Origin of the sequence: Sandaracinobacteroides hominis (assembly GCF_016464365.1) — a bacterium.
GTDB lineage: Bacteria > Pseudomonadota > Alphaproteobacteria > Sphingomonadales > Sphingomonadaceae > Sandaracinobacteroides > Sandaracinobacteroides hominis.
Genome location: NZ_JADCUC010000001.1, coordinates 109,740 through 221,902 on the forward strand (window position 1 = coordinate 109,740; position 112,163 = coordinate 221,902).

The following is a 112,163-nucleotide window of genomic DNA, read 5'->3' on the forward strand; positions in this document are numbered from 1 at the left end:
AGGGATTCGAACTTGGCCACTACACCGCCTGCAACCCCCAATGATCCCCGCGACGATGCCTTCCTCCGCGAGGTGGACGAAGCCTATCGCGAAGACGTGTTCCGCAATTTCTTTGCCAAGTGGGGCCGCTGGATCCTGCTGGCGATCGGTATCGGCCTCGCGGCGCTGGGCGGCTGGTTCTGGTGGCAGGCTGAGCAGCTCCGCAAGACGGAGGCGCTTTCGGAGCAGTTCACCGCGGCGCTGAGCAAGGTGGAGAATGGCGCCACCACCGAAGCAATGGCTGAGCTGGGCAAGGTCGCCGAAGCGGGCAACCCCAGCTATCGCTCGCTCGCGGCCTTCACCAAAGCCGGCATCGCGCTCAACGGCGGCGACACCGACAAGGCAATCGCCGAAGTGCAGAGCGTCGCCAAGGACACCGAAACCGCGCAGGCCTTCCGCGACGCCGCCGTGCTGAAGCAGGTGCGGCTGGAATTCGACAAGCTGGCGCCGGCGGAAATCCTGAAGCGCACCAACCCTTATCTCACCGGCGACAACCCCTGGTTTCCGGTGGCCGGCGAAATGGCCGCACTGGCACATCTGAAGGCAGGCGAGCCGGACAAGGCCGGGCCGCTCTTCTATCGCCTGGCCTCCGACAAGCGCACCCCTGATTCGATGCGCGCCCGCGCCGAGCAGATGGCGGCCGCGCTGGGGCAGGACGTCACCAAGATCGCCGAGGAGCGCAAGCAGCAGGAAGAAGCCGCAGCAAAGGCACCGCCCGCAGAAACGGCACCCGTGCCCGCAGAAGAGGCAGCCAAGTGAAGAATTCCCGCGTGAGAAACGGCGCCATCCTTGCGCTTGCCGCGCTGGCGCTTGCCACCACGCCCGGCTGCAAGGTCTTCAAGGGCGGTAACAAGAAACCGGCGACGATGGGCGAGCGCATTTCCGTGCTGGACTATGAATCGCAGGTGGTCGCGGAAGCCGACCTGCAGGGCGTCGACGTGGTATTGCCGCAGCCGTCCGTGAACGCCGCGTGGACGCAGCCCGCCGGCAGCGCCTCGGGCAGCATGGGGCATCTGGCGCTGGCCGACAGCCTCACCCGCGCCTGGACCGTCAGCGTCGGCAAGGGCTCCGACGCGACCCGCAAGCTGAACGCCACCCCGGTGATCGCCGACAACCGGCTGTTCACCATGGATACCGAAGGCCAGGTCTCCGCTTTTGACGCGACATCCGGCGGCGTCCTCTGGCGCAAGACCATCGAGCTCGCAGGCGAGGGCAGCCGCCCGGCCTTCGGCGGCGGTGTCTCGGTGATGGACGGCCGGGTTTTCGCCACCACCGGCTTCGGCCTCGTCGTCGCCTTCGACGCCGGCACCGGCGCCGAACTGTGGCGCACGCGCCTCCCCACGCCGCTGCGCGCAGCACCCAGCGTTGAAGCCGGCCGGGTCTTCGTCACCAGCCAGGACGGTCAGCTCACCGCTCTCAACGCCGAAACCGGCGCCCAGCTTTGGCAGGCGAACGCCACGGTCGAACCGGCCTCGATCCTCGGGCCGGGATCGCCGGCCATCGCGCTCGATACCGTCGTCGCAGGTTTCCCTTCCGGCGAGCTGTTCGCCCTTCGCGTGGAAAACGGCCGCACCGCCTGGCAGGATCAGCTGTCCCGCACGGGCCGCACCACGGCGCTCGGTGCGCTTTCGGGCATCGCCGCTTCGCCGGTCGTCGATCGCGGCCGCGTGTTCGCGATCAGCCACGGCGGCCGCATGGTGGCGCTGGAACTCTCCACAGGCACCCGCGTGTGGGAGCGCGAGTTTGCAGGCGTCAGCTCGCCCTGGCCTGTCGGAGACTGGGTGTTTGCAGTCACCGTAGAGGCAGAGCTGGTGGCGCTGTCGCGTTCCGACGGCAAGATTCGCTGGGTTTCACACCTGGGACGCTGGAAGGACGAAAAGGACAAGAAGGGCGCCATCGAATGGTTCGGCCCGGTGCTTGCCGGCAACCGCCTCATTCTGGTTTCCTCGCGCGGGAAGATGTCGACCGTTTCGCCGACCACCGGCGAGATCATTGCCACCACCAGCATCTCCGGCCCTGCCTATCTTCCGCCAGTCGTCGCCAACGGGATGCTCTATATCCTGGCCGACGACGGGAAGCTCACGGCCTACAGGTAACCCATGGCCGGGGGCACGCCTCGTATCGTCATTCTGGGGCGGCCGAATGTCGGCAAGTCGACGCTGTTCAACCGGCTCGTCGGCAAGAAGCTTGCGCTGGTCGACGATCAGCCGGGCGTGACGCGTGATCGGCGGGAAGGCAAGGGGCAGCTGTTCGACCTCGAGTTCACCGTGATCGATACGGCGGGTCTCGAGGAAGCCGAAGCTGGCAGCCTCTCCGATCGGATGCGCAGCCAGTCGCGCGCGGCGCTCGATGGCGCGACGGCCGCGCTCTACGTGCTGGACGTGCGCGCCGGCCTCACCGAAGCCGACCGCCATTTCGCCCGCTGGCTGCGGCAGGAAGCGCCGGTGCCGATCATCCCCGTCGCCAACAAGTGCGAGGGCAAGGCCGCAGAGGCTGGGCTGATGGAAATGTTCGAGCTGGGTCTGGGCGATCCCGTTCCGCTGTCGGCCGAACATGGCGAGGGCCTCGCTGACCTGTTCGAGGCGCTCGCGCCGCTCATCCCCGAGCCGGGCGACGAACCGGAAGAGGTCGAGGGGGAAGACGAGGAAGGGCCGCTGAAGCTCGCCATCGTCGGCCGCCCCAACGCGGGAAAATCCACCCTCATCAACAAGCTGCTGGGCGAAAACCGGCTGTTGACCGGGCCAGAGGCCGGAATCACCCGAGATTCCATCGCCATCCAGTGGGAATGGCAGGGTCGCCCGGTCGAGCTGATCGATACTGCCGGCATGCGCCGCAAGGCGAAGGTGGTGGACAAGCTCGAGAAGCTGGCGGTGGCAGACGCCCGGCACGCCGTTGATTTTGCCGAAGTCATCGTGCTGCTGCTGGATGCGACGCTCGGCCTGGAGGCGCAGGATCTGCGCATTGCCGACATGGTGCTGCAGGAAGGCCGCGCCCTGATCGTCGCGATCAACAAATGGGATTCCGCCGAAGACCAGAGCCGCCTGTTCAACGGCATCAAGAAGGCGCTGGACGAGGGGCTGGCGCAGGTGAAGGGCGTGCCGCTGCTGACGGTATCCGCGCTAACCGGCAAGGGGCTGGACACGCTGATGCAGGTCGCCTTCGAAACCCGCGAGCGCTGGAGCCGCCGGGTGCCCACCTCGGCGTTGAACCGCTGGTTCGAGCATGCGCTGGATCGCAATCCGCCGCCGGCGCCGGGCGGCCGCCGCATCAAGATGCGCTACATCACCCAGGCGCGGAACCGGCCGCCGACCTTCATCGTCTTCGGCACCCGGCTCGACGAGCTTCCGGAAAGCTACAACCGCTATCTGGTGAACAGCCTGCGCGACGATCTCGACCTGAAGGGTCTTCCCATCCGCATCAACATGCGGTCGCGGAAAAACCCGTTCGATACGTGATGCAGCGGCTGCACGACCTGCTTGAGGCGGGGCCGGCCGATGCCGTTGCACTGGTGGAGCGCGACCGGCGACTGACCTATGGCGAGCTGCGCGCCGAAGTCGCGGCGGTTGCCGCCGGGCTGCAGCAACGGGTGCATCCAGGTGACCGTGTCGCGATATGGCTGCCCAAGAGCCTGGAATGTGTGGTGCTGCTGTTCGCGATTTCCCGCGCGGGGGCGGTGGCGGTGCCGGTAAACCCGGTGCTGCGCGGGCAGCAGTTGCTGCACATCCTCGCGGACTCCCAGGCCGCCCTGCTGGTCACGCACCGGATGCGCGGGGCGACGCTGACGGATGCACCATGCCCGGTGCTGCTGCTGGAGGACGGCTGGCAGGATCTGCGCAGCGTCGCGCCAGGCGAGGCCGTGGCGGGCGGCGAGCTGGCGGCGCTCCTCTACACCTCCGGCTCCACCGGGCGGCCAAAGGGCGTCATGGTCACCCACGCAAATCTGCTGACGGGCGCCCGAAGCGTCGCCGGCTATCTGGGAACAGCGGCTGACGACCGGGTGCTGTCCGTCCTGCCGCTCAGCTTCGATTTCGGCTTCTCGCAGGTGACGACCGCGTTCCTGAAGGGCGCTTCCGTGGTGCTGCTGGACTATCTGACGCCGCGCGACGTGGTGCAGGCCTGCGCCCGCCACGGCATCACCCAGCTTGCCGCCGTGCCGCCGCTCTGGGTGCAGCTGACCGGTCTCGATTGGCCGGCAGAGGCTATTTCCTCGATGCGGACTCTGTCCAACAGCGGCGGCCGCCTGCCGGTGCCGACGGTGAAGGCGCTGCGGGCGCTGTTTCCCAACGCGCGGCTGCACCTGATGTACGGCCTCACCGAGGCCTTTCGTTCCACGACACTTCCGCCGGAACTCGCCGACAGCCATCCCTCCAGCATTGGCCGCGCCATCCCGGACGTGGAGGTGCTGGTGATCCGCCCGGACGGACGCGAGGCGCCTGACGGCGTCGCCGGCGAGCTGGTGCATGCAGGGCCGCTGGTGACGCAGGGCTATTGGCGCGATCCCGAACGCACGGCACAGCGGTTCAGACCGGCGCCGGAAACGTCGCGTTATGGCGGCATCGCCGTCTGGTCGGGCGACAAGGTGGTGCGCGATGCCGACGGGCTTCTCACATTCGTTGGCCGCGAGGACGAGACCATCAAGACCATGGGCACGCGCGTATCGCCGACCGAGATCGAGGAGCTGGCGCACCTGAGCGGCGCGGTCTTGCAGGCGGTGGCGCTTGGCATACCCGACGAAATGGCCGGCCAGCGCATCCGGCTGGTCGCAAGCGCCGCCGAGGGGCTGAGCGAGGCCGAGGCCGAGGTGCGGCTGGTGGCCTGGTTCCGCAAGGAGGCTGCCCCCTATATGCAGCCCGCCGGCATCGTCTGGCTGGACGCGCTGCCGCATTCGGCAAACGGGAAGCTGGATCGGGCGGCGCTCAGGGACAGGTTCGGGCGTTGAGCGAGGCGGCTGCTGGCGGGGAGCGGGTGCCAGCCGGATTCTGTCGGGACGGCGATGGGCGGTTGTTGCTGGCCGGAAGGCCTGCCGCAGAGCTGGTCGCCGCAGCCGGCGATACGCCCCTGTTCGTCTATGTCGCCGGGCTGTTGCAGACCCGCGTTGCGGCGTTCCGGGCGGCCATGCCTGGCGACATACACCTCCACTATGCCGTGAAGGCGAACCCGTTCCCACCGCTGATGGCGCATATGACCGGGTTGGTGGACGGCTTCGACATTGCCTCTGCCGGCGAAATGGCGAAGGCGCTGGAGGCGGGGATGCCGGCCGATCGGATCAGCTTCGCGGGGCCGGGAAAGCGCGACCGCGAGCTGCAGGCCGCGATAGAGGCCGGGGTCACGCTCAACATCGAATCCGAAGGCGAGCTGGGGCGTGCAGGCGCCATCGCAGAAGCGCTTGGCAAGACGGCCCGTGTGGCGCTGCGGGTGAATCCGCCGTTCCAGCTGAAGGGCTCCGGCATGAAGATGGGCGGCAACGCCGCACCTTTCGGTGTCGATGCAGCCATGGCCCCGCCGCTCCTGCGGCGAATGCAGCAGGCGCCCTTCGAGCTGCGGGGGCTGCACGTCTTTGCCGGGTCGCAGGCACTTTCGGCGCCGGCCATCCTCGAAGCACAGGCGGCAACGGTCGTGCTGGCCGACGAACTGTCGCGTGAGGCCGGCGTGGAGCTGCCCTTTGTCAATCTGGGGGGCGGCTTCGGCGTGCCCTATTTCCCCGGCGACCGCGAGCTCGATCTGGCCGAGCTGGGCGATGGGCTGACTGCTATTCTCGCCGGCCGAGCCCCGACACTGCGCAACGCCCGGTTCGCGCTGGAGCTTGGACGCTGGCTCGTCGCGGAGGCGGGAGTCTATCTCTGCCGGATCGTCGACCGGAAACGCTCGGGTGGCGAGACCTTCCTCGTCACCGATGGCGGCCTGCACCACCAGCTGGCGGCAACCGGCAATTTCGGCACGGTGATCCGGCGCAACTATCCGGTGGTGAACGCAAGCAGGGGAGGGCCGGCTGCGGAAACCGCGTCGGTGGTCGGTTGCCTGTGCACGCCGCTCGATCGGCTCGCCGACAAGGTCGAATGGCCGCAATCGGAAATAGGGGATCTTGTCGCGGTTTTCATGGCCGGGGCCTATGGCCGCTCTGCCAGCCCGGAAGCCTTCCTGGGGCATCCACCCGCGCTGGAAATATTGGTCTAGCTCTCAGCCGGGCTTGGCCGGAGCGCCGCGCGTTGCATCTCTCTCTGGCATCAGGAGCATCGCGGTGGCGGCTCCCGCTGCTACGCCCAGAGTAAGCCCGATGATCCACACCAGGATGACATAGCGTATGCCCGATTTCGGCTCTTGAGCCATTTGCTGTTCTGCCCGCTTGAGATGCATTTTGATGTGCGGCCTGCTTTTTGGTGCGACTTGATTAAATGCCTGCAATATTTATGCCAACTTGTTTATTCCTCCATTTCAACGGGATGCTAACGCCTTGTAGCGCCGAATTGTAAACTTAGCCGACAATATCTGGGTAAACAGCTCCAACGAACCATAACCCGTCGGGTGGTGCGTTCAGGGTTAGCGCCGAACGGTCGCAGGCTTCCAGCGCTGTCCTGACGTCGGCAGGGGTGGCGCGGCCTTCTCCCACGGTGACCAGCGCGCCCACCATCGAGCGAACCTGGTGGTGCAGGAAAGAGCGGGCGGCAGCGTGTACCGTCACCAACTCGCCTTCGACGGAAATATCCAGCCTGTCCAATGTCTTGACCGGTGACTGCGCCTGGCAATGGACATGGCGAAAGGTCGTGAAATCGTGCCGGCCGACAAGGTGGTTGGCGGCTTCCTGCATGGCGCCGGTGTCCAGCAGATTGGGCCGCCGCCAGACCAGACCTTGCTCGTGTGTCAGAGGCGCGCGGCGGCAGCGGATGCGGTAGGCATAGGCGCGGCCGATACAGGAAAAGCGGGCGTGGAAATCAGGCGCAGCCTCGCTGGCATCGAGCACCGCGGCCGGCGCGCCGGCGAACTTCAGCCGGGCGTTCAGCGCCTCCATCAGCCGGAACGGCGTCATCTGCCTTTTCAGATCGAGATGCGCCGTCATCGCGCTGGCGTGGACACCGGCGTCGGTGCGGCCGGCTGCCTGCACGGTCGCTTCCTCGCCGCTGATGTCATGTACGGCGGCTTCCAGCGCCTGCTGCACCGAAGGGCCGTGCGCCTGTCGCTGCCAGCCCATGAAGGCACGGCCGTCATACTCGATGGTGAGCCGAAAACGCGTCAAAGCGGCTCGCCGGGCTGCAGGCGGCGGCCGCGTAGCCAATCGGCGGCAGGCATACGCGGCCTGCCTTCGGGCTGCACGGTGACAAGCGACAGGGAGCCGGACCCGGCGGCGACCAGCGCATCGCCCAGATAATGGCCGGGATCGCCGTTCTGCGGGGCGGGCAGGGCGGCGATCAGCTTTACCCGCTGGCCGCCGCTTTCGAACCAGGCGCCGGGGCTGGGCTGCATGGCGCGGACCAGCCGGTCGATCTCTTCGGCGGAGGCGGCCCAGTCGATCCGCGCTTCGGCCTTGTCGATCTTGTGGGCGTAGGTGACGCCCTCCTCCGGTTGCGGCGTGGCGGCTGGCATGCGCTCCAGTGTTTCCAGCAGCAGCTGCGCGCCCAGCTCCGCGAGGTTTTGCGTCAGCTCTCCGGCAGTTTCGCGGCCGATGGAGATCCGCGCTTCGCTCAGCATCGGCCCGGTATCCAGCCCGCGCTCCATCTGCATGATGGTGACGCCGGTTTCCTTGTCTCCGGCCAGGATCGCGCGCTGCACGGGCGCGGCGCCCCGCCAGCGCGGGAGGAGCGAGGCGTGGATATTCAGGCAGCCCAGACGCGGCGCATCGAGGATCGGTTGCGGCAGGATCAGCCCATAGGCGGCGACAACGGCGCAATCGAGGTTGAGCGCTGCGAATTCGGCCTGTTCGGCCTCACCCTTCAGGCGTTCGGGGGTGCGGACCTGCAGTCCCAGCGCCTCCGCCCGCAGCTGGACCGGCGAGGGCGTCAGCCGGCCGCGGTTCGCCGGTCGCGGCGGCTGGGTATAGACGGCGGCGATCTCGTGCCCGACCCGATGCAGGGCATCGAGCGCGGATACCGCAAAATCCGGGGTTCCCATGAAGGCAATTCGCATGGCAGAGCCATTAGGATGGACGATGCGTTGCAGCAACTGACCTCGCTGGTGGCGAGGCTTCCGGGACTGGGGCCGCGATCGGCGCGGCGGGTGGTGCTGCACCTGCTGAAGAACCGGGAGACCGTGCTGGCGCCGCTGGTGGGGGCGCTGGGGCGGGTGGATGCGGCGCTGTCGGAATGCGACATCTGCGGGAATCTCGACATCGCCAATCCCTGCCGCATCTGCACCGATGCAAAGCGCGATCCGGCGTTGCTGTGCGTGGTGGCCGACGTCGCAGACCTGTGGGCACTGGAGCGGGGGCGTTTGTTTGCCGGACGCTATCATGTGCTGGGCGGCACACTGTCGGCGCTGGACGGGGTCGGGCCTGAGGCCTTGAGCATCGGCAAGTTGGTGGAGCGGGTGACGGATGGGGTCAGCGAAGTGGTGCTGGCGATGAACGCGACGCTGGAGGGGCAGACGACGGCGCATTTCGTCGCCGAGCAGCTGGCGGGCACGGGGGTGAAGATCAGCCAGCTGGCGCATGGCGTGCCGGTGGGGGGCGAGCTGGATTATCTGGACGAGGGTACGCTGGCGCAGGCCCTTCGCTTGCGGAGACCTTTGGCATGATGGATTCGATTTTGCTGATCCCCTCGCCCGGCGGGCTGGCGGCCGGACTGGAGCCATTGAAGGCGCGAATGCGTGTGGCCGGATCGGTGGAGGATGCCTTGCCCCACGCCGCCGAGGTGCGGGCGCTGATCGCCTTGCCGCATTCGATGACGCGCGAGCTGGTGCAGGTGATGCCGAAGCTGGAGTGGATCCAGACCTTGAGCGCCGGGGTGGACCCGCTGCTGCCGCTGGGAATTCCGGAACGGGTCAGGATTTCGAATGCGGCGGGATTGCATGCGCCGCAGATGAGCGAGCTGGTGTTCTTCCAGTTGCTGACGATGCTGCGCGATACGCGCGCCATTTTCGCGCGGCAGGCGGCGCATCAGTGGAAGGTGGAGCCGCAGCGGCTGCTGTGGGGGAAGAAGCTGCTGATCACCGGTGTCGGACAGATTGCCGTGGCGCTGGCGAAGCGGGCGCAGGCTTTCGACATGGAAGTTACCGGCGTCAGCGGCGGGCGGACGAAGGCGGAGGGTTTCGACCGCATCCGGCCTACGTCCGAGTTGCATGCAGCGTTGGCCGAGGCGGATTTTGTCGTGGTGCTTACGCCCTATACGCCGGCTACGCACGAGATGTTCGACGAGGCGGCTTTTGCGGCGATGCGGCCGCATGTGCTGTTCATCAATGTCGGCCGCGGCAAGGTGGTGAAGCAGGCGGACTTGCTGGCGGCCCTGGTTGAGGGGCGGATTGCGGGCGCTGCCCTGGATGTGTTCGAGACGGAGCCCTTGCCGGCCGACAGCCCGGTCTGGGATGCGCCGAACATGCTGGTGACGCCGCATATCGGTGGCTTCAGCGACAGTTTTGTGCGGCAGGTGACACCCTTCCTTCTGCAGAACTTTGCCAATTGGGATGCCGGGCGGCCGCTGCTGAACGAAGTTCGCCTTTCCTGACCTGTTGAACAACGTGCGGCTGACTTGACCTCTGCGGGGGGCTTTCCTAGCTAGAAGGCATCATGGCCATCCTGCCCATCCTTGAGGTTCCCGACCCGCGCCTGCGCCGCATTTCCGAGCCCGTGGCCGAAGTGAACGACGAGATTCGGGCGCTGATCGCCGACATGTTCGAGACGATGTACGATGCGCCGGGGATCGGTCTGGCGGCGGCTCAGGTGGATGTGCCGCTCAGGCTGCTGGTGATGGACCTGCAGGACGGGCCGGAGGATGCGGAGGGGAAGGGCACCGCCAATCCGCGTGTGTTCATCAACCCGGAAATCCTTGATCCGTCTGAAGACTATAGCGTTTACAACGAGGGCTGCCTGTCGGTACCCGGGCAATATGCCGATGTGGAGCGGCCGGCGGTGGTGCGGGCGCGCTGGCTGGACGAGCATGGCAACAGCCACGACGAGCAGCTGGACGAGCTGCTGGCGACCTGTTTGCAGCATGAGATGGACCATCTGAACGGGGTGCTGTTCATTGACCATCTGTCGCGGTTGAAGCGGGAAATGGTACTGAAGAAGCTGGAAAAGCAACGGGCGGAAAAGGCCCGGAAGAAGGTCGCAGCCTGAATGAGCCTGATTTCGTGAGTAAGGGCGGGCGGCTCGACAAGGTTGAGCAGCTCCACGCGCCCAAGGATTCGGCCAAGGTCGAGAAAGCGCTGCAGTACCGGCTGTCGCAGATCCTGATTGCCTATCATCGTCAGAAGCGGCGGGCGATCATCCTGCTGGAAGGCTGGGACGCCGCCGGCAAGGGTGGGCTGATCAAGCGGCTGACATCCGAACTGGACCCGAGATTTTTCGAAGTGGTGCCGATTGCTGCGCCGAACGCAGTGGAGCGCGAGCAGCATTACATGGTGCGCTTTGCCCAGAGCCTGCCGGCGCGTGGGAACTGGACGATTTTCGATCGCAGCTGGTATGGCCGGGTGCTGGTGGAGCGGGTGGAGGGTTTTGCCACCCGCGACGAGTGGAAGCGCGCCTATGACGAGATCAACGCCGTCGAGCAGGCGCAGGTGGCCGACGGCACCCGACTGGTGAAGCTGTTCCTGCATACGACGCAGGAAGAGCAGGACGAGCGGCTGATCGACCGGCTGGAGCAGCCTTGGAAGCGCTGGAAGGTGAGCGCCGAGGATTTCCGTAATCGATCGCGGCGGGCGGACTATCTGGAAGCCTATGAGGACATGTTCGAGAAGACGGACACCAAGCATGCGCCCTGGCACCTGATCGGGGCGAACCACAAGAAACATGCCCGGATTGCGGGCTTGCAGATCATCGCCGATGTGCTGGCCGAGGATGTGGAGCTGAAGGATCCGGAGCTGGACTCGGATTTGCGCAAGCTGGCCGAAGAGGAATTGGGGATCAGGCTCGACCCGCAGTGAGATAACCAAATTGGTTGTTCCACGTGGAACAATTCCTACAGATTCACTCCTTTTTCGTTGTTTTTCCTGGTGTTGGGTTTAGCCCCGTTGGATTTGTTCCACGGTTATTTGCATCTTTCGCGTGTGCTTTGGCGGCGCAAATATGGTGTCCTGGGGTTTGTCTAAACTGCCCTAGACTAGCCGGCAGCGTGTGAGCTGGAATGGTCGTGCAAGCTTCGCCTTCTTCAGCGCCTGAACCACCTCATCAGAGAAGAAATGCTGCGAGATCATTTCGCCGGCTGTCCAGATCTTGAGGGCTCCCGCAGCCTCGCGTGAAACAGCCAGGTCGTCTGTCTTCGCACTGTGAGCGGAGTAGGTACGATGCATGCTGTCGTACCGCAGGTTCTGAGACTGCTCCGGCACGATCGCCGTCAACCGAGGCGTGATATGAAACTGGAAGTAGCGCTTTTCCGTCCGGCGCTGACGGTCCGAAAAGAAGACTTCCGTCGGCACTAACCTGGATGGACCGATGTCGATCCCGCTCAGCGCCTCTACAACCGCCGCAGACACCAGTGGCGCAACGGTTCCGGTGATGACATCCCGCTCCTTTGCCAACCGCTTGTCGCTCCAGTCGTCATCAGCCCAAATCATCCTTGGAAACTCGTCCGCAGGCCATGGGTCCCCTCTCCCCGCAATTTGAACAAACTCGCTCCAGCGTTCGAAGCTCTTCTCCCGAATGTCATCTATGAAGCCGACAGTCGTTCGACTATCGCTCGAAAAATCCGCCATCCAGACATGATCGCTGCTCACGTCAAACTCCCTTGTCAGCATGTTTTTGCTGCCATTTTCTGCTGACCCACGCGTATGATGGCCGTGCCGCTTCGGATGTCCAGGAAAACCGGGGCTCCGATCCCCCTGCCTTCGCAGGGGCAGGCAAGTCCGGGGTGACGGGTGGGGATGGTGGCGCTTGGCTTTAGAGGTTGGTGCGGGCGGCGCGGCTCCACCCACCCCCGGCCCCTCCCGGCTAGGGAGGGGAGAAGAGATGGGGCTTAGATTGGGTAGCGGATTTCCAGCACTTCGAGGATGCGCTCGCCTGTGGGAAGGCGGACGGTGCGGGTTTGGCCGGTGATGGCTCCCTTCAGTGCCACTGCCACCGGGCTGTTCCAGGCTATCAGGCCTTCGCTGGCATTGGCTTCGTCGCGCCCTACCAGGGTCAGGGTCTGGCGGCGGTCGTCCCCGTTTTCCAGAATTTCGGCGACTGTTACCGTTGCGCCGAAGAAGACTCTTGTCTTGTCGGGTTGGCGGCTGGGGTCGACCACCTGCAGGTCCGCCATGCGTTTGGCGAGGTGGCTTAGCTCGCGGTCGATTTCGCGCAGGCGTTTGCGGCCATAGAGATAGTCGCCGTTTTCCGAGCGGTCGCCGTTGCCGGCCGCCCAGCTGACGGTTTCGACCATCTGCGGGCGCTCGGTCAGGAACAGATGATCATAGCGCGCCTTCAGCGCGGCCATGCCTGCCGGCGTGATGGGATCGCTCAATTGCCCTTCAGCCATTCCGAAACGCGGGGGCGGGCGCCGAAGCGTTTGGGCTCCAAGAGGCTGTAGACGACGGCGTTTTCGCTCACGCGCTGGACGTAGTTTCTGGTCTCCTGGATGGGGATCATTTCCACCCAGTCGATCATGTCGTTGGTGGTGGCGCCGCGCGGGTCTCCATTGAGGGCGATCCATTTGCGGACGTTGCCGGCGCCGGCGTTGTAGGCGGCGATGGCCATGGCGCCGTTGGAGAAATTATCGCGCCGGAGGCCGATATAATAGCTGCCAAGCGTGAGGTTATAGGCCGGGTCGGTGAAGAGGCGATTCACGTCGTAGGGGAGGCCGAGCTTTGCAGCCACGTCGCTGGCGGTGGCGGGCATCAGCTGCATCAGGCCACGGGCGCCGGCGGATGAGAGGGCGGTGCGATCGAAGCTGCTCTCCTGCCGGGCGATGGCGTGGCTGATGACCCAGTCCTTGGGCGGCAGTGGGCTGTTGGCGGGGAGGCGCGGGTAAGCGAGATCGAAGGTGGAGAGGTCGCCGCCGGGTCGGGCGTCCTTCCAGACCCAGACGCCGAGATCGGGGCGGTTGATGCGCTGGCCGAGTTCGGCGACAGCGCGGGCCTCGGCAGGGGTGGAGGCGCTGTCTGCCAGGGCGCGGACGAAGAGCGAAGCGCGGACCGGCTCGCCCATGTCGTTCAGCATCAGCATGGCGCGGGCGAGCGAGGAGGTTTCCGCCTTGTTGCGGTCTGCCAGGCTGACGTTGATGCGCGGGACCATGGGCAGTTCGGGAGTGCGGCCGAGTTCCTCGGTGGCGAGCTGGCCGTAATAATAGTCGAAGTGCTTCGCGGCGCGTTCGAAGGCGGCGTTGGCGGCGGCGGGGTTGTTGCGGGCCTTTTCGGCGCGGCCCATCCAGTAGTCGCCGCGCGTCTGGCTGATGGGGGTGGTGACGGCGGCGTTGAAGTTGGTGAAGTTGCGCACGGCGTCGGCCGGGCGGTTGAGGCGGCGGAGCGCGATCCAGCCGGCGAGCCATTCGGTGTCGGAGAGATCCACGCGTACGGAGAGCGGCTGCGCGGCGATGTTGGTGCCTTCGGCGTAGGTGCGGTGGTTGGAGAGGAGGCGGTAGGCAGTCTGGTTGTCGCCTCGGCGCATGGCGGCGCGGCCCAGTGCCAGGCGCTTTTCGAGCCAGGTTTCCGGCGCCGTGACCCCCGGGTCGTTGCTGCCAGCTGCAAGGAGCGCCTCCGCTTCGGAGAGACGGCCGGCGCGCTCGAGGAAGATGGCGCGATCGTAGATGAGGCCTGCATTGCGGGAAAGGGCGGCTGGAACCTGCGCTGCGAGCGCCTCGGCGCCGGGGCTGTTGGAGCGGAGCGCGATGCGGGCGTTGGCCAGCTGCTGCTGATCGGCGCCGAGCATGGGGACTATGCGGGCGGCGGCGCTGGTCTGTCCGGCCCAGATAAGCGCGTCGGCGCGGCGGGCGTGATCGGCCGGCGTGAAGCTGGAGCCGAAGCGGGCGTAGAGCGGATCGGCGAGTTCAGGCGGGATGCCGGGGCGGACCCAGGCTTGCTTTGCAAGCTTTTCGGCCTCTGGGCCGGAGGTGATGAGGGCCATGCGCGCCTGTCCGCCGGCGGTTTGCGGGGGGAGCTGCTGGAAGAAGGCGCGTGCTTCGCTGTCAGAGCTTTTCTTTTGATCGGTTGCCTGTTGCTCGGCGCGGCGGCGGATGGCGGTGGTGCCGGGCCAGTCGGGGTGGGCGGTGAGGAATTTCGCCTGCACGGCGAGCGAGGGTTCGGCGCCGACGGCCGGGGTGCGGCGGAGCCAGTCCCAGGTGGCGAGCGAGTCAGCGAGTGGGGAAGGCGCGCCATAGGGCTGGGCGCCGCTGCGGGCATCATAGGCGTTGAACTGCTGGCGGAGCCAGACGGTGCTGGCGGTGTCGCTCTGTGCGGCTAGCGGGGCGGCGAGCGGTGTGGAGGCGAGGGCGAAAGCCAGCAGGGCGGCGCGAAGGGTATGTTGCACGGTCATCCCATAGTCTTTAGGCAGGCCGGGCAGATGCGCCAAGGCCGTGTGACGGGCTTTGCGCCGGCGCCTCTCTATCCTGGGACCAGATGATGACGAAGATTACCGGCTCGATCCCTGCGCTTGTGACCCCGTTTCGCGACGGGAAAGTGGACGAGCGGGCGCTGGCCGAGTTCGTCGACTGGCAGGTGTCTGAGGGGTCGAGCGGGCTGGTGCCATGCGGGACGACGGGCGAATCGGCGACGCTGTCCATCGAAGAGCATGACCATGTGGTGGCGCTGACCGTTAAGGCGGCGAAGGGGCGGGTGCCGGTGATTGCCGGCTGCGGCTCCAACGATACGGCGGTGGCGCTGCAGCATATGGAGAGCGCGGCGAAGGCCGGGGCGGATGTGGCACTGGTGGTTTGCCCCTATTACAATCGGCCGGGGCAGCGCGGGCTGATCGCGCACTTCCTGCATCTGGCGAACAAGGGGCCGCTGCCGATCCTTCTGTATAATGTGCCGGTGCGGAGCGGGATCGACATGACGACCGAGACGATGGCGGAGCTGGCGCTGCATCCGAACATCATCGGCGTAAAGGAATCGACCGGCGATATCGAGCGGGTGAGCCAGATCCGCGAGCAATGCGGCAAGGATTTCCGCATCATCTGCGGCAATGACTATATGACGCTGGGGTCTGTTGCGCATGGGGCGCATGGGGCGATTTCGGTGACCGCGAACGTGGCACCTCGGCTGAATGCGGAGCAGGTGGCGGCTTGCCTGCGCGGCGATTTCGCGACGGCGCTGGCGCTGCAGGATCAGTTGTATCCGCTGCACAGCGCGCTGTTTTCCGACGCTTCGCCCGGGCCGACGAAATTTGCGCTGAGCCTGCTGGGGAAGGTGGGGATGGAGACGCGGCTGCCGGTGGTGGCGCCGGGCGAGGCTTCGCGGGCGAAGGTTGCGGCGGCCATGGCACACGCCGGGATAGCTCCGTGATTTTTCCTTTCTCCTCCCCTTCGCTTCGGGCGCGCAGTCGCGCTTGCGGCGCCTTCGGTGCCGGGTTCCGCTGATGGCGCGGCCGAAACCCGTTGGCACCAAGGTGAAGACCGTCGCCGAGAACCGGCGCGCACGCTATGAATATGCCTTTGAGGATATTCTGAGCGCCGGGATCGTGCTGACCGGCACAGAGGTGAAGAGCCTGCGCTTTGGCGAAGGCTCGATCGCGGAAAGCTATGCCGAGGTAAAGAATGGCGAGGTATGGCTGGTGAATGCCAACATCCCCGAGTTCAGCCATGGCAACCGCTTCAACCACGAGCCGAAGCGACCGCGCAAGCTGCTGCTGCGCGAGCGCGAGATCGAGAAGCTGCACGGGGCGGTGGCGCGGCAGGGCATGACGTTGGTGCCGATTTCCGTCTATTTCAACGAGCGCGGGCGGGCGAAGGTGGAGCTGGCCGTCGCCAAGGGGCGGAAGCTGCACGACAAGCGCGCGCACGAAAAGGAAAAGGACTGGAAGCGGGAGGCGGGGAGGCTGCTGCGCGAGAAGGGCTGAGCCCTGGTTCAGCCGCTGTCCATCGCGTTCCCGTTCCAGTCTGTCGAAAATATGCAATCTGTGGCCGCCGCCGTTGCGTATCGGGCACGGTGGACACATCTTTGCCGTAAATGGCGGGCAGCGGGCGCCGGCATAAAATGGAGCGATGGAAACAGGGGTGAAGCGCTGGCTGCGGATATCGACGAGGGAAGAGCTGCTGGGCAACCGGTGGCTGAAGCCTTTTGCCGAGCATCTTTCAAGCCCGCTGTTGTGGCGCTGGAACCGTAGAGGGGTGGCACGAGGTACTGCGCTGGGCTTGTTTGCCGCCTTTGCGGTGCCCGTGGCGCAGACGCCCTTCGCCGCACTGTTTGCGGTGGGCGCCAGGGCGAATCTGCCGGTGGCGGCCCTGGCGACTTTCGTGACCAATCCGTTGACGGTCCCCTTCATCTATTATCTGGCCTATCTGGTGGGGCGGTTTGCGCTGCGCGTGCAATCGGACACATTTTTTGCGCTGTCGCCCGATGCCGGGGCGATCGAGCGGGCCTTTGACTGGATCGTGACGCTGGCCGGGCCGACCTATGTGGGGCTGCTGCTGTTTGCGGCGGCGTCCGCGGCGATCGGCTATCTCGCGGTACATCTGGGCTGGCGGATGTGGGTGAGGCAGCGCTGGAAGCGGCGAAAGAAGCAGCGTGCGGCGCGGCCGGTTGTGCGCAACGGCGCCAGCCGGATCGAGGTATGAGTTTCAACAGGAAGCTGGCGGAAGCCAAGCAGGCGTGGGCGCGCGCCGGCAGACTGCTGACGGGAAAGATCGACCCCGACCATGAGATGCGGCTGCCGCCGGGGCAGCGGCTGGTGACGAACTGGCCAGTGCTGGACCTGGGGGTGCAGCCACATGTGGAGATTGCGAACTGGCGGCTGGCCGTGGACGGGGCAGTGGAGCATCCGCTGGAGCTGGATTGGGAGGCGTTCCTGGCGCTGCCACAGGCGGAAGATGTTTCCGATATCCACTGTGTCACGCAGTGGAGCCGCTATGACAATCGCTGGCAGGGGGTGAAGACCGGCGTGCTGGCGGGGCTGGTGAAGCCGAAGCCGGAGGCGGCACATGTGATCCTGCACAGCCATGACGGCTATACGACGAACGTGGAACTGGCGCATTTCCTGGAAGAGGACTGCCTGGTGGCGCACAGCCATGACGGGATGCCTTTGACGCGCGAGCATGGCGGGCCGGCACGGCTGGTGATTCCGCGCTGGTATTTCTGGAAAAGCGCGAAGTGGATTAAACGCATCGAGTTTTCCGCCGTGGACAAGCCCGGATTCTGGGAGGTTCGCGGTTATCACAACATCGGTGATCCCTGGCTTGAGGAGCGCTACGGCTGAAGGGCCGGTTGCGCCTGTGCGGACACAGGCGGTGGGGCTGCTGGCGGCCGGGCTGGCGCATGATCTGAACAATATGCTGGGCGGCATCGTGGCGACCGCCGAGCTGCTGCAGCTGCGCGGCGGCATGGGCCGCGAGGACAGCCGCGATCTGGAGGCGATTGCCGAGCAGGCGGTAAAGGCGAGCTCGCTGGTGCGGCAGATCCTGGCCTTTTCCCGGCAGGACATGCTGAACCCGGAGACGGCCGGGCTTGCGGCACTGGTGCAGCGCTTTCGGCCCATGCTGGAGGCGCTGGCGGGGGCTTCGGTGCGGCTCGACCTTGCCGGGGGCGAGGATGTGCGGGTGCGGGTGGATCCGACAGCGCTGGAGCGGGTAGTGGTGAACCTTGTGCTGAACGCCCGCGATGCCGTGCTGGAGACGCGGCGGTCCAGAGGGCTGGTGCGGATCTCGACCGCGCGGCGGGCACCCGGGGAGCGGCCGGAAGCGGGGCGCACGTTCATGCCGGATGCGCCCTATGCAGTGCTGCAGGTAGAGGACAATGGGCCAGGGATCGACCCGGTGCATGCAGCGCGCATCTTCGAGCCCTATTTCACAACGCGCCCCGGCGGACAGGGATTGGGGCTGGCGAGCGCCTTCGGGCTGGTGAAGCAGTCTGGCGGGTTCCTGCTGCAGGATCGCAGCGTGCTGGGGGGCGCGCGCTTTGCGGTCTATCTGCCGGAAGCCGGCGCGGCGATGGCGCGAACACCCTATGCGACGTTGCCGGGCGGGCAGGTGGTGCTGCTGGTGGAGGATGATCTGCTGCTGCGCATGTCGGTGGCGCGCGGGCTCGAGCGGCTGGGATACCGGGTACGGCACGCCGCCGACGGCGAGCAGGCGCTGGCCCGGCTGGCGTCGGAACGGCCGGCGCTGATGGTGAGCGATATCCGCATGCCCGGGCTGGACGGGGTGGAGCTGACGCGGCGGGCGCGGGGGCTGTATCCGGGGCTGCGGGTGCTGCTGGTCTCGGGATTTGCCGACGAGGAAGCGCGGCTGGCGGTGCCGGGGCTGGATGTGGCGTTTTTGCCGAAACCCTTCACGGTGAAGACACTTGGGGAACGTATTCGCGAGCTTGTGTGAAGGGCGGCTCGCAAGGCTTGCAGGGGTGGAACAAAAAGGGTACGAAAAGTTCGGACGGTGGCCTTGCGCCCCGGAGGGGGCACGGCTAGCACGAGCCTCAGGGTCTATATGTGCGGCGGTTCGCCGATTGCGGAATGGGGATTTGATGGACAGGGAAAAGGCTCTCGAAGCGGCGCTGGCGCAGATCGACCGGGCGTTCGGCAAGGGTAGTGCCATGAAGCTGGGCCAGCGCGAGACGCTGGAGATTGAATCGATCCCCACCGGCTCGCTGGGGCTGGATATCGCACTGGGCATCGGCGGCGTTCCCAAGGGGCGCATCGTCGAGATATATGGCCCGGAATCGAGCGGCAAGACGACGCTGGCGCTTCATATCGTGGCGGAAGCGCAGAAGGCTGGCGGCGTGGCGGCCTTTGTGGACGCCGAGCATGCGCTGGACCCGATCTATGCCAAGAAGCTGGGTGTCGACACCGACAATCTGATTGTTTCGCAGCCGGATACCGGCGAGCAGGCGCTGGAAATCACCGACACGCTGGTGCGTTCGAACGCCATCGACGTACTGGTGGTGGATTCCGTGGCGGCGCTGGTGCCGCGGGCGGAAATCGAAGGCGAGATGGGCGACAGCCATGTCGGCCTGCAGGCGCGGTTGATGAGCCAGGCGCTGCGCAAGCTGACGGGTTCGATCGCCCGTTCGAAGTGCGTGGTGATCTTCATCAACCAGGTGCGGATGAAGATCGGCGTCATGTATGGGAACCCGGAGACGACTACGGGTGGCAATGCGCTGAAATTCTATGCCTCGGTGCGTCTGGATATCCGCCGCACGGGGCAGATCAAGGACCGCGACGATATCGTGGGCAACACCACGCGGGTGAAAGTGGTGAAGAACAAGGTGGCGCCCCCGTTCCGGCAGGTCGAGTTCGACATCATGTATGGCGCGGGCATTTCCAAGACCGGGGAAATCCTGGACCTGGGGGTGAAGGCGGGCATTGTGGAGAAATCCGGCGCCTGGTTCTCGCATGATAGCGTTCGCATCGGGCAGGGCCGGGAGAACGCGAAGAAGTTCCTGGTGGAGAATCCGGAAATCTGCGCGAAGATCGAAGCAGCGATCCGGGCCAATTCTGCCGGGGTATCGGATGCGCTTCTTGCCGGGCCTGAGCCGGACGACGATATCTGATGCGTTATTGAGCGGGGCGGCCTGAAAAGGCTGCTTCGTGCAGGAACTTCCCGCATGATTGTTGCGATTTCGGCTGAACCGAGGGCTGGATAGAGCCTTCGGGGTGGAAATCATGTCATATTTCTGATATGTGGTTTCACATCGGAGAAGCTGCAGGTTGGATTCGGGCGAATCGCCCGGGTTTTCCTGTATGTTCGGTTTAGTCCGGGCTGACCCAGCAAGGTTGGCTTTGCATAACGGATGAAGGCCTTTTCTTCGAATGTCGCCAACTGGCGGTGTGTCTTCCGGGTCTCGTCGGGACACTGCCATGAACATGATGATGTCGAGCGAGACCGGATCTGCCGATTTTTGCCCTGCCGGCTGGCATAGTGGATTGCCTGCCTGTTCCGTTCGATCCCTTTCCAAGGATTGGTCAGCGGTGACTTCCGGCAAGGGCTGCGTTACCCGCAACCTGCAAGGCGACGGGGTTGAATGCAAGGCAAGGCCGGGCTCGAACGCCAAGAAAGGACAGACAAGCCAATGGCAGCAAAGGCACTCAGCTTCCAGGTGGGTGACAATGTCGTGTATCCCAAGCACGGCGTTGGTCGCGTGATCGAGATTCTCTCCAGCGAAATCGCTGGCACCAAGCTCGAGCTTTATGTGCTTCGCTTCGACAAGGAGCGGATGACTCTGAAAGTTCCTACCGACAAGGCCGAGGGCGTGGGGATGCGCAAGCTTTCGAGCGAGGCGACCCTGAAGGACGCACTGCTGACGCTGAAGGGCAAGCCGAAGATCAAGCGCATCATGTGGTCGCGTCGCGCCCAGGAATATGAAGCCAAGATCAATTCCGGCGACCTGGTTTCCATCGCCGAAGTGGTGCGCGACCTGCATCGCGCCGAAGACCAGCCCGAACAGAGCTATTCCGAACGGCAGATCTTTGAAGCGGCGATCAGCCGCCTGGCGCGCGAAGTGGCGGCGATGAAGAACATCGACGAGCCGGCCGCGCAGCGCGAGATCGAAAGTGTGCTGAAGGCCGCGTAAGCGGTTTTCGCGAATGGGGAATGCAAGGGGTGTGGGGCCGATGCGCCCCGCACCCTTTTGCTTTTTCGCTTTTGCGGCGCGGCCTTGCGGTCGCCGGGATGCTCGCCTAGAAGCGGTGGCGAGAGAGGGATTGAAAGGGAGAAGATCCTTGCGCACCTCGCTTGCCGGCCTGCTGGCCGTTTCCGTTATCGCCGTTTCCGCCCCGGCCCTTGCCGCCCAGCGCAATTTTCCTGTCGGGAATTTCAGCGAGGTTGTCCTTACCGGCTCAACCGACGTGCATGTGAAGGTGGGCGGCGCCGCGGCCGTTTCGGCGACTGGCGCCGATGCAGACCTTGATCGGATGGATATCCGCGTGGAAGGCAACCGGCTGCTGATCGGCACCAAGAAGGGCAGCTGGAGCTGGACTTCGCGCGATGGCGTAGATGTGTATGTGACGGTGCCGGCGTTGACGGCGGCGATCATCAGCGGTTCGGGCGACATGGATATCGACCGGGTGAGCGGCCCGTTCAGCGGCCGGGTGAGCGGCTCGGGCGACATGGAGGTGGCCAAGGTGAATGCGCCCACGTTGAACCTTGCCATATCCGGTTCGGGCGACATCGGTGTCGCAGCCGGGACCTGCGGCACCGGCACCTATGCGACGACTGGTAGTGGTGACATCGACGCCGGCAACGTGCGCTGCACAACGGTGGCGGCGACGGTGACCGGATCTGGCGACATCGATGGGTTTGCGACCGGCACGGCGACGCTGCGCGTGACCGGATCGGGCGATATCGAAGTGAAGGGCGGGGCGCGCTGCACGACGAGCACGACCGGATCGGGCACCACCCGCTGCAGTTGATGATCGGATGGGGGCGGCCTGCCTGGCGGCCCCTGTTTCCTGATTGGCCAGCCCGGCCCTAGCTGACCAACCCCGACAGGGTAGCGAGGCCGAGGAACAGCAGGAAGCCCATCGAATCGGTGATCATCGTCACGAAAACGGATGAGGCGACGGCCGGGTCCGCCCCGGCGCGTTTGAGGCCGAGCGGCACCAGCACGCCGGCGAAGCCGGCGAGGATGAGGTTGAAGAGGATGGCGGCGGCGATGACGCCGCCCAGCAGCCAGTCGGAGAAGATGAGGCCGACGCCGGTTCCCAGCAGGACCGCGATGGTCGCGCCGTTGAGGAGGGCAATGAGCGCTTCGCGACGGACGGTGCGGCCGGTGTTGGCGACGGTCAGCTGGCCGGTGGCAAGCGCGCGGACGATGACGGCCATGGTCTGGTTGCCGGTATTGCCACCGATCGAGGCGACGATGGGCGACAGCGCGGCAAGGATCACCATATGCTCGATGGTGGCGCCAAAGGCGGCGATGACGCTGGCCGAGACGATGGCCGTGCCGAGATTGGCGACCAGCCAGCGGATGCGGGCGCGGTAGCTGTCGAGCACGGGTTCGAAGATGTCGCCGTCGCCAGCGCCGGAGAGCTTCAGGATGTCCTCGCCGGCTTCCTCGGAAATGATGTGGACGATGTCATCGGCCGTAATGACGCCTGCAAGGCGCCCGTCATCATCGACGACGGCGGCGGAAATGAGGGCGTATTTCTGGAAGCGGAGCGCCACCTCTTCCTGGTCCATGTCGACCGGGATCAGCGTCTGCTGGCGCTGCATGACGTCGGAGACGGGAACCCAGCGCGGGGTAGTGAGAATCCAGGAGAGGCGCATGGTGCCGACGGGGCGGTTGTCTGGCGAGACGACGAATATCTCCCAGAAATCGGTGACGTCGTTGGCTTCGGCGCGGAGGTGATCGATGACCTGCCCGACCGTCCATTCCTCGGGGACGGCGATCAGCTCGCGCTGCATCATCCGGCCGGCTGATTCCTCCGGATAGGAGAGCGCGGTTTCGATTGCCGAGCGGTCGTCGTCGGAGAGTTCGTCGAGAACGGCTTCCTGCTCGGCCGGTTCCAGCTCTTCGATGAGGGCGACGGCATCGTCGGTGTCCATTTCCGCGACCGCTTCGGCGACCTGTGCGGCAGGGAGTTCGCCGACGACTTCGTCGCGGACCCAATCGTTCATTTCCGCCAGCACGTCGGCGTTGAGATCGCTGCCGAGGGCGGAGGCGAGGAGGCTGCGCCTGTCGGCGTCGAGCTGTTCGAAGAGGTCGGCGACGTCGGCCGGATGAAGCGGCTTTACGAGCGCCCGGACTTCGCCTTCGTCTTCGGCCTCCAGCGCTGCTTCCACGGCACGCAGGAAGCCCGGCTGCAGACGATTGTCGGCGACCGCTGCGTTGGTATCCTGGAAGTCCTGCTCGCTCATCGCGAAGTCGCTTGGCCCTGCTGGGCGTGGATTGCAACTACCCTGCGACGGAGGACATGAGTGCAACGACGCCCGGGTGCGGGGCAAGCGTCGACAGGCGTTCGCGGAGCGCCGGGAAGGCGTCGTCCGCGGCGGCGATGACCTGGTCGATATCGGTCTCTGTCATGGCGGCGTTGAGGAACATGTTGTGCCAGGGGTGCAGGTAGATGCCGCGGGCGAGCATTTCCTCGGCAAAGGCGAAGCCGCGGGCGAAATCCGGATCCTCTGCGTGGAGAATCTGCGGCATCTGCACCGGGCCTGTCTGCTTCAGGCTGAAGCCGTGGCGGGCGGCGCTGGTGTCCAGGCCGCGGCGCAGGCGGTTGCCGAGATCGTTCAGACGTTCGAGATAATAGCTGTTCTCGATGCGATCGAGGGTGGCGAGCGCGGCCGCCATCGGCGCAGCGGAGAACCAGAAGCTGCCGGTGGCGTAGATTGCCTCTGCGCCTTTTCGCGCGCTGTCGCTGCCGGCGAGGAAGCTGATCGGATGGCCATTGGCGATGCATTTGCCCCAGCTGGAAAGATCCGGTGCGACTCCGAGCTTTGACCAGCTGCAATCGCGAGCGACGCGGAAGCCGGCGCGGACATCGTCGACGATGAGCAGGGCGCCGGCCCTGTCTGCCAGCGCGCGAACGGCCCTTGCATAGTCTGCCGTCGGTTCCTCCTGATCGAAGAAGGCGTCGTGGCGGAAGGGCGAGGCGACGATAGCGGCGAGATCGGTGCCGGCCTCTGCCACGGCTGCCTCCAGGCTGGCGATATCATTGTAGAGGAAGTGGGGCAGGTGGGCGCGGTCTTCGGGCAGGGTGCCGGCCTTCACCGGCGTGCACCAGGGCGCGGAGCCATGATAGGCACCATAGGCGGTGAGCACCTTGCGGCGGCCGGTGGTGGCGCGGGCGACTTCGAGCGCCATCGTGGTGGCGTCGGTGCCGTTCTTGCAGAAGATCACCCAGTCTGCGTGCCCGATGCGGGCGGTGAGGCGTTCGGCGAGCTCGACCATCAGCGGCGAGGGGCCAGTCATGGTATCGCCAAGGCGGAGCTGGCCGATATAGGCAGCATCGATTTCGGGGTCGGCATAGCCGAAGAGGTTGGGGCCATAGGCGCACATCAGGTCGATGTAGCTGTTGCCGTCTGCATCGCGGATGCGGGCGCCGTGGGCGCTGCTGAAGAACTGCGGGAATCCGGGTGGTAGCAGGTGGGTGGCCTGATGGCCGTACATGCCGTTTGGAATCACCCGTGCGGCACGCTCCCGCAGCGCCGTGTCAGCCCGTAGTTGCATATCGTTCCTCCGCCCTGTCGTGCAATTTGGCACAGGGCGGGCGCGGCGCAAGAGGCTTCGGCAAGGGGCGTGTCAGCTGTGTGGCCGGCGGCGTTGAATCGGGCGGCGCCGTCCTTCGGGCGGCTGGCGAAGGACAACGCCGACGGGAAGCGTCGTCCAGAGCAGGGAGACGTCTGCCGAGTCCGCGAACATATTGTAAGCTTTCCGCAAATGGCGAGGCCGATCACGTCCTAGAGGGCGCGGAAGCGGAAATCCTTGAACTTCGCGGTGCCCTGGCCGGCTGAATAGAGGCCGGGGCGGAGCATCATGAAGCCGCCGCGCACATTGTGGTGATAGCCGGAGACTTCCATGCCGCGGTCGAAGCGCCGCCATGTTTTTCCGCCGTCGCCACTGGTATCATAAACCACGATGTGGCGATCGTTGGTGACCCGCATGCGCATCTTGCGGCCGTGCGGATTGGCGGGGCGGCCGCGCTCTATCCCATATTGATGGGTGACGAAGCGGGCTTCGTCGAAGCCTAGGCCGCAATAGAGCTTGTCGTCGTAGAAGAGGATGAGGCCTGCGGTGCCGCCCTCTGCGATCTCTATGTCGCATTCGAACTGGTAGGCAGCGTCGCCGGCGATCAGCATGAGGGGGGAGCTGTCGGACGGAGCCTTGCCGCGAGCGTCGAGGAGGAGGGTGTTGTCGGCGACGCGGACGCGGCTTCGCTCGTCGGCGGCCGGACGGAAGAAGTTCCAGCGGGAACCGAGCGCCAACGTGGAGAAGTCGTCGGAAAGGGGCTGGCCGTGCATGACCGCGGTGCCGCCCTTGGGCTTGGCGATGGGTTGCGAGAGGTCGCCGCCCTTCATGTGGAACCAGCCGTCGGCCGTCCATTCTATGGGATCGAGCAGGCATTGGCGGCCCAGCGTCCAGAAGCTGTTCTCATATCCGTGGTAGACCGCCCACCAGCTTCCGTCGGGGCCTTCGACCAGCGTTGCGTGGCCGCGTGACCACCAATGCTCGTCGCGGGAGATGGTACGGACAAGCGGGTTGGTGGGGTGGTTTTCCCAGGGGCCATTGATGGATCTGGAGCGGGCAGCGACGACCATGTGGCCGGTGGGCGGGCCTGCAGTGCCGCCTACTGCGGTGATGAGATAGAAATATTCGCCGTGGCGGGTGATCTTTGGCCCTTCCGGAGCGAAGCCTTCGACGATCCAGTCGCTGGGATAGCGCCATGGGTCATAGACATGTTCGGGCTGGCCGACGGTCGATAGTCCGTCGTCTGACAATCGGATTCGGTCGCCGCCTGACAGGAAGAGCCAGCGGCTGCCGTCCTCCCCCACTGCGTGGCCGGGATCGATGTGGGTGGGGAGGTTCAGGTCCTTCGGTTCGCTCCACGGGCCGTCGATATGGTCGGCCCAGATCACCCAGCTGGTCGTTGGGTTCTTGGTGGGAATGTAGAGGTAGTAGCGGCCCTTGTGCTTGGTGAGTTCAGGCGCCCAGACGCTGCCGATATTCCTGGTGAGGGCGGCCTTGCGCGGGGTCCAGTTGATGAGGTCGCGGCTATGCCAGATGATGAGGCCGGGGTAGGATTCGAAGGTGGAGAAGGTCATGTAATAGTCCTTGCCGTCCTTCAGGATCGTTGGATCCGGATGGTCGCCGGCGATCAGCGGGTTAAGGAAGGTATCGTTGCCGAGATCAGCAATGCGCTGATTGTCGTAGCCGCGCTTCCAGCGACTGGTGTCGGGTCCGCCGGAGAGGCGTTTTTGCGCAGAGGCTGGGGCTGCGCTGAGTGCAGCGCCGGATAGCGCGGCTAGCGTCAGGCTGTCGCGACGGGTAAAATCCATAGGTAACTCTCCCTCGTGGCTTTAAGTAACCGGTGTCATTTTCGCGTGGAAGCCGATTCCTGGTTTTGCCGACTAAGGGTAGGCTGGCTTCAGCTGCACGTCTGCCGTTTCTAGGTGCTTCAGCAGGCTGATCCGGTAGCGACTGGGCCACCAGGCGTAGAGCAGCAGGTCGAGCGGATGCCAAAGACCGACCCAGCCGGCGATGACTAGGCTTTCGCGCAGCAAGGTCTGCACGAAGGAGGGGAGGGCGTTGAGGTAATCCACCAGCGCGGCGAGGGTCAGGCAGGCGATGAGGAACAGCCCACCCATCCGGAGCGACTGGCGGGTTTCGCGGCCGAGGAAGTGCAGGCTTTCCTGTTCTTCCGCGATGCGTGTGGCGGCATAGGCGGCAAGTGCGCTGGCGACCTGAGCGCGGGTGTCGGTGGAGATCTGATCGGCCGGAAGCTGGATGCTGAGACGAAGCTGGTGGGACTTGGGCAGACGGGCGCGCTTCAGTCGCTGAAGCACGGCCTCCACGCCGCTTTGCGTGGAAAAGCTGCCGTTCAGCGGATCGAGCTCTGGCTGCCGAAAGAGATGGTCGAGATCGCGGAGGGTAAGATCCATCGACCTGCAATCGGAGGCTGGGGAGAGCTGGACCGGGGGAATCGGCATGGAAGGCTCCGGCAAATCAGGACGTAGCAGGGTTGCCCGCTATAGGACGTGGCTGCCCGAGCACGTCAACAGGGAGCGGCACGCAGGGCCACCCGAGCTAATGCGAAGCGTGCGGGGCGCCCCCAAATCAAACGGCGCGCAAGGCCGACTGGCCGCCTAGCCAATGCAAGGCGTGTGGGCGAAGTCCGCCAAACAATATGGTGCGCTCGAGAGGCTGCTAACCGTTGTCCGAGCCCAGTATCACGGCCGACGGCGTGATTTTGGCATTGGCGGCTACGGAGCTGGAGCGCCTTGAGCCTGTAACGCTCCTAACGCGAGGACAACCACACGGGCTTGTAGTGATCTCGCCCGCTCCAGACATCTCGCCAGCCCAGGTCGACAATGGACGGGCAATCTTTATTGCGAAGCGTTCGCAATTATGTCATGCAATGGCCAACCATAGGAGACTGTCGACGATGTGGCCTTCATATTGCCGATCGAGGACGAGGCTGCCACGGGCGAGACTGGATGTGCCAGGCCCAGGCGATTCCGGAACGCCGTCATGAGGGACGCGCCTTGGGATCGGCTCCCGGCGGCGAATCAGCTTGTCGTGGCCGTTGCCCGCCGCTGGCGCGCGGCACGCAATTCCGGAGAGATCGCCCAGCCGCATATTTCGGCACTTCTGACTGGCGATGATTGCGCCGTGCTCTCGCCGGTTTTCGATAGCCTGTTGACGTTGTTTGAAGCTGCTTTGGGGCGACCAGTCGCCGTGGGCACGGCGATCCCGCTTTCCGATGATGAATCGCTGCTGCTGGGCCTGCTGGACGGATCGAAGCGCCGCCGCGCCTGCATCGAATGCAACGAGGGTGCCGCAAACGCACTGGACTGTGCCCTCTGCTCGACACGCATCATGATGGCGCTGGCAATACCCGCGCGCCACACGGTGCATTGATGGAGACGCGAATCAACAGCGTCGAGGCACTCGAGGCCGTCATTGGCAAAACACCACCCCCCGTCCAGCTGAAGGTGATTGATCATCTCGACGACGGAGCGCTGCGCTGGCTCGCTGTATCTCCCCTGATGTTCGCGGGATTTGGCGAGGGCGCATCGCTGGCCATCACGGTTGGCGGGGGTGCCCGGGGCTTCGCCTGCGGCGACGCCCACAGCCTTCGACTTCCCTTGGCCGCACTCGACAATCCCGTGTTTGCCTGCCCCGGATCAGCGGTTGGTGCACTGTTCCTTGCACCAGGGATCGGCGAGACGCTGCGCATCAACGGCCGGGTGGCGGAGGTGCAAGAGGGCAACGCCATCGTCGCGGTCGACGAATGCTACGTACACTGCGCAAAGGCGCTCATCCGTTCGAGCTTCTGGTCCAGCCAACCTGCCGATGCGCCGACTGACGTCGACGCCTTCGTTGCGGCGAGCAGGTTCATGGCACTGGCAACCGTCGATTCAGAGGGCAGGGCCGATCTCAGCCCAAAGGGAGATCCGGCGGGCAGCATGGCTCGGATCAATGGCGGCAATCTCTGGTTCGCCGAACGCCCCGGCAACCGCCGCGCCGATAGCTTTCGCAATATCATCGCCCAGCCGCGCATTACCGCTGCCCTGCTGATTCCGGGATCGAGTCGCATAGGCATACTTGCGGGCAACGCGCGGCTCACCACCGAAGAGGCCATGCGCAGGACCTTTACGCATCAGGGCAAGACCCCGCTCCTTGCAACCTGTGTCGAGGATCTGACATTGGAGTTCCGCCACAGCCCTGCGCTGGAGCGGGCGGGGTTATGGCCGGTGACGCCGGTGAAAGACATCAACCCTGCGCAGATGTTAGTCGCCCATGTGAAGGCGAACAGAGACAAAGGGGTAGGGGCCAGACTGGCGGGCACAGTGATGTCTATCCCCGGGCTGATGCAGAAGGGACTCGACAAGGACTACCGGGACAATCTCTATTGAAAGCCGTGCCGACTACGGTCGCCTGCTCAATGGCTGGGTGTCGAGAATATGTGGGAAGGGCCCATCTGATGCACAGTGGTGAAGGGAGACGGCCTCCACCGACTGGGCTGACTCGTGAGCCATCAACAGCCATTCCCGGAACTAGCCCTATGTTCATCAACGGCACGGGCTTGGTACTTGAGATCGGACAAGGACGGCTAGTTGATGCGTATAGGACTCGCTTCATCCTCAGGCACCTCAGCCATAATCTTTCCTCGGACCGTCACGGTTATCTCCGCGGGAGACGGCTCTAACGAAAATGGACCTGATCCAAGATCTTCGTTACGACAAGCGAGGAGCGACAGGGTGCGTTAGAATACCACGACATATTGTGTGACCAGATCCGAAAACTGGTTTGGAATAGAAATCGACATTCCTCGGCTGGCTCGAATGGCAAGGTAAGTCTCAAACAGAAAGCCTCTGGAAAACCGGAGCCAATCCTCGCCAGTATGGACAGGACTTTGTAGTCCAGCCACGTAGTTGCAGGCGTTGAACTTCCTCTAAACTGTGGAGAATGCTGTGAAACCTCTTGCTGCTTCGTTCGCGAAAGCCATGTGTGCGGTCGGACTTGGGGCGATCGGCCTCTCGCCTGCCGCCGCTTGCACCCGTGCGGTCTATTTCGGAATCGACGACACCGTGATCACCGGCCGGTCCATGGACTGGGCGGAAGACATGCACACCAACCTCTGGGCCTTTCCGCGGGGGATCAGCCGCACTGGACAGGCCGGTGCGAACACGCCGAAATGGACTTCGAAGTACGGCAGTGTTGTCGCGTCCGGATATGAGCTCGGTTCTGCCGACGGCATGAACGAGAAGGGCCTGGTCGCGAACATGCTTTTCCTCGCGGAGTCGGATTACGGCACCACCGGGGGCAAGCCAGCCTTGTCGATGGCGCTATGGGCGCAATATGTGCTCGACAACTTCGCAACCGTCAGCGAGGCAGTCGCGGTGCTCGAAACGGAGCCGTTCCGCGTTGTCACAGACGTACTTCCCAACGGCAAGACCGCGCAACTCCACCTCGCCATCTCGGACTCCAGCGGGGATTCCGCCATATTCGAGTATATCGGCGGCAAGCTCGTGATCCATCACGGCAAGCAATACCGCGTCCTCACAAATTCGCCGACTTACGATCAGCAACTCGCGCTGAATACATATTGGCAGGAAATCGGCGGGCTTACCTTCCTGCCCGGCACCAATCGAGCGGCAGACCGCTTTGCCCGAGCTTCATTTCTGATCGAGGCAATCCCGACGGGCGTCGCCCCGGGTTATATCAATGCCGTGCCGGGCCACAGCTACCAGAACCAGGCTGCCGCCAGCGTTCTCAGCGTCATCCGCTCCGTTTCGGTGCCGCTGGGCATCACCACGCCAGGTTCCCCGAACATCGCGTCGACGATCTGGCGGACGGTCGCTGACCAGAAGAACAAGGTTTACTTCTTCGACAGCGCCACCAGCCCCAACAGCTTCTGGGTGCCACTTGCCGACCTCGATTTTGCAAAAGGCAGGCCGGTGAAAAAGCTGACCGTCGCCGGGGGGAAAGTATATGTGGGCAATGTCGCGAAGGAATTTGTGCCGGCAGAACCCTTCAAGTTCATGACTGTTGACGTGAAGTAAGCTGCCGCAAGGCGGCCATCGCTACCCGTATCGACCATGCCGGCAAGGCACAGATTGCCCTGCTGGCATGGTCGAAACTGTGTGGTCGACTGACTACCGCCATGCCCCGTCATGGGCTATCGCTGATTTGACCTGTCGACGCCTCGCAAGAAGAACTTGAAGAACGCAGAGCTGCCAGTTCGCGAGCGCAAGAGGGTCGCGCTCGAGACCGCCGACTTTTCCGACATTCATGCTCGGCCTCGGTAGTCCCAATACCCTTCGTCCGTTCAGGGTTATAGGTGTTTCCCCGCCCAATCGGGGAGACAGTTTCCTCAAACTTCGATGGGCTCTGACCGCATCAGCGAATCACCGGCATCGATACCGGGATAGCGAATCAAATTCCCACGCCTGCTACGGCCGAGCAGGATATGCGCTGCCCGCAATATGCACGGCGCCATGTCTCCCGGATTGGCCTCTGCCCTTGATGGCCAGAGCGTCTTGTATCCCAGTATTTCATTGGGTATCTATTGTTGCGAATAAATCGCAATAAATCCCGTTCTTCGATCCGTTGCGGATGCCAGGGCATGGAAGGTTTCCCGCTGCGTTTCGAAAAGTGTCAACGGTGAAGCCCGAGCCTGCCGCGATGCGGTCCTTCATGGCGCATCGGGCGATGCTGACCGATTATGCGGCGAAAGTCGTGGGGGATCGGGTGCAGGCCGAGGATATCGTGCAGGAGGCCTGGCTGTCGTTGACCGCGCGGCCAGCGGGCGCCGATGTGCGCAATCCTCTGGGGTATCTGCACAGGATGGTCCGCAATCTTGCCATCGATGCGTTGCGTCGGAAAGCGCGGGAAAGCCGGTTTAGCGGCGGCGACATGGATGTGGCCGAGCGCATGGTGGCAGATGGGCAGGCATCGCCCGAAGCTGCGCTGTCTGCCCGCCGGGATCTGGCTTGCGTGCTCGATGTTCTGCAGGGCCTGCCCGAGCGGCAGCGGATCGCCATCGAGATGTATCGCTTCGGTGGCCACAAGCTGCGCGAGATCGCCGATCATCTCGGCGTGTCGGTTGCATTGGTCCATCTGCTCGTCTCGGAAGGGCTTGCAATATGCGCCGATCGCTGCGGCCTCAGTAGGCCGAACTCAGGATGAAAATTCATCATCTGAAAAAGCGCCCGGCCCAAACGTCTGACTGGCGTGAGGATTCCACCGCTTTCCTTTCTGCAGAGCCCAAGCGGGCGGCCACGGCTGCGGATCGTCGCGCGGCAGGAGCCGCCCGTGGACGATAAGCTGCGCAACGCCCACCGTCAGGCATCGGACTGGCTGATTCTGCTCCGCGAGGAGCCGGATAATCTGGCGGCGCAGGCGCGTCTGGAAGCCTGGCTGGACTCAGACGCGAACCATGCGCGGGCCTGGGCATCCGTGTTGGACATTTTCGAAGCCATCGGAGAAACGGCGCCGCAACTGGAAAAGCATTGGCTCAACGCCACCACCCAAAAGACCGGCGGAGGCCTAGCCGCGCCCGCCCGGCGGCGGCGCTGGCTGCGCTCGCCCGCTGCAGGCCTGCGCCGCCCGCTCTTCACGGGCGCCATTGCGGCCGCGCTCGTCCTCTGGCTTGCCCCGTCCGCGCTTTTGCGCCTGCAATCCGACCACATCACCGGCACCGGCGAAGTCAGTGCCGTGCAATTGGCGGACGGCAGCGCGGTGCAGCTTGGCCCGGCCAGCGCCATCGCCGTGGAATATGCTGTTGGCGAGCGCACCGTTCGCCTGCTCTCGGGCCAGGCTTGGTTTGATGTGAAGCACAACCCGGCTGCCCCGTTCCGTGTCGTCGCCGGAGACGTGCGCACAACCGTGCTGGGCACAAGCTTCGATGTGCGGCGCATCGCAGGATCGACGGATGTTTCGGTTCGGCACGGGCGAGTACGGGTGATGGATCGTGGCGTCGCGCCTGCAAGCGTGCGGGAACTTGCCGCCGGCCAATGGGTACGGATCAGCCCCGAACATGAGATCGAGGCCGGCGTCGACAACGCAGACCTGCTTGGCGCCTGGCGCGACGGCAGCCTGGTCGTCCGGAATCGCACCATCGCTGACGTGATCGAAGAACTGCGCCCCTGGTATGGTGGCCGGATCATCCTGCTGTCGCGGAGCCTCGGCCGCCAGCGGGTAGACGGGGTCTATGATGCGCATGACCCGGCTGCTGCCCTCAGCACCCTGGTGGGAACCGCCGGCGGTACGGTGCGCCGGATAATGCCGTGGTTAATCGTAATTTATTGATCTTTTTCAATGGCTTCCTTCGGGTCGCAGTGGAAATTCGCCCAGCCGAAAAATTTCTTTGAAAAACGTGATCCGGCGTTCGTCTCACTCAGAGCAGCTATTGAATGCAATCAATTCTCAATAGCGATTAACATGCCTGAAGGAGATCTGATCAATGCGCGGCGGAAACACATACGGGATGAAGGCCGGTATCGTGGGGCGTTCGGCGGCCATCGCAAGCGTGCTGCTGGCGACGTCGGCTCTCGTCATGACCTGTGCAGCAACGCCCGCCCTCGCGCAGTCCGCCGGAACACATGCCTTCGATATTCCGGCGCAGCCGCTTCAGGATGCCATCGTACTGTTCAACAAGCAGTCCGGCATCCAGATCACCGCCGAAGGCGGGCTGATCGCGGGCCGCAGCTCCGCCGCCGTGAAGGGCGACCAGCCGGCCGCGCGCGCTCTCAGCACCTTGCTTGCGGGCAGCGGCCTTACCTATCGCTGGGTCGACAGTCGCAGCGTCGCGCTGGAGCCCGCGCCACAGGCGGCGAACGATGTCGTCCTGCTTGGTTCCCTCCGCGTCGAAGGGGCCGCAGGGGCGAACGGCGGCGGCGCCTTCGCCGGCAATGCCAGCGAGGCGCCCTTCTTCACCCCCGGTGCCACGAACTACATCTCCGGCAAGCAGATCGAGCGTTTCCGGGGCTCCAGCCCGGCCGACATCCTGCGCGGAACGCCGGGGGTAATGTCTGGCGAAGCGCGCAACTCAGGCGCACTGGACGTCAACATCCGCGGCATGCAGGGCATGGGCCGCGTCGCCGTCTCGGTGGACGGGGCGGAAAACGCCATGTCGATCTACCAGGGCTATCAGGGCATGTCGAACCGCACTTTCGTCGACCCGGATCTTATCGCCGGCATCGACATCACCAAGGGTTCCGACATGGCCTCGCGCGGGATCGCCGGAACGGTGAGCATGCGCACGCTGGGCGCAGACGACATCGTCGAGCCCGGCGAGACCTGGGGGCTGCGCGTGAAGGCTGGCTTCGGCACCAACACCTCGAAGCCGGTGGCCGACGCCCGCGGCGGCTATGCCTGGCCAAATTCGCCCTACGCGCCCGGCGTTGCGACGCCCTCGCCTGACGGAATGGATCGGCCGGGGCTGTTCACGCCGACGAGCGGCTCTGGCAGCATCGTCGTGGCTGCCAAGCAGGACGGTTATGACGTCCTCGCCGGCTATGCCTATCGCAAGCAAGGCAATTATCATGCCGGCAACAAGGGCCCGGCTGCCAGCCCCATCAATACCGGGCCGCGCGAAATCTGCTCCACGCCAACTTACTGTCAGACATGGTCCAATTATGTCGAGAACCAAGGTCTCACCAACTATCGCGCCGGCGAAGAGGTTCTGAACACCGAGCTGGAAACGCACTCCTGGCTGCTGAAAACCGTGTTTAGCCTCGGCGAGGGCCACAGCCTGCAATTCGGCTACACCGGCTATCGCGGCAAAGCTGGCGACAGGCTCGCCTCCGGCCTGACGAACGCCCGCGCCCAACCCATCCAGCAGACGCGCCCCGCCGACACCAAGCTGGACACGGGCACCATTCGTTATGCCTGGAACCCGGACGATGACGACCTCGTCGACCTGAAGGCCAATCTGTGGGCGGCCGACCTGCGTCTGCGCAATCTCCCGCGCAACGCCTATGGGGTTAGGCCCGAAAACATCGGCCTGAAAAAGGGTTATCTCACCGGCTCCGACACGGTGATGTGGGGGGTGGATGTCTCCAACACATCAGCGTTTGCGCTGAAAGATGCGGGCGCGCTGAGCGCAAGCTACGGCCTGTCGTGGATGACGGAAGACACCCGCCCCAGCGCTTATACGGATGTGATCGAGGGGTGGCTGAACGTGCGGGATGCCCGGCGCGAGGAGATCGCCGCCTTCGCCAAACTGTCCTATACGCCGCTGGAGTGGCTGGCGGTGAACGGTGGCCTGCGCTATGCCCATTACTGGTCCGAAGACCGGCGTACCGACGCCAATTCCAAGGAGCAGCTCAGCAAAAAGCCATTCCAGAACGAAGGCGGCTTCAGCCCGTCGATCGGTCTCACCATCGATCCGGCCGAAGGCGTCCAGCTCTATGGGAACTACAGCAGCACGCTGCGCTTCCCTGCTCTCGTCGAAACCTCCTCCACCTTCACAATGATACCCAATCCCGACATCAAGCCCGAACGGTCGCGGAACTTGGAAGCCGGCGCCAACCTGCGCAAGTCCGGCCTGTTTGCCGAGGGCGACAGTGCCATGCTGAAGCTGGGTTACTTCAACTGGAACGTGAAGAACTACATCTCGCGGGAGTATCGCGCCTTTGTGGAGAGGCCGGATTTCACATGGACGGGCATGCAGATCTTCAACATCGACCGCGCCCGCTTCACCGGCCTTGAGCTGTCGGGCCGCTATGAAAACAAGGGTTTCACCGCCGAACTGGGCGGCAACTATTATCTCGATATGGAGTTCTGCCGCGAAGCCGGCGTGTGTGCCAGCAAGACCCTCTATTCCGACTACGCCACCAACCATGTGCCGCCGGAATACATGATCGACCTTACGCTCACGCAGAAGCTGCTCGCGGACAAGCTGGATATCGGCGGCCGCATCATCCACAACGGGCCGCGCGCCATCGGCCACGGCCAGGTGACCGCCGAGGGGATGAGCCAGTTCATCTCGCTGGTGAAGTGGAAGCCGTATACGCTGGTGGACGTGTTCGCCGAGTATAAGCTGAACAGCAATCTGACCGCCGCCCTGCGTGCGGAAAACCTGTTCGATCAATATTATGTCGATCCGCTTGGCCTTGTGAACCAGCCCGGCCCCGGCCGCACCATCTACATGAGCCTGACGGGGCAGTTCGGCGGCAAGCCCTCGTCTTCGCAGGCCACGCCGTTGCGCGAAAGCGCATGGCGCGGCGGGGATATGGACTGGACGGGCCTTTACGGCGGCTTCCACGGCGGCCTGTCGTGGGCCAGCATGCGCGGCACCACCACCCTGCTGGACGGCAAGCCAGACCCTGTTGCCGCCAGTGAATCGGCCAACGCGAACCTCGGCCCGGCGCCGTTGTTCGGCGGCCAGCTTGGCTTCAACTACCAGTTCGACAATCGCATCGTCATCGGCGTCGAGGGCGACTACAGCAAGTCGTGGCTGAAGGCGACGCAGGATACGCTGACGCGGGCGGAACTGGTTCAGCCGCAGAACGAAGGCGTAGGGTTTGCACATGCCAGCACCCATTATGAAGTCGATAGCATCTCCACCCTGCGCGGCCGTGTCGGCTACAGTCTCACCAACGGCATGCTTGCCTATGGCAGTGTCGGCGTCGCCTTCCTGAAAGAGCGTCAGGCGCGGGATCAGAGGCGCTACGTCAACGATTATTACGACGGTGAGAGCACCGAGCTGATGTTCGTCGAGAAGGCGACGATGAATCGCACCGGCGTCGCCTTTGCCCTGGGTATGGAGCATGCCATCAACGATCGCTGGTCGGTAAAGACGGAATACAGCTATGGCCGGTTCGGCAAGCGCGACTTCACCTTCGCGGACGCCCGGGCTGGCAGCGGCACCAGCTATACCGTCGTTACCCAGGAAGGCACCCGCATCGATCCGCCCGTCTTCGCACCAGACGATCCAATCTGTGAATTGCCGGGCATGGGTGTGTTCTGCAGCGAACGCGAAGTGCCCAACATGGTCTCTACCAACCACACCGGCAGCTCGGAGATCGTGAACGGTCGCCACGCGCGGAACAGCGCCGACACGCACGGCCTTCGTATCGGTTTCAACTACCGCTTCTGACATGGAATCCGCGATGCACACTGTCGAACGGCCGTCGCCTTCGCCAGTGTGCAGCGCATCGGCGGGGGAGCCTGAACAAATGGCCCTGTACGATCCATCGGGGGTGGAGCTTGCCGATCCGGCGCCTGACACCTGCCCGTCGCCCGTGGCGCCCGCTTTCATGTCGTCGGGCGATGGCCATGTTCGCTATAGCGAACAGCCGCTGGACTGGGGCACCCGGCTGAAAGGGATGGGTGGCACCGGTGTGCTGGTGCTGCTGGTTGTCGGTGCCACGGTCTTCACATGGGGCATGGTCTATCCGGTCGCGGTAACGCCCGCGCCGCTGGTGGTAGAGCTTCTGTCGTTTTCCACGCCAGAGGAGGTGCGCGACGTGCCCGAAGGGCCGCAGCAGGTGGAGCAAAAGGAACAGAAGCCAGAAAAGGAATGGCCCGAGCCTCCACCCCCGATCCAGGCGCCCTCCCCTCTCAGCCAGCCGATGGAGGCACCGGCAGAACAGGTGGTCGAGGCGCCGCCCATCCCCGAGACGACGGCGCCAAAATCGATCCCGGCGCCGCCCGCCACCAAGCCATCGAGCAATGTGGAGGCAAGCTGGGAGGCCCTGCTGCTGGCGCATCTGGAGAAATATCGCCGCTATCCAGCCGCTGCCCGCGCGCGGCGGGAGCAAGGGGTAGCCTATGTGCAATTCCGGATGAACCGGGCGGGCACTATCCTGTCAGCCCGGATACAACGCTCCTCCGGCTCCGCGGTTCTGGATAGCGCGGCGCTGGAAACGCTGCGCCGCGCCCAGCCGCTGCCCCCGATTCCGCAGGAACGGCCCGACGAACTGGAACTGTCAGTGCCGGTCGAGTTCTTCGTCCGGCGCTGAGAGGGCCGCCAAGGGCCAAAAAAAGCACGCCTGCCATGCAGGCGCCCGCGCCGCACCACCGAGCAGTTTGCGTCACCAGTGGAGTATCGCTCAGTACGATCCTAGCCGCTGATTCTTATCCACGACCTTGGCTGCCTTGGGGCACCAACGTTGTCTACGGCGGCAATATGTGGCTCTATCTCAAAGTCCTTCCTTTGACCTGCGAAACGCTGGCGGAGCGCCGAGCAGAATCGCTGGAATTTGGCCACAGCGCGCGTTGGAAGGCGCCGAGGCTGCCGGCAGTTCAATCCCAGCGGCTGTGGGGACAAACGATGGCACGATATTTCCATCACAGGGAAATATCGGGTATATACCAACATGTTGGGATGAATTGTTGGTGCGGTCGAGAGGACTCGAACCTCCACGGCCTTTCGGCCACAGCGACCTCAACGCTGCGCGTCTACCAGTTCCGCCACGACCGCACGCCGATGTCTCAGGAGCGGGGCTCCCGACTGGTGAGCGCGCGCCCTAGCAGCACCTGCGCTGCTGTTCAAGCGGGTATCAGGCAGCTTTCCTGACAAAAACCGTGCCGGCGGAATATCCGGCGCCGAACGAGCAGATGAGGCCGGTGTCGCCTTTGGCCAGATCGTCGGAGTTGAGGTGGAAGGCGATGATCGAGCCCGCCGACGAGGTGTTGGCATAAGTGTCGAGCACGGTCGGGCTTTCGTCGGCGCTTGCTTCGTGGCCCAGCACCTTGCCGGCGATCAGGCGGTTCATGCCGGCATTGGCCTGGTGCAGCCAGAGTCGGCGCAAGCCCGAGGCCTCGAGACCGAGATCCATCATGTGGCCGTTGATCATCTCGGCGACCATCGGCACCACTTCCTTGAAAACCTTGCGCCCTTCCTGCTTGAACAGCTTGTCGGGCTGACCGACGCCTTCGGGGGCGGCCCGGTTCAGGAAGCCGAAGTTGTTGCGGATATTGTTGGAAAATTCGGTCTTCAGGCGGGTACCCAGGATCTCCCAGTGCAGGGCGGGAGCGATGGCCTTGTCTTCTACGAGGATGGCGGTGGCAACGTCGCCGAAGATGAAATGGCTGTCGCGGTCGCGCCAGTTGAGGTGGCCGGAGCAGATTTCCGGGTTCACGACCAGGACGCTGCGGGCGTGGCCAGCGCGGATGAAATCGGCGGCTGTCTGGATGCCGAAGGTGGCGGACGAACAGGCGACGTTCATGTCGAAGGCGAAGCCCTCGATGCCGAGCGCTGCCTGCACTTCGATGGCGATGGCCGGATAGGCGCGCTGCAGGTTGGAGCAGGCACAGAGCACGGCGTCCACATCCCTCGCATCGCGGCCGGCGCGTGTGAGGGCCTCGCGGGCGGCCTTTACGGCGATTTCGGCCAGCACCGAGATTTCCTCGTTCGGACGCTCGGCGAGGCGCGGGGCCATGACTTCGGGATCGAGGATGGGCGCCTTGGAAAGGACGTAGCGGGCCTTGATGCCGCTCGCTTTCTCGATGAACTCGACGGAGGAGGCGGCGAGCGGCTCGGCTTCGCCCGCCTCTATGGCGGCAGCGTTGGCGGCATTTTCCTGCGCGACCCAGGTGTTGAAGCTTTCGACCAACTCGGCGTTGGAAATGCTGTCGGCCGGGGTGAAAAGGCCGGTGGCGGAAATCACGGGCGTTGGATTCTGGACTGTGGGGCTCAATTGGCTCTCCGGTGCTCGTTTAGACCGCGACGGGCGCAGCAATCGCGGGGTGGGGATCATAGCCGGTCAGCGTCACGTCCTCCAGCCGGTAGCTGAAGAGGTCTGGCGCCTTGGCAAGATCGAGTTTGGGGAATGGGCGCGGTTCGCGCGACAGCAGGGTTTCGACCAGGTGGGCGTGATTCAGGTACAGGTGGACGTCTGCGCCCATCCAGATGATTTCGCCGGGCACCATGCCGGTTTGCTGCGCCAGCATGCGCAGCAAAAGTGCGGCTTCGAAGATGTTGAACGGGAAGCCCAGGCCAAGGTCGCAGCTGCGCTGATAGAGGATTCCGGAGAGCTTTGCTGGTCCGTTGCCCCGCGGTTCGACGAAATATTGGTAGGTCATATGGCAGGGCGGGAGCGCCATGCCGCTGAGTTCGGCGACGTTCCAGCCGGTGAAGATGTGGCGGCGGCTGGCGGGGTTTTCGCGCAGCCCCTTCAGAAGTTCGGCGATCTGGTCGTGCTCGCGGCCGTCGGGGCCCAGCCAGCGGCGCCATTGCTTGCCGTAGACGGGGCCGAGTTCGCCCCATTTGGCGGCGAATGTATCGTCGGCGAGGATGCGGGCCTCGAATTCGTCACGGCTGAGCTGTTCGCCGGTCGCCTTTGCATATTTTTCGAGCGGCCAGTCGGTCCAGATATGGACGCCCTGGGCGACGAGGGGGCGAATCGAGGTTTCACCGTTCAGGAACCAGATCAGTTCCTTCACCGCGGATTTCCAGAACACGCGCTTGGTGGTGAGGAGGGGGACGCTTCCGTCGGAGAGATCGAAGCGGAGAGTGGCGCCGAAGAGGGCGCGGGTGCCGACGCCAGTTCGGTCACGGCGTTCGCTGCCGGTTTCCCAGACCCGGCGCATGAGATCGAGGACGGCGGTTTCCGGAAGTGGAGAAGGCATGCGCGACTGCTAGCCAAACGGAGGGGTGCGTCAAGCGGGCGCGGTGCTTTCCAAGCCTTTCATTGGCGTGCTAGGCAATTCGTGGGTCGAGCTATCGTGTTGCGTTTGGAGGCGGATGACTCCTGCCGATCTGGTGCCATTGCTTGCCGTGCTTGCCGTGCTTACCCGCGAACTGCTGTGGGTGAGCGGCATCGGCATCGCCCTTTCCAGCCTGGACGATATTGCCGTCGATACGATCTGGCTGGCGCGGGTGGCTTTCCGCAGGGCGCCGGCGTTGCCGCCGGAGCCGGAGAGGCCGGGGCGGTTTGCAGTCATCATTCCCGCATGGGACGAATCCGCGGTAATCGGGGCGATGGTGCAACGGCTGCTGGCGACCATGCAGCATCCGCATTTCCTGCTGTTCGTGGGCGCATATCCCAATGATCTGGCGACACAGGAAGCCGTGCGTTCGGTGGCGGATGCGCGGGTGCGGCTGGTGGTGACGAGCCGGCCCGGGCCGACCACGAAGGCCGATTGCCTGAACCATCTGTGGAGGGCGGTGCTGGCGGAAGAGGCCGGGGGAGGACGTTTCAAGGCGATCGTGCTGCACGACGCCGAGGATGTTGTGCATCCGCAATCGCTGTCGGTTTACGACCGCCATATGCCGGGGCTGGCGATGGTGCAGCTGCCGGTGGTGCCGTTGATCGACCGCCGCGCGAGATGGGTTTCCGGCCATTATGCCGATGAATTTGCGCAGGCGCACGCAAAGGATATGCTGGTGCGGGCGGTGCTGCGGGCGCCGGTGCCCTCTGCTGGTGTCGGAACGGCGATCGACCGGGAGGTGCTTGCGTGCCTGGCGGGGGCGGACAATGCGCCGTTCGATGCAGGAAGCCTGACCGAGGATTATGAGATCGGCCACAAGATCCACGCCATGGGTCTGACAGGGCGGATGGCGCGTGTGCGCATGGCGGACGGGTTGGTGGCGACGCGGGCCTATTTCCCATCCACGATCGAAGCGGCGGTGCAGCAGAAGTCGCGCTGGCTGACGGGAATTGCGCTTTCCGGATGGGACCGTTTGGGATGGGGCGGCGGGCCTGCCGTGCGCTGGATGTTGCTGCGCGACCGCAAGGGGCTGTTTACCGCAGCGATTGCGGTGATGGGATATGGTGCGGCCTTGCTGCTGGCGGCCCAGCTGATGCTGCGGAGCCAACTGGGCGAGAGACTGGGACATCCGCTGCCGCCTTTGCTGGGGGGCGCCTCGGAGCTGTTGCCCTGGTTCCTGCTGTTCAATGCAGCGCTGCTGGCGTGGCGGCTGATACTGCGCTTCTGGTTCACCTCGCGCCTCTATGGGCCGGTGGAAGGGCTGTTTGCCGTGCCTCGCGCCATTGTTGCCAATGCCATCAACTTCCTGGCGGCCGTGCGAGCGGCCGAGCGTTACCGGGCCATGCTGGGCACCGGCGGAACTGAGTGGGGGAAGACGCAGCATCGCTTTCCGACGGATGGAGAACTTGCGCGTAATGGGTGATGTGGGGGGTGTGCGTTCGGGGCGGGCGCTCAGGGTTTATCAGATATTGCTGGTGCTGGCGGCAGGCTGGGCCGTGGGGCGGCTTCCGGGCTGGATGGCGGAAACCGAGGCGGAGAAGGCTCGGCTGCAATCGGCGATCGGGTTGGAAGGCGTTCCGGAGAGCGGCGCGCGGGCATCTGTGCCGAGCGACGACAATGTGCGGCTGGCGGCGGAAGTGGCGGCGCGGGTGGCGGCGGGGGTCGCGGAAGAGACGGTGGCGCGGTTGATCGCGGCTGGCTGGGGACCGCGTGGCGCGGAGCCGGCGACGATCCGCATCGAGCAGGTGCCGGGGCGGCCGCAGGAGAGCGTGGTGCGGGTGGTGACCGAACAGGCGCCGCCGCCGATGCTGGCGCTGGACTATCGGCTGCCGGCGGGGAGCGGAGCGGAGCAGGTGGTTTCGAAGCCGGCGGCGGATGCAGCGCCCGCAGTTCCGAATGCGGCGCATGCGACCGCAACGGCCGGCTATGCGGCGATCAGGGCTGGAGATCTGCGCGAGGGCGTGCGGTTACTGAAATCGGCGCAGGCGATGGCGCCGGGCGCACCTGAAGCAGCGGCGTGGGAGGCGGATGTGAAGCAGCTGACGCGGCGCTGGTCGCTGGCGGCCTATACGCTTTCGCGGGGTGGAGGGACAGGCGATCCGCTGGCCGCGTCTCCCATCCTGGGCGGCGGGCAGAGCGGGGCGGCGATCGCCTATCTGGTGAACCCGCTGGGGAAGGCGCGGGTATCGGTGGTGGGGCGGGTGACGGCTGCTGCCCGACCGGATGGCGGGATCGACAGTGAGACGACGGAGGCGGCGCTGGGCCTCAGGCTGCAGCCGTTCCGTTCGCTGCCCGTGGCCGTCGATGTGGAGCGGCGCTTTGCGTTGGGGGTCTATTCGCGCAATGCCTGGGCGGCGCGGGTTTCCGGCGGCACACAGGGCAGGGCGAAGGCGTTCGGCGTGCCGCTGAAACTGGAGGGCTATGGCGAGGCGGGCGTGGTGGAGGGCTTTACCAGCCAGCCGGACGTCTATGGCGGAGCGCAGGCGCGGGGGGCGGCGCCGCTGTTCCGCATGGGGAGGGTGGATATCGACGGCGGGGCGGGTGTGTGGGGTGGCGTGCAGCGGAGCTATGGGGTGACGGCTTCGCGGCTGGATCTGGGGCCCTCTGCACGGTTTCAGATCAGCCCCTGGCCGTTTACGGCGCAAGTTGATTACCGTTGGCGCGCCGCCGGGAATGCGCTGCCCGGATCCGGCCCGGTGATTACGGTTGCGGGGGAATTTTAGGCGCCGCCTCTCCGAGCGAGAATTTGCCGAGGTGGCGGCCGCGGGCGTCGGCATAATGGGTGCGGATGACGGCGAGGTCTGCCGCATAGTCGCCGCTGGGCCATATCTCGCCGCTGATGCGGACGGTGCGGGTGCCATAGTCCATCACCGCAAATATGATCGGGACGTTGGCCAGCCGGGCAATGTGGTAAAAGCCGGATTTCCATTCGCCGACAGAACCGCGCGTGCCCTCGGGCGCAATGGCGATGAGCAGCTGTTCGCTGGTTTCGAAGGCCTCCACGGTGGCGCGGACGAGATCCTTGCCGCCGGAGCGGTCGATCGGGATCAGGCCGCCGGCCTTTGCCAGCCAGCCAAGTGGGCCGCGTCCAAGGCTGGCCTTGCCCATCCAGTGCAGGCGGATGCGATAGATGCCGGCAGCGGCGATCATCCAGATGCCATCCCAGTTCGATGTGTGTGGGGCGGCAAGAACCACGGCCTTTGGGTGGGGCGGGAAATCGCCGGCGACTTTCCAGCGGCCCAGGAAGAAGACGAGCCTCGATGCAGAGCGGTAGATTTCGACGCCGAAGCCACGTGGCGGGCCGATGCGCGCGATCGTGAGATCGTAGCGGATGTGGGTGCCGGGGGGCGGGTTCACGCTTGTTGGTCTTGCCCGTTGCTGGCCGCTTCGGAGCGGTTGTCGTTGGCCGTGCGGCGGCGTTCCGAGAGGAGGGCGAGGACTTCGCGGGTGAAAAGCTCGGCCATCAGCTGGTTCAGGAGGCCGATGCCGCGTTCCGCCATGTCGGCCGCCTCCAGCTCTCCCACATGCGGGGCAACGCGGGCGAAGAACTCGCGGACTTCGATTTCGGCGAGGCTGTGCATGATGTCGGCGAGGCGGCCATAGCCTTCGCCGCCATAGCCGCGTTCGCGCGTGAAGCCGATGTGGCCCCCATCGATCAGCAGGCGAAGGATGCGCTGGTCGCGGGGCGAAATGGTGCCGTCTGTGGCAGGGGCGATCAGGCCGGCGGCGATGGTATCCGCGAGGTGATCGGGTTCGCCGCCATTGTCGACGACGAACTGCGCGGCGTCGACGCGCTCGCCCTCTGCATCCAGGCGATCGCGCAGCAGATGATCGATTTCCGGCAGCATCTGCGGTTCGAGCCAGCCGGCCTGCTGACCGCTGAACAGGGCGCGGATGACGGAGAGCGGCAGGAAGCGCTCGTCCTTCAGGCGGCGGATGGTGAGAAGGCGGGCGAGATGTTCTTCGGTGTAGGTGGCGCTGTTGCGGTGGGTGCGCTCCGGCTCGGGGAGGAGGCCTTCGCGGATGTAGAAGCGGATCGTTTCCCGCGAGACACCGGCCGCCTTTTCAAGATCGCGCATTCGCATGGTCTTTGGCCTTACAGCCCGGCGAGCGTCTGGGCGACCGCTTTCTTCCAGTCCTCGCGGCGCTCCATGCGGTCTTCCCCGCTGTTGGCCGGCTCGAAGATGCGGTCTGCATGCACCATTGCTGAGGCGGCGGCGGCAAGGTCGGGGAAGATGCCGGCGCCGACGCCTGCCAGCATGGCGGCGCCCAGGCCGGTGGTTTCAATGCTGCGCGGGCGTTCGACCGGGAGGCCGGTGGCGTCGGCGATATCCTGGCAGAGCCAGTTGTTGGCGACCATGCCGCCGTCGACCTTGAGCGCGGAAGGTTGGACGTCGTCGGCGTGGAAGGCGTCGATCAGGTCTGCCGTCTGTTGCCCCATGGCCTCCAACGTGGCGCGGACGATGTGGGCGCGGGTGGTGCCGCCCGTCAGACCTGTAAGGGTGCCGCGCGCATGCGGCTGCCAGTGGGGGGCGCCGAGCCCGGCGAAGGCGGGGACGAAGCTGACGCCGCCGTTGTCGGGAACGGATGTGGCGAGCGCCTCTGATTCGGCGGCGGTGTCGAGAATGCCAAGGCCGTCGCGCAGCCATTTGACGGCGTTGCCACCAACGAAGATCGAGCCTTCGAGCGCGTAGGACAGCGGCTGCGAGGCAAGGTAGGTGGCGAGCAGCCGGTTGTGGCTGATGGGCGGCGTGCTGCCGGCGTTGGCGAGCATGAAGATGCCGGTGCCATAGGTGCATTTGGCGAGGCCCGGCGACAGGCAGGCCTGGCCGATGGTGGCGGCCTGCTGGTCTCCCGCCATGCCGGAGATGAAGAGCGGCTTGCCGAAGGCGCGGGTTTCGCCGAGCAGGCCTGCCGTGGGCGAGATTGCGGGCAGCGCGGCGGCGGGGACGCCGAACAGGTCGAGAAGCTCTGGCGACCAGCTGGCGGTGGCGAGATCCATCAGCTGGGTGCGCGACGCATTGGTGGCGTCTGTGAGGTGCAGGGCGCCGGCGGTCAGATTGTAGAGCAGCCAGGATTCGACGGTGCCGATGGCGAGATCGCCGCTGTCTGCGGCGGCGCGGACCTCGGGGACGTTGGCGAGTGTCCAGCCGATCTTGCCGGCGGAGAAATAGGGATCGAGAAGCAGGCCGGTTTTCTGCTGCACATGTGCTTCGTGGCCGGCCTCCTTCAGCTGTTCGCAGGTTTCTGCCGTGCGGCGATCCTGCCAGACGATTGCGGGGGCGAGCGGCTGGCCGCTGCGGCGGCTCCAGAAGCAGATGGTTTCGCGCTGGTTGGTGAGGCCGATTGCAGCGACGCGATCGCCCACGCGGGACATGACTTCGTCTGCGGCGCGTTTGGTCAGTTGCCAGATTTCGGCGGCGTCGTGCTGCACCCAGCCCGGCTGCGGGAAGTGCTGGGTGATTTCATGCTGCGCAACATCGACGATCTCGCCCGAAAGCGAGAAGGCGAGCGCGCGGGTGGAGGTGGTGCCGGAATCGATGGCCAGGATAAGGTCGCCCATGCTGACAGTGCTGGCGGGTTGTGCCGGTCTTCGCAAGCGTCGAAATTGGCGGCTGAGAGTGGCAAAAGCCGGATTGGGGAGAGTGGGATGCGCTTTGAGGGACGGGTAGTGCTGGTGACGGGGGCGGCTTCGGGCATCGGCCGGGCGGCAGTGCTGCAGTTCACGCGCGAGGGGGCGACGGTGCTGGCGGCCGACCGATCGGACGCGGTGCAGGCAGTGGTGGAGACGGCCGGCGGCAAGACCGTGGGGCTGGTGGGCGATGCAGCGGACGAGGCGTTTGTCGGCTTGGCCGTGGACCGCGCCGTGCGCGATTTCGGGCGGCTGGATGCGGTGTTTGCCAATGCGGGAGTTTCCGGCGGGATGACCATGCTGGCGGACTTGCAGGTGTCCGAGTGGGAGGCGGTGCTGCGGGTGAACCTGATCGGTGTGTTTCTGGCGATCCGGGAAGCGGCGCGGGTGATGGTGCCCGTGGGGCGGGGCGCGATTGTCTCTACGGCGAGCGTTGCCGGCATCCGTTCGGGGGCTGGCGGGATACCCTATTCGGCTTCGAAGGCCGGCGTGATCAACCTGACGCAGACCGCGGCGAACCAGCTGGGGGGAACCGGGGTGCGGGTTAACTGCATATGCCCGGGTCTGACCGAGACCGGAATGACAGCGCCGATGTTCGAGGGCGCGCGGGCGCGGGGCAAGGAGGACCGGTTGGGGCAGCTGAATGCCCTCAGGCGCTACGCCAGTCCGGAGGAGCAGGCGGCAGTTGCGGTGTTCCTGGCGTCGGACGAGGCGAGCTATGTGAACGGGCAGGCAATTGCCGTGGATGGCGGGCTGTCCTCCAGCCATCCGACGGTGCCGGGAAAATTTGTTTAAGTGTGCAGGCTTGGCCCTTGTTGCGGCCAATGACCTGTGAGAAGTATTAGGGGCTGACGCCCAGATCCGTTGGAGGGAGAGGAGGCGCCGGCACGGGCGCCTCTGGCGTGACAGGTACGCCGGACGCGCCCGCTTTGGGAGGAGCGTTTATGTCTTATCTGAACGAAGATCGGACTTCGCGTCGGTTGCAGGCTGTCGTCGGGGTTGGGGCGCTGCATGCGGCGCTGGGGTCAGCCCTGTTGTTCGGGCTGGCGGTGGCGGTGGGGCCGGAACGGCCGCTGGAGCCGATTGTTGTGACGCTGGACAAGCCGAAGCCGCCTGTCGTGCAGCAGGAAGAGCTGCCGATGAAGATCGACGATATCCCGGTGACGGTGGTCAAGCCGGTCCTCCAGATCGATATTCTGCCCGCGAAATCGGACGAGGTTCTGCAGGCGAAGCCTGCGCCCGAAGACGGGATCGCGGCAGGGATCGGTGAAACGGCGGTGGTGCCGATTGTGCCGCCCGAACCTGTGCGGGTGGCGCCCCGGGCGCTCGGCGGGACGGTCGGGCTGTCGACGGACGATTATCCGGATGCCTCGCGCCGGGCCGGGGAGGAAGGGCAGACCATGCTGTCTTTCACGGTCGGCACGGATGGCCGGGTGAAGGACTGCACGATTGCGCGCACGTCCGGCTTTGAGCGGCTGGATGCGCGGGCCTGCCAGGTGGCGGAGCGGCGGTGGCGCTTTGCGCCGGCGACGGTCGATGGGCGCGCGGTGGAGACCGAGATGAGCCGCAAGGTGACGTGGCAGCTGAAGACGATGAAATAGGGGAGAGGGGCGGCCGCGCCGGTCGCGGCCGCCCCCGCTTCTCAATCCCAGCGGGCTTCCGGCGGCAGGCTCATCAGGATGGCATCAATGTTGCCGGAGGTCTTGAGGCCGAAGGCCGTGCCGCGATCGTAAACCAGATTATATTCGGCATAGAGGCCGCGGTAGCGGAGCAGGGCGAGGCGTTCCTCCTCGTTCCAGGCTTCTGCCATGCGCCGCCGCGCTATGACCGGGAAGGTGGCGAGGAAGGTTTCGCCGACGTCCCTTGTGTAGGCGAAATTCCTCTCGAAATCGTCTTCGCTTTCGACGTTGAGCCAATCGTAGAAAATGCCGCCGACGCCGCGGTTCCGGTTGCGGTGGGGGATGTGGAAATATTCGTCGCACCAGGCGCTGTGCCTGGGCCAGTGGGCCGGATCGTGGCGATTGCCGGCGGCTTCGAACGCGCCCTTGAAAAAGGCAGTATCCTCGTCTCGCGGCAGGGCGGGGTTCAGGTCCGACCCGCCGCCGAACCAGCGCTTTGAGGTGACGAGGAAGCGGGTGTTCATGTGGACGGCGGGCACATGCGGGTTGGCCATATGGGCAACCAGGCTGATGCCCGTGGCGAAAAAGCGGGGGTCTTCGGCAGCACCGGGGATGGATTTGGCGAACTCCGGGTTGAACTGGCCGTGCACCGTCGAGATGTTGACCCCGACCTTTTCGAAGATGCGGCCCTTCATCACGCCCATGGTTCCGCCGCCCCCATGGGCGCCGGTGTGATCCAGCCGATCCCAGGGGGTGTACACAAAGCGGCCCGGTGCCGCCGGCGCGTTGGGGAGGGCGGGGAGGGTTGCGCCTTCATCCTCGATCTTTTCGAACTCGGCGGTGATCCTGTCGCGCAGCGTGCGGAACCAGCTTTCCGCGGCGAGTTGCTGGTGGTCAAAATCGGTCATCCTTGCCTCGTGCCATCTGCAAGGGCGGTGGACAATGATTTGAATCAATATGGCCTTGCAAGTGCCGATAGTTTGCGTGCAGATTGCGGGAAATTCCGGGGAGATGAAAATGGCTGTAGTTCGTACGCCCGATGCGCGATTCGCGGGGCTGCCCGATTGGGATTTCGAGACTGTCTATACCGAGGTCGATGGCGGGGCGCTGGGGGCGATCAGGATCGCCCATGCCGAGGCGGGGCCTGCGAATGGGCCGGTGATGCTGCTGATGCACGGCGAGCCGAGCTGGTCCTATCTGTACCGGAAAATGATTCCGGTGCTGGTGGCGGCCGGCTATCGCTGCCTTGCGCCCGATCTCGTGGGCTTTGGGCGGTCCGACAAGCCGACGGAGCAGAGCGATTACAGCTATGCGGCGCATGTGGACTGGATGCTGCAATGGTTTCGCGCGCAGCATCTGTCCGACGTTACCTTGTTCTGCCAGGATTGGGGCGGGCTGATCGGGCTGCGGCTGGTGACGGCCATGCCGGAGCGGTTTGCAAGGGTTTGTGCAGCGAACACCTTCCTGCCGACCGGGGATGGAAAGGCTTCCCCTGCTTTCGAGGCCTGGCGGAACTTCAGCCAGAGCGTTCCGGATTTCGATTCGGGGTTCATCGTGACCGGCGGCACCGTGCGCGGGCTGAGCGATGCGGCGCGGGCCGCCTATAATGCGCCCTATCCGGATGACAGCTTCAAGGCAGGGGCGCGGCGCTTCCCGATGCTGGTGCCGACGTCGCCGGAGATGGATGGAGCGGCGGAGAATCGCGAGGCTTGGAAGGTGCTGGAGGCATTCGACAAGCCTTTCCTGACCTTGTTTGGCGACAGCGATTTCGTGACGCTGGGCGCGGAAAAGCATCTGCAGGCGCGGATTCCCGGGGCGAAGGGACAGCCGCACCGGATCATCGAAAGGGCGGGGCACTTCCTTCAGGAGGATGCGGGCGAGGAAATTGCCGGATATCTTGTGGATTGGGTGAGCGCGTGAAGCATGTTTCGATGCTGCCGGAACGGCAGACCCGAAAACCCATGCGGAAAAATCAGGAAGTCAGTTGACAGGGTAGGGAGGCGCGCATAAAGCCGCGCCTCCAAAGTGCGCGGGCGTAGCTCAGTTGGTTAGAGTGCCGGCCTGTCACGCCGGAGGTCGCGGGTTCGAGCCCCGTCGCTCGCGCCACTTTGGACTTGGCCTTCAGGCCGAAATCAAGACAGGGGACAGACTATTTCGCGGTTTCGCGGAGCCTGTCCCACTCTTCCAGCTCATGCGCGATGGACGCTTCGACGAGCTGATCCCAAAGCAGTTCAACTATTTTTGCATCGAGGCCCAGCCGGGCTGCTTCGCGCCCGGCGTTGGCGATTACCTGCGCCTTGCGGGTTTCGTCGCGGACATGGCCGCGGGCCGGCTTGATGCGGGCGGCGGCGTCCATGTAGCGGAAGCGTTCGGCGAGGAGGGCGACGAGGTCGCGGTCGACGGAATCGACGCCTTCGCGGACGTCGGCCATAGTTTTGCAGCTTTCGGGGGCGGGCCTCATGCCTTCCACTTTCCGGTTTCGATCCAGATGATGACCGGCTTCAGCGGGACTACCCAGGCGACGCCGAGGATGGCCCAGATCGGCAGCTGGATCAGCGGATGCAATTTAGCCACCGGCTCAAACAGCCAGACCGCAAAGAGGGCATAAGCGAAGATGGCGACGATGAGGCCGAGGATGCCGAACGGCCTTCTGAGGGAACGGGTCATCAGGCGCGTTTAGCGCTGGTGCCTGCCGGGTGGAAGGCGGTTGGTGTCGCAATGGCGTCGAGTGGCTGGTCCCAGCGATCTGCCGGGACTGCGGGGACAATCTGGATGTCGAAGGCGAGGCCGATGGCGAGGACCGGGCCGTGGCTGCGCAGTTCGGCAAGCGTGCGGTCATAATGGCCGGCGCCCTGGCCCAGGCGATTGCCCTGTCGGTCGGCAGCGAGGAGCGGGACGAGCAGGACATCCGGGCGGGCGACGGGGGCGGTGGCGTCGGGCTCCAGGATGTCGCGGAAGCCGGGCTTGAGGCTGGGATAGTCCGATATGTGGAAGCTCAGCGGAGCGGCACCGGTTACACGCGGCCAGGCAAGGCGCCAGCCGAGCGCCATGGCGGCCATTTCCACGCTGGTGGGGTCTATCTCGTCGCCCATGGCGGCGTAGGTGCCGAGGATGGCGGGTGGGCCCAGATGGGGGATGGTGATGTCGGCCAGAGCGCGTTCGAGGCCGACGCGGAGGATAGGGGAGAGGCCGCCCAGGAAGGCGGAACGCGCGGCGCGGGCGGTTCGGCGGGAGAGTTTTTTGTCGGCTCCGGCCTCGCTCAGCATCCGCGGCCTTTCTTATAGGGTGGCGGGTCCGCATCGACCGTTTGCACGAAGATCCGCTGACGCCAAGACGTCAGGTGGGGACCATGTGATCGGGCCCAGGAGCCCGGCAGGGACAGCCCCCTCGGAATGTTAATCGCCTCAGGGATGTTCAATTGCGCGCATCGGGCAGAGCCCGCCGCCCCAATACTTAGGCTGCGTCGGCCGCCTCTTCAAGCTTGCGGGCAAGGGCTTCTGCGCGGATTGCCAGGGCTTCCAGTATTTCCGATCCCGGGCCTGGGGCTGCGCCTGCGGAAATAGGCGTGATGCGGGCTTCGCTCGACTTGCGCTCCAGCAGTTCACCGCTGACCAGCAGCGCGGCCATCAGCAGCAGGCGCGGTTCGGCGACGGCGCCATGTGCCTGCATCAGCGAGGAAACGCGGCTGTCGAGCAGGCCGGCCGCGGCGCGCAGATCCTCTTCCTCGCCGTCGCGGCAAGCAAGCTTGTAGGCGCGGCCGCCGATGGACAGGGAAATTTCAGCCATTGGAGCGCTTCTTTTCGCCTTCGATCAGCTTTTCGAGCCCGGCCAGCGTATCCTGCGCGACGGCACGCAGGCCGCCATGCGTGCGGCTGAGACGTTCGGCAGCGGCTTCGCCACGCTTCAGCGCAGCCTCGATCCGTTGGAGCAAAGCTCCGCCCTCAGGTTCTTTCATCGATATACCCCCTGAGGTCAGGCTTCATGTCTTCGCTCCAAAAGGTCAAGTTGAGCTATTGCCGCACCATGTTCCAATTTCGTCTTGACGGACAGAGATAAGCCCTTGGTTACGTTCACGTCAATGACGGGAGTGTAACGCATTGTTCCAATGTGGCGTTGATTTATGCCGACTGCTTTGCAAGGAGGGCGCCGCGTGCGGCGGCTGCGGGATTCGGCGTGGCCGCGATTCGTTTGCTGTTGTCCTTATTCGGGGCGCGAGCCGGACCTGTGTGGTCCTTGTAAACTAGGAACGGGCTGCTGATGCCATCTGAACGGCTGTTGGGCGACAAGGCTAAGGGGATGGCGAATGCCATCCGGGCGTTGGCGATGGATGCGGTGGAAGCTGCGAACAGCGGCCACCCGGGTATGCCGATGGGGATGGCGGATGCCGCCACCGTGCTGTGGGGCGAGTATCTGAAGTTCGATCCGGCCGATCCGAAATGGGCCGATCGCGACCGCTTCGTGCTCTCGGCCGGGCACGGCTCGATGCTGATCTATGCCCTGCTGAACCTGACCGGTTATGCCCGGCCGACGATGGACGACATCCGCAACTTCCGGCAGCTGGGCAGCCCGTGTGCTGGGCATCCGGAGAATTTCGAGCTGCCGGGCGTGGAATGCACCACCGGCCCGCTGGGGCAGGGCCTGGCGATGGCGGTGGGCATGGCGATGGCCGAGCGTCACCTCAATGCCGGCTTCGGCGATGGTCTTGTCGATCACCGCACCTGGGTAATCGCCGGCGACGGCTGCCTGATGGAAGGTGTGAGCCACGAGGCGATCGGCCTGGCGGGCCATCTGAAGCTGGGCCGGCTGAACGTGCTGTGGGACGACAACGGCATCTCCATCGATGGCAAGATTTCCATGTCTTCCAGCGAAGATGTGCCGGCGCGGTTCCGCTCGGCTGGCTGGCATGTGGTGCGCTGCGACGGGCATGATCCGGCGTCGATTCGGCAGGCACTGGATGCGGCGGTTGCCGACGAGCGGCCGACACTTGTGCAATGCACGACGGTGATCGGATACAGCGCGCCGACCAAGGCCGGCAGTGAGAAGGCACATGGCTCTCCGCTGGGCGCGGCCGAGATTGCCGGCGCGCGCGAAAAACTGGGCTGGAGTTCGCCGCCGTTCGAGATTCCGGCCGACATCGCCGCGAACTGGAAGGCTGTGGGTCAGGTCGGCGCTGCCGCGCGGGCGGCCTGGGAAGCGCGGCTGAATGCCAGCACCGACAAGGCTGAGTTCCAGCGGCGGATGCGGGGCGAGCTGCCTGCAGGCTTCTCGATTGCCGACTTCAAGGCGAAGCTGGTGGCGGATGCAAAGCCGGTTGCCAGCCGCAAGGCCTCTGAAATGACGCTGGATGCCGTGAATGCGGTGGTGCCGGAGACGGTTGGCGGTTCGGCTGACCTGACCGGCTCCAACAACACCAAGTCGGCGGGAATGCAGGCGTTTTCCGCCGCCAACTATGGCGGGCGCTACGTCTATTACGGAATCCGCGAGTTCGGCATGGCCGCGGCCATGAACGGCATGGCCTTGCATGGCGGCGTAATTCCTTATGGCGGCACCTTCCTGGTGTTTGCCGATTATTGCCGGGCTGCGATCCGCCTTTCAGCGCTGCAGCAGGTGGGTGTTGTCTATGTGATGACGCACGACAGCATCGGCCTTGGCGAGGATGGGCCGACGCACCAGCCGATCGAGCATCTGGCGAGCCTGAGGGCGATGCCCAACGTGGCGGTCTATCGCCCGGCCGATGCGGTGGAGACGGCGGAGTGCTGGGAGCTGGCGCTGGCGGATCGGTCGCGGCCTTCGGTGCTGGCGCTGTCGCGGCAGAATTTGCCGCCGCTGCGCTTTGATATCGAGGCCAATCGTTCGGCCGAGGGTGGTTACCGACTGGTGACGGCGACTGCGGCGCGCAAGGTGGTGCTGGTGGCGACGGGCTCCGAAGTGGCGATTGCGGTGGAAACCGCGAAGCTGCTGGAAGCCAGGGGCGTTGGCGCTGATGTGGTCTCGCTGCCTTCGTGGGAGCGGTTGGCGGCGCAGCCGAAATCCGTCCGCGACAATCTGCTCCCGGGCGATGTGCTGAAAGTCTCGATAGAGGCAGGTTCTACATTTGGTTGGGAGCGGATCGTCGGCTCGGACGGGTTGATGATCGGCATCGACGGGTTTGGGGCGTCTGCTCCGGCCAGCGACCTTTACCAACATTTCGGATTGACCCCGGATGCGGTTTCGCAGCGGGTTCTGGAGCGACTGAACAAATAACAGGCTGAAAAAGGAGCGGGATATGAAGGTAGCGATCAACGGCTTTGGACGGATCGGGCGTCTGGTTCTGAGGGCAATCCTGGAACAGGGCCGTTCCGACATTGAAGTGGTCGCGATCAACGATCTCGCCGATACCAAATCCAACGCCATGCTGTTCAAGCGGGACAGCGTGCATGGGCGCTATCCGGGCACCGTCGAGGCGGACGGGCAGGACATGATCGTGGACGGCAAGCGGATCCGCGTGACCGCCGAGCGCGATCCCTCGAAGCTGCCGCACAAGGAACTGGGCGTCGATATCGCACTGGAGTGCACCGGCTTCTTTACCGATGCCGACAAGGCGCGCGCGCATATCGAGGCCGGTGCCAAGCGGGTGCTGATCTCGGCGCCGGGCAAGGGCGTTGACCTGACCGTTGTCTATGGCGTGAACCACGAGAAGCTGACGAAGGATCATATCGTCGTTTCCAACGCCAGCTGCACCACCAACTGCCTGGCGCCGGTCGCCAAGGTGATGAACGAGACCGTTGGCATCCAGCGCGGACTGATGACGACCGTGCACGCCTATACCAATGACCAGAAGATCCTGGACCAGATCCACCCCGACATGCGCCGCGCGCGCGCTGCCGCGATGTCGATCATCCCGACGACGACGGGCGCAGCCCGCGCCGTGGGCGAGGTGCTGCCCGAGCTGAAGGGCAAGCTGGATGGTTCCGCCATCCGCGTGCCGACGCCGAACGTCAGCCTTGTGGACCTTACCTTCGTGCCCGGCCGGGACACGACCAAGGAAGAGATCAATGCGGCGCTGAAGGCGGCCTCGGAAGGGGCGCTGAAGGGCATATTGGACTATTCGGAAGATCCGCTGGTCTCCATCGATCTCAATCATATCCCCTTCTCGTCGACGGTCGACAGCCTTGAGACGGCGGTGCTGGAAGGCAAGCTGGTTCGCGTGGTGAGCTGGTATGACAATGAGTGGGGCTTCTCCAACCGGATGGCCGACACCGCGGTGGCGATGGGCAAGTTCCTCTGATGCCGTTCCGCACGCTGGATGATCTGCCCGCGGACCTGAGCGGCAAGCGCGTTCTGGTTCGGGTCGATCTGAATGTGCCGATGGACGGCGAACATGTGACGGATGGGACGCGGCTGCAGGCAGCCGTTCCCACCATCGCCTTTCTGGCCGACCGCGGCGCGCGCGTGCTGCTGCTGTCGCACTTCGGGCGGCCCAAGGGCATGCATTCGCACGAATTCTCGCTGATCAAGGTGGTGCACCCGCTGCACGAGGTGCTGGGGCGTTGGGTGGGATTTCTTCCGGATTGCATTGGCGACGCGGTGGTTGCGGAATCGCTGGGACTGGAAGACGGCAGCGTTACGGTGCTGGAAAACACCCGCTTTCACCCCGGCGAGGAAAAGAACGATCCGACATTCGTGTCGGAGCTGGCGCGGCTGGGCGACTTCTATGTGAATGATGCCTTTTCCGCGGCGCACCGGGCGCATGCCTCTACCGAAGGCCTAGCGCATGTGCTGCCGGCCTATGCCGGGCGGTCGATGGAGGCCGAGCTGAAGGCGCTGGAAGCGGCGCTGGGCACGCCGGCGCGGCCGGTGGCGGCCGTGGTCGGCGGTGCCAAGGTCTCCTCGAAGCTGGATGTGCTGACGAATCTGGTCACCAAGGTCGATCATCTGATCATCGGCGGCGGGATGGCGAACACCTTCCTGGCGGCGAAGGGCATCAGCGTCGGCAAGAGCCTGTGCGAGCATGATCTGGCCGACACAGCGCGGGGCATCCTTTCGCGCGCCGAGGCAGCCGGCTGCACCGTGCATCTGCCGTGGGACGTGGTGGTGGCGAAGGAATTTCGCGCCAATCCGCCGCACCGGGTGGCGAATGTGAACGAGGTGGCCGAGGACGAGATGATCCTCGACCTTGGGCCGCATGCGGTGGAAGCGCTGGGCGATGTGCTGAAGACCTGCGCGACCCTGGTGTGGAACGGGCCGCTGGGGGCGTTCGAGCTGGCACCATTCGATCAGGCGACGGTGGCGCTGGCGAAGACGGCGGCAGCGCTGACCGAGGGCGGGACTCTGGTGAGCGTGGCGGGCGGTGGCGATACCGTGGCGGCGCTGAACCATGCGGGCGCTGGCGACAAGTTCAGCTTTGTCTCGACAGCGGGGGGCGCCTTTCTGGAATGGATGGAAGGCAAGCCGTTGCCGGGCGTCGACGCGCTTAAGAATTGATATCTAACAGGAGCTTGATTGCATGAAGATCACCAAGACCGTCCGTAAGATCCTCGACAATTACGAGAGCGACAATCCCGGCACGAAGGGCAATCTGGCCCGCATGCTGATGGAAGGCCGGCTGGGCGGAACGGGCAAGATGGTGATCCTGCCGGTAGACCAGGGTTTCGAGCATGGGCCGGCGCGCAGCTTTTCCGTGAACGAGCCGGGCTATGACCCGCACTACCACTACCAGCTTGCGATCGACGCCGGGCTGAATGCCTATGCAGCGCCGCTGGGGATGCTGGAGGCGGGTGCCGACACCTTTGCAGGCGCCATCCCGACGATCCTGAAGGTGAATTCCTCGAACAGCTGGGCCGGCGGCGCCAACCAGGCACTGACCGGCAGCGTGGACGATGCGCTCAGGCTGGGTTGCGCGGCCATCGGCTTTACCATCTATCCGGGCTCCGAAGACGTGTTCGAGATGATGGAAGAGATCAAGGAGATGTCGGCCGAAGCGAAATCGGTGGGTATCGCGACCGTGATCTGGAGCTATCCGCGCGGCGGCAAGCTGCCGAAATCGGGTGAGCTGGCACTGGATGTAGGTGCCTATGCCGCACACATGGCAGCCCTGCTGGGGGCGCACATCATCAAGGTGAAGCTGCCTTCGGACCATATCGAGCAGGAAGACGCGAAGAAGAGCTATGCCGGGACAGACTGGTCGAAGCAGTCCGACCGGGTGGCGCATGTGGTGAAGGCCTGCTTCAACGGCCGCCGGATCGTGGTTTTCTCGGGTGGCGCGGCGAAGGGTTCAGACGCCGTTTATCAGGATGCGCGCGATATTCGCGATGGCGGCGGCAATGGCTCGATCATCGGCCGCAACAGCTTCCAGCGGCCGCGTGCCGAGGCGCTGGAACTGCTCGACAAGATCGTGCGGATTTACCAGAACAAGGAATAGCCGGATGACGGATCGGGGTTGGGAAGCAGTTGACGCGTATATCGCCGGCCAGCTTCTCGGCCCTGATCCGGTTCTGGATGCAGCGCTGAAGGGCAATGCCGAGGGCGGGCTGCCGGCGATCGATGTGTCAGCCGCGCAGGGCAAGATGCTGCACCTGCTGGCGCGGATTTCCGGCGCCCGGCATATTCTGGAAGTGGGCACGCTGGGCGGCTTTTCGACGATATGGCTTGCGCGGGCGCTGCCGGAGGGCGGCCGGCTGGTGACGCTGGAAATCAGCCCAACACATGCCGAGGTGGCGCGCGCGAACATTGCCCATGCGGGTCTGGCGGAAAAGGTGGAGGTGCGGGTGGGGCCCGCGCTGGAGAGCCTGAAGACGATGGGCGATGAAGCGCCGTTCGATCTGGTGTTCATCGACGCCGACAAGGAGAACAACGCCAATTATGTGCAGGCGGCAATCGGGCTGTCACGGCCGGGGGCGCTGATCCTGGTGGATAATGTGGTGCGCGGCGGCGGCGTGATCGATGCGGCGAGCACTGAGCCGCGCATCGTGGGCACGCGCAAGCTTTTCGAGATGCTGCAGGCCGAGGAGCGGCTGGAGGCGACGGCGATCCAGACCGTGGGGGCAAAGGGTTGGGACGGATTTGTGATGGCGGTGGTGAAAGGCTGACCCAGCAGGGCTTTCGTGCTAGGGTGCCAGCGGCTGCTTTGGGAGGCGGACTATGGCGGCATTGGGGATGGCCTTTGCGGCAATCGTCTATCTCATCTTTTTTGCGACGTTCCTGTACCTGATTGCCTTTGTGGGGAATTTTCCCGGCATTGCACGCACGGTCGATATCGGGCCGCAGGCGCCGACCCTGATAGCGGTGGCGGGCAACCTGGGGCTGATGGCGCTGTTTGGCGTGCAGCACAGCGTGATGGCGCGGCCCGGCTTCAAGGCGCGCTGGACGCGGGTGGTGCCGCGGCATCTGGAGCGCAGCTTCTATGTGCTGGCGGCCAGCCTGGCGCTGATCCTGCTGTTTTACCTCTGGCGGCCGTTGCCCAATATCATGTGGCTGGTGACCTGGAAGCCGGTAGCGCTACTGCTGCGGGGGCTGTTCTTCCTGGGGTGGGCGGTGGTGCTGATTTCCACCTTCCTTATCAATCATCTCGAGCTGTTCGGGCTAAGGCAGGCGTTTGCGCACCTGCGCGGGCACGACATTCCGGCGCCGCAGTTTCGCACGCCATTCTTCTATCGGCATGTGCGGCACCCGATCTATCTGGGCTTCCTGCTCGCCTTCTGGTCGACGCCGCTGATGACGATGGGGCACTTCCTGTTTGCAGCGGGCATGTCGGTCTATATCCTGATCGGAATCCGCCAGGAGGAGCGCGATCTGGTGAAGCAGTTCGGCGATCAGTATCTGGCCTATCGGCGCAAGGTCGGAAAACTGTTCCCCGGGGTGCACTGAGGCTTGCCAGTGGGGCCGCTCTGCCCGCATGGAGGGGGGCATGAGCGACGGTGACGAACTGAAGGATGAAGGTTTCCGCGAGCTGTTCGGCGAGGATAGCCGTCCGCCGTGCCAGCTGTATCTGATCTCCCCGCCGATGTTCGAGCTGGCGCTACACGCGCAAGCGTTGAAGCGGGCGCTGGCGGCGGGCGGGGCGATCGCCGCCTATCAGCTGCGGCTGAAGATCGTCGATGACGGCGAGATCCTGCGCGCTGCCGAGGCGCTGATGCCGATCTGCGCGGATGCCGATGTGGCCTTTATCCTGAATGATCGAATGGATCTGGCGAAGCGGTGTGGCGCCGATGGCGTGCATCTGGGGCAGGGCGATGGCTCTGCCGTGGAGGCGCGGGCACTGTTGGGGAAGGAGGCGCAGATCGGCGTCACCTGCCATGCGAGCCGGCATCTGGCGATGGAGGCCGGGGAGGCCGGGGCGAACTATGTGGCCTTCGGTTCCTTTTTCCCGACCGAGACGAAGGTGGTGGAGCATATCGCCGACCCGGCGATCCTCAGCTGGTGGACGGCGCTGAGCCCCATTCCGTGCGTGGCGATCGGCGGGATCACGCCCGGCAACTGCCGGCCGCTGGTGGAAGCGGGGGCGGATTTCTTGGCGACATCCGGCGCGGTCTGGGGAGGTGATCCCGAGGCCAATGTTCGCGCCTTTGCGGAGGCGATGGCAGGACGCCAGGACGCGCCTTAGCTGTCGGGCGGGCCGAAGGGTTCGATCTTCGGGTCTGCGAAAATGCCTTCCGCGCCGCCCTGGCCGAGCTTTTCGGCTGCGCCTGCTTCGGACTTGTCGAGCTTGACGGCATACAGGCTGGCGGCGAGGTCCACCGCGACCACGCCATAGTCGGCATCGAGTTTCGCGGCCGGGACGCCGAGCTTCCGGGCAGCGGCGGCGAGGCTGGCGGATCCGGCCAGATGGATTTGCACGAGAACCGAATCCGCCATTTCCGTGGGTCCTTATCCGCTGCAGTTGCATCCACCGGGTTTGGCCGGTGGGCCGGCCGGGGTATGACCCTCTGCCTTGGCGTCGGCATAGCCCAGCTCCCACATGCGGGCCAGCAGAGCTTCGAGATCGGGGGTATCTGCCGCTGCCTGTTCTGCTTCGAATCCGGGGCGCGGGAAGGGGATCGGGACCGGGGGCAGCTGCAGTTTGCAGAGCTGCGGATAGCGGCGGCAGAAGTCGATGGGTACGGGTCGCGGCTTGCAGAGATCCGGGAAGCGGTCGCAGATGTTGATGATCGGCTTGATGACGGGCGGCACGACGCGATCGACAATGCCGCAGCCGTTCACAACTCCGAAGCCATGGTCGAAATCGAAGCCGGCGCTGCCGAGATCCTCGGCTGTGGAGCGCACCAGTTCGCGGATGGCGTGCGGGCTGACCGCCGGGTTGCCAGGCTGGTGCGGCTTGCGGCTTCGGATGGCGGCGACGAGGCCGGCGACGACCGGGCAGGCGGCCGAGGTGCCGCCGTCTGCGGCATAGACGCCGGAGCCCGAGAAATGGGTGAAGCCACAGATGTCGGGCTTGTTGCGGCTGAGACGGCCGGGACCCTGACTGGAGTAGCCGACACGGACTTTGCCGGTGTCGACGCCGGCGACGCAGAGGACGGCGCTGTGCCCGTTGGCGCCATAGATGGCGTTGGCGGTGACGCCCTGGCAGCGGCCGTCGGGGCAGTTGGCGCCGCAATTGCCTGCCGCGAATAGGATGTCGGCACCGAGCGCCTCCAGCGCTGCTACCGAGCGGTTAAACGGGTGATTGGGGTTGTCGGAATAATTTCCGGGGTTGCCGACCGGGAAATCCCAGCTGGGATGGAACATGCCCCAGCTGTTGTTGACCACGAGCGAGCGGGCCTCTCCGGGGCGGGTGGGCGCCATCATGATGGTCTGCAGATGCGCGTAGGCGCGCACGGCGTCCGACAGGAAGCCGCCGAAGCCGCCGCCGACCGTCGAGCGGAGAAGCTGGATATCGAGGAGCGTCGCGCGGGGTGCTGCGATCAGCGCGTCGTAGGCGCACATGGTGCCATGGCCTACCGGCGCGTCGAACGGCGTCATCCCGGCACCGGGCACCCAGCTGCGACCCGAATCCATCGAGGGAGTGAGCCCACGCGAAGCGAGATGCGCCCGGTTGATGCCCGTATCGACGATGGCGAGCAGCACGCCGGAGCCGTCCATGCCGTTGGAATGGAGGCGTGGCGTGCACAGCAGACGGGCGATGTCCGCCGTATTGCCCTGCGGACCGCTGCCCGGGCAGATGATGCAGGGCTCGATCGGGATATCGGCATAGACACCGACCACGCGCGGCTCTGCCATCAGCTTCTCGGCGACCTTTTCATCGCCATGCGCCACCGTGACGAGGGTGCGGTCCTCGGGCGCAAAACTGGCTTCGAATCGGCGCGAATTGTCGAAATCGGAGGCCATGGGATCCTGCGCGGATACAGACGGCAGCAGAACCGGATCGAAATCTGCGACCGGCTCCGCGCCGGCGCGTTGCAGCAGGCCGGCGATGCTGTCGGTCATGCCGGCTTCCATGCTGAGGGCTTCGCCGCGCGACTGCGGTGTGGCTTTCAGCTCTACGATCAGGCGGCGGACACCTTCGCCGGTTGCGGGTGGATTCTGAGAGGTCTTGCGCGTTGATTTTGCCATGGCGGTCTCCCCTGCGGTTGGGGCGGGCGCTGCCTTTGCTGTGCAGCGCCCGCCGCTTCGCCCTGTTGGGTGCGGCGCGTGCCCGGCAGCCCTCCATCCGGGTCGTTCAGTCTTCGCGGGGAAGGCCGGACAACAAGCTGCGCCTCGACCAAAGCCAATAGCGCAAGGTCGGACGGCGGGCTTGGACGAAAGCGACCATAAGGCGGCTCGGTTGCGCGCGGCGTGTGCGACGTCTAAGGGGCCGCATTCAGTTTCATCCCACAGGTGTATTTCCATGAAGATCAGCGGCGTGGACATTCGTCCCGGCAACATCATCGAATATGAAGGCGGAATCTGGCGTGCGGTGAAGACGCAGCATACCCAGCCCGGCAAGGGCGGCGCCTATATGCAGGTAGAGCTGAAGAACCTGATCGATGGCCGCAAGACCAACATCCGTTTCCGTTCAGCCGAAGTCGTCGAGCGCGTGCGGCTGGACACCAAGGACTTCCAGTATCTCTATGCCGAGGACGACAACCTCGTGTTCATGGACAAGGATAGCTATGAGCAGGTGACGCTGCCGCGCGACCTGCTGGGCGATGCTGCGGCCTTCCTGACGGACGGCATGGACGTGACCATGGAGCTTTATGACGAGCGCCCCATTTCCGTGCAGCTGCCCGACCAGGTGGAAGCGCTGATCGTGGAAGCCGACGCGGTGGTGAAGGGGCAGACCGCCTCTTCGAGCTACAAGCCGGCGGTGCTGGAAAATGGCGTGCGCGTGATGGTGCCGCCGCATATCGGCGCCGGCACGCGGATTGTCGTGGACGTGTACGAACAGGCTTATGTGCGGCGGGCCGACTAAGTGAGCCAATCCGCCATCATCACCGTGATGGAGCGCGCCTGCCGCAAGGCGGCTCCGAAGCTGCGCCGGGATTTCGGCGAGGTGAGCCAGCTGCAGGTCTCCAAGAAGGGGCCGGCGGACTTCGTGAGCCAGGCCGACAATGCCTGCGAACGCACGCTGCTGGAGGAGCTGCAGCGGGCGCGTCCCGGCTGGGGTTTCCTGCTGGAAGAGGGCGGCGAGATTGCCGGCGAGGAAGAGAATTCCCCGCGCTTCATCATCGATCCGCTGGATGGCACCTCGAACTTCCTGCACGGCATCCCGCACTTCGCGATTTCGATCGGCGTCGAGCATCTGGGGACGATTGTGGCCGGCATCGTCTATCAGCCGATGACGGACGAGAGCTTCTGGGCGGAGCGGGGGCGCGGGGCGTGGCTGCAGAATGCGCGCCTGCGCGTTTCGGGCCGCCGCGAGCTGGACGAGTCGCTGCTGGCGACGGGCATTCCCTACAAGGGACATGGCGATCAGCGGCAGTTCGAGTCGATCCTGCAGAAGGTCATTCCGGAAGTGGCCGGCGTGCGTCGTTTCGGGGCTGCGAGCCTGGATCTTGCGTGGGTGGCTGCCGGGCGTTTCGACGGCTTTTGGGAGCAGGGGCTGCAACCGTGGGATGTGGCTGCCGGCATGCTGCTGGTGAAGGAAGCCGGTGGTTTTGTTTCCGACTTCCGTGGTGGTGAACGGATGGTGGAACGGCGCGAAATACTTGCCGCGAACGATCAGATCCATTCGAAGTTGCACAAGCTGGTGGGCGCGGCGCTTCGATAACGCTTCGCAATAGCGTCAAAGCCTTGAGAAACTGACAAGATCGCAGTGCTGCCATGCAGCAAATGCGGGTAATTTGGCCCTTTCAGAGGCTTGCCGCGACGCTGCCAACTGCCTAGAGACACGCCCATGCCAGACGTTACCGCCATCGGTCGGGAGTATCTCCCGATCCTGCTGTTCTTCGGGATTGCCATCGTGCTGGCGGTGGTGTTCGCGGGGCTGCCCATTCTCCTTTCGAACGTGATAGGGACATCGAAGCCCTATGCCGACAAGCTGACCGAGTATGAGAGCGGCTTTCCCGCCTTCTCCTCGGCGCGGGGTCAGTTCGACGTGCGCTTCTATCTGGTGTCGATCCTGTTCATCATCTTCGACCTCGAAGTCGCCTTCCTGTTCCCATGGGCCGTCAGCCTGAAGCATATGGGCGCGGATCTGGTGTTTGCCTGGGCCTCGATGATGCTCTTCCTTGGCATCCTTACCATCGGCTTCATCTATGAGTGGAAGAAGGGGGCGTTGGACTGGGAATGAGCACGACCGCCCTTATCAACGCTGACGGCACACAGATGTCGCGCGATCTCGCTACGCAGGACGCGTTCTTCGCCGATGTCGGCTCCGAGCTATCGAACAAGGGCTTCCTTGTGACGAGCCTGGAGGATCTGACCACCTGGGCGCGCACCGGTTCGCTGTGGTGGATGACGTTCGGGCTTGCCTGCTGCGCCGTCGAGATGATGCATGCGTCCATGCCGGATTATGACATGGAGCGCTTTGGTGCGGCGCCGCGCGCCAGCCCGCGTCAGTCGGACGTGATGATCGTCGCCGGTACGCTCTGCAACAAGATGGCGCCTGCCTTGCGCCGGGTGTACGATCAGATGCCGGAACCGCGCTATGTGATCAGTATGGGCAGCTGCGCCAATGGCGGAGGCTATTATCACTATAGCTATTCCGTGGTGCGCGGCTGCGACCGCATCGTGCCTGTCGATATCTATGTGCCGGGCTGCCCGCCGACCGCGGAAGCGCTGGTCTATGGTGTGATGGCCTTGCAGCGGAAAATACGCCGCAACGCGAGCTTTGAGCGCTGAGATGTCGCATCTTCCCCAGATCCCCGGCAACGAAGGCGTCGCCGAGCGCGCCATGGCGGTGCTTGGCGAGCATGTGATCGACGCGGCCGAGGCCGTTGGCGAGCTGACGTTGCTGGTCCGGCGCGAGAGCCTGGCGGTGGTGCTGCAGATCCTGCGCGATACGGCCGATCTGGCCTATGACCAGATGCTGGACATTGCCGGTGCGGACTATCCCGAGCGTTCTGAGCGGTTCGACGTGAACTATCATCTGCTGTCGCTCCGGCATAACCGGCGGCTGCGGGTGAAGGTGGCGACCGACGAGGTGGCGCCGATCCCGTCGATCGTGTCGCTGTTCCCGAATGCCGGATGGCTGGAGCGGGAAGTGTGGGATTGCTACGGCGTCTATTTCGAGGGCAACCCCGATCTGCGCCGGATCCTCACCGACTATGGCTTTGAAGGGCACCCGTTCCGCAAGGACTTCCCGCTGACAGGGCATGTGGAGCTGCACTATTCCGAGGAGCAGCAGCGCGTTGTCTATGCGCCGGTGAAGCTGAAGCAGGATTTCCGCAACTTCGACTTCCTGAGCCCGTGGGAAGGGCAGTGGAAGCTGCCCGGAGATGAGAAAGCGTCGGAGCCGGATGGCGACCAAATGAAAAAGCCGGGCGGGGAGGGCGCGAAATGAGCGAAGTCCAGACCGCGGAAGTGTTGGAAGGTCAACTGATCGACCCGACGCTGGTTTCGGCCGACACCAGCATCCAGAACTACATGATCAACTTCGGGCCTCAGCACCCGGCTGCACACGGCGTGCTGCGGCTGGTGATGGAGCTGGACGGCGAGCTGATCGAGCGCTGCGATCCGCACATCGGGCTGCTGCATCGCGGCACCGAGAAGCTGATCGAATACAAGACCTACCTCCAGGCGCTGCCCTATATGGACCGCCTGGATTATTGCAGCCCGATGTCGATGGAGCACAGCTATGTGTTGGCCATCGAGAAGCTGCTGGGCGTGGATGTGCCGATGCGGGCGCAGCTGATCCGCGTGCTGTGGGCCGAGCTGATGCGGGTTTCGAACCACATCATGAACGTCGGCGCGCATGTGATGGACGTGGGTGGGCTGACGCCGATCATCTGGCTGTTTGCCGAGCGCGAGGCGATCTATCGCTTCTCCGAACGGGTTTCCGGCGCGCGCATGCACGCCGCCTATTTCCGCCCCGGCGGCGTCCATCAGGATCTGCCGGCGGGCCTCGCCGAAGATATCCGGACCTGGGCCGAAGCCTTCCCGAAGGTAATCGATGAAGTGCAGGCGCTGGCCGGCGACAACCGCATCTTCAAGCAGCGGAACGTCGATATCGGCGTGATTTCGGCGAAGGAAGCGATTGCCTGGGGCTTTACCGGGCCTTGCCTGCGGGGGTCGGGCATCGCCTGGGATCTGCGCAAGTCGCAGCCCTATGAATGCTATGCCGACCTGGAATTCGAAGTGCCTGTGGGCAACAACGGCGACTGCTATGATCGCTGGATGGTGCGCATGGAGGAAATGCGCCAGTCGATAAAGCTGATCATCCAGTGCCTGAACAGGTTGGCGCATTGCGAGGGCGAGCCGGTCTCGACGCTGGACCGCAAGGTGGCGCCGCCGAAGCGGGGCGAGATGAAGCGCTCGATGGAAGCGCTGATCCACCACTTCAAGCTCTATACCGAGGGCTTCAAGGTGCCGCCGGGCGAAGTCTATGTGGCGACCGAAAGCCCCAAGGGGGAATTCGGCATCTATCTGGTGAGCGACGGCACCAACAAGCCCTATCGCTGCCATATCCGGGCGACCGGCATGACCCATCTGCAGGCGATGGACTATCTGCTGAAGGGCCATATGCTGGCCGATGCGCCTGCCGTGCTGGGTTCGCTGGATATCGTGTTTGGCGAGGTTGACCGGTGAGCGACTACAGCGATTTCAAATGGACCGACGCGAATGTCGCCGAGGCGGAGCGTATCATCGGGCGCTATCCGAAGGGGCGTGAAGCCTCTGCGATCATGCCGTTGCTGTGGCTGGCGCAGTATCAGATGCGCGACATGACGGGCGTGGCCTGGCTGCCGCTGCCGGTGATCGAGTTCGTCGCCGCGCAGATCGGCATGCCGAAGATCCGCGCGCTGGAAGTTGCGACCTTCTATACGATGTACAATCTGCAGCCGGTCGGCCGCTTCCATGTGCAGGTGTGTGGAACCACGCCCTGCATGCTGCGCGGCAGCGACGACATCCTGCGCGCCTGCGCCGACAAGGGGCTGAAGAAGGGCGAAGTCACCAACGACGGCCTGTTCACGCTGACCGAGGTGGAATGCCTGGGCGTTTGTGCCAATGCGCCGATGGTGCAGGTGAACGACGATAATTACGAAGACCTCACCTACGAGAGCATGACCGCCATTCTGGAGGACCTGATCGCCGGCCGCACGCCAAAGCCGGGCAGCCAGATCGGCCGGCAGACCAGCTGCCCCGAAGGCGGTCCGACGACGCTGAAAGAGATCGCCTGATGCTGGCGGACAAAGATAGAATTTTCACCAACCTCTATGGCTTCCAGCCGTGGGGCGTTGAGCATGCGATGAAGCGTGGCGACTGGGCGGATACCAAGTCGCTGATGGCCGTTGGGCAGGATGCCATCATCCAGCAGGTGAAGGATTCAGGGCTGCGCGGGCGTGGTGGCGCAGGCTTCTCCACCGGGCTCAAGTGGAGCTTCATGCCCAAGGAGCCAAAGGATGGGCGCCCCAGCTTCCTGGTGGTGAACGCCGACGAATCCGAGCCGGGTTCGTGCAAGGACCGGGAGATCATCCGCAACGATCCGCACAAGCTGATCGAGGGCGCGCTGATCGCCGGCTATGCGATGCGGGCGCGCGCTGCCTATATCTATATTCGCGGCGAATATATCCGCGAGGCCGAGGTGCTGTTTGCGGCTGTCGAGGAAGCCTATGCCAAGGGCTTCATCGGCAAGAACGCCTGCGGTTCCGGCTATGACTTCGATGTGTTCGTGCATCGCGGCGGCGGCGCCTATATCTGCGGCGAAGAAACCGCGATGATCGAGAGCCTAGAGGGCAAGAAGGGCCAGCCGCGGCTGAAGCCGCCTTTCCCGGCAGGCGTCGGCCTCTATGGCTGCCCGACGACGGTGAACAATGTCGAGTCCATCGCAGTTGTGCCCACCATCCTGCGGCGCGGGCCGGACTGGTTTGCGGGCATTGGCCGCCCGAACAACCAGGGCACCAAGCTGTTCCAGATCAGCGGCCATGTGAACAAGCCGTGCGTGGTGGAAGAGGCGATGAGCCTGCCGTTCCGCGAGCTGATCGACGTGCATTGCGGCGGCATTCGCGGCGGCTGGGATAACCTGCTGGCGGTGATCCCGGGCGGTTCGTCGGTGCCGCTGGTGCCTGCGCACGAGATCATCGATGCGCCGATGGACTTCGATGGGCTTCGCGAGCTGAAATCCGGCCTTGGCACGGCAGCGGTGATCGTGATGGACAAGTCCACCGACATTATCCGCGCGATTGCCCGCATCAGCTATTTCTACAAGCATGAGAGCTGCGGCCAGTGCACGCCGTGCCGCGAAGGCACCGGCTGGATGTGGCGGGTGATGGAGCGCCTCGCGAGCGGCGACGCCGAGCCCCATGAGATCGACATGCTGCTGGAAGTGACAACACAGGTGGAAGGCCACACGATCTGCGCGCTGGGCGACGCCGCGGCATGGCCGATCCAGGGCCTGATCCGGCATTTCCGGCCGGAGATTGAAGCGCGCATCGCCAAGCGTCGCGGGTTCGTGAGCGTTCCCGAAATCGCGCAGGCGGCGGAGTAGAGCATGCCTAAGGTAACCGTAGACGGGGTCGAGATTGAGGTGCCGGCTGGTGCCACGGTGATGCAGGCCTGCGAAGCGGCCGGCAAGGAAATCCCGCGTTTCTGCTATCATGAGCGGCTTTCGATTGCCGGCAATTGCCGCATGTGCCTGGTGCAGGTGTCTCCGGGGCCGCCGAAGCCCCAGGCTAGCTGTGCGCTGCCGGCTGCCGAGGGGCAGAATATCCTGACCGACAGCCCGATGGTGAAGAAGGCGCGCGAGGGGGTGATGGAGTTTCTCCTCATCAACCACCCGCTCGATTGCCCGATCTGCGATCAGGGCGGCGAGTGCGACCTGCAGGACCAGGCGATGGCCTATGGTCGGGGCAATTCGCGCTTTGAAGAGAACAAGCGCGCCGTCACCGAAAAACACATGGGGCCGCTGATCAAGACGGTGATGACGCGCTGCATCCAGTGCACGCGTTGTGTGCGTTTTGCCGAGGAAGTGGCCGGCGTCGAGGAAATAGGCGCACTGTATCGCGGCGAGAACATGCAGATCACTTCCTATCTGGAGCAGGCAGTGACGTCCGAAATGTCGGGCAATGTCATCGACTTGTGCCCGGTGGGTGCGCTGACCGCGAAGCCGACGGCGTTCCATGCCCGGCCGTGGGAATTGAAGCGCACCGACAGCATCGATGTGATGGATGCGGTGGGCGCCAACATCACCGTGCACAGCCGTTCGGGAGCCGTCGTCCGCGTGACGCCGCGCCTGAATGAGGATGTGAACGAGGAGTGGATTTCCGACACCGCGCGCTTCGGCTGCGACGGCCTGCAGGAGCGGCGGCTGGATCGCCCGTGGGTGCGGGTGAATGGCGAGCTGAAGCCGGCGACCTGGGCGCAGGCCTTTGCGGCCGTGAAGGCGGCTGTTTCGGGCGTGGCCGGAGACAAGATTGCGGCGATTTCCGGCAATCTGTCGGCGGTCGAGGAACTGGTTGCAGCGAAGGACCTGCTGACCGGGCTTGGCGCGACGCGGCTGGAAAGCCGGACCGATGGCGCGGCCTATGCCGGGCCGGCGGCGCATTGGCGGTTCAACTCGACGCTGGCCGGGCTGGAAACAGCTGATCTGATCCTGCTGGTGGGCGCTGATCCGCGTCTGGATGCGCCGCTGGTGAACAGCCGTATCCGCAAGGCGGTGCGTCGGGGTGGGGCGACGGTGCTGCGCATCGGCGGTGGCAGTGACCCCTCCTATCCGGTGACCGATCTGGGCGATGATCTGGGGCTGCTGGCGAAGCTGCCCAAGGATGTCGCCGGCAAGTTGAAGTCGGCGCAGCGCCCGGCGCTGATCGTGGGCAGCCGCAATGCCTCCGCCGACGTGCTGGCAGCCGCGCATGGCCTTGCCGACGTGCTGGTGAAGGACGGCTGGAACGGCTTCAATATCCTGCACGACAGCGCCGCCCGCGTGGGCGCGATGACGGTGGGTTGGGCAGGGGAGGGTGTAGACGCGCTCGCCGCTGCGGCGCCGTCGGTGCTGTTCCTGCTGGGCGTGGACGAGCTGGCTCTGGCGCCGTTTGGCGGGGCTACCAAGATCTACATCGGTTCCCATGGCGATCGCGGTGCGGCTGTCGCCGACATCATCCTGCCGGGCGCGGCCTGGGCCGAAAAGCCGGGCACCTGGGTCAATCTGGAAGGCCGGGTGCAGCGGTCGCTGCGGGCAACCTTCCCGCCGGGCGACGCGCGCGAGGACTGGACGATCTTCCGGGCGCTCGCCGATGTGCTGGGCATCACGCTGGGCTATGACAATCTGGACCAGCTGCGCACGCGCATTGCCGGCGAATGGCCGGAGCTGGGCCGCGAGGGGCTGGAGCCTGCGGTGTGGGAAGCGGCGACGCTGACGGGCAAGCCCGCCGGCGCAACGCGCGCCCGCGCGACCGACTTCTACAGCTCGAACCCGATCCTGCGGGCCAGCCCGACGATGCGGACCTGCGTGGCGGAGATTCTGGAAGGCCGCGCGCCTGCCATTCTGGAGGCGGCTGAGTAATATGGTCGAGTTTTTCCAGACGTATCTGGGCGCAGATTTTGGCTGGCTGGTCGCGCATGTGATCCTGATCCTGCTGATCGCCCTGCCGGTTATGCTGGTGATGGCGATTTCCACGTGGATGGACCGCAAGGTTTGGGCTGCCATGCAGCTTCGCCGTGGTCCTAATGTGGTAGGGCCGGTGGGCTTTCTGCAACCCTTTGCCGACGGGCTGAAGCTGTTCCTGAAGGAAACCGTCGTGCCGTCGGGCGCGAACAAAGGTGTTTTCTTCATCGCGCCTATGATCACCTTCGTGCTGGCGCTGGTGGCCTGGGCGGTGATCCCGTTCGATGCCGGCTGGGTGCTGGCGGACATCAATGTCGGCCTGCTCTACCTGTTCGCGGTGTCGTCGATGGGCGTCTATGGCATCATCATGTCGGGCTGGGCTTCCAACTCGAAGTATCCGTTCCTGGGCGGTCTGCGCTCTGCGGCGCAGATGGTGAGCTATGAAGTCTCCATCGGCTTCGTGATCGTGACGGTGGTGCTCTATGCCTCCAGCTTCAATCTGACCGATATCGTCGAGAGCCAGCGTGGCAACATCTTCGGGGTCGTCAACGGCAACATCTTCAATCCGCTGCTGTTTCCGATGGCGATCGTGTTCCTGATCTCGGCGCTCGCGGAAACGAACCGGCCACCGTTCGACTTGCCCGAGGCCGAGGCCGAGCTGGTGGCCGGCTATCAGGTGGAATATTCCTCGATGACCTTCGCCCTGTTCTTCCTGGGCGAGTATATGAACGTCCTGTTGATGTGCGCGCTGGCAAGCATCCTGTTCCTGGGGGGCTATCTGCCGCCCTTCAACTGGGAGCCGCTGTACATGGTGCCGGGCGTCATCTGGTTGTTCGCCAAGATCGTCTTCATGTTCTTCGTCTTCGCCTGGGTGAAGGCGACGGTGCCAAGGTATCGCTATGACCAGCTGATGCGGCTGGGCTGGAAGGTGTTCCTGCCGCTGACCCTGTTCTGGGTGGTGCTGGTTTCGGGCTGGTTGGTCTTCTCTGGGCATTATGGAGCCCCCATTCTTTCTGGAGGACTGTCATGAGCGTAATGCAGGCCGCCAAGTCGCTGTTGCTGCTGGAATTTATCCGCGGCCATGCGCTGACGTTCAGCTATATGTTCCGCCCCAAGCGGACGGTGAACTACCCCTATGAGAAGAGCCCGCTCTCTCCGCGGTTCCGCGGCGAGCACGCGCTGCGGCGCTATCCCAACGGCGAAGAGCGCTGCATTGCGTGCAAGCTGTGCGAGGCCGTCTGCCCGGCGCAGGCGATCACCATCGAGGCCGAGCCGCGCGCCGACGGCAGCCGTCGCACGACGCGCTATGACATCGACATGACGAAGTGCATCTATTGCGGACTGTGCCAGGAGGCCTGCCCGGTGGATGCCATCGTGGAAGGGCCGAATTTCGAGTTCGCGACGGAGACGCGCGAGGAGCTGCTGTACGACAAGGATCGGCTGCTGGCGAACGGGGAGCGCTGGGAGCGCGCCATCGCCGCCAACCTTGCCGCCGACGCCCCCTATCGCTAACGGCTGCGCAAACCCATGAAACTCCTCAATCAGGGCCGAATTTTCCGGTGATCCAGGCACTCATCTTCTATCTCTTCGCCTCGGTCGTCGTGGCCTCGGCGTTGATGGTGATTCTGGCGAGGAATCCCGTCCACAGCGTGCTGTGGCTTATCCTTGCCTTCTTCAACGCGGCCGGACTGTTCCTGGCGATCGGCGCCGAGTTCATCGCGATGATCCTGGTGATCGTCTATGTGGGCGCCGTTGCCGTGCTGTTCCTGTTCGTGGTGATGATGCTGGACATCGATTTCACGCGGATGCGGGCGGGCTTTTCGAAATATCTGCCGTTCGGACTGGCGCTGGGGCTGGTGCTGGCGGTCGAGCTGGCGATGGTGGGCGGCGCCTGGGTGTTTGGCGACCTGGCGCTGGATGCGCGCGCTGCGCCTGTGCCGGCAACGCAGCTGTCCAATACGCAGGCGCTGGGGACCATCCTCTATACGGACTATGTCTTCATCTTCCAGATGGCGGGGATGATCCTGCTGACGGCGATGATCGGCGCCATCGTGCTGACGCTGCGGCGGCGGCCGGGCGTGAAGCGGCAGGACATCTCGAAGCAGAATGCGCGGACTCCGGCCTCTGCGGTGACGATCACGCGCCCTCAGCTTGGGGCGGGCGTCGATACGGACGCGGGAGTGCAGGGATGAGTATCGGCATCGGTCATTATCTGGTTGTGGGGGCGATCCTGTTCACGCTGGGCGTGCTGGGCATCCTGATCAACCGCAAAAACATCATCGTCATCCTGATGTCGGTGGAACTGATCCTGCTGGCGGTGAACATCAATTTCGTCGCTTTCTCGGTGTTCCTGGGGGACATGGTGGGGCAGATCTTCGCGATGTTCGTGCTGACGGTCGCCGCCGGCGAGGCCGCGATCGGCCTTGCCATCCTTGTCGTCTATTTCCGGAACCGCGGGACCATCGCTGTCGATGATGTCCGCCAGATGCGCGGCTGACATGATCCAGATCCTTGTTTTTCTTCCCCTGATCGCCTTCCTGATTGCCGGTATCGGCAATCGGATGATCGGCAATGTGGCGGCGAAGTCGGTGACGACGGGCGCGCTGTTCATTTCCTGTGCGCTCAGCTGGGTGACGTTCATAGGCCTCATCAACGGTGCGCCGGCGCAGGATGTGCTGGTGGCGCAATGGTTCACCAGCGGTGATCTGGCCGTAAACTGGTCGCTGAAGGTGGACATCCTGACCGGCGTGATGCTGGTCGTCATCACCTCGGTGTCGGCGCTCGTCCACCTGTATAGCTGGGGCTATATGGCGGAGGATCCGGACCAGCCGCGCTTCTTCGCCTATCTGTCGCTGTTCACCTTTGCCATGCTGATGCTGGTGACTGCCGACAATCTGGTGCAGATGTTCTTCGGCTGGGAAGGCGTGGGTCTGGCGAGCTATCTGCTGATCGGCTTCTGGTACAAGAAGCCGAGCGCCTGGGCGGCCGCGATCAAGGCGTTCGTGGTGAACCGCGTGGGCGATTTCGGCTTCATGCTGGGCATCTTCGGGCTGTTCATGCTGTTCGGCACGGTCGATCTCGATACCATCCTGAGCGCGGTGCCCACGGCGAAAGGGGCGACGTTCACCTTCCTCGGCCACTCGGTCGACGCCATCACCTGCCTCGCCCTGCTGCTGTTCGTCGGGGCCTGCGGGAAATCGGCGCAGGTGCCGCTGCACACCTGGTTGCCGGACGCGATGGAAGGCCCGACCCCGGTGTCGGCGTTGATCCATGCCGCGACCATGGTGACGGCGGGCGTGTTCCTGGTGTGCCGGATGTCGCCTTTGTTCGATGCGTCGGTTACGGCGTCTACGGTTGTCACCTATGTCGGTGCGCTGACGGCGATCTTTGCGGCGACGGTTGCGACGACGCAGCATGATATCAAGCGGGTGATCGCCTATTCCACCTGCTCGCAGCTGGGCTTCATGTTTTTTGCGGCGGGCACGGGGGCCTATGGGGCGGCGATGTTCCACCTCTTCACCCACGCCTTCTTCAAGGCGCTGCTGTTCCTCTGCGCCGGCTCGGTGATCCATGCGATGCACCACGAGCAGGACATGCGCTATTATGGTGGCCTCAGGAAAGTGATCCCTTGGACCTTCGCTGCGATGGTGATCGGTACGATTGCGATCACCGGCGTGAACTACACCTCGGGCTATTTCTCGAAGGATGCCGTGCTGTTTGCGGCGTGGGAGCGCGGCACAGAAGCTTCGCGTGTGGCCTTCTCGGTGGGGATTTTCGCCTCTCTGCTGACGAGTTTCTACAGCTGGCGTCTGATCTTCAAGACCTTCTTCGGCAAGCCGCGCTGGTCGCAGTCCGAGCATATCCAGCATGCGGTGCATGATGCGCATGGCCACGACGACCACCACGATCACGTGCATGCAGATCACGGGCATGACGATCATCACCATGCCGATCAGGCTGACGGCACGGCGGGCTATCACCCGCATGAAAGCCCCTGGCCGATGATGGTGCCGCTGGCGCTGCTGAGCTTCGGCGCATTGTTTGCCGGCGCCATCTTCAACGACATGTTCGTGGGCCATCATGGCTTCTGGAACGGGTCGCTGGTGCATGACGGCGAGTTCTACGCGGCGCTGCACCATGTGCCGGGTCTGGTGCATTGGTCGCCGACGCTGGCGATGCTGACCGGCCTGACGATCGCCTTCCTGGTCTATATCCGCAACCCGCAGGCGGCCGATGCCTTCAAGAAGCAGTTCCGGCACCTGCACGCCTTCCTCTCGAACAAATGGTATTTCGACGAGATCTACAACTGGCTGTTCGTGAAGCCGGCGCTGTGGCTGGGCAACATCTTCTGGAAGCGCGGTGACCAGGGCCTGATCGACCGCTTCGGGCCCGACGGGTTGAGCGGATTGGTCGGTTCCGGTTCGGGGATTGCCCATCGGTTCCAGTCCGGCCTTGTCTATTCCTATGCGCTGGTGATGCTTGCGGGCGTCGCTCTGTTTGCAACCTGGTTCATGGTGCGTTGATGCTGTCGGCAATGATCCTTCTGCCGCTGGCGCTGGCGCTTGCGGTTCTCTTCCTCCCGGGCGACGAGCAGGCTCAGGCGCGCATGGCGCGGCTGGTGGGCCTTGGCACCACGCTGGTCCTGTTTGCGATGGGACTGGTGCTGTGGGCCGGGTTCGATAGCTCGACGGCAGCCTTCCAGTTTACCGAGCGGGCCGAGCTGTTTGGCGGGCTGTTCAGCTGGCATCTTGGGATCGACGGCATCAGCCTGGTGCTGATCCTGCTGTCGGTGTTCCTGATGCCGCTCTGCATCCTCGCCGGTTGGGACAGCATCAAGACCCGCGTGCCAGAATATATCTGCGCCTTCCTGGTGATGGAGGCGCTGATGATCGGGGTGTTCGCCAGCCTCGACCTGTTCCTCTTCTACATCTTCTTCGAAGCCGGACTGATCCCGATGTACCTGATCATCGGCGTGTGGGGCGGCAAGCGGCGGATCTACGCCAGTTACAAATTTTTCCTCTACACGTTGCTCGGCTCGGTGCTGATGCTGCTGGCGATGCTGTGGATGGTCCGCGAGGCCGGTACCACCGATATTCCGGCGCTGATGGCGCATGATTTCCCGGTGCATGCGCAGACCTGGCTGTGGCTTGCCTTCTTCGCCAGCTTTGCCGTGAAGATGCCGATGTGGCCGGTGCACACCTGGCTGCCCGACGCGCACGTCGAGGCGCCGACGGCGGGTTCGATGATCCTGGCCGGCGTGCTGCTGAAGATGGGCGGCTATGGCTTCATCCGCTTCTCCATGCCGATGTTCCCGGAAGCTTCGGTACAACTGATGTGGCTGGTGTTTGCGCTGAGCATGATCGCTGTGGTTGTCACCTCGCTGATCGCGCTGGTGCAGTCAGACATGAAAAAGCTGATCGCCTATTCGTCGGTTGCCCACATGGCCTTTGTCACCGGCGGCCTGTTTGCGCTGAACACGCAAGGGGTGGAGGGCGCGATGGTGGTGATGCTGTCGCACGGGGTGGTGTCAGCCGCGCTCTTCTTCTGCGTCGGCGTCATCTATGACCGGTTGCACACGCGCGACATCGACCGTTACGGCGGCGTCACGACCAACATGCCACGCTATGCGGTGTTTTTCCTGCTGTTCACCATGGCCTCGATTGCGCTGCCCGGAACCTCCGGCTTTGTCGGCGAATTCCTGGCTCTGACGGGCATCTTCAAGGCCAACACCTGGGTCGCCTTCGTGATGGCGACGGGGGTGATCCTGGGTGCTGCCTATATGCTGTGGCTGTTTGCGCGGGTAATGTTCGGCGCGCAGAAGAATGCCGATGCCGCCGCCATGCCTGACCTCAGCGCCCGCGAATGGTCGATCATGGTGCCGCTGGCGCTGGTGGCGCTGTGGATGGGTGTCTATCCCAAGCCATTCCTGGAGCCGCTGAAGGCACCGGTGGAAAGCCTGATGGCACGGATGGCGCGGGCGAACGCGCCGCAGACGCAATTTACGCCCCTGCTGGCGAAGGCGGCAGTTGCTGCTGCGCCGGCCGTCGCGCACGAGACGACAGGACATTCGGAATGACGTTGCAACAGTCGCTCTCGATCGGCGCGCCCGAACTGGTGCTGGGCGCCGGCGCGCTGGTGCTGCTGTTGCTGGGCGTGTTCCGCGGCAATGATTCCGTGAAGGGGCTTAGCTGGGGCGCGGTCATCCTGTTCGTGCTGACGGCACTGACAATCGTCGATGATTCCCCGGTGCGCGAGCTGGCGTGGAACGACCTGTATGTGGCCGATGCGCTTTCCGCCTTCCTGAAAATCCTGCTGCTGGTGGGCGCCGTCGCTTCGGTGTTGATGGCGGTGCCGTGGCTGGAGCGGACGAACGTTTCGCGTTTTGAGTATCCGGTGCTGATCGTGCTTTCAACGCTGGGCATGTTCGTGATGGTATCGGCGAACAACCTGCTGGCGCTGTATGTCGGCCTCGAGCTCATGAGCCTGTCGGCCTATGTGCTGGCCTCGTTCCATCGCGACGACCAGAAGTCGACGGAAGCCGGCCTGAAATATTTCGTGCTCGGCGCCTTGTCGTCCGGCCTGCTGCTCTATGGCATCAGCCTCATCTACGGCTTTGTCGGGTCCACCGATTTCACGCAGATCGCGTCCGGGCTTTCCGCCGGCGGCGAGCGTAACATGGGCGCGCTGTTCGGGCTGGTGTTCGTGCTGGCGGGCCTCGCGTTCAAGGTGTCCGCCGTGCCGTTCCACATGTGGACGCCGGATGTCTATGAAGGGGCGCCAACGCCGGTCGCAGCCTTCTTTGCCTCTGCGCCAAAGGTGGCCGCCATGGGGCTGTTCCTGCGCGTGGCGCTGGACGCCTTCTCCGGCATGGTGGGCGATTGGCGGCAGATCGTGATCGTGATGTCGATCCTGTCGATGTATCTGGGCGCGCTCGGCGCCATCGCGCAGACCAATGTGAAGCGGCTGCTCGCCTATTCCTCGATCAACAATGTCGGCTTCATGCTGATCGGGCTCGCCGCAGCCACGGCGGACGGCGCTTCCGCCGTGCTGCTCTATCTTGCCATCTATCTGGTGATGACCCTGGGCGCCTTCCTGTGCGTGCTGATGCTGACCGATGTCGATGGTCGCCCGGTGGAAACGCTGGACGATCTGGCCGGGCTGGCGCGTTCGCGCCCCTGGCTGGCGACGGCGCTTTCGATCTTCATGCTTTCTCTGGCAGGCCTGCCGCCGCTGTTCGGCTTCATGGCAAAGCTGGCGGTGTTCAACGCGGCGGTGGACGCAAACCTGTGGCTGCTGGCGGTTTTGGGCGTGCTCGCTTCGGTGGTGGCGGCCTATTACTATCTGCGCGTCGTGAAGGTCCTGTTCTTCGACCAGCCGGCCGGCGTGGTGGTGGGCGCGTCCGGAGAGGGAACGCTGGTAATCAACAAGGGCATGATGCTGCTGGCGGCCCTATTCTGCTCGCCGGCGGGCTATCTGCTGCTGGGGCCGCTGCTCAGCGCCACGCGCGCTGCAGCCAGCAGCTTGTTCTGATTCTTCACCTCGAAGAAGTCGGGTCGACCAACGACTGGCTGCGCGAAAACGCCAGCCAGTTTGGTGACGGCCAGTGGGTGCGCGCGGATCGGCAGACCAGCGGGCGGGGGCGCGTCGGCCGGCAATGGCAGATGCCGCAGGGCAATCTGGCCGCGAGCTGCTTGATCCGGCCACAACCGGGCGAGGGCTGGGCGGCGGAACTTGGTTTTGTTGCGGCTTTGGCCTTGCACGATGTGGTAGCCGGATTTGTGGAAACCAGCCGTCTGCAGCTGAAATGGCCGAACGACCTGCTGCTGGATGAAGCCAAACTGTCGGGCATCCTGCTGGAGCGCGAGGCCGACGTGATCATCCTGGGGATCGGCGTAAACCTGGCGGTGGCGCCTGTGCTTCCGGATCGTCGGACGATTGCGTTGGCCGAAGTCGGCATCGAGATTTCGGCCCCGGGTTTTGCGAACCTGCTGGCCGAGGCCTTTGGGCGCCGCCGCGAGATGTGGCGCAAGCACAGCTTCCATCCGATCCGTTCGGATTGGCTGGAGCGGGCGCACCCGTTCGGCACCCGGCTGCTGGTGACCAGCGGCGAGGGAAAGATCGCCGGCAGCTTTGCCGGGCTGGATACCGACGGCGCGCTTCTGCTGGACGGCGACGATGGAAAGGCCCATCGCATCCACGCGGGTGATGTTTGGCAGCCGGGGCCTGCGACCGGAGCGGAGCCCGTCGGGGGAAAGGAAAAAGGCTGATGCTGCTCGCGATCGATGTCGGCAACACCAACATCGTCTTTGCGCTGGTGGACGGCAGCAAGGGCGGGGGGGAGATCGTGAAGCGCTGGCGGATCTCCACCGATGCCAACCGCACCGCCGACGAATATGCTGTCTGGCTGAACCAGCTGATCGAGATGGACGGGCTGAAGCGCTCCGACATCGAGGATGTAGTCATTGCCAGCGTGGTGCCGCAGACGCTGTTCAACCTGCGCGGGCTGGCGCGGAAATATGTGGATGTGGAGCCGATGGTGGTCGGGGCGCCGGGCATCGACTATGGCATGCCGATCAACCTGCCCAATCCGGGCGAGGTGGGGGCTGACCGCATCGTCAACGCGGTTGCCGCGCATGCGATCTGGCCGGGCGACCTCATCATCATCGATTTCGGCACGGCGACGACGTTCGATATCGTCTCGGCGGGCGGCAGTTATGAGGGCGGGGTGATCTCGCCGGGCATCAATCTCTCTATGGACGCGCTCTATCGGGCGGCGGCAAAGCTGCCGCGCATAGCGGTGGAGCCGCCGGGGCAGGGGCTGGGGGTGATCGGCAAGGGCACCGTGCATGCCATGCAATCGGGCGTGTTCTGGGGCTATGTCGGGCTGGTCGAGGGGTTGGTCAGACGCCTGACCGATGAAATCAATGCGAAGGTCACGGTGATTGCAACTGGCGGGCTGGCGCCATTGTTCAGTCGCCACACAACCACTATCTCCTATGTGGATCCCGATCTGACGATCAAGGGACTGATGCGTATCCATGCGCATAACCGCAAATTGGTGCGCGCACCTGTGCACGACCGAAATACTGCAGCCGAACGCGCCGATGTTGCGCTGCGCCCGGGCCTGCAAATCGATGAAGGCTGAGTTGAATTGAAACCTGGTGAAGAGCTGATTTTCCTGCCGCTGGGCGGCTCGGGGGAAATCGGCATGAACGTCAATCTTTATGGCTGCCAAGGCAAGTGGATCATGTGCGACCTCGGCATGACCTTTGCCGATCCGTCGCTGCCGGGCGTGGAGCTGGTGCTGCCCGACCTGCGCTTCATCGAGGAACGGCGTGATGACCTGCTGGGCGTGATCCTGACGCATGGCCATGAAGATCATATCGGCGCAATTCCCTATCTGGCCGCCGAGCTGGGCGTGCCCTTGTATGCCACGCCGTTCACGGCGGGGCTGATCCGGCGCAAGCTGGAAGACGAAGGCCTCTCGAGCGAAGTGAAGCTGCACGTGATCCCGATGGGCGGCGAAGTGGAGCTGGGGCCGTTCAAGGCGAGATTCGTGGCGCTGGCGCATTCCATTCCAGAGGGCAATGCTCTGGTGATCGACACGCCCTATGGGCGGCTGTTCCACACAGGCGACTGGAAGCTGGACGACCGGCCGCTGCTGGGCGATCCTGCCAGCGCGGCGGAACTGACGGCGATTGGCGCCAATGGCGGCAAGGGCACGCTGGCGCTGATCGGCGATTCCACCAACGTCTTCAACGCGGAAGCTTCGGGATCCGAAGGGGATGTATTCGACGGGCTGATGAAGCTGGTGAAGAGCCGCACGCGGGGCAGGGTGGTGGTGACGACCTTTGCGTCGAACGCGACGCGACTGCACACCATCGGCGAAGTGGCGAAGGCTACCGGGCGGAAGCTGGTGATTGCCGGCCGCTCGCTGGAGCGGATCATCCAGGTGGCGAAGGCGACAGGGTATCTGACCGATTTCCCCGATAGCATCAGCTGGGAAGCTGCCGCCACGGCGCGGCCGGAAACGCTGCTGATCGTGGTGACGGGCACGCAGGGCGAACCGCAGGCGGCGCTGGCGCGGATTGCCGATGGGTCACATCCGTCGATTCGGCTCGAGGCGGGAGATCTCGTCGTCTATTCCTCCAAGCAGATTCCGGGGAACGAGCTGGCGATCGGGCGGGTGCAGAATGCGCTGGCCGCGCGCGGCATCGAGATCATCGGCGACCGGCAGGCGCATGTGCATGTGTCCGGCCATCCCGGGCGGCCCGAGCTGGAAGCCATGTATGGCTGGATCAGGCCGCAAATCGCCGTGCCGGTGCACGGCGAGCGGCGGCATATGGAAGAACATGCGCGGCTGGCCCGGAGCGTCGGCGTGCCGGAAGCGATCGTGCCGGTGAACGGTGCGGCCATCCGGCTGGCGCCGGGAAAGCCGAAGGTGCTGAGCCATGAGGTGCATGGACGGCTGGTGCTGGACGGCGACGTGATCCTGCCGGCGGATGGCGCGACGATGGCGATGCGGCGGAAGCTTGGCTATGCCGGGCTGATCGTGGTGACGCTGGTGGTGGACAAGCGCGGCCAGCTGGCGGCGGAACCGCGGGTGATCGCGCGCGGCGTACCGGTGGAGGAGGATGAGGAATCCTTCCTGGCCGATGCCTGCGATGCGGCGGCGGAAACGTTCGGCAAGATCGGCCTGAAGGACAAGCGACGGCTGGAAGACGAAGTGAAGGTGGCCGTGCGTCGTGTGGCGCGGCAGTGGACCGGTAAGAAGCCGCCCACCGAAGTGCAGCTGATCAGCCTTTAGGGACGGGCGCCGATGTCGTGGATTTCCATCTGTGCCGTCTATTTGCTGTTCTGGGTGCTGACGTTGTTCCTGGTGCTGCCTTATGGCGTGAAGACCTCGCGCGAGCTGGGCGAGGCACAGGTGCCGGGTCAGGCGGACAGCGCCCCGCACCATGTCTCCATGCCGCGCAAGCTGCTGTGGACGACGCTGATCTCAGCCGTGCTTTTCGGCCTGTTCCTGCTCAACTGGAACATGAACTGGGTCACCGCGGCCGATCTCGAAAAGCTGGTTCCCCGGCCACCGCAGGGAAAGTCCTAGCCTTCCAGCACCTCTGAAAGCGCAGCTGCCAGCCGCCCCTGTTCCGAACCCTGGATGGCGGCGGCAAGCGCCGGCGCCGGGCCTTCGAAGCGGCGCACCAGGGCATCGAAGGCGGAGGTGTAGCTGCGAGCAGCGGCGGCGAATTCGCTGTCTTCGGCGATCAGCCCCTTCAGCTCCTTTGCTTCCCGCTTATCGAGCAGCGAGTGGACGCGGCGGCTGAAGAAGCCGCGCTCGCCCTTGCGCCATTGCGTCCAGTCGGCATCGTCCATCGGCTTGCCCAGCGCTGACGAGATGGAAATCGAAGCCTGCGAGAGCCTGTCGGTGAGCAGGGTCGCGGATGCGAGCAGATCCTCCTGCTGCGCGGATTCGAAGTGGCCGATCCGGTCGGCTGAGCGTTCTTCGAGAAGTTTCAGTGTGTTGGCGAGAGCTGCCATGCTGGAGGCCGTGCGTTCGGCGGCCGCTGCTGCTGCTGCCTCAGCCTCCCGCGCGCGAATGGCGACGGGCTCGGCAAAGCCGTGCCGCATGGCTTCGTCGGCGGCGGTGGCAAGTGCTTCGCGGGCTTCGGCGATCACGCCTTCGAGCATTTCGCGCATGGTGCCGGTGGTCTGGGCGGAAACTTCGCGCACGCGGGTCATCGCCTCGACCAGGCGGGAAGCGGCGGAGAGCGAGGTGTCGCGGGTCTGTTCCTCGACTTCGCCGATGAGCGTGCGCGCCTGCTGCAACTCCACCACCAGCGCCCGGCCGGCTGCCTCGATGGCGGTGCGCTGGGCAGCATAGGCTTCGCTGGCGGAATCGATGGCGGCGCGGCTTTCGGCAATCGGGTCGGCGAGCGCGGCGGCGCGGGTATAGGCGCCGTCGATGGCGCTTACCAGTTCCATAAGTTCGGCGGTGAGCGCTTCGGCTGCCCTGCCGGCCTCCACCGTGCGGTTGGGCAGCGTTTCGCCGAGCACGTCGACGGTCTGCATGGTTACTTCACGCAGCGAGCGGACGGCGCCTTCGAGATCCTGTGCCGCGCCCTGCGTGTCCTTCAGCGGCAGCGTCAGCCCGGCGATTTCGGAGTTCACCTCCTGCACGCGCGCGGAAAGCCGGTCGAGCGACGTGCGGCTGGTTTCGTTGCTATGCAGCAGGCGGGCATCGAGCAACTGGAAAGCCCGTTCTCCGGAAGTGGCGAGCGACTCCGTCATCGACGCCTGCGCCTTCAGGCGGCCCTCGATCGCCTCGGCCTTGGCGCTCAGTGCCTCTAGACGCTCGGCCAGCTGCCCGGCCGCGGCTGTGGCCATCGATTCGAGCTTGGCCTGGGCTTCGGCCAGTTGCGCCAGCATGGCTTCCGCCTGTCTGCCCATGGCTTCGCGCTTGGCGACCGCGGTATTTTCCAGCACTTCGAACAGCGTATCGGTTTCGCCGCGTATGCTGCGCATGCCAGCCTCGCTCTGAGAGCGCCCGCGTTCGGCCTGCACGCTCAGTCGCTCCAGCGATTCGCCAAGCGAGGCGGAGGCCTTTTCTCCCTCGGACGATAGCGCTCCGAGGCTGGCGGCCAAAGCGGCGGCCGAGGCGTCCGCGCGTCGGGCTTGCTCTGCGGCTTCGCTGGCGGTGGTGGCGATTGCCGCGCGCAGTTCCTGTGCGGCAGCAAGGGCTTGCGGCATGACCGCCGAGAGGGCTTCGCTGGCAACGACGGCAGAGTTGCTGGCGGCCTGCAGCTCTGCAACCAGTTTCTGTGCGCCACGAGACTGGCGTTCGAGCGACTCGGCTGTTTCCGCAAGGCCGCTCAGCTCGCCCGCCATGGAATTGCGCAGGGCGTCGATGCGGGTGACGGCGCCAGCCAGCCGGGCCTCGGTTTCCTCGATGCTGTCTGACTTGTCGAGGATCGGGATATGCTCCTTTTGCCCCAGCGCCGCGGCTAGCGCGTATAGGGTGGCGACAGGCATGATCATCAGGCCGAAGGTCTGGATCGCTTCGAACAGCGACTCCGGTTGTTTCCCGGCCTCTGCCATGGCGTAGAAGCCGATCCCCAGCCAGATGATCGCCAGCAGGCTGACCACCAGGAAGGACATGCGGATCGTCGTCGTCTCAGACATGGCCGGTAAGCCCCTTTTTCTGCGCGTGCCCGGCCAGCGAACCCGTGGCGCCGGCAGTTTGCCCTGCGCCGATGTCGCCTGCCATCGCCCCGGCTTCCGACTGCCTCAGCTTGTGCGCTGCGGCAAGCGCGACAAGAGTAAGCACCCCGATTTCATAGAACCAGTAAAGCATTGTTTCGCCCGCGAGGACGGCGACCCATATGACGATGGCGCGGCCATCCGAGCTGAGCGGCGAGGCCGCCCGGAGCGCACGTGCAGCGCCGGGCTGCCAGCGGGAGAGGAGGAGCTCGCGCTCGGCCGGGCCGGCGGCCTGAAGCTTGAGGTCGAACGGGCGGGTGCGGTTTCCAAGCAGCGCTTCGCAGCGGTTGTAAAAGCGCTCGTAGGGGCCGCCGGCCTCGGCGCGCGCGATCGCCTGAAATTTGCCGGAAAGGCGGCGGATGTAGGTGGCTCGCTCGCCTTCGTAGAATTGCGACTGGAGCGCGTGGAAGACGCCCGACAGCAGGGCGAGGGCAAAGGCCGCAAGCGGCCTGGGGTGGGTGGCAACGAGGGCGATGTTGACGACGACAAATGTAGCATAGTCCGCCACGCCGTCCAGAAGGCGGCCGATATCGCTGCTCTTGCCGGTGGCGCGGGCAAGCTGGCCATCGAGCCCGTCCATGACCAGCCAGGCGAGCATCAGCAGCAGGCCGAGCGTCGCAAATGCCCAGCGCGAGCCGGATTGGCCCGCCATCGCATAGGAGGATGCGGCCAGAAGCCCGAATCCGAAGCCCATGCAGGTGACCGTATTGGGATGGATACCGGCGCGACGCGCTGGCGCCAGCAGCAGCGAAGACAGACGGTGGATCAGGAGCCGGTTGGGCCAGGGCTCGATTTCGATGGGACGGGCGGAATCCATGGTTGCGCTGCACCCTGATGAAGGCAGACACGGCTGGCAAGAGCCGGCCGACAAGATGGTGTGGCACGCCGCTTTGCGCTGGCGGGGCGGCGCAGGCGTGGCTAAGGACGCGCCGATGAGCTTTATCGCGGTGGTGATGGCGGGGGAAAGCCTGCCCGGAGAACAGCCCCCCGGGCTTGGGATCGTGGGTGGCATCACGCTTCTGGAACGGCAGGTGCGCATGGCGCTGAAGGCCGGCGCCGAGGCGGTATGGCTTGTGGCCCCGGCCTTGCCCTCGGATCTGGCCGCCCGGCTGGCGGCGGAACCGGCCTGCTGGCGGACGAGTGACGCGGGACAGCTGGCAGAACGGCTGGAGGGTGAAGCGCGCGATGCGCTGCTGCTGGCGCCGGGGTTGTTGATCGACGACAGGCTGGTGGCGGCAGTGGTGGCGGAGCCTGTGGCACCTGTTCTGCTCGCTTTTTCCGCTGCGGCGCCCGGCGGTGCCGAGCGCCTCGATTCGGCGAACCATTGGGCCGGAATTGCCCGCCTTCCCGCGTCGATGCTGCGAGATGTTGCAGCGAGCCTCGGCGAATGGGAGCTTTCCGGAACGCTGTTGCGGGCAGCGGTGGAAGCCGGGGCAGGGCGCATCTTTGTGGAGGATGTGCCCGTCTATGCGCCGAACCGGCGCCGCGACGTGCCGTTGATCTGGTCAATGCCGGACAGCGAAGAGGCGCGGGCGCAAGGTACCGACAGGCTGCTCGCCTCGGCGCAGAAGGGGTGCCTGGACTGGCCGGCGCGGTTCCTGCATCCGCCTGTCGAGAATCTGTTGGTGCGGTTGCTTCTGCCGACCTGGATCACGCCGAACATGGTGACGGTACTGACCGGGGTGCTGGGGGCTGTGGCCGTTTGGCTTTTTGCAACCGGCCAGCCGCTTTGGGCATTGGCGCTGGTGCTGATCGTGGGGCCGCTGGATGGCGTGGACGGCAAGCTGGCGCGCACGCGGCACGAGTTTTCGCGCTGGGGCGATCTTGAACATGTACTGGACAAGATACTGGAATATGGCTGGATATTGGCGCTGGGATACTGGCTGTCGCAGACGCAGGGCCTGGCCGCGTGGCTGGCGGCGGGGGGGATCATCATCTTCGCGCTGGCAGAGGCGATTTCGGGTGAGTTCTTCCGGCGCTTTACGGGGCGGCAGTTGGACGACTGGGGGCCGTTCGAGCGGGGTTTCCGGCTGATCGGTGGGCGGCGCAACACCTTTTTCTGGACCCTTTTGCCGTTCGGGCTGTTCGGGCTCTGGTGGGGCGGCTTCCTAGTGATGCTGGGCTATGCCGCAGTGACGTTTGCCGTTTCCCACTGGCGGCTGTTGAAGGCAATTGGAGACTATGGGAGACAGGTGAGCGACGAAGTGCGCGCGAATTTCGCCGGAACCTCTTATGATTTCTTGCCGAAGGCGGATGCGGAAGCTAGTTGAGCGGCTTGTTGCAATTTTCTTAACGTGTCGCCCCTTCAGTTGACGGGCCTCGTTTGAGCTGGAAGGACGATACCCCCGAATGACGCCGATCAATGTCGCGATTGCGGGTGTCGGGAACTGCGCAAGCTCGCTGGTACAGGGCATCGCGCACTATTCCAACGGTGGCGCCAACGAGGCGATTGGCCTCAGCCACTGGGATCTTGGCGGCTGGCGGCCGAGAGATCTGCGCGTCGTGGCGGCATTCGACGTCGATCGGCGCAAGGTCGGGCTGGATGTCGCAGAGGCGATATTTGCCAAGCCGAACTGCACCACGGTGTTCTGCGACCATGTGGCGCCGACCGGCACAATCGTAGCAATGGGCCCGGTGCTGGATGGGGTGGCGCCGCATATGCTGGAGGCGCCCGAGCCGCGCAGTTTCCGCCCGGCAGACCTGCCTGAGCCGAGTCTTGCCGAAGTGGTGGAGCAACTGAAGCGCGCCGATGCGCATGTGCTGATGAACTATCTGCCGGTGGGCAGCCAGAAGGCGACCGAATTCTATGCCGAGGCGGCGCTGAAGGCGGGCGTCGCGTTCGTGAACAACATCCCGGTCTTCATTGCCAGCAATCCGGACTGGGCGAAGCGCTTTGCCGACGCCGGCGTGCCGCTGATCGGCGACGACATCAAGGCGCAGCTGGGGGCGACCATCGTGCACCGCACCCTGACCGAGCTGTTTGCGCGGCGGGGCGTGCGGCTGGACCGCACCTATCAGCTGAATACGGGCGGCAACACGGACTTCCTGAACATGCTTGCCAAGGAGCGGCTGGAATCGAAGAAGGTCTCCAAGACCGAGGCCGTGCAGTCTGCGACCGACCGGCGGCTGGACGACGAGAACATCCATGTCGGGCCTTCGGATTATGTGGCGTGGCAGAACGACAACAAGGTCTGCTTCCTGCGGATGGAAGGGCAGTTGTTCGGGGGCGTGCCGATGAACCTCGAGCTGCGGCTTTCCGTAGAAGACAGTCCGAACTCCGCCGGTGTAGCCATTGATCTGGTGCGCTGCGCAGCGCTTGCCCACGCGCGCGGAATCGGCGGCGTGGTTGCGGCGCCTTCCGCCGCTTTCTGCAAGCATCCTGCCGTGCAGATGGAGGATGCAGCGGCGAGCGCGGCGCTGGATGCCTTCATTGTCGGCGACTCCGGGCCGTCTTCCGCCACCCGCCATTGATCTGAAACGTCCGGCGGGCATGGACGGCCGATCATGACGCGCCTGCCCACTGCGACCAATGCCATCATCCTGGCAGCCGGGGCCGGTTCCCGGCTGGCGGATGTGGAAGCGGTGAAGCCGTTGGCGGATATCGGTGGCAAGCCCCTGATCCTGCATTCGATCGAGAGCCTGATGACGGCCGGGGCCGCGTCGGTCACGATAGTAGTCGGCAACCGCGCTGAAGACATAAGGGCAGCGCTTCGCCAGGCACCGCTGCCGTTGGAATTTGTGGACAACCCCGACTGGCAGGCGGCGCCGAACGGTGTCTCCGTCCTTGCCGCGCGCAGATCCGTTCGGCCCGGAACGCTGCTGACCATGGCGGACCATTTGCTTTCGCCCGAGCTGGTCGGACGACTGGTGATGGGCGCGGCGCACGCGCTGGCGCTGGGTGTCGATCGTCGGCTGGGCCATCCCTGGGTCGATGAAGCCGATGTCACGCGGGTGCTTACCGATGGCGGGGAGATTCGCGCCATCGGCAAGGGCCTGTGCGTCTATGATGCCTACGACACCGGGCTTTTCCGTATCGGGCCTGAGCTGGTTGAGGCGTTGGCCGGCCTTGCAGCGCCCGGGCTTTCCGATGGGGTCCGGCTGCTGGCGGCGAACGGGCTTGCAGGTTGCGTGGATATCGGGGACGCGCCGTGGCTGGATGTGGATGATGCACGGGCGCTGGATATCGCCCGGAAGGAATGGAGATTGGCATGAAGGCGTTTCTGGCTGCACTGTTGCTGCTGCAGGGCGCCGTCGTGGCGGCCTCTCCATGGGTGGGCCCCGGGGATGCACGGCTGCGGACCGATGTGGAGCTTTTGCGGGCGCATGGCTATATTCTGGGGCCGGTCGATGCCTGGCCCTTGCCATGGTCGCAAATCAATCGCGGGATCGAGCGCGCCCGTACCGATGGAGCGCTGCCCCCGCATATTGCCGCCGCCGTCAGCCGGCTGGAAAGAGAGGCGGAATATGCCGGCCAGAAGACGCGCTTCATGGTCCGCGCGATGGGCACCAACGATGCGGCGCTGGTGCGGACGTTCGACCGGGTGGCCCGCAACCAGGGGGAAGTGACGGCTTCGGCATCGCACGATCTGGGGCGCCTGCATGTGACCTGGGGCGGCACCTGGCAGAGCGATGGCAGCCCGGACCAGGAAGCCACAAGGCATAAGAACGGATTTTCTCCCGATCCGAGCTATGTGGCGCTGCGTCTGGGCGACAACTGGGCGGCCTATGGCGGCTGGATCGACAATTGGTGGGGCGCCGGGCAGGACGGGGCAATGCTGTTTTCCACCAGCGCCCGGCCGATGCCCAAGGTCGGCTTCCGACGGTTGGAGCCCTTTACCATCGATGCGCCGGTGCTGCGCTGGCTGGGGCCGACGACCTTCGATTTCTTCGTCGCGATCGCCAACGAGAAGCGCGATTTCGACAATCCGGCGATGATCGGGATGCGTTTTGCCTTTCAGCCGACACCCTATTTCGAAATCGGCCTCAACCGGGGAATCCAGATTTGCGGCAGCGGTCGGCCCTGTGACGCGAGGACCATCGGCAAGGCCCTGATCGGTTTCGGGGATTTCGACAATACCGGAACGCTGGATGAGCCGGGCAACCAGCTGGCCGGCTTCGACATGAGCTATCGGCGGCCGATTGGCGATACCGGGCAGATTCTGAAGCTGACATTCGCGACGACTGCCGAGGATGCCGACAATATCCTGATCGAGCAGTTTGCACGGCAGATCGGAGCCGGGATTTCCGGCCCGGTCGGCAAAGATGGGGCGCTGCTGGATGCCGGGTTCGAATATCTGGACAGCCAGGCGGCGAAGTTCCTCGGCAGTTTGATGGGCAGCAAGGCCTATCCCGGGAGCACCTACAACAATTTCATCTACACCGACGGCTGGACCTATGGCCGGCGTCCGGTCGGCCATTCGCTGGATGGGGATGCGCGCGCGATAACCGTCTATTCAGCCCTGACCGACTCGCGCAATCGCCGATGGTATGTGAGCGGCCGGAATATCGTGCTGAACCTGCATTCCATTCCCAGCTATCGCATTTCGAAATCACGCGAGGAAGTTGCGGTATTTGAAGGCGGGGTAAACTGGCCTACGAAATTCGGGGATATCAAGGCCAGCGCGCGGCTGCAGCAGAATGCGCCGGATACGCCCGATACCAACCCGACGCTGGTGCAGGGCGAGATCGGCTGGACGACGCGCTTCTAGCGGCTTGAGGTTGCATCGATCCGGCTGAGTTCGCTAAGGCGACGGCATGGCCGATGTTTCCCTTTCGTTCTCAGGTCAGGACTTTGTGCCGCTTCCGTGCGGCGCGCTGTTCTGGCCGGGCGAACAGACGCTGCTGGTGGCCGACCTGCATCTGGAAAAGGGATCGGCCTTCGCCCGGCAGGGATGGCTGCTGCCGCCCTATGACAGCCTGGAATCGCTGCGCCGGCTGGCGGCGGCGGCTGCGCAGGTGCGTCCGCGGCATATCGTTGCGCTGGGCGACAGCTTCCACGATTCGAACGGGCCTTCGCGCCTGCTTCCGGAGGCGCTTGACCTGCTGCTGCGATTGTTGCGCGCCCATGACTGGCTGTGGGTAACGGGCAACCATGACGGCGACAGCGGGGTCGAGATCGGCGGGCGGGCCGTTGCAGAGGTGGAAATGGCCGGCATCTGGCTCCGCCACGAAGCCCAGACGCCCTCCGGCGGGCCGGAGATCAGTGGGCATTTCCACCCCAAGGTGGCGATGGAACTGCGTGCCGGCGTGCGCGTCAGCCGGCGCTGTTTTGCGATGGCTGCCGAACGGCTGGTGCTGCCCGCCTATGGGGCCTATGCCGGCGGCCTGTCGGTCGATGATCCGGCATTCGCCGTGGCGCTGGGCTGCATTCCAGATGCCGTGGTGCCCCTGGCCGGAGGAATTGTCCGTATTCCGGCCGCCAAGAGGAGAAATGCTGCATGACCTGGTTCCCCCAACGCCACGCCCGTATTTTCTGCGCCGCCGTCAACTATGCCGCGCACCGGGACGAAATGGGTCGCGGGGAAAGCGGACCAAACCCGATGATCTTCCTGCGTACGCCGCAGTCGCTGGTCCGGGCGGGTGAGCCGATCGTTAAGCCGGTGAATACGGAAAGCCTCGATTGGGAAGGTGAGCTGGCGCTGGTGATTGGCAAGCCGGCCCGGCATGTGTCGCGGGAAAATGCGCTGTCGCATGTGGCAAGCTGGACGGCGTTCATGGATGGCTCCGTTCGCGACTGGCAGCGGCATACGGCGCAGTTCACCGGCGGCAAGAATTTCGACGCATCCGGCAGCATCGGGCCCGAGCTGGTGCCTGCGGAAGCCTTCGGGGACTACAAGGCGCATTCGCTGACCACGCGCGTGAATGGAGAGGTGGTGCAGCACACGTCCATCGATCTCATGCTGCACGACGTGGAGGCGCTCATCGCATATATCTCTGCGTTCACCGAACTGCAGACGGGCGATATCATCGCCACCGGGACCTGCGGTGGCGTCGGCGAAAAGCGGGTTCCTCCGAAGTTCCTGATGCCGGGCGACGTGGTGGAGGTGGATATTTCCGGCCTGCCCTTGCTGTCCAATCCCATCGTGGCGGAGCGCGGATAAACGGCGTGGCGGAGCGCGGATAAACGGCGTTGCGGAGCGCGGATGAAGGGCTGCGTAAACGGCTGATGGCCGCAGCGGCACCGCGTTGATTCACATGCGATTCATCTTGTTGTGAGAGGATTCGGCGATGAAATTCGCAATACTCTCCACCGCGCTGCTTCTGTTTTCCGCTGGTTCCGCCAGCGCACAGGATAGTCCGGCTGAACTGCCCGCAGTGGCGCCGGCGGCAGCGCCAGCAGCTGCTCCGGCCGTTGTCCCCGCCGCACCTGCGGCGCCGAAAAGCGATGGAAGCCTGAAGGGCGATGCGCAGGCGGCTGCCTATGAGATCGGGGAAATCACCACCGCGGCAGACGGCGCCTTTGGCGAGGCAACCGAGGGTATTGCGATGGTCATCCAGAAGGTCTTCGCAGACCTTGGCAAGCCCAACGCCTATATCGTCGGCCGGGAAGGCGGCGGTGCGCTGGTGGTGGGCCTGCGCTATGGCAAGGGCAAGCTGTTTTCCAAGGTGGAAGGCGAGCGCCCCGTTCACTGGACGGGGCCTTCGATCGGGCCTGACATCGGCGGCGATGCCTCGCGCAGCTTCGTGCTGGTCTATAACCTCCACGACACCGAGGAGCTGTATCAGCGTTTCCCCGCGGTCGAGGGCAAGGCCTATCTGATCGGCGGCGTATCGGCCAACTATCACCAGCGGGGACATATCATCCTCGTTCCGATCCGGCTGGGTGCCGGATGGAGGCTGGGGGCGAACGTCGGCTATCTGAAATATACCCGGGAAGGGTCGGTCATTCCCTTCTGACGCCGGATGCATGAAATGCGGTGCTTGAATGGCTGAGCGCCCACCCCTAAAGCCCGGCGAACCCATGGTCCGTCCGCTTTCCCTACCCATCGCGCTCGGCGCCCTGCTTCTGGCCACCGTTGCGCACGCGCAGGAGCCCGGGCCGCCGGCGGCTGCGCCCGAACTGCCGCAGCCGACGGTCGAATTTGAGGCCGACACCCTCACCTATGACGAGAATGGCGAGATCATCACTGCGACCGGCAATGTGCTTGTGCACCGCGACGGGCAGAGGCTGACCGCCGACACGGTGATCTACAATCGCTCGACCGGCCTGGTGACGGCCAGCGGCAATGTGCTGATCGACAACGGCGATGGCATGCGCGCAGTCGCCGACAATGTGGAGCTGAACGAAACGCTGCGCGACGGCGCTGTCGAGAATATCCTGCTGATTCTGTCGGACGGCAGCCGGATGGCGGCGAAGACCGGTGTGCGCGAGAACGGCCTCTCCACCCTGAATCGCGCCGCCTATTCGCCCTGCTCGGTTGTGGATGAAGCCGGTTGCCCCAAGGAGCCGATGTGGCAGCTGAAAGCCGTGCGGGTGGTGCACGATCCGATGCGCGGGCGCATCTACTACACCGGCGCGCGCCTGGAGATGTTCGGCGTGCCGGTACTGGCGCTTCCCAAATTGTCGCATCCGGATGGTTTCGACCATAACCAGTCGGGCCTGTTGTCGCCGGATTTCAGGCTCTCGCGCGAGCTGGGCGGTGAAGTCCGGATTCCCTATTTCTGGTCTCTGGCACCCGACCGCGACCTTACCGTTACCGGAAACATCTATACCAATGTCGCCCCCGTGATCGGTGCCGAATACCGGCAGCTGTTCGAGGGCGGGCCGGTGCAGGTGGGGCTGATGGCGACCTATGCGCGCGGGCAGGAAGAAGACCCTGTCACCGGCGACATCGTGCAGACCGACAGAGCCTTCCGCGGGGCGTTCGAGACGCGAGGCCAGATCGAGCATGGCGACGGCTGGCGTTCCAGTTTCTCGTCGCGTCTCACCAACGACGACAACTTCCTGGGTCGTTATCAGGTGAGCCTCGATACCCGCCTGCGCTCGACCTATGTGCTGGAGCGGTTCGAGCCGCAGCGGTATTTTTCGGTCCGCGGATGGGCCTTTCAGGACCTGACGCCGAATACGCCGAACGACCGGGTGCCCTTTGCCCTGCCGCTGGTCGACATGTTGTGGCGGCTTGACGAAAAGCCCCTTGGCGGCAGCGTGATGCTGCAGGCGAACAGCCTTACGCTGGTCCGGCGGGAAGGCCAGTCGATGGCGCGGGCGCTGGCGTCCGTGCAATGGGATCGCAGCTTCCTGACGCCGGCGGGACAGCGGATCACCTTTACCGGGCTTATGCGCGGCGACGTCTATACCAGCAGCGACGGCGCCGAGGCGGATGATCCCTTCTATGCCGGCAAGGACGGCTGGCAGGCGCGCTTCATTCCGCTGGCTGCGGTGGACATGGAATGGCCGCTCGCCGGGCCGGTATTCGGTGGCCTGCAGACGGTAACGCCCCGCGTCCAGTTCGTCGCTTCCAGCCCAACGGCCAATGCCGGCATTCCCAACGAGGACAGCCGCGCAATTGACCTGGAGGAATCCAACCTGTTCGCGCTGAACCGTTTTCCGGGCTATGACCGCTGGGAGGGGGGAGCGCGGGTTACCTACGGGATGGACTGGCGCTGGGCAAAGCCGGGCATCGCCATCTTCGCCCAGGTGGGGCAAAGCTATCGCCTCGACAACCAGCTGGATGTGTTTCCCGAGGGCACCGGGCTTTCCAGCCGCTTGTCCGATATCGTCGGGCGCGCTTCCGTTCGCTTCGGCCGGTATGTGGAGGTGACACAGCGGCTGCGGCTGGACAAGGACAGCCTCGCCGTCCGCCGCAACGAGACGGACGTAGCCATCGGCAGCCGGCAGACCTTCGTCTCGGTCGGCTATCTGAAGTACAACCGCAACATCGACCTCGAGGATCTGACCGACCACGAGGAAGTGCGGGCCGGCGCGCGCGTTGCCTTTGGCCGATACTGGGCGGTGTTCGGTTCCGCAGTGGTGGACCTCACCTCCACGGCGGAAGATCCGCTGACGACCAACGACGGCTTCCAGCCGATCCGGCACCGGCTGGGCATCAGTTATACGGATGAGTGCTTCGAGTTCGGGGTGACCTGGAAGCGCAACTATGTCGACAATCCGAACGCACGGGAGGGTAACACCTTCCTGTTCACGCTTGCGCTTCGCAACCTGGGCTGATGACTTCACGCCGGGTTCAGCCAATTCCCGGCATAGGTGCTGGCGCCTTCCCAACCCCTCGTCTATGCGGAGCGCCGATCCGCATGTTTAGGAAATGAGTTTCTTGATCACGATGAAACGCGAATTTCGGGCTCGAACAGCTGTTGCGGCCCTGCTGGCGCTTTCCGCAACGCTCTCCGGGGCGATCCCGGCCGGTGCGCAGCAGCCGGCAGGCGGCCAGTCGGCGCTGACGGCTTCGCAGCGGCAGGCCGCCGCCCTGCAGCTTCCAGAGATTACCGTGATGGGCACGGTGGACCCGAACGTCCGCAAGGCCAACGCCATCGTCAATGGCGATATCATCACCGATACCGATGTCGATCACCGGCTGGGGCTGGTGATGATCGCCAATGGCGGCAAGGTTTCCGAGGAAGAGCGCAACGTGCTCAGGCTGCAGGTGCTGCGGAATCTGATCGACGAGAAGCTGCAGATCCAGGAGGCTGCGAGCCACGAGGTGACGATTCCGGAAGCCGAGGTCGAGCAGGCCTATGGCCGGGTGGCGGCCAATTTCCGCCAGGATCGCGCCGCGTTCGAGAAATTCCTGATCGACGGGGGTTCCTCCCCTTCCTCGATCAAGCAGCAGATCCGCGCCGAGCTGGCCTGGTCGCGTCTGCTCCGTCGGCGGGTGGAGCCGTTCATCAACGTCGGCGACGATGAAGTGCAGGCGATCATCCAGAAGCTGGAGGCATCTAAAGGCCAGGACGAGTTCCGGGTCGGCGAAATCTTCCTGTCGGCCCCGCCGGAGCTGCAGGCGCAGGTGATGCAGGATGCAAGCCGCATCGTGGAACAGGTTCGGGCCGGCGCCAGCTTTGTCGCCTATGCGCGCCAGTTCTCCGAAAGCTCCTCGGCGCAGCTTGGCGGCGATCTTGGATGGATCCGCGCCGAACAGCTCTCGCCTGCCTTGCAGGGCGTTGTCGCCTCGCTGCCCAAGGGTGGCGTTTCGGACCCCGTGGCGGTTCCCGGCGGCGTGACGATCGTTGCGCTCGTCGACAAGCGGCAGGTGCTTTCCGCCGATCCGGCGAGCGCGATCCTGAGCCTGAAGCAGCTGACCATTCCGCTGAAGCAGGGCATCAGCGAGGCCGAGGCGCGCAAATTTGCCGCCAGCATTCAGGAAAAGACACGGAACATGGGCGGCTGCGGCCGCGCCGAGGCGGTCGCAAAGGAGATCGGTGCCGAAGTCGTTTCCAACGACCAGCTCCGGCTCGGCGACCTGCCGCCGCAGCTGCAGCAGATACTGGGCCAGATGACGGTTGGCGCCGCGACGCCGCCATTCGGATCGGCCGAGGACGGTCTGCGCGTGCTGGTTCTATGTGGGCGCGATGATCCCAAGGCCTCTGCCGGCACGCCGAGCTTCGATCAGGTCTATGGGCAGCTGAACGACCAGCGCGTGAACAGTGCCGCGCGCCGCTATCTGCGGGATCTTCGGCGCGACGCCGTAATCGACTATCGCTGAGCCATGGCAACGTCGCAGGATCTTGCGGCAGTCGAAGCGGAACCGTCGATTGCTCCGCTTGCCGTGTCGTTGGGGGATCCCGCCGGCATTGGTCCCGAAGTGATTGCAAAGGCGTGGGCGATTCGGTCCGCGCACCGCCTGCCGCCCTTCTTTGCCATAGGGGATCGTCGCAGCGTGGAAGCGGTTTGGGACGGGCCGATTGCGCAGATTTCGCGGCCATCGGAGGCGACCGCCGCCTTTGAAGAGGCGCTGCCCTTGCTCCAGGTCGACGATCCGGGCGACATCGAGCCGGGTGTCCCGAACCTTGCCGGGGCGCGATGTGCGCTGGATGCGGTGGAAATGGCCGTGGGGCTGGCCCGTTCCAGCGCGGCGTCCGGGCTGGTGACCGGGCCGGTCGCCAAGTCGCAGCTCTATGCAATCGGCTTCCGCCATCCGGGGCAGACGGAATTTGTCGCAGAGCGCTGTGGTGTGGCGGCTGAAAATGTGGCGATGATGATGGTCGGGCCGGATCTTCGCACGGTTCCGGTGACCATTCACAAGCCGCTTGCGCGGGTGCCGGAATCGCTGACGACCGAGCTTATCGTTTCGCGTGCACGCACGGTGGTGCGGGGCCTTATCCGCGATTTCGGCGTGGCGCGCCCTCGTCTGGCGGTAGCAGGCCTCAACCCGCATGCCGGCGAAAGCGGTGCCATGGGGCGCGAGGAACTGGACATAATCGCGCCGGCAATCGCCCAGTTGCGGGACGACGGATTCGATGTCAGCGGGTCGCTGCCGCCGGACACGATGTTCCATCCCGCCGCGCGGGCGACCTATGACGTTGCCATCTGCATGTACCATGATCAGGCGCTTATCCCGTTGAAGACGCTGTATTTCGACAGCGGCGTCAACATGACGCTGGGGCTTCCGGTGCTGCGCACCTCGCCGGACCATGGCACGGCGTTCGGCATCGCCGGGCGCGGGGAAGCTAACCCGCGGGCGATGATCGCCGCCATCTCGCTTGCCGGACAGTGCGCCCGTACGCGGCTGCTTGCGCAGGCCCTCTGAGTGACGGGGGCAGCATGACGGATGTTGCGGCAGCCATCGCCGCGCTGCCGCCGCTGAGGGACGAGATAGCCGCCGCCGGGCTTCGCGCCGACAAGTCGCTGGGGCAGAACTTCCTGCTGGACCTGAACCTGCTGGACCGGATCGTCCGCTCGATCCCTCTGCAGCCAGGGGACCGGGTTTTCGAAGTGGGGCCGGGGCCTGGCGGGCTCACACGAGCGCTGCTGAAGGCCGGTGCGCAAGTCGTGGCAGTGGAGCGGGACGAGCGGGCGCTGCCAATCCTGCAGCGGATTTCGGCCGTCTCCGATGGGGCGCTGACGATCGTGCACGGCGATGCGCTGAAAGTGAATGCGCAGGAACTGGTGGGGAAGGGCGCGCATATCGCTGCGAACCTCCCCTATAATATCGGCACGCTGCTGCTGACGCGATGGCTGAGCGAGGCCCAATGGCTGCCCTGGTGGCGCTCGGCAACGCTGATGTTTCAGAAGGAAGTGGCAGACCGGATTGTCGCCCAGCCGGGTAGCTCGGCGTATGGCCGGCTGTCGGTGCTCGCGCAGGTCCGCTGCGAGGTGCGGATCAAGACCCTGCTGCCGGCGCGTGCGTTCACGCCGCCGCCCAAGGTGGACAGCGCCGTCGTGCAGCTGATTCCGCGGGTGCCCGAGTTGGCGGTGCCGATGCAGATTCTGGAACGGTTGACGGCGTCCGCTTTCGGCCAGCGCCGCAAGATGCTGCGCCAGTCGCTGAAGGGATTGCCGGGGGCGTTGGAGGCTCTGGCGGCGTTGGAGATCGATCCGACCCGCCGGGCCGAGACGCTGTCGGTCAGCGAGTATGTCGCGGTTGCCAGGGCGCTGGCTTCAGCCCCTGCAGATAGTTGAGCTCGATGCGGAGCGGCGTGACCCCGTCGAGCCGGACCTGCACCGATTCGACCTTTGGCTTGGCGAGCGCCAGCTTCGGGTTTCGGGAGAAGCCGGCGCCGTCCTTGAACGGGCCGAGCTTGCCGTTGGCGTCGCGATCGTGAAGTGCGACGACGATATAGTCGCCCGGCTCCGGAACGGGGGCGCACACGGTCATTTCGCCCGACGCCGTCATCGGCACGTCGAGGCGCTGCACATAGCGCCCGGAGGCCAGGAACTCCTCCTCCCTGGCGCGATAGATGGCGATGCGCAGGTTTCCCTTTCGGTCGCGAAAGCCGTGCACGGTGGCGAGGGCGGCAGGCTGCCCCTGGCTGGAATCACAGACATGGGCAGCGCCGAATACGGCGGTGGCGGCAATCGCAAGGAGGGCAGACATTCGATTGGGCTAGCGCATGGCTCGACTCTTCGGAAGCGGCATTGGCTTCGGCTGCGACGGGCTGCTAAGGCAGGCATGCAATGGCGCCCCTGACGGCAATCGACCGCTATCTCTTCAAGCTGATCATCGTGCCGCTTCTGGGCACGCTGGTGGTGGCTGCAATGCTGCTTCTGCTGGAGAAGATGCTGAATTTGTTCGACTTCGTGGTGAACGAAGGCGGGCCTGTGTCGGTCGTCTGGCGCATGCTGGGGAACCTCATTCCGGAATATCTCTCGCTGGGGATTCCGATCGGCGTAACGCTGGGAATCCTGCTCGCCTTTCGCCGGCTGGCGCTTTCGTCCGAGCTCGATGCGCTGAACAGTGTCGGCATGGGCTATGGCCGCATGCTTCGCGTGCCGTTCATACTGGCTGCCGTCTTCGCCCTTATCAACTTCGGCATCGTCGGCTTTCTGCAGCCCTATTCGCGCTATGCCTATGAGGGGCTGCGCTTCGAGCTGCGCTCGGGCGCGCTGGGGGCGAGCATCAAGGTGGGCGAGTTCACGCGCATCGCCGAGCGGACAACGCTGCGGGTGGAGCAGAGCTTTGACAAGGGCGCCGACCTGCGCGGCGTGTTCGTGCGCGCGGGGCAGGCCGACGGGCGTTCGCTGGCTGTGTCTGCGGCGCGCGGGCAGTTCCTGGTTACCGACGATCCGGACATTATCATCCTTCGCCTGATGAACGGGACGCTGGTGCAGGATGCGCCAAATAACATGACGCCGCGCGTGCTGACGTTCGTGCAGCATGATCTGCCGGTAAACCTGCCGGCGATGGAGAGTTTTCGTCGTCGGGGAGGCGAGAATCTGGAGCGCACCATCCCGGAGCTGTTCCGCATCATGAACGACCGAAAGGCGAGCGCTGACGACCGGCAGAAGGCATCGGCGAGCTTCCACCGGCGCACGGTGCAATGGGTGGTGATGTTCGTGCTGCCGTTCCTGGCGGTGGCGCTGGCGGTTCCGCCCAAGCGCACGACATCCGCAATCGGTGTGTTTCTGTCTGTGGTGATCCTCGTCACCTATCACAAGATTTCGGAATATGGTGAACGCATGGGCTCGATAGGCCGGGTTGATCCGATGCTGGCGCAATGGATTCCGTTCGCGCTGTTCACGGCCTTGTGCCTCTGGTTCTATCATGTGCTGGCGCACCGGCCGGGCGGGCAACCGATCGGCGGCATCGATCGCGCCTTTGGCAAGCTGGGCGGCCTGTTCAAGCGGCTGAAAAAGCCGGCTGCCAAGATGGGTCTTGTGCCCGACGAGCCCGGCGCAGCGGCTCCGCAGGCGGCTGAATGATGCTGCGGCAGGTTTTCCCGTCGCGCACGCTCGCCTTCTATACGGCGAAGATGTTCCTGGTCCGCACCTTCGCCTTTCTTGCGGGGCTGGCGCTGATCCTGATGACGCTGGACCTGCTGGGAGAATCCGGCCGCATCCTGGCGGTGCCGGGTAATGGCGAGGCGGAGCTGTGGAAATATGTTTCCATCCGTATGCCGCAGATCATTTCGCTGTTCCTGCCGTTTTCGGTGCTGCTGGCGACGCTGCTGACCTTCATGACGCTGAACCAGAACAGCGAGATTACCATCTTCAAGGCGGCAGGCATCAGCGCCCACCAGATCCTGGCGCCGCTGATGTTGTCCGGGCTGTTGATCGCGGTGTTGAATTTCGCCTTCAACGAGCGATTCCTGACGCGGGCGAATGCCGAATATGATCGCTGGAAGGCGGCCGAATATCGGCCGCTGCCGCCAGAGAACAAGACTGGCCGCGAAGTGTGGGTGCGGGCCGGTGACGACCTCTGGCATGCCAGTGGCGTCGAAGGGGAGGGCGCGCATACGCTGCTGCGCGACGTCACCGTCTATAATCGCGAATCCGATCGGCTGGTGGAGATCATCCGCGCCGCCGAGGCGTCGCCAGGCGACCGGGGCTGGAACCTCAGCATGGCGCGGCGTTTCCATGTTGCGTCCGGGCGGTTGGAAACGGTGCCCATGCTGCCACTGATGTCCTCAGCGCACCCGCAGCAGTTCACCACCCAATCGGTGAACGCAGATCATCTGCCCATTGGCGAACTGGTGCCGGCGATTCGGGCCTTGCAGGCGGCCGGCAAACCGACCGACCAGCTGGTGGCCAAGCTGAACCACAAGGTTTCCGGGCCGCTGTCGTCGGTGCTGATGCCGTTGCTGGGCGCGGTTGCAGCCTTCGGGCTGGCGCGATCCGGCGGCCTCTTCCTGCGAGCGGTGACCGGCCTGGCGCTTGGCTTTGCCTTCTTCGTGGCAGACAATTTTGCCATGGCAATGGCGGATTTCGGCACTTATCCGCCTTGGGCCGCAGCCTGGGCGCCATTCCTGCTTTTCCTGCTTGTCGGCGAGAGCGTGCTGTTCCGAACCGAAGAATAGAACTTCTGTTCAACGGCTTGCGGGCTGGTGTGACATGCCGCCGCATTCTTCTTTGCCGCATGCTCGCCACATCGAATCCAAAATTTGCCGCAATGCGCCCTTAGGTGCGGTAGTGGAAAAGAGTTTGGAGCAAGATGTTGTTCGTCGATCATTCAAAGCGCACCGGTATCTGGAGCCGCGCCCACTACCTTGACCGTATGACGCTCAAGGATCTGGTTGTGGCCTATTTCCAATATTATGCGATCCAGGCCTATTTGCTGCTCGCCCTTGTGGCGGTGGCGGTTGTCGTGTGGAGCCCGCCGACACTGATTGCCGGCGCTACCGCCGCCGCCTTTGCGGTGATGATCTACCCGCTCGCCTGGTATCTGCTGCACCGCTATGTGCTGCACAGCCAGTGGATGTGGAAGTCGCCGCTGACCGCAAAGACGTGGAAGCGCATCCACTATGACCACCACCAGGATCCTAACCACCTGGAGGTGCTGTTCGGCGCGCTTTACACGACTCTGCCGACCATCGCGATTGCCACCATCCCGGTCGGTTACATGATCGGTGGCATTGGCGGTGCGGCGATTGCCTTCGCGGCTGGCCTGCTGACGACCTGCTTCTATGAGTTTGCGCACTGCATCCAGCACCTTTCGTACAAGCCGAAGCACCCCTGGCTCGTCGAGATGAAGAAGCGTCACATGGCGCACCACTTCCACGATGAAACCGGAAATTTCGGCATCACCAGCTTCTGGCCGGACAAGCTGTTCGGCACATTCTACGATCGCCAGGAGCGTCCGGCGAAGTCTGAAACGGTGTTCAACCTTGGTTACACGGATGTCGTGGCAGAGAAATATCCGTGGGTTTCGAAGATGTCGGGCGGCGTTGCCAAAGGCCATCCGCGCAAGCGGGCGGCGGCGAACCAGAACGATACCCGGTCCGCAGACGCGGCCTGAGGTGACTGTGACGATCAGCCCGGTCGGCTCCAAGGCCGACCGGCGCGCTTTCATCGATCTGCCCTGGACGCTCTACGCGAACGATCCGAACTGGCGCCCGCCGCTGAAGGCGGACGTCAAGGAACTGATCAACCCGACGGGCCCCAACCCGTGGTTCCAGCATGGCAAGGCGGAGTTCTTCCTTGCCAAACGGGAAGGGAAGGTTGTCGGCCGGATTTCCGCACAGGTCTGTCAGCTGGTGCAGGAAAGACGGCCGGGCCTGGGCCAGTGGGGTCTGTTCGAGACCATCGATGATCCGGAAGTCGCGCAGGCACTGATCGCGACGGCCGAGGGCTGGCTACGGCAGCAGGGAATGACACAGGCACAAGGGCCGATCAGCATTTCCACCTGGGATGAGCCAGGGTTGCTGGTACAGGGCTTCGACAGGCCGCCGCGGGTGATGATGGGCCACCATCTTCCCTATTATGAGGCGCATATCCTTGCCGCCGGCTATGCCGGTGTGAAGGATCTGCAGGCGTGGAGCGTCGCGGTAGCTGACGGCTTCCCTGAAATCGTCAACCGCATCGTCGCCGCTGGCGAGAAGAACAGCCGCATCCGCATACGGCAGCTTGATATGTCACGCTATGAGGCGGACGCCGCCATCCTGCTAGACATCCTCAACGAAGCGTGGAGCGAAAACTGGGGCTATGTACCGCTGACCGATTCGGAGAAGCGCTACATCACCAAGAAGTTGAAGCCTCTGGCTTACCCGCATCTGGTGCAGATCGCAGAATATGAGGGCGAACCGGCTGCCTTCATGATCTCGATGCCGGATCTGAACCAGCTGACGCAGGATCTGGACGGGCGGCTGTTGCCGTTCGGCTGGGCGAAGCTGCTGTTGCGGTTGCGCAATCCGCAGATCGACTGGTTCCGCGTGCCGTTGATGGGCGTCCGGCGGAAGCTGCAGGCGACTCGCACTGCATCGATGCTGGCCTTCATGATGATCGAATATACGCGCCGCGCAGCCGTACCGAAGAACAACGCCAAATTCGCCGAGGTGGGCTGGATCCTGGAAGACAATGGGCCAATGCTGTCGATAGCCAAAGCGATCGAGGCCGAGGTGACGAGCGTCTACCGGATCTTTGAGCGGCCGCTGAAAGCAGTCGCCAACTGACTAGAATCGCGTCCGTTTTGCACATTATTCTGCAGGATTTTTCGACGAACTGCGGGATTAGCGTAACTGTTTATTAACGTTGCTATGGCTGCGACTCGTCACAAGTGTTATCGGGACGTTTGCAGGGGGTGCGGTTCGCGCTGCCCGAGTCGCCATTTGGTCGCTGGTTGACGGGAGGATTTCGGACGTTGGCTTCCATGGGCCTGTCTGACGTGGATCTTGCAGCACGTGTCGCTCGCCTGACGGCTGGGCAACGCGAATGCCTTGACTTGGTCGACGATCACGCGACGTCCAAGGAAATTGCCCGTCAGCTCGGTATTTCCCGACATACAGTCGATGCGCGCCTCAGGGGAGCTATCCAGACGCTTGGCGTGACCAGCCGTCGCGAAGCCGCGATCATTTATCGTGCGGCGATGCTTGCGCAGGGATATCAGCCTGCTGCACCCGCACATGGTTATCAGCCGTTCGCATATCAATCGCCGCGGATTGTGTCAGAAACCCGGACAGCCGAAAACTTGGGCCAGGCACAGCTTGGTGGAGATTTCGACGGTGACTACGGCGATGGCGTTGATGGAGATGTGGAACGGGAGCCCGAAGCGGACTTCCCGCCGCTTGTCCATGCGTCCCGTCCGCAGCCTGCCGGGGCACATGCCGGACAAGCCCACAGGTCTGAACCTATGGGCTTGGTTTCGGACAGCGCCGTCTGGACGGCGGTCTCCACCGGCGATTTCAGCCAGCGAGATTTTGGCCAGAAGCGACAGATCCTCCGACTGTGGGGAGGCGCAAATGACCTGAACCCCACACAACGCATGTTCGGCATCCTGATCGTAATGATCCTGGCGATGCTGGCTTTCGGACTGTTACTGTCGGGAATCGAAGCCCTCACTCTCCTTCGTTCCTGACGTTTCCCTTCCACTGGACAAACGAACCGTCGCGGCATGTCCGGCGATGGCAGGAGAATTTTTATGCCCAAGCACCGTCGCGAAATCGCAATTCAAGTTGCTCAAACCCTTCACGCTACTGAAGCAGCAATCGATGGCGCTATCGCCAAGGCCGCCGAATTTGTCGGCATGATGCCCGTTGCGCGCCAGGAAGCCCGTTTCGCCGCTTCGGTCGGCCAGGAAGCCCTCAGCAAGGCGATCTTCGCCATGACGGCGTTGGCGCAGGCCCGGGAAGCCATGGTCGCCGCGCACGAAGCGCTGGCCGAGGTGCAGGACCAGTTCCGCCTTGGCGAACTGAACTTCGGCGGTCTCGTCGAGAAGCCTGCCTATCCGATGCGCCCGGCGCACCTGAAGGCGGTCAAATCGGCCGCCGCCTGATCTGCATAGCGGGTTGCGTACGTGTCATGGCCTGTCCCGGCCTCTTGCCATACATCCAGGAAAGGGGTGAATAGGCCATGACCATCTCCATGATATTATTCATGTTGACGCTCGTCTCGATCGTCGCGCTGGCCGGGATTTACGGCCAGCGCGATGAACGGATGGGCGCGCTTGCGCTTGTTCTTGCAGCGGCTGCGACACCTCTGGCGATGTCCCACAGCTTCGCACGGGCGGAAATGGGTGTGGTGCTGGTCGATTTCGGCCTGTTCCTGGCGCTTGCTTCCATATCGCTTCGATCCCGATCTTTCTGGCCCATGTGGGCTTCGGGATTTCAGCTGTGCGCTCTCGCCGTGCACATGGCTGCTGCCCGGCTGCATCACATGCTGCCGGCGGTATATGCGGAATCGCTCGTCATTTGGTCGTACCTTGTCATGCTTGCCGTGCTTGGCGGCATCCTGTTCGAAGCGAGGCCGCGTTATGGCCGCGGCTAGTGTGGCACCAATGCTGCGGTCGGCTCCAAGGCTGGAGGCGGCACCTGCTTCGCAACCGCGCGATCGCTGGCTGCTGATGCGGCTGCTGTCGGCAGGGCAGAGCATCCCGCGACTGGCCGACCGGCTGATCGACGAGCTGGGATCCCTGGGCTCGGTGCTGAGCACCAGCGAGGAACGGCTTCGGCAGCTGGGTGCGGATTCCAATTGCATCGCCATGCTGGGGCTGATCCGGGAAACGCTGGGCGCTGTGCTGGAGCGCAATGTCGGCGAGCAACCGCTCATCGAGAACGGCCTGGCGCTGGCCGATGCGATGCACAGCGAGATGGCCTATCTGCGTGTCGAGCAAGTGCGCGTAGCCTTCCTGGATGCCGGCCGGCGATTGATACGCATCGAGCTGCTGAGCAACGGAACGGTGCGTCACGCACATATCTATCCGCGCGAAATCGCCCGTCGTTGCCTGGAGCTTTCAGCCTCGTCGGTGGTGCTGGTGCACAACCATCCGTCCGGCGATCCGACGCCCTCGCCCGAGGATGTCTTGCTTACAAAACGCGTGCGCCGGGCACTGGAAGCGATAGATGTTTCGCTGTTGGATCATCTGATTGTCGGGCGCAGAGGTACCGTAAGCTTTGATGCATGTGGCCTGATGTGACACTTAACCATTTGAAATCATTGAATACGAACATATCAACTGTTCGCATATCAATCATCCGATATTGTTCCTGGAGGGAAAATTGAATCATATGAGGATATGAACTGCAGCGTTGACCAGCTGCCGGTTCAGCCAAACAAGTCACGGCACGTTCGGGCCCTCCCCCGAACATGTTGGAGGAGACGGTGGCGTCCGATTTCCGACCCTGCGGACGCCACCGTCTCCGAACAACTTCAGGCCCACCGGGCTGAGCTTTCAAAAATTCAGATAGATCAAACGCCAGCGCAACGCGTCTGGCGTTTCCCGTTTCAGGCCAGCTCGACCCAGGCCGGCACATGGTCGCTGGCGCGCTCGGCGCCGCGAACCTCCCGGTCGATGCCGGTATCACGCAGCCGATCGGCCGCCGCCGGCGACAGCATCAGGTGATCGATGCGCAGGCCCCAGTTCTTGGCCCAGGCGCCGGCCTGATAGTCCCAATAGCTGTAGCAGGGTGCGTGCGGCCGCTGCGCGCGGATGGCGTCGGTCCAGCCCGCTGCAGCCAGCGCGCGGAAGCGGGCGCGCGTTTCCGGCTGCACCAGCGCGTCGCCCGCCATCATGTCGGGCCGGGCAAGATCCAGATCCGTCGGGCAGACGTTCCAGTCGCCGGCGAGGATCACAGGCTGCTCGGACGCGGCCAGTTCGGCGGCGCGGGCCAGCATGCGGTCCATCCAGGCGAGCTTGTAGTCGAACTTCGGGCCGGGAACGGGGTTGCCGTTGGGCAGGTAGAGGCACACGAAGTGCACGCCCGCCACCTGCGCCTCGATCCAGCGAGATTGCACATCCTCTTCGTCGCCCGGAAGCTGGCGGTGGATTTCCTGCGCCGGTTCACGGGAGAGGATGGCGACGCCGTTGAAACCTTTCTGGCCATGGACCAGCACGTGGTAGCCGGCAGCCTCGATCGCCGCGAGCGGGAAGCTCTCCGTCTGCGTCTTGATTTCCTGCAGGCCCACGACGTCGGGCCTAGCTTCCGCCAGCCACTCCAGTAGCCGCGGCAGGCGAGCGCCAATACCGTTGACATTGAACGTCGCAAATTTCATCCCCCGCTTCCCGATCAGACGGAGAAGGAGGTGCCGCAACCGCAATTCGAGGCTGCGTTGGGGTTGCGCACCTGAAAGGCGGCGCCGCCCAGATTCTCGACGAAGTCGACAACGGATCCGGAAACCAGTGGCAGGCTGATGCTGTCCACCAGCAGCCCCACGCCGTCGGTCAGCACTTCGATATCATCGGCCTCAGGGCTGTCGGCCAGCTCGAACTTGTATTGGAAGCCTGCACAGCCGCCGCCGTCGACGGACAGCCTCAGGCGCGCTGGCTGGCGGCCCTGGCGCGCGGCGATTGCCGCCACCCGTGCGGCAGCGGACGATGTGAGGGAGATTTCAGCTTCGGCCATGCACCAGAAGTAGGCTCTTGGCCTGTTCGCCGCAAGGCCGCGAGCGCAGCTTACAAATCTGCAGGGCGTTCCGGGCCGAAGCTGTCCTTGCGGAACTTCAGCAGATAGTTCGACGCTTCGATGAAGGGGCGCGGGTTGACCGGCTGGCCGTCGATGCGGACTTCATAGTGGAGGTGCGTCCCGGTCGAGCGGCCGGTGGAGCCCATGCCGGCGATCTTCTGGCCCATTTCCACCTTGTCGCCTTCGGAGACGGCGATGGTGGAAAGGTGGCCATAGCGGGTGATGATGCCGCGGCCGTGATCGATGTCGATGCAGTTGCCATAGCCGGCAAAGCGACCAGCGCGGACGACGCGGCCGGCAGCGGCGGCATAGATCGGCTCGCCCTGGGCGCCGGCCATGTCGAGGCCGGTATGCGTCGCGGGGCGACCATTGAACGGGTCGTAGCGCGTGCCAAAGGACGAGGTCATCGTGTAGTTCTTGGTCGGCACGAACGAGGGGAGCGAATCCATCGCTGCTTCCAGCTGCTCGACGCGCTGCCAGTTGACGAACAGTTCGGCAAAGCGCGGATCGGCGCCATTGGCGTCGCCGGCGGGAACATAAGGGCCGCCCATGCCGGTGCGGGTGAAGCGGCCGGAGGATTGCGCCACGAAGCGGCCCGGGTTCAGGCCCAGTCGGCCGATCAGCGCCTCAGCGTCCTTCAGGCGGGTCTCGGCGGTGGCGGCGGCCTTGTCGACCAGCGCGAGCTGCTTTTGCTCCAGCGCGGCGAAGGGAGCGAGAACACCTGCAGTGGCGGCAGCCTCGGCCGAAACGCGGCGTGTGGTGCGAGGCAAAAGGTCGGCGAGTTCGTTGCCGCGGGCGCGGCCGGTGAGCAGGGCGTCGAGGAATTGCTGGCGGGATTCGATGCGCTCGGCGGTGGTGGCGACGCTGCCCTGCAGGGCGGCGGTATCGGCCTTCAGCGCCTGAACCTGCGCTGCCATCCGCTTCAGTTCGGCTTCAGCCTTCTGATCGGCCGCCTGTTCTGCCGTGGCACCATTCACCGTCGTTACGGCCAGCCATCCGGCAATCATCGCAGTCGAAGCAATACCCATAAGCTGTTCGCGAGTCCCGATCCTGAGCGAGCGTTGGCCGGTGTGGGATTCCAGATGCACGTGCCGCTCAGGGAAATGCCGCAGGACAAACTCGTTCAATCGCGCGGTTGCACGGTGAAGCTGGAGTTGCATTGGCTAAAAAGACCCTTCGGACAGCGAGCCGGGAACCTTCCGGCATTCCACTCGTTATGGTTGCACTTATGCCTGCTCTGGCGCCGCTCGCGGGGCAGGGAAACCCGTTACCGTTTGCGGTCAGTTACCGTTTAGACGCCGGCACAGCAGTGCCAAGACCCATGTACCAATCCGTCGTCAGACCGGCCCGGAGCCGCGCTGAATCGTTGAACGGCGGCTTAACAGGGCCTTTGAAATAGCGATTCACAAGTTCGCGAAAGCGGTCGCGCGGTTCTGTCAGCGAGTCGGCACATAGCTTTCGGAACCAGCGATTCCCTGCCTCCACATGGGTGATTTCGTCGATGAGGATGCGCTTCAGGACGGCAGCAGCGGCGTCGTCTCCCATCGATTCGAAACGTTCGATCATCGCCGGTGTCACATCCAGCCCGCGCGCTTCCAGCACCATCGGCACGATCGCCAGCCGTGCCGCCAGGTCGTCGGCTGTCGCGACGGCGGATTCCCACAGCCCGTCATGCGCAGGGAGGTCGCCATAGCGGCCGCCGGATGCGCGGAGCAGCTCCTGCAGAAGCGCGAAATGCTGGGCCTCCTCGTCGGCGATCCGCAGCCAGTCGTCGGTGAAGGCGGGCGGCATCTGCGCCCCCCAACGCCCGGCCATGTCGATTGCGAGATCGACGGCGTTGAGCTCGATATGTGCCAGCGCGTGCAGCAGCGCGAAACGCGCACGCGGGCTTCCGGCGCGGCCGCGCTTGGGCATGGCGCCGGGCGACAGCAGTTGCGGACTTGCGGGGCGGGCAGGGCGCGGCGGCATGTCCGGGTCTTCGCCCTGCCGATCGATGTCGCCCGCCACCCATCGCAGTTGCAGGTCGCGCGCGGCTTGGGCCTTGGCGTCCGCATCGGCCGTGAGCAGCACGCCGATGGCGGCCTGGCGCAGGCTTGTGCTCAAAGTTCGCGCGTGGCCTTCAGCACGGCTTCGGCGTGGCCCGCCACCTTCACCTTGCGCCAGCAGGCGGCAATCATGCCGTCGGGCCCAATCAGGAAGGTGGACCGGTCGATGCCCATATATTTCCGGCCATAAAGCGACTTTTCCACCCACGACCCATAGGCTGCGATGGTTTCACCTTCCGGGTCCGAGGCAAGTTCGACGCCGAGCTGGTGCTTGGCGATGAACTTGCGGTGCTTGGCAACCGTGTCCTTCGACACACCGATCACGCTTGTCCCGGATGCGGCGAACTCTGCGGCAAGGGCCGTAAACTGCAGGGCCTCGGCGGTGCAGCCCGTGGTGTCGTCCTTGGGATAGAAGAACAGCACCAGCTTCCTGCCGACGAAATCGGCGAGGCTGACCGAGCCCGAGGTGCTTTCCAGTGTGAAGTCAGGCGCCTTACTTCCGGCTTCGATGGTCATTTCCGGCTCTCCTCGGGGGTGAATGTCTCGGCCCAGAGACGTGTTACCACGGCCCGCGCTTCTTTCAGATCGGTCTTCAGTGCGGCGAGGCCGGGCTTGCCGCAGGCGCGGGCGATCAGTGCGCCGGCCGCGGCATTGGGCGTGGCGGCGGCATCGTGCGGCTGCACCAGCCGCAGCATCACCAGCATCGCCATCATCAGCCGCGCCGGCTCCAGAAGTTCGGGCGCGAGCAATTCGGCCGCCTGCATCAAATTGGGCGGAACCGGTCGCCCGGCGGTCAGCGCACGGGTCTGGATGATGAACTCGATGTCGACGAGCCCGCCCTTCATCAGCTTCACGTCGAACGGGCCGGCGGGCTGTTTGTGCCTGGCGATATATTTGCGCATGTCCTGCGCTTCCCGGCGGACGAAATCGGCGTCGCGCGGCGCGGCAACGATACCGTCGATGGCCTTGCGGGCTGCTGCTGCATCCTCTGGCAGGCAGGCGATGGGACGCGCACGGGTGAGCGCCATCAGCTCCCAGACGCCCGCATCCTGCTGCTGATAGCGGACGAAGCTGTCGAGGCTGACGACCAGCAGGCCGTCGTTGCCCGATGGGCGCAGGCGGGTGTCGACTTCATAGAGAGGACCGGCGGCGGTCGGCACCGTCAGCGCCGCGACCAGGCGCGGGCCCAGGCGATTGAACCAGGCGCTGGCGGTGAGCGGTGGTTTGGCCGTGGAGTGGGTTTCGTAGCTGCCGCTGAACAGCAGCACGAGGTCGAGATCGGATTGCGCCGTAAGCTGGCCGCCGCCGAAACGTCCCAACGCCAGCGGGATAAGGCGACCTCCCGGTATCTCGCCATGTTTGACGCTGAACTCGCGGGTGACCTGATCGGCGAGCAGGCAGACGGCGGCCTCCGCCATCAGCGACAGTTCGTGCGAGGCGGTTTCCGGCGTGGTGCTGCCGTCCAGCAGCTGCACGCCCAGCAGGAAGCGGCGCTCCGCCGTCCACGTGCGGACCCGATCCAGCAGCTGCTCGCCGTCAAGTCCGCGGCAAAGGTTGCGCAGCTCCTGTTGGGCAGTCGCGATGTCGGGCAGTGGGCTCGCCGGTTCCAGCAGCACGTCCAGCAGGCTCGGCCGGCGGGCGAGCGCATCGGCGAGCAGAGGCGTCGTGGTGAGAAGCCGCGCCACCACTCCGGTCAGCGCCGGGTGCGCCGCCAGCAGCCGCCAGAACTGCACGCCAGAAGGCAGCGCCTGGATCAGCATATCCAGTCGCAGCAGTGCCTCACGGCCGGTGGCACCGGTTCCGAGCTGCTGAACCAGGGTGGGCAGCACCACTTCGAAGGCGGCCAGCGCCTCTGGTGCACGGAGCGAGCGCGGCCTGCCCGAGCGCCAGTTTTCCAGCAGCGTCACCAGCAGCTGCGGATCCTTGATCCGGGCCTTGCTGGCCCATTGCGAAACTGCATCGCCATGCGGGATGCGCGGGCCGCGCGTCTCGCCTCCGGCTTCGAGCAGCTTGTCATACAGCCGGCCGACCGCCTTGATGCGCGGCGCAAGTTCTGCCTCCACCGCCTTCCAGCTAGGCGCTCCGGCAAGTGCCGCCACCTGCGCGCGCTCTGCGGCCAGCTTCGGGACGGCGTGGGTCTGCTGGTCCTCGCGCATCTGGATCCTGTGCTCCAGCGTGCGATGGAAGCGATAGGCTTCGGCCAGCATCGCGGCTTCCGTCGGGTCGATCCGGCCGGCGTTCGCAAGGGCGGCCAGTGCATCCAGGGTGGCGCCCGCCCGCAGGCCGGGGTCGCGGCCGCCGAAGATCATCTGGTGCACCTGCGCGAAGAATTCGATCTCGCGGATGCCGCCGCGCCCGCGCTTCAGATCATAGCCGGGGCCGAGCTTTTGCCCGGCCTCGAAATGGTCGCGGATGCGGTGGCTGACTTCACGGATCTCGGCGAGCGCGGAATAGTCGAGGCTGCGGCGCCAGATGAACGGCTCGATATTGGCGAGAAAACGGCGGCCAAGCGCAACATCGCCCGCGGCCGCGCGCGAGCGGATGAAGGCGGAGCGTTCCCACGCCAGCGCCTGCGACTGGTAATATTGCTCGGCGGCGCCAACCGGCAGCGAAGAGGGCGTGCTGTCGGGGTCGGGGCGCAGGCGGAGGTCGACACGCAGGGCATAGCCATCGGCGGTTCGCTCGGCGAGCAGCACCACCACGCGGCGGACGAGGCGAACGGCGGCCTCGGTCGGATCTTCGCCGTCGCGGCGGGGCAGGGTGTCAGGGTCGTGCAGAAAGATGAGGTCGATGTCGGAGGAGTAGTTCAGCTCGAAGCTGCCCATCTTGCCCAGCGCCAACGCTGCGAGGCCGGCGGGCTTTGTCTCGCGTTCGGCGAAGGCGGCGGTGATGGCGAAATCGAGCGCTGTGTCGGCAAAGCGGGTGAGCGCGCCCGTCACCTGCTCCAGCGGCCAGGCGCCGGCGAGATCGGCGAGCGCCGTGGTGAGGGCGATGCCGCCGCGCGCCTCGCGCACCGCCTGCGATGGGTTTTCCGGGTCGAGCCGGGCGATGGAGGCATCGATGGCGGCGTCGAAACCTGCCCCTTGCATCGTCTCGATCAGCTCGCTTTCGCGGCGGATCAGGCCGCGGAGGAAGGGGCTGTTGGCATCTGCCCGGGCGATAGCATCGGCGAGGCTCATGCGCGGAGCGTCCCGCAGGCGAACGGCGCGCAGCTGCCGCCGATCCAGACCTCGCCTGGCGCTGCATCGACTTCAATCCGCGACGGTCGGCCGATGTGGCGGCCCTGCGCCATGCGAAGGCGCGTGACAGCAGGATCGAGGCTATTCAGGAAGGCACCCAGCGCAGCGGCAGCCGAGCCGGTCGCCGGGTCCTCGGACACGCCTGCAAGAGGCGCGAACATGCGGACGTCCAGATGCCCGGCGTCAACCCAGGCATGCAGGTGGAGGCTCAGGAATCCCGCCGACTGGCCGACATTGCCTTCGTGCACGGCGAAGGCCGCTTCGATCGGCCTGGCGCGCTCCAGCGCGTCGCGCGTGACTTCGGCGAGGATGAATTCGGCGCCCACCGAGGCGAAGCACGGGCGGAAGCTGGTGACGATAAAATCCTGCCCGGACAGTCCCGAGAGTTCGGCCAGCACGGAAAGCGGCACTTCCGGGCCGGTCGAGAGGCTGCGCGGTGCCCGGCAGCGGGCGCCCGTCACGCCGCCGTCGGCCCGCAACACGTCCAGCACAACAAGCCCGGCGATCTCCTCGAACTGCAGCCTGTCACCCATCGGGCGGCCGAACAGGCTTCCCATGCGCGCGGCGACATAGGCCGTCCCCACATTCGGATGCCCGGCAAAGGGCATTTCCTCGGTAGGGGTGAAGATGCGCACCTGCGCACTGTTCGCCGGGTCCTGCGGCGGCAGGATGAAGCTGGTCTCGGCGAAGTTGAATTCGCGGGCGATAGCCTGCATGCGCGCTCCGTCCAGCCCGCGCGCATCAGTGACCACCGCCAGCTGGTTACCGGCCATGGCGCGGTCGGTGAAAACGTCGACGATCTCGAACGGGAAGCTCATGGGGCCTGCACTTCCATATTGTCGATCAGCCGGGTGGTGCCGAGCTTGGCGGCTGCAAAGAGCCGGGCGCCTGGGGAAAGCGCCTCCAGCGGCTGCAGCGTCGCGCCGTCCGCCAGTATCAGATAGTCCACCTTGAAGCCTGCCGACTGCAGCGCGGCGCGTGCGGTGGACAGCGTTTCGGCGACCGCCGAACCTTCCCGGAGCGAGGTGATCGTGGCGCTGAGGGTACGGGGCAGGGCGGCGGCAACCGCCCTATGCTGCGGCGACAGATAGGCGTTGCGCGAGCTCATCGCGAGGCCGTCGGGGTCGCGCAGAATGGGGGCGCCGACGATCTCCACCGGGATGTCGAGGTCGGCGACCAGGCGGCGGATGATCGCCAGCTGCTGCCAATCCTTCTCACCGAAGATCGCGACATCGGGGAAGGCCATCAGCAGCAGCTTGGTGACCACGGTGGCGACGCCGTCGAAATGGCCGGGGCGGGAAGCCCCCTCCATCGGCCGGTCCAGCCCGCCCACCGAAACATTGGTGGAAAAGCCCGCCGGATAGACGGTTGCGGGCTCTGGGGCGAACAGCAGGTCGCAGCCGGCCTGCCTGAGCAGCGCGGCGTCGGCCATTTCCTGCCGCGGGTAGCGGTCCAGATCCTCGTTGGCCCCGAACTGCTTCGGGTTCACGAAGATGGTCGCAACCACGCGATGCGCCCGGCGGCGGCCGATGCCCAGCAGCGACAGATGCCCCGCGTGCAGGGCGCCCATCGTCGGCACCAGCGCGATACGCTCGCCGGCGGCGCGCCAGGTGCGAATGCGGCTTCTCAATGCCAGCACCTGTCTTACCGTCTCCATGGCTTCTCCTCAGCCTTGTTGTCGCGACGCCACCCGCTTGATTGACGGGAACCCGACCTGCCGCCAAGGAGCGGAAAATCATGCCGGCACTTGGTCGGCCTTCGCAAAGGGCGGGGCGG

Annotated in this window: 109 protein-coding genes and 2 tRNA genes; 76 read left to right on the forward strand and 35 right to left on the reverse strand. The window is 64.7% G+C overall.

Annotation, left to right across the window (positions count from 1 at the left end; all coding sequences use genetic code 11):
* Positions 1 to 12: 12 nt before the first annotated feature.
* From IM784_RS00620 to IM784_RS00640, 5 genes are read left to right on the forward strand one after another with little or no spacing between them, the layout of a single operon-like run.
* Positions 13 to 798, forward strand: a complete 786-nt coding sequence (locus tag IM784_RS00620) for a tetratricopeptide repeat protein (protein ID WP_199553372.1) — start codon at positions 13 to 15, stop codon at positions 796 to 798.
* Positions 795 to 2,135 carry an outer membrane protein assembly factor BamB family protein gene (locus tag IM784_RS00625; RefSeq protein WP_328799407.1) on the forward strand — a complete coding sequence of 447 codons (1,341 nt, stop codon included), beginning with the start codon at positions 795 to 797 and terminating at the stop codon, positions 2,133 to 2,135. The genes IM784_RS00620 and IM784_RS00625 overlap by 4 nt, the downstream gene beginning before the upstream one ends.
* 3 nt (positions 2,136 to 2,138) lie before the next feature.
* Positions 2,139 to 3,494, forward strand: a complete 1,356-nt coding sequence (der, locus tag IM784_RS00630) for a ribosome biogenesis GTPase Der (protein ID WP_199553373.1) — start codon at positions 2,139 to 2,141, stop codon at positions 3,492 to 3,494.
* On the forward strand, positions 3,494 to 4,978 hold the full coding sequence (locus IM784_RS00635) for an acyl-CoA ligase (AMP-forming), exosortase A system-associated (RefSeq protein ID WP_199554088.1): 1,485 nt from the start codon (positions 3,494 to 3,496) through the stop codon (positions 4,976 to 4,978). The genes der and IM784_RS00635 overlap by 1 nt, the downstream gene beginning before the upstream one ends.
* Positions 4,975 to 6,213 (forward strand): pyridoxal-dependent decarboxylase, exosortase A system-associated, encoded by a 1,239-nt coding sequence (locus tag IM784_RS00640; protein WP_207791629.1) that lies wholly within the window; start codon positions 4,975 to 4,977, stop codon positions 6,211 to 6,213. Before IM784_RS00635 ends, IM784_RS00640 begins: the two co-directional genes overlap by 4 nt.
* A gap of 3 nt (positions 6,214 to 6,216) precedes the next feature.
* Here IM784_RS00640 and IM784_RS00645 read toward each other — a convergent pair whose 3' ends face one another.
* The 3 genes from IM784_RS00645 to fmt all read right to left on the reverse strand — a co-directional run bounded on the left by IM784_RS00645 (position 6,217) and on the right by fmt (position 8,157).
* Positions 6,217 to 6,441 (reverse strand): hypothetical protein, encoded by a 225-nt coding sequence (locus IM784_RS00645; RefSeq protein ID WP_199553374.1) that lies wholly within the window; start codon positions 6,439 to 6,441, stop codon positions 6,217 to 6,219.
* Positions 6,442 to 6,511: 70 nt separating this feature from the next.
* Complete coding sequence (truA, locus tag IM784_RS00650) at positions 6,512 to 7,270, reverse strand: tRNA pseudouridine(38-40) synthase TruA (RefSeq protein ID WP_199553375.1); 759 nt, start codon at positions 7,268 to 7,270, stop codon at positions 6,512 to 6,514.
* Positions 7,267 to 8,157: a methionyl-tRNA formyltransferase gene (fmt, locus tag IM784_RS00655; protein WP_199553376.1), complete on the reverse strand. Its 891-nt coding sequence runs from the start codon at positions 8,155 to 8,157 to the stop codon at positions 7,267 to 7,269. The genes truA and fmt overlap by 4 nt, the downstream gene beginning before the upstream one ends.
* A 15-nt stretch (positions 8,158 to 8,172) precedes the next feature.
* On the opposite strand from fmt, the gene recR reads away from it, so the two are divergent.
* The 4 genes from recR (at position 8,173) to IM784_RS00675 (ending at position 11,106) form a co-directional block, all read left to right on the forward strand.
* The gene (recR, locus tag IM784_RS00660) at positions 8,173 to 8,763 is read left to right on the forward strand and encodes a recombination mediator RecR (protein ID WP_199553377.1); all 591 of its coding nucleotides are present in this window, start codon (positions 8,173 to 8,175) and stop codon (positions 8,761 to 8,763) included.
* A complete protein-coding gene (locus IM784_RS00665) occupies positions 8,760 to 9,689 on the forward strand; it encodes a D-2-hydroxyacid dehydrogenase (protein ID WP_199553378.1) in 930 nt (309 codons plus the stop codon). Before recR ends, IM784_RS00665 begins: the two co-directional genes overlap by 4 nt.
* Positions 9,690 to 9,751: 62 nt before the next feature.
* On the forward strand, positions 9,752 to 10,300 hold the full coding sequence (def, locus tag IM784_RS00670) for a peptide deformylase (protein WP_199553379.1): 549 nt from the start codon (positions 9,752 to 9,754) through the stop codon (positions 10,298 to 10,300).
* A 14-nt stretch (positions 10,301 to 10,314) separates the two neighbouring features.
* Positions 10,315 to 11,106, forward strand: a complete 792-nt coding sequence (locus IM784_RS00675) for a polyphosphate kinase 2 family protein (protein ID WP_199553380.1) — start codon at positions 10,315 to 10,317, stop codon at positions 11,104 to 11,106.
* Positions 11,107 to 11,277: 171 nt separating this feature from the next.
* Here the strand turns inward: IM784_RS00675 and IM784_RS00680 are convergent, their stop codons facing one another.
* The 3 genes from IM784_RS00680 to IM784_RS00690 form a co-directional block, all read right to left on the reverse strand.
* On the reverse strand, positions 11,278 to 11,895 hold the full coding sequence (locus IM784_RS00680; RefSeq protein WP_199553381.1) for an imm11 family protein: 618 nt from the start codon (positions 11,893 to 11,895) through the stop codon (positions 11,278 to 11,280).
* Positions 11,896 to 12,134: 239 nt separating this feature from the next.
* Positions 12,135 to 12,635, reverse strand: coding sequence for a GreA/GreB family elongation factor (locus IM784_RS00685; protein ID WP_199553382.1), 501 nt, complete (start codon positions 12,633 to 12,635; stop codon positions 12,135 to 12,137).
* Positions 12,617 to 14,626 carry a lytic transglycosylase domain-containing protein gene (locus IM784_RS00690; RefSeq protein WP_199553383.1) on the reverse strand — a complete coding sequence of 670 codons (2,010 nt, stop codon included), beginning with the start codon at positions 14,624 to 14,626 and terminating at the stop codon, positions 12,617 to 12,619. The genes IM784_RS00685 and IM784_RS00690 overlap by 19 nt, the downstream gene beginning before the upstream one ends.
* Positions 14,627 to 14,712: 86 nt before the next feature.
* Between IM784_RS00690 and dapA the strand changes: the two genes are divergently transcribed.
* The 8 genes from dapA (at position 14,713) to IM784_RS00730 (ending at position 21,646) form a co-directional block, all read left to right on the forward strand.
* The gene (gene dapA, locus IM784_RS00695; protein WP_199554090.1) at positions 14,713 to 15,594 is read left to right on the forward strand and encodes a 4-hydroxy-tetrahydrodipicolinate synthase; all 882 of its coding nucleotides are present in this window, start codon (positions 14,713 to 14,715) and stop codon (positions 15,592 to 15,594) included.
* Positions 15,595 to 15,667: 73 nt separating this feature from the next.
* Entirely contained in the window at positions 15,668 to 16,147 is a 480-nt protein-coding gene (gene smpB, locus IM784_RS00700) for an SsrA-binding protein SmpB (protein WP_199553384.1), read from the forward strand.
* 157 nt (positions 16,148 to 16,304) lie between these two features.
* On the forward strand, positions 16,305 to 16,865 hold the full coding sequence (locus tag IM784_RS00705) for a DUF2062 domain-containing protein (RefSeq protein ID WP_199553385.1): 561 nt from the start codon (positions 16,305 to 16,307) through the stop codon (positions 16,863 to 16,865).
* Positions 16,862 to 17,503, forward strand: coding sequence for a sulfite oxidase-like oxidoreductase (locus IM784_RS00710; RefSeq protein WP_199553386.1), 642 nt, complete (start codon positions 16,862 to 16,864; stop codon positions 17,501 to 17,503). The genes IM784_RS00705 and IM784_RS00710 overlap by 4 nt, the downstream gene beginning before the upstream one ends.
* Before the next feature lie 16 nt (positions 17,504 to 17,519).
* A complete protein-coding gene (locus IM784_RS00715; RefSeq protein WP_199553387.1) occupies positions 17,520 to 18,617 on the forward strand; it encodes a response regulator in 1,098 nt (365 codons plus the stop codon).
* A 145-nt stretch (positions 18,618 to 18,762) separates the two neighbouring features.
* Entirely contained in the window at positions 18,763 to 19,788 is a 1,026-nt protein-coding gene (gene recA / locus IM784_RS00720; protein WP_199553388.1) for a recombinase RecA, read from the forward strand.
* A gap of 519 nt (positions 19,789 to 20,307) precedes the next feature.
* The gene (locus IM784_RS00725; protein ID WP_199553389.1) at positions 20,308 to 20,808 is read left to right on the forward strand and encodes a CarD family transcriptional regulator; all 501 of its coding nucleotides are present in this window, start codon (positions 20,308 to 20,310) and stop codon (positions 20,806 to 20,808) included.
* A 148-nt stretch (positions 20,809 to 20,956) separates the two neighbouring features.
* Positions 20,957 to 21,646, forward strand: coding sequence for a head GIN domain-containing protein (locus IM784_RS00730; protein ID WP_199553390.1), 690 nt, complete (start codon positions 20,957 to 20,959; stop codon positions 21,644 to 21,646).
* Between the two features lie 58 nt (positions 21,647 to 21,704).
* Here the strand turns inward: IM784_RS00730 and mgtE are convergent, their stop codons facing one another.
* The 4 genes from mgtE to IM784_RS00750 form a co-directional block, all read right to left on the reverse strand.
* Positions 21,705 to 23,093, reverse strand: coding sequence for a magnesium transporter (mgtE, locus tag IM784_RS00735; protein ID WP_199553391.1), 1,389 nt, complete (start codon positions 23,091 to 23,093; stop codon positions 21,705 to 21,707).
* A 37-nt stretch (positions 23,094 to 23,130) separates the two neighbouring features.
* A complete protein-coding gene (locus IM784_RS00740) occupies positions 23,131 to 24,405 on the reverse strand; it encodes an aminotransferase class III-fold pyridoxal phosphate-dependent enzyme (RefSeq protein ID WP_199553392.1) in 1,275 nt (424 codons plus the stop codon).
* 230 nt (positions 24,406 to 24,635) lie between these two features.
* Positions 24,636 to 26,231: a family 43 glycosylhydrolase gene (locus IM784_RS00745; RefSeq protein WP_199553393.1), complete on the reverse strand. Its 1,596-nt coding sequence runs from the start codon at positions 26,229 to 26,231 to the stop codon at positions 24,636 to 24,638.
* Between the two features lie 72 nt (positions 26,232 to 26,303).
* Positions 26,304 to 26,834, reverse strand: a complete 531-nt coding sequence (locus IM784_RS00750) for a hypothetical protein (protein ID WP_199553394.1) — start codon at positions 26,832 to 26,834, stop codon at positions 26,304 to 26,306.
* A gap of 589 nt (positions 26,835 to 27,423) precedes the next feature.
* Here IM784_RS00750 and IM784_RS00755 point away from each other — a divergent pair.
* The 7 genes from IM784_RS00755 to IM784_RS00785 all read left to right on the forward strand — a co-directional run bounded on the left by IM784_RS00755 (position 27,424) and on the right by IM784_RS00785 (position 37,367).
* Positions 27,424 to 27,813: a hypothetical protein gene (locus tag IM784_RS00755; protein WP_199553395.1), complete on the forward strand. Its 390-nt coding sequence runs from the start codon at positions 27,424 to 27,426 to the stop codon at positions 27,811 to 27,813.
* Complete coding sequence (locus IM784_RS00760) at positions 27,813 to 28,811, forward strand: pyridoxamine 5'-phosphate oxidase family protein (RefSeq protein WP_199553396.1); 999 nt, start codon at positions 27,813 to 27,815, stop codon at positions 28,809 to 28,811. Before IM784_RS00755 ends, IM784_RS00760 begins: the two co-directional genes overlap by 1 nt.
* Before the next feature lie 591 nt (positions 28,812 to 29,402).
* Positions 29,403 to 30,461 carry a linear amide C-N hydrolase gene (locus IM784_RS00765; protein ID WP_199553397.1) on the forward strand — a complete coding sequence of 353 codons (1,059 nt, stop codon included), beginning with the start codon at positions 29,403 to 29,405 and terminating at the stop codon, positions 30,459 to 30,461.
* Between the two features lie 592 nt (positions 30,462 to 31,053).
* A complete protein-coding gene (locus tag IM784_RS00770) occupies positions 31,054 to 31,587 on the forward strand; it encodes a sigma-70 family RNA polymerase sigma factor (protein ID WP_199553398.1) in 534 nt (177 codons plus the stop codon).
* A 126-nt stretch (positions 31,588 to 31,713) separates the two neighbouring features.
* Positions 31,714 to 32,709, forward strand: coding sequence for a FecR family protein (locus IM784_RS00775; RefSeq protein WP_199553399.1), 996 nt, complete (start codon positions 31,714 to 31,716; stop codon positions 32,707 to 32,709).
* A 154-nt stretch (positions 32,710 to 32,863) separates the two neighbouring features.
* Positions 32,864 to 36,502: a TonB-dependent receptor domain-containing protein gene (locus IM784_RS00780; RefSeq protein ID WP_199553400.1), complete on the forward strand. Its 3,639-nt coding sequence runs from the start codon at positions 32,864 to 32,866 to the stop codon at positions 36,500 to 36,502.
* 79 nt (positions 36,503 to 36,581) lie between these two features.
* On the forward strand, positions 36,582 to 37,367 hold the full coding sequence (locus IM784_RS00785; RefSeq protein WP_235976451.1) for an energy transducer TonB family protein: 786 nt from the start codon (positions 36,582 to 36,584) through the stop codon (positions 37,365 to 37,367).
* A 374-nt stretch (positions 37,368 to 37,741) separates the two neighbouring features.
* On the opposite strand, the gene IM784_RS00790 is transcribed toward IM784_RS00785, so the two are convergent.
* The 3 genes from IM784_RS00790 to thyA form a co-directional block, all read right to left on the reverse strand.
* Positions 37,742 to 37,828: transfer RNA gene (locus IM784_RS00790), tRNA-Leu, on the reverse strand.
* A gap of 79 nt (positions 37,829 to 37,907) precedes the next feature.
* Positions 37,908 to 39,047, reverse strand: a complete 1,140-nt coding sequence (locus tag IM784_RS00795; RefSeq protein WP_235976452.1) for a beta-ketoacyl-ACP synthase III — start codon at positions 39,045 to 39,047, stop codon at positions 37,908 to 37,910.
* A gap of 19 nt (positions 39,048 to 39,066) precedes the next feature.
* A complete protein-coding gene (gene thyA / locus IM784_RS00800; RefSeq protein ID WP_235976453.1) occupies positions 39,067 to 39,978 on the reverse strand; it encodes a thymidylate synthase in 912 nt (303 codons plus the stop codon).
* A 115-nt stretch (positions 39,979 to 40,093) separates the two neighbouring features.
* Between thyA and IM784_RS00805 the strand changes: the two genes are divergently transcribed.
* Positions 40,094 to 41,482, forward strand: coding sequence for a glycosyl transferase family protein (locus IM784_RS00805; RefSeq protein WP_199553402.1), 1,389 nt, complete (start codon positions 40,094 to 40,096; stop codon positions 41,480 to 41,482).
* Positions 41,475 to 42,782, forward strand: coding sequence for a hypothetical protein (locus IM784_RS00810; RefSeq protein WP_199553403.1), 1,308 nt, complete (start codon positions 41,475 to 41,477; stop codon positions 42,780 to 42,782). Before IM784_RS00805 ends, IM784_RS00810 begins: the two co-directional genes overlap by 8 nt.
* Here the strand turns inward: IM784_RS00810 and IM784_RS00815 are convergent.
* From IM784_RS00815 to glpK, 3 genes are read right to left on the reverse strand one after another with little or no spacing between them, the layout of a single operon-like run.
* The gene (locus IM784_RS00815) at positions 42,760 to 43,416 is read right to left on the reverse strand and encodes a 1-acyl-sn-glycerol-3-phosphate acyltransferase (protein WP_199553404.1); all 657 of its coding nucleotides are present in this window, start codon (positions 43,414 to 43,416) and stop codon (positions 42,760 to 42,762) included. The genes IM784_RS00810 and IM784_RS00815 overlap by 23 nt on opposite strands.
* Complete coding sequence (locus IM784_RS00820) at positions 43,413 to 44,138, reverse strand: MerR family transcriptional regulator (protein WP_199553405.1); 726 nt, start codon at positions 44,136 to 44,138, stop codon at positions 43,413 to 43,415. The genes IM784_RS00815 and IM784_RS00820 overlap by 4 nt, the downstream gene beginning before the upstream one ends.
* Before the next feature lie 17 nt (positions 44,139 to 44,155).
* A complete protein-coding gene (gene glpK, locus IM784_RS00825) occupies positions 44,156 to 45,622 on the reverse strand; it encodes a glycerol kinase GlpK (protein WP_199553406.1) in 1,467 nt (488 codons plus the stop codon).
* 87 nt (positions 45,623 to 45,709) lie between these two features.
* Between glpK and IM784_RS00830 the strand changes: the two genes are divergently transcribed.
* Together IM784_RS00830 and IM784_RS00835 are read left to right on the forward strand one after the other, a co-directional pair.
* Entirely contained in the window at positions 45,710 to 46,486 is a 777-nt protein-coding gene (locus IM784_RS00830; RefSeq protein WP_199553407.1) for an SDR family NAD(P)-dependent oxidoreductase, read from the forward strand.
* Between the two features lie 149 nt (positions 46,487 to 46,635).
* Positions 46,636 to 47,292, forward strand: a complete 657-nt coding sequence (locus IM784_RS00835) for an energy transducer TonB (protein WP_199553408.1) — start codon at positions 46,636 to 46,638, stop codon at positions 47,290 to 47,292.
* Positions 47,293 to 47,333: 41 nt separating this feature from the next.
* Here IM784_RS00835 and hemF read toward each other — a convergent pair whose 3' ends face one another.
* Positions 47,334 to 48,218, reverse strand: coding sequence for an oxygen-dependent coproporphyrinogen oxidase (gene hemF, locus IM784_RS00840; RefSeq protein ID WP_199553409.1), 885 nt, complete (start codon positions 48,216 to 48,218; stop codon positions 47,334 to 47,336).
* A gap of 109 nt (positions 48,219 to 48,327) precedes the next feature.
* Here hemF and IM784_RS00845 point away from each other — a divergent pair, with 109 nt between their 5' ends.
* Positions 48,328 to 49,230: a haloalkane dehalogenase gene (locus IM784_RS00845; RefSeq protein ID WP_199553410.1), complete on the forward strand. Its 903-nt coding sequence runs from the start codon at positions 48,328 to 48,330 to the stop codon at positions 49,228 to 49,230.
* A gap of 109 nt (positions 49,231 to 49,339) precedes the next feature.
* Positions 49,340 to 49,416 (forward strand) — tRNA-Asp (locus IM784_RS00850).
* Between the two features lie 43 nt (positions 49,417 to 49,459).
* On the opposite strand, the gene IM784_RS00855 is transcribed toward IM784_RS00850, so the two are convergent.
* From IM784_RS00855 to IM784_RS00875, 5 genes are all read right to left on the reverse strand, one after another.
* Complete coding sequence (locus IM784_RS00855) at positions 49,460 to 49,741, reverse strand: chorismate mutase (RefSeq protein ID WP_235976454.1); 282 nt, start codon at positions 49,739 to 49,741, stop codon at positions 49,460 to 49,462.
* 26 nt (positions 49,742 to 49,767) lie between these two features.
* Positions 49,768 to 49,977, reverse strand: a complete 210-nt coding sequence (locus IM784_RS00860) for a DUF2842 domain-containing protein (RefSeq protein ID WP_199553412.1) — start codon at positions 49,975 to 49,977, stop codon at positions 49,768 to 49,770.
* Positions 49,977 to 50,576, reverse strand: coding sequence for a 5-formyltetrahydrofolate cyclo-ligase (locus IM784_RS00865; protein WP_199553413.1), 600 nt, complete (start codon positions 50,574 to 50,576; stop codon positions 49,977 to 49,979). The genes IM784_RS00860 and IM784_RS00865 overlap by 1 nt, the downstream gene beginning before the upstream one ends.
* 187 nt (positions 50,577 to 50,763) lie before the next feature.
* The gene (locus IM784_RS00870) at positions 50,764 to 51,096 is read right to left on the reverse strand and encodes a cell division protein ZapA (protein ID WP_199553414.1); all 333 of its coding nucleotides are present in this window, start codon (positions 51,094 to 51,096) and stop codon (positions 50,764 to 50,766) included.
* Positions 51,089 to 51,265, reverse strand: a complete 177-nt coding sequence (locus tag IM784_RS00875) for a hypothetical protein (RefSeq protein WP_199553415.1) — start codon at positions 51,263 to 51,265, stop codon at positions 51,089 to 51,091. Before IM784_RS00875 ends, IM784_RS00870 begins: the two co-directional genes overlap by 8 nt.
* A gap of 302 nt (positions 51,266 to 51,567) precedes the next feature.
* Between IM784_RS00875 and tkt the strand changes: the two genes are divergently transcribed.
* The 7 genes from tkt to thiE are packed head-to-tail and all read left to right on the forward strand — an operon-like array spanning position 51,568 to position 58,891.
* A complete protein-coding gene (gene tkt, locus IM784_RS00880; RefSeq protein WP_235976455.1) occupies positions 51,568 to 53,553 on the forward strand; it encodes a transketolase in 1,986 nt (661 codons plus the stop codon).
* A gap of 22 nt (positions 53,554 to 53,575) precedes the next feature.
* Positions 53,576 to 54,577, forward strand: a complete 1,002-nt coding sequence (gene gap / locus IM784_RS00885; RefSeq protein ID WP_199553416.1) for a type I glyceraldehyde-3-phosphate dehydrogenase — start codon at positions 53,576 to 53,578, stop codon at positions 54,575 to 54,577.
* Positions 54,577 to 55,773, forward strand: coding sequence for a phosphoglycerate kinase (locus tag IM784_RS00890; protein ID WP_199553417.1), 1,197 nt, complete (start codon positions 54,577 to 54,579; stop codon positions 55,771 to 55,773). Before gap ends, IM784_RS00890 begins: the two co-directional genes overlap by 1 nt.
* Before the next feature lie 22 nt (positions 55,774 to 55,795).
* A complete protein-coding gene (locus IM784_RS00895) occupies positions 55,796 to 56,710 on the forward strand; it encodes a class I fructose-bisphosphate aldolase (protein ID WP_199553418.1) in 915 nt (304 codons plus the stop codon).
* 4 nt (positions 56,711 to 56,714) lie between these two features.
* Positions 56,715 to 57,377, forward strand: a complete 663-nt coding sequence (locus IM784_RS00900) for an O-methyltransferase (protein WP_199553419.1) — start codon at positions 56,715 to 56,717, stop codon at positions 57,375 to 57,377.
* A 52-nt stretch (positions 57,378 to 57,429) separates the two neighbouring features.
* Entirely contained in the window at positions 57,430 to 58,155 is a 726-nt protein-coding gene (gene mddA, locus IM784_RS00905; RefSeq protein WP_199553420.1) for a methanethiol S-methyltransferase, read from the forward strand.
* A gap of 40 nt (positions 58,156 to 58,195) precedes the next feature.
* Entirely contained in the window at positions 58,196 to 58,891 is a 696-nt protein-coding gene (thiE, locus tag IM784_RS00910; protein WP_199553421.1) for a thiamine phosphate synthase, read from the forward strand.
* On the opposite strand, the gene IM784_RS00915 is transcribed toward thiE, so the two are convergent.
* Both IM784_RS00915 and IM784_RS00920 read right to left on the reverse strand, forming a co-directional pair.
* Positions 58,888 to 59,142: a hypothetical protein gene (locus IM784_RS00915; RefSeq protein ID WP_199553422.1), complete on the reverse strand. Its 255-nt coding sequence runs from the start codon at positions 59,140 to 59,142 to the stop codon at positions 58,888 to 58,890. The genes thiE and IM784_RS00915 overlap by 4 nt on opposite strands.
* A gap of 12 nt (positions 59,143 to 59,154) precedes the next feature.
* Positions 59,155 to 60,837, reverse strand: a complete 1,683-nt coding sequence (locus IM784_RS00920) for a S8 family peptidase (RefSeq protein ID WP_199553423.1) — start codon at positions 60,835 to 60,837, stop codon at positions 59,155 to 59,157.
* A gap of 274 nt (positions 60,838 to 61,111) precedes the next feature.
* Here IM784_RS00920 and efp point away from each other — a divergent pair, with 274 nt between their 5' ends.
* The 20 genes from efp (at position 61,112) to IM784_RS01020 (ending at position 80,507) form a co-directional block, all read left to right on the forward strand.
* Complete coding sequence (efp, locus tag IM784_RS00925; protein ID WP_199553424.1) at positions 61,112 to 61,675, forward strand: elongation factor P; 564 nt, start codon at positions 61,112 to 61,114, stop codon at positions 61,673 to 61,675.
* Positions 61,676 to 62,473, forward strand: coding sequence for an inositol monophosphatase family protein (locus IM784_RS00930; protein WP_328799408.1), 798 nt, complete (start codon positions 61,676 to 61,678; stop codon positions 62,471 to 62,473). It abuts the gene before it with no gap.
* Between the two features lie 126 nt (positions 62,474 to 62,599).
* Entirely contained in the window at positions 62,600 to 62,995 is a 396-nt protein-coding gene (gene ndhC, locus IM784_RS00935; RefSeq protein ID WP_199553425.1) for an NADH-quinone oxidoreductase subunit A, read from the forward strand.
* A gap of 35 nt (positions 62,996 to 63,030) precedes the next feature.
* Entirely contained in the window at positions 63,031 to 63,546 is a 516-nt protein-coding gene (locus IM784_RS00940; protein ID WP_235976528.1) for a NuoB/complex I 20 kDa subunit family protein, read from the forward strand.
* A gap of 1 nt (position 63,547) precedes the next feature.
* A complete protein-coding gene (locus IM784_RS00945) occupies positions 63,548 to 64,207 on the forward strand; it encodes an NADH-quinone oxidoreductase subunit C (RefSeq protein ID WP_199553427.1) in 660 nt (219 codons plus the stop codon).
* A complete protein-coding gene (locus IM784_RS00950) occupies positions 64,204 to 65,451 on the forward strand; it encodes an NADH-quinone oxidoreductase subunit D (RefSeq protein WP_199553428.1) in 1,248 nt (415 codons plus the stop codon). The genes IM784_RS00945 and IM784_RS00950 overlap by 4 nt, the downstream gene beginning before the upstream one ends.
* Positions 65,448 to 66,041, forward strand: coding sequence for an NADH-quinone oxidoreductase subunit NuoE (gene nuoE, locus IM784_RS00955; protein ID WP_199553429.1), 594 nt, complete (start codon positions 65,448 to 65,450; stop codon positions 66,039 to 66,041). The genes IM784_RS00950 and nuoE overlap by 4 nt, the downstream gene beginning before the upstream one ends.
* On the forward strand, positions 66,041 to 67,348 hold the full coding sequence (nuoF, locus tag IM784_RS00960; RefSeq protein WP_199553430.1) for an NADH-quinone oxidoreductase subunit NuoF: 1,308 nt from the start codon (positions 66,041 to 66,043) through the stop codon (positions 67,346 to 67,348). Before nuoE ends, nuoF begins: the two co-directional genes overlap by 1 nt.
* 3 nt (positions 67,349 to 67,351) lie before the next feature.
* Positions 67,352 to 69,361 (forward strand): NADH-quinone oxidoreductase subunit NuoG, encoded by a 2,010-nt coding sequence (gene nuoG, locus IM784_RS00965; RefSeq protein ID WP_199553431.1) that lies wholly within the window; start codon positions 67,352 to 67,354, stop codon positions 69,359 to 69,361.
* 1 nt (position 69,362) lies between these two features.
* Positions 69,363 to 70,433 (forward strand): NADH-quinone oxidoreductase subunit NuoH, encoded by a 1,071-nt coding sequence (gene nuoH / locus IM784_RS00970; protein ID WP_199553432.1) that lies wholly within the window; start codon positions 69,363 to 69,365, stop codon positions 70,431 to 70,433.
* Positions 70,430 to 70,915 carry an NADH-quinone oxidoreductase subunit NuoI gene (gene nuoI, locus IM784_RS00975; protein ID WP_199553433.1) on the forward strand — a complete coding sequence of 162 codons (486 nt, stop codon included), beginning with the start codon at positions 70,430 to 70,432 and terminating at the stop codon, positions 70,913 to 70,915. The genes nuoH and nuoI overlap by 4 nt, the downstream gene beginning before the upstream one ends.
* Before the next feature lie 47 nt (positions 70,916 to 70,962).
* A complete protein-coding gene (locus IM784_RS00980) occupies positions 70,963 to 71,595 on the forward strand; it encodes an NADH-quinone oxidoreductase subunit J (protein WP_199553434.1) in 633 nt (210 codons plus the stop codon).
* On the forward strand, positions 71,592 to 71,900 hold the full coding sequence (gene nuoK, locus IM784_RS00985) for an NADH-quinone oxidoreductase subunit NuoK (RefSeq protein ID WP_199553435.1): 309 nt from the start codon (positions 71,592 to 71,594) through the stop codon (positions 71,898 to 71,900). The genes IM784_RS00980 and nuoK overlap by 4 nt, the downstream gene beginning before the upstream one ends.
* A 1-nt stretch (position 71,901) precedes the next feature.
* Positions 71,902 to 73,926, forward strand: coding sequence for an NADH-quinone oxidoreductase subunit L (gene nuoL, locus IM784_RS00990; RefSeq protein WP_199553436.1), 2,025 nt, complete (start codon positions 71,902 to 71,904; stop codon positions 73,924 to 73,926).
* Positions 73,927 to 73,937: 11 nt separating this feature from the next.
* Positions 73,938 to 75,479 (forward strand): NADH-quinone oxidoreductase subunit M, encoded by a 1,542-nt coding sequence (locus IM784_RS00995; protein ID WP_235976456.1) that lies wholly within the window; start codon positions 73,938 to 73,940, stop codon positions 75,477 to 75,479.
* Positions 75,476 to 76,933, forward strand: coding sequence for an NADH-quinone oxidoreductase subunit NuoN (gene nuoN, locus IM784_RS01000; protein ID WP_199553438.1), 1,458 nt, complete (start codon positions 75,476 to 75,478; stop codon positions 76,931 to 76,933). Before IM784_RS00995 ends, nuoN begins: the two co-directional genes overlap by 4 nt.
* Positions 76,933 to 77,670 carry a biotin--[acetyl-CoA-carboxylase] ligase gene (locus IM784_RS01005; protein ID WP_328799441.1) on the forward strand — a complete coding sequence of 246 codons (738 nt, stop codon included), beginning with the start codon at positions 76,933 to 76,935 and terminating at the stop codon, positions 77,668 to 77,670. Before nuoN ends, IM784_RS01005 begins: the two co-directional genes overlap by 1 nt.
* A complete protein-coding gene (locus IM784_RS01010) occupies positions 77,670 to 78,548 on the forward strand; it encodes a type III pantothenate kinase (RefSeq protein ID WP_199553439.1) in 879 nt (292 codons plus the stop codon). Before IM784_RS01005 ends, IM784_RS01010 begins: the two co-directional genes overlap by 1 nt.
* Before the next feature lie 6 nt (positions 78,549 to 78,554).
* A complete protein-coding gene (locus IM784_RS01015) occupies positions 78,555 to 80,210 on the forward strand; it encodes a ribonuclease J (protein ID WP_199553440.1) in 1,656 nt (551 codons plus the stop codon).
* Between the two features lie 12 nt (positions 80,211 to 80,222).
* On the forward strand, positions 80,223 to 80,507 hold the full coding sequence (locus IM784_RS01020) for a DUF1467 family protein (RefSeq protein WP_199553441.1): 285 nt from the start codon (positions 80,223 to 80,225) through the stop codon (positions 80,505 to 80,507).
* Here the strand turns inward: IM784_RS01020 and IM784_RS01025 are convergent.
* Both IM784_RS01025 and IM784_RS01030 read right to left on the reverse strand, forming a co-directional pair.
* Positions 80,504 to 82,582, reverse strand: coding sequence for a coiled-coil domain-containing protein (locus IM784_RS01025; protein ID WP_199553442.1), 2,079 nt, complete (start codon positions 82,580 to 82,582; stop codon positions 80,504 to 80,506). The two genes, IM784_RS01020 and IM784_RS01025, sit on opposite strands and share 4 nt — an antisense overlap.
* Entirely contained in the window at positions 82,575 to 83,477 is a 903-nt protein-coding gene (locus tag IM784_RS01030; RefSeq protein WP_199553443.1) for a CDP-alcohol phosphatidyltransferase family protein, read from the reverse strand. The genes IM784_RS01025 and IM784_RS01030 overlap by 8 nt, the downstream gene beginning before the upstream one ends.
* Positions 83,478 to 83,592: 115 nt before the next feature.
* Here IM784_RS01030 and IM784_RS17365 point away from each other — a divergent pair, with 115 nt between their 5' ends.
* The 11 genes from IM784_RS17365 (at position 83,593) to rsmA (ending at position 96,233) form a co-directional block, all read left to right on the forward strand.
* Positions 83,593 to 84,930 (forward strand): CDP-alcohol phosphatidyltransferase family protein, encoded by a 1,338-nt coding sequence (locus IM784_RS17365; RefSeq protein ID WP_199553444.1) that lies wholly within the window; start codon positions 83,593 to 83,595, stop codon positions 84,928 to 84,930.
* A 79-nt stretch (positions 84,931 to 85,009) separates the two neighbouring features.
* Complete coding sequence (locus tag IM784_RS01040) at positions 85,010 to 86,131, forward strand: inositol-3-phosphate synthase (protein WP_199553445.1); 1,122 nt, start codon at positions 85,010 to 85,012, stop codon at positions 86,129 to 86,131.
* Positions 86,132 to 86,164: 33 nt separating this feature from the next.
* Positions 86,165 to 86,872 (forward strand): phosphocholine cytidylyltransferase family protein, encoded by a 708-nt coding sequence (locus IM784_RS01045; protein ID WP_199553446.1) that lies wholly within the window; start codon positions 86,165 to 86,167, stop codon positions 86,870 to 86,872.
* Complete coding sequence (locus IM784_RS01050; protein WP_199553447.1) at positions 86,869 to 88,368, forward strand: capsule assembly Wzi family protein; 1,500 nt, start codon at positions 86,869 to 86,871, stop codon at positions 88,366 to 88,368. Before IM784_RS01045 ends, IM784_RS01050 begins: the two co-directional genes overlap by 4 nt.
* Positions 88,369 to 88,414: 46 nt before the next feature.
* Positions 88,415 to 89,101, forward strand: a complete 687-nt coding sequence (gene pdeM / locus IM784_RS01055) for a ligase-associated DNA damage response endonuclease PdeM (protein ID WP_199553448.1) — start codon at positions 88,415 to 88,417, stop codon at positions 89,099 to 89,101.
* Positions 89,098 to 89,760 carry a fumarylacetoacetate hydrolase family protein gene (locus IM784_RS01060; RefSeq protein WP_199553449.1) on the forward strand — a complete coding sequence of 221 codons (663 nt, stop codon included), beginning with the start codon at positions 89,098 to 89,100 and terminating at the stop codon, positions 89,758 to 89,760. The genes pdeM and IM784_RS01060 overlap by 4 nt, the downstream gene beginning before the upstream one ends.
* A gap of 127 nt (positions 89,761 to 89,887) precedes the next feature.
* Entirely contained in the window at positions 89,888 to 90,556 is a 669-nt protein-coding gene (locus tag IM784_RS01065) for a DUF1134 domain-containing protein (RefSeq protein ID WP_199553450.1), read from the forward strand.
* 64 nt (positions 90,557 to 90,620) lie between these two features.
* On the forward strand, positions 90,621 to 92,828 hold the full coding sequence (locus IM784_RS01070) for an LPS-assembly protein LptD (protein WP_199553451.1): 2,208 nt from the start codon (positions 90,621 to 90,623) through the stop codon (positions 92,826 to 92,828).
* Positions 92,829 to 92,940: 112 nt separating this feature from the next.
* The gene (locus tag IM784_RS01075) at positions 92,941 to 94,317 is read left to right on the forward strand and encodes a peptidylprolyl isomerase (protein ID WP_199553452.1); all 1,377 of its coding nucleotides are present in this window, start codon (positions 92,941 to 92,943) and stop codon (positions 94,315 to 94,317) included.
* 3 nt (positions 94,318 to 94,320) lie between these two features.
* Positions 94,321 to 95,361: a 4-hydroxythreonine-4-phosphate dehydrogenase PdxA gene (gene pdxA, locus IM784_RS01080; protein WP_199553453.1), complete on the forward strand. Its 1,041-nt coding sequence runs from the start codon at positions 94,321 to 94,323 to the stop codon at positions 95,359 to 95,361.
* A gap of 14 nt (positions 95,362 to 95,375) precedes the next feature.
* Positions 95,376 to 96,233: a 16S rRNA (adenine(1518)-N(6)/adenine(1519)-N(6))-dimethyltransferase RsmA gene (rsmA, locus tag IM784_RS01085; protein WP_199553454.1), complete on the forward strand. Its 858-nt coding sequence runs from the start codon at positions 95,376 to 95,378 to the stop codon at positions 96,231 to 96,233.
* On the opposite strand, the gene IM784_RS01090 is transcribed toward rsmA, so the two are convergent.
* Positions 96,178 to 96,648, reverse strand: a complete 471-nt coding sequence (locus tag IM784_RS01090; protein WP_199553455.1) for a DUF2141 domain-containing protein — start codon at positions 96,646 to 96,648, stop codon at positions 96,178 to 96,180. The genes rsmA and IM784_RS01090 overlap by 56 nt on opposite strands.
* Positions 96,649 to 96,728: 80 nt before the next feature.
* Between IM784_RS01090 and IM784_RS01095 the strand changes: the two genes are divergently transcribed.
* The 8 genes from IM784_RS01095 (at position 96,729) to IM784_RS01130 (ending at position 103,617) form a co-directional block, all read left to right on the forward strand.
* Positions 96,729 to 97,973, forward strand: coding sequence for an LptF/LptG family permease (locus IM784_RS01095; RefSeq protein WP_199553456.1), 1,245 nt, complete (start codon positions 96,729 to 96,731; stop codon positions 97,971 to 97,973).
* Positions 97,973 to 99,067: an LPS export ABC transporter permease LptG gene (gene lptG / locus IM784_RS01100; RefSeq protein WP_456238899.1), complete on the forward strand. Its 1,095-nt coding sequence runs from the start codon at positions 97,973 to 97,975 to the stop codon at positions 99,065 to 99,067. Before IM784_RS01095 ends, lptG begins: the two co-directional genes overlap by 1 nt.
* A 134-nt stretch (positions 99,068 to 99,201) precedes the next feature.
* Complete coding sequence (locus IM784_RS01105) at positions 99,202 to 100,005, forward strand: sterol desaturase family protein (RefSeq protein WP_199553458.1); 804 nt, start codon at positions 99,202 to 99,204, stop codon at positions 100,003 to 100,005.
* A gap of 1 nt (position 100,006) precedes the next feature.
* On the forward strand, positions 100,007 to 101,158 hold the full coding sequence (locus tag IM784_RS01110; RefSeq protein WP_199553459.1) for an N-acetyltransferase: 1,152 nt from the start codon (positions 100,007 to 100,009) through the stop codon (positions 101,156 to 101,158).
* Positions 101,159 to 101,355: 197 nt separating this feature from the next.
* Positions 101,356 to 102,060 carry a helix-turn-helix domain-containing protein gene (locus IM784_RS01115; RefSeq protein ID WP_199554095.1) on the forward strand — a complete coding sequence of 235 codons (705 nt, stop codon included), beginning with the start codon at positions 101,356 to 101,358 and terminating at the stop codon, positions 102,058 to 102,060.
* Positions 102,061 to 102,096: 36 nt separating this feature from the next.
* Entirely contained in the window at positions 102,097 to 102,477 is a 381-nt protein-coding gene (locus IM784_RS01120) for a hypothetical protein (protein ID WP_199553460.1), read from the forward strand.
* 77 nt (positions 102,478 to 102,554) lie between these two features.
* On the forward strand, positions 102,555 to 102,968 hold the full coding sequence (locus tag IM784_RS01125) for a hypothetical protein (RefSeq protein WP_199553461.1): 414 nt from the start codon (positions 102,555 to 102,557) through the stop codon (positions 102,966 to 102,968).
* Positions 102,969 to 103,044: 76 nt separating this feature from the next.
* A complete protein-coding gene (locus IM784_RS01130) occupies positions 103,045 to 103,617 on the forward strand; it encodes a JAB domain-containing protein (RefSeq protein WP_199553462.1) in 573 nt (190 codons plus the stop codon).
* 308 nt (positions 103,618 to 103,925) lie between these two features.
* On the opposite strand, the gene xth is transcribed toward IM784_RS01130, so the two are convergent.
* The 8 genes from xth to panC form a co-directional block, all read right to left on the reverse strand.
* Positions 103,926 to 104,693: an exodeoxyribonuclease III gene (gene xth, locus IM784_RS01135; RefSeq protein ID WP_199553463.1), complete on the reverse strand. Its 768-nt coding sequence runs from the start codon at positions 104,691 to 104,693 to the stop codon at positions 103,926 to 103,928.
* Positions 104,694 to 104,707: 14 nt separating this feature from the next.
* Complete coding sequence (gene erpA / locus IM784_RS01140; RefSeq protein WP_199553464.1) at positions 104,708 to 105,043, reverse strand: iron-sulfur cluster insertion protein ErpA; 336 nt, start codon at positions 105,041 to 105,043, stop codon at positions 104,708 to 104,710.
* 50 nt (positions 105,044 to 105,093) lie between these two features.
* Positions 105,094 to 106,230, reverse strand: coding sequence for a peptidoglycan DD-metalloendopeptidase family protein (locus IM784_RS01145; protein WP_199553465.1), 1,137 nt, complete (start codon positions 106,228 to 106,230; stop codon positions 105,094 to 105,096).
* A 157-nt stretch (positions 106,231 to 106,387) separates the two neighbouring features.
* Positions 106,388 to 107,206, reverse strand: a complete 819-nt coding sequence (locus tag IM784_RS01150) for a ferritin-like domain-containing protein (RefSeq protein ID WP_199553466.1) — start codon at positions 107,204 to 107,206, stop codon at positions 106,388 to 106,390.
* On the reverse strand, positions 107,203 to 107,664 hold the full coding sequence (locus IM784_RS01155; protein ID WP_199553467.1) for a peroxiredoxin: 462 nt from the start codon (positions 107,662 to 107,664) through the stop codon (positions 107,203 to 107,205). The genes IM784_RS01150 and IM784_RS01155 overlap by 4 nt, the downstream gene beginning before the upstream one ends.
* Entirely contained in the window at positions 107,661 to 110,327 is a 2,667-nt protein-coding gene (locus IM784_RS01160) for a [protein-PII] uridylyltransferase family protein (RefSeq protein WP_199553468.1), read from the reverse strand. Before IM784_RS01160 ends, IM784_RS01155 begins: the two co-directional genes overlap by 4 nt.
* A complete protein-coding gene (locus tag IM784_RS01165) occupies positions 110,324 to 111,205 on the reverse strand; it encodes a PhzF family phenazine biosynthesis protein (protein ID WP_199553469.1) in 882 nt (293 codons plus the stop codon). Before IM784_RS01165 ends, IM784_RS01160 begins: the two co-directional genes overlap by 4 nt.
* Positions 111,202 to 112,044 (reverse strand): pantoate--beta-alanine ligase, encoded by an 843-nt coding sequence (gene panC / locus IM784_RS01170; RefSeq protein ID WP_199553470.1) that lies wholly within the window; start codon positions 112,042 to 112,044, stop codon positions 111,202 to 111,204. Before panC ends, IM784_RS01165 begins: the two co-directional genes overlap by 4 nt.
* Between the last annotated feature and the right edge of the window lie 119 nt (positions 112,045 to 112,163).

What these genes read in the sequence shown, in the direction of transcription:
- IM784_RS01165 (WP_199553469.1), bottom strand. Translation starts at nt 111,205, where the DNA reads ATGAGCTTCCCGTTCGAGATCGTCGACGTTTTCACCGACCGCGCCATG.
- def (WP_199553379.1), top strand. Translation starts at nt 9,752, where the DNA reads ATGGCCATCCTGCCCATCCTTGAGGTTCCCGACCCGCGCCTGCGCCGC.
- IM784_RS01090 (WP_199553455.1), bottom strand. Translation starts at nt 96,648, where the DNA reads ATGTCTGCCCTCCTTGCGATTGCCGCCACCGCCGTATTCGGCGCTGCC.
- pdeM (WP_199553448.1), top strand. Translation starts at nt 88,415, where the DNA reads ATGGCCGATGTTTCCCTTTCGTTCTCAGGTCAGGACTTTGTGCCGCTT.
- IM784_RS01060 (WP_199553449.1), top strand. Translation starts at nt 89,098, where the DNA reads ATGACCTGGTTCCCCCAACGCCACGCCCGTATTTTCTGCGCCGCCGTC.
- IM784_RS00995 (WP_235976456.1), top strand. Translation starts at nt 73,938, where the DNA reads ATGATCCTTCTGCCGCTGGCGCTGGCGCTTGCGGTTCTCTTCCTCCCG.
- IM784_RS01030 (WP_199553443.1), bottom strand. Translation starts at nt 83,477, where the DNA reads ATGGATTCCGCCCGTCCCATCGAAATCGAGCCCTGGCCCAACCGGCTC.
- IM784_RS00745 (WP_199553393.1), bottom strand. Translation starts at nt 26,231, where the DNA reads ATGGATTTTACCCGTCGCGACAGCCTGACGCTAGCCGCGCTATCCGGC.
- hemF (WP_199553409.1), bottom strand. Translation starts at nt 48,218, where the DNA reads ATGACCGATTTTGACCACCAGCAACTCGCCGCGGAAAGCTGGTTCCGC.
- pdxA (WP_199553453.1), top strand. Translation starts at nt 94,321, where the DNA reads ATGGCAACGTCGCAGGATCTTGCGGCAGTCGAAGCGGAACCGTCGATT.
- IM784_RS00900 (WP_199553419.1), top strand. Translation starts at nt 56,715, where the DNA reads ATGACGGATCGGGGTTGGGAAGCAGTTGACGCGTATATCGCCGGCCAG.
- IM784_RS00760 (WP_199553396.1), top strand. Translation starts at nt 27,813, where the DNA reads ATGGAGACGCGAATCAACAGCGTCGAGGCACTCGAGGCCGTCATTGGC.
- erpA (WP_199553464.1), bottom strand. Translation starts at nt 105,043, where the DNA reads ATGGCCGAAGCTGAAATCTCCCTCACATCGTCCGCTGCCGCACGGGTG.
- IM784_RS00820 (WP_199553405.1), bottom strand. Translation starts at nt 44,138, where the DNA reads ATGCGCGATCTTGAAAAGGCGGCCGGTGTCTCGCGGGAAACGATCCGC.
- smpB (WP_199553384.1), top strand. Translation starts at nt 15,668, where the DNA reads ATGGCGCGGCCGAAACCCGTTGGCACCAAGGTGAAGACCGTCGCCGAG.
- IM784_RS00855 (WP_235976454.1), bottom strand. Translation starts at nt 49,741, where the DNA reads ATGGCCGACGTCCGCGAAGGCGTCGATTCCGTCGACCGCGACCTCGTC.
- IM784_RS00835 (WP_199553408.1), top strand. Translation starts at nt 46,636, where the DNA reads ATGTCTTATCTGAACGAAGATCGGACTTCGCGTCGGTTGCAGGCTGTC.
- IM784_RS01155 (WP_199553467.1), bottom strand. Translation starts at nt 107,664, where the DNA reads ATGACCATCGAAGCCGGAAGTAAGGCGCCTGACTTCACACTGGAAAGC.
- IM784_RS00755 (WP_199553395.1), top strand. Translation starts at nt 27,424, where the DNA reads ATGAGGGACGCGCCTTGGGATCGGCTCCCGGCGGCGAATCAGCTTGTC.
- IM784_RS00805 (WP_199553402.1), top strand. Translation starts at nt 40,094, where the DNA reads ATGACTCCTGCCGATCTGGTGCCATTGCTTGCCGTGCTTGCCGTGCTT.
- dapA (WP_199554090.1), top strand. Translation starts at nt 14,713, where the DNA reads ATGACGAAGATTACCGGCTCGATCCCTGCGCTTGTGACCCCGTTTCGC.
- IM784_RS00750 (WP_199553394.1), bottom strand. Translation starts at nt 26,834, where the DNA reads ATGGATCTTACCCTCCGCGATCTCGACCATCTCTTTCGGCAGCCAGAG.
- nuoH (WP_199553432.1), top strand. Translation starts at nt 69,363, where the DNA reads ATGGTCGAGTTTTTCCAGACGTATCTGGGCGCAGATTTTGGCTGGCTG.
- IM784_RS00845 (WP_199553410.1), top strand. Translation starts at nt 48,328, where the DNA reads ATGGCTGTAGTTCGTACGCCCGATGCGCGATTCGCGGGGCTGCCCGAT.
- ndhC (WP_199553425.1), top strand. Translation starts at nt 62,600, where the DNA reads ATGCCAGACGTTACCGCCATCGGTCGGGAGTATCTCCCGATCCTGCTG.
- gap (WP_199553416.1), top strand. Translation starts at nt 53,576, where the DNA reads ATGAAGGTAGCGATCAACGGCTTTGGACGGATCGGGCGTCTGGTTCTG.
- IM784_RS00875 (WP_199553415.1), bottom strand. Translation starts at nt 51,265, where the DNA reads ATGAAAGAACCTGAGGGCGGAGCTTTGCTCCAACGGATCGAGGCTGCG.
- IM784_RS01120 (WP_199553460.1), top strand. Translation starts at nt 102,097, where the DNA reads ATGTCCGGCGATGGCAGGAGAATTTTTATGCCCAAGCACCGTCGCGAA.
- IM784_RS00685 (WP_199553382.1), bottom strand. Translation starts at nt 12,635, where the DNA reads ATGGCTGAAGGGCAATTGAGCGATCCCATCACGCCGGCAGGCATGGCC.
- efp (WP_199553424.1), top strand. Translation starts at nt 61,112, where the DNA reads ATGAAGATCAGCGGCGTGGACATTCGTCCCGGCAACATCATCGAATAT.
- IM784_RS00785 (WP_235976451.1), top strand. Translation starts at nt 36,582, where the DNA reads ATGGCCCTGTACGATCCATCGGGGGTGGAGCTTGCCGATCCGGCGCCT.
- recR (WP_199553377.1), top strand. Translation starts at nt 8,173, where the DNA reads ATGGACGATGCGTTGCAGCAACTGACCTCGCTGGTGGCGAGGCTTCCG.
- nuoK (WP_199553435.1), top strand. Translation starts at nt 71,592, where the DNA reads ATGAGTATCGGCATCGGTCATTATCTGGTTGTGGGGGCGATCCTGTTC.
- nuoG (WP_199553431.1), top strand. Translation starts at nt 67,352, where the DNA reads ATGCCTAAGGTAACCGTAGACGGGGTCGAGATTGAGGTGCCGGCTGGT.
- IM784_RS00765 (WP_199553397.1), top strand. Translation starts at nt 29,403, where the DNA reads ATGTGTGCGGTCGGACTTGGGGCGATCGGCCTCTCGCCTGCCGCCGCT.
- IM784_RS00945 (WP_199553427.1), top strand. Translation starts at nt 63,548, where the DNA reads ATGTCGCATCTTCCCCAGATCCCCGGCAACGAAGGCGTCGCCGAGCGC.
- IM784_RS01130 (WP_199553462.1), top strand. Translation starts at nt 103,045, where the DNA reads ATGCGGCTGCTGTCGGCAGGGCAGAGCATCCCGCGACTGGCCGACCGG.
- IM784_RS00710 (WP_199553386.1), top strand. Translation starts at nt 16,862, where the DNA reads ATGAGTTTCAACAGGAAGCTGGCGGAAGCCAAGCAGGCGTGGGCGCGC.
- IM784_RS01010 (WP_199553439.1), top strand. Translation starts at nt 77,670, where the DNA reads ATGCTGCTCGCGATCGATGTCGGCAACACCAACATCGTCTTTGCGCTG.
- IM784_RS00895 (WP_199553418.1), top strand. Translation starts at nt 55,796, where the DNA reads ATGAAGATCACCAAGACCGTCCGTAAGATCCTCGACAATTACGAGAGC.
- IM784_RS01125 (WP_199553461.1), top strand. Translation starts at nt 102,555, where the DNA reads ATGACCATCTCCATGATATTATTCATGTTGACGCTCGTCTCGATCGTC.
- IM784_RS00810 (WP_199553403.1), top strand. Translation starts at nt 41,475, where the DNA reads ATGGGTGATGTGGGGGGTGTGCGTTCGGGGCGGGCGCTCAGGGTTTAT.
- IM784_RS01025 (WP_199553442.1), bottom strand. Translation starts at nt 82,582, where the DNA reads ATGTCTGAGACGACGACGATCCGCATGTCCTTCCTGGTGGTCAGCCTG.
- IM784_RS01095 (WP_199553456.1), top strand. Translation starts at nt 96,729, where the DNA reads ATGGCGCCCCTGACGGCAATCGACCGCTATCTCTTCAAGCTGATCATC.
- thiE (WP_199553421.1), top strand. Translation starts at nt 58,196, where the DNA reads ATGAGCGACGGTGACGAACTGAAGGATGAAGGTTTCCGCGAGCTGTTC.
- IM784_RS01160 (WP_199553468.1), bottom strand. Translation starts at nt 110,327, where the DNA reads ATGAGCCTCGCCGATGCTATCGCCCGGGCAGATGCCAACAGCCCCTTC.
- der (WP_199553373.1), top strand. Translation starts at nt 2,139, where the DNA reads ATGGCCGGGGGCACGCCTCGTATCGTCATTCTGGGGCGGCCGAATGTC.
- IM784_RS00635 (WP_199554088.1), top strand. Translation starts at nt 3,494, where the DNA reads ATGCAGCGGCTGCACGACCTGCTTGAGGCGGGGCCGGCCGATGCCGTT.
- IM784_RS00740 (WP_199553392.1), bottom strand. Translation starts at nt 24,405, where the DNA reads ATGCAACTACGGGCTGACACGGCGCTGCGGGAGCGTGCCGCACGGGTG.
- mgtE (WP_199553391.1), bottom strand. Translation starts at nt 23,093, where the DNA reads ATGAGCGAGCAGGACTTCCAGGATACCAACGCAGCGGTCGCCGACAAT.
- panC (WP_199553470.1), bottom strand. Translation starts at nt 112,044, where the DNA reads ATGGAGACGGTAAGACAGGTGCTGGCATTGAGAAGCCGCATTCGCACC.
- nuoL (WP_199553436.1), top strand. Translation starts at nt 71,902, where the DNA reads ATGATCCAGATCCTTGTTTTTCTTCCCCTGATCGCCTTCCTGATTGCC.
- IM784_RS01105 (WP_199553458.1), top strand. Translation starts at nt 99,202, where the DNA reads ATGTTGTTCGTCGATCATTCAAAGCGCACCGGTATCTGGAGCCGCGCC.
- rsmA (WP_199553454.1), top strand. Translation starts at nt 95,376, where the DNA reads ATGACGGATGTTGCGGCAGCCATCGCCGCGCTGCCGCCGCTGAGGGAC.
- mddA (WP_199553420.1), top strand. Translation starts at nt 57,430, where the DNA reads ATGGCGGCATTGGGGATGGCCTTTGCGGCAATCGTCTATCTCATCTTT.
- IM784_RS01050 (WP_199553447.1), top strand. Translation starts at nt 86,869, where the DNA reads ATGAAGGCGTTTCTGGCTGCACTGTTGCTGCTGCAGGGCGCCGTCGTG.
- IM784_RS01020 (WP_199553441.1), top strand. Translation starts at nt 80,223, where the DNA reads ATGTCGTGGATTTCCATCTGTGCCGTCTATTTGCTGTTCTGGGTGCTG.
- xth (WP_199553463.1), bottom strand. Translation starts at nt 104,693, where the DNA reads ATGAAATTTGCGACGTTCAATGTCAACGGTATTGGCGCTCGCCTGCCG.
- IM784_RS01040 (WP_199553445.1), top strand. Translation starts at nt 85,010, where the DNA reads ATGACGCCGATCAATGTCGCGATTGCGGGTGTCGGGAACTGCGCAAGC.
- IM784_RS00830 (WP_199553407.1), top strand. Translation starts at nt 45,710, where the DNA reads ATGCGCTTTGAGGGACGGGTAGTGCTGGTGACGGGGGCGGCTTCGGGC.
- IM784_RS00780 (WP_199553400.1), top strand. Translation starts at nt 32,864, where the DNA reads ATGCGCGGCGGAAACACATACGGGATGAAGGCCGGTATCGTGGGGCGT.
- recA (WP_199553388.1), top strand. Translation starts at nt 18,763, where the DNA reads ATGGACAGGGAAAAGGCTCTCGAAGCGGCGCTGGCGCAGATCGACCGG.
- IM784_RS01115 (WP_199554095.1), top strand. Translation starts at nt 101,356, where the DNA reads ATGGGCCTGTCTGACGTGGATCTTGCAGCACGTGTCGCTCGCCTGACG.
- tkt (WP_235976455.1), top strand. Translation starts at nt 51,568, where the DNA reads ATGCCATCTGAACGGCTGTTGGGCGACAAGGCTAAGGGGATGGCGAAT.
- IM784_RS17365 (WP_199553444.1), top strand. Translation starts at nt 83,593, where the DNA reads ATGAGCTTTATCGCGGTGGTGATGGCGGGGGAAAGCCTGCCCGGAGAA.
- IM784_RS00725 (WP_199553389.1), top strand. Translation starts at nt 20,308, where the DNA reads ATGGCAGCAAAGGCACTCAGCTTCCAGGTGGGTGACAATGTCGTGTAT.
- IM784_RS00665 (WP_199553378.1), top strand. Translation starts at nt 8,760, where the DNA reads ATGATGGATTCGATTTTGCTGATCCCCTCGCCCGGCGGGCTGGCGGCC.
- IM784_RS00890 (WP_199553417.1), top strand. Translation starts at nt 54,577, where the DNA reads ATGCCGTTCCGCACGCTGGATGATCTGCCCGCGGACCTGAGCGGCAAG.
- nuoN (WP_199553438.1), top strand. Translation starts at nt 75,476, where the DNA reads ATGACGTTGCAACAGTCGCTCTCGATCGGCGCGCCCGAACTGGTGCTG.
- fmt (WP_199553376.1), bottom strand. Translation starts at nt 8,157, where the DNA reads ATGCGAATTGCCTTCATGGGAACCCCGGATTTTGCGGTATCCGCGCTC.
- IM784_RS00690 (WP_199553383.1), bottom strand. Translation starts at nt 14,626, where the DNA reads ATGACCGTGCAACATACCCTTCGCGCCGCCCTGCTGGCTTTCGCCCTC.
- nuoF (WP_199553430.1), top strand. Translation starts at nt 66,041, where the DNA reads ATGCTGGCGGACAAAGATAGAATTTTCACCAACCTCTATGGCTTCCAG.
- IM784_RS00940 (WP_235976528.1), top strand. Translation starts at nt 63,031, where the DNA reads ATGTCGCGCGATCTCGCTACGCAGGACGCGTTCTTCGCCGATGTCGGC.
- IM784_RS01045 (WP_199553446.1), top strand. Translation starts at nt 86,165, where the DNA reads ATGACGCGCCTGCCCACTGCGACCAATGCCATCATCCTGGCAGCCGGG.
- IM784_RS00870 (WP_199553414.1), bottom strand. Translation starts at nt 51,096, where the DNA reads ATGGCTGAAATTTCCCTGTCCATCGGCGGCCGCGCCTACAAGCTTGCT.
- IM784_RS00920 (WP_199553423.1), bottom strand. Translation starts at nt 60,837, where the DNA reads ATGGCAAAATCAACGCGCAAGACCTCTCAGAATCCACCCGCAACCGGC.
- IM784_RS00915 (WP_199553422.1), bottom strand. Translation starts at nt 59,142, where the DNA reads ATGGCGGATTCGGTTCTCGTGCAAATCCATCTGGCCGGATCCGCCAGC.
- glpK (WP_199553406.1), bottom strand. Translation starts at nt 45,622, where the DNA reads ATGGGCGACCTTATCCTGGCCATCGATTCCGGCACCACCTCCACCCGC.
- IM784_RS01075 (WP_199553452.1), top strand. Translation starts at nt 92,941, where the DNA reads ATGAAACGCGAATTTCGGGCTCGAACAGCTGTTGCGGCCCTGCTGGCG.
- thyA (WP_235976453.1), bottom strand. Translation starts at nt 39,978, where the DNA reads ATGCCTTCTCCACTTCCGGAAACCGCCGTCCTCGATCTCATGCGCCGG.
- IM784_RS00860 (WP_199553412.1), bottom strand. Translation starts at nt 49,977, where the DNA reads ATGACCCGTTCCCTCAGAAGGCCGTTCGGCATCCTCGGCCTCATCGTC.
- IM784_RS00865 (WP_199553413.1), bottom strand. Translation starts at nt 50,576, where the DNA reads ATGCTGAGCGAGGCCGGAGCCGACAAAAAACTCTCCCGCCGAACCGCC.
- lptG (WP_456238899.1), top strand. Translation starts at nt 97,973, where the DNA reads ATGCTGCGGCAGGTTTTCCCGTCGCGCACGCTCGCCTTCTATACGGCG.
- nuoI (WP_199553433.1), top strand. Translation starts at nt 70,430, where the DNA reads ATGAGCGTAATGCAGGCCGCCAAGTCGCTGTTGCTGCTGGAATTTATC.
- IM784_RS01070 (WP_199553451.1), top strand. Translation starts at nt 90,621, where the DNA reads ATGGTCCGTCCGCTTTCCCTACCCATCGCGCTCGGCGCCCTGCTTCTG.
- IM784_RS00950 (WP_199553428.1), top strand. Translation starts at nt 64,204, where the DNA reads ATGAGCGAAGTCCAGACCGCGGAAGTGTTGGAAGGTCAACTGATCGAC.
- IM784_RS01065 (WP_199553450.1), top strand. Translation starts at nt 89,888, where the DNA reads ATGAAATTCGCAATACTCTCCACCGCGCTGCTTCTGTTTTCCGCTGGT.